The 113727-nt window shown below is 71.1% G+C and carries 97 protein-coding genes and 1 pseudogene (2 of these 98 cut by a window edge); 49 read left to right on the plus strand and 49 right to left on the minus strand.

Annotated elements, in window-relative coordinates:
* A protein-coding gene (locus ACIP2X_RS09740) for a SpoIIE family protein phosphatase (protein ID WP_401669804.1) crosses the window boundary here: on the plus strand, window positions 1–760 show its 3' portion. The gene continues 1613 nt to the left of window position 1, outside the view; the window shows 760 of its 2373 coding nt (coding positions 1614–2373); the start codon falls outside the window, past its left edge; it ends in the stop codon at window positions 758–760.
* 84 nt (window positions 761–844) lie between these two features.
* On the opposite strand, the gene ACIP2X_RS09745 is transcribed toward ACIP2X_RS09740, so the two are convergent.
* Complete coding sequence (locus ACIP2X_RS09745; RefSeq protein ID WP_401669807.1) at window positions 845–1765, minus strand: hypothetical protein; 921 nt, start codon at window positions 1763–1765, stop codon at window positions 845–847.
* Between the two features lie 39 nt (window positions 1766–1804).
* Window positions 1805–4084 carry a peptidoglycan recognition protein gene (locus ACIP2X_RS09750; protein ID WP_401669809.1) on the minus strand — a complete coding sequence of 760 codons (2280 nt, stop codon included), beginning with the start codon at window positions 4082–4084 and terminating at the stop codon, window positions 1805–1807.
* A 373-nt stretch (window positions 4085–4457) separates the two neighbouring features.
* Between ACIP2X_RS09750 and ACIP2X_RS09755 the strand changes: the two genes are divergently transcribed.
* The 3 genes from ACIP2X_RS09755 to ACIP2X_RS09765 all read left to right on the plus strand — a co-directional run bounded on the left by ACIP2X_RS09755 (window position 4458) and on the right by ACIP2X_RS09765 (window position 6432).
* Window positions 4458–5090 (plus strand): RNA polymerase sigma factor, encoded by a 633-nt coding sequence (locus ACIP2X_RS09755; protein ID WP_401669811.1) that lies wholly within the window; start codon window positions 4458–4460, stop codon window positions 5088–5090.
* Window positions 5087–5809 (plus strand): hypothetical protein, encoded by a 723-nt coding sequence (locus tag ACIP2X_RS09760; protein WP_401669814.1) that lies wholly within the window; start codon window positions 5087–5089, stop codon window positions 5807–5809. The genes ACIP2X_RS09755 and ACIP2X_RS09760 overlap by 4 nt, the downstream gene beginning before the upstream one ends.
* 92 nt (window positions 5810–5901) lie before the next feature.
* Complete coding sequence (locus ACIP2X_RS09765) at window positions 5902–6432, plus strand: hypothetical protein (protein WP_401669816.1); 531 nt, start codon at window positions 5902–5904, stop codon at window positions 6430–6432.
* Window positions 6433–6436: 4 nt separating this feature from the next.
* On the opposite strand, the gene ACIP2X_RS09770 is transcribed toward ACIP2X_RS09765, so the two are convergent.
* Window positions 6437–7033, minus strand: coding sequence for a CGNR zinc finger domain-containing protein (locus tag ACIP2X_RS09770; protein ID WP_401669818.1), 597 nt, complete (start codon window positions 7031–7033; stop codon window positions 6437–6439).
* An 87-nt stretch (window positions 7034–7120) separates the two neighbouring features.
* Here ACIP2X_RS09770 and ACIP2X_RS09775 point away from each other — a divergent pair, with 87 nt between their 5' ends.
* The 3 genes from ACIP2X_RS09775 (at window position 7121) to ACIP2X_RS09785 (ending at window position 10119) form a co-directional block, all read left to right on the plus strand.
* Window positions 7121–7924, plus strand: coding sequence for an MBL fold metallo-hydrolase (locus ACIP2X_RS09775; RefSeq protein ID WP_401669821.1), 804 nt, complete (start codon window positions 7121–7123; stop codon window positions 7922–7924).
* A gap of 102 nt (window positions 7925–8026) precedes the next feature.
* The gene (locus ACIP2X_RS09780) at window positions 8027–9217 is read left to right on the plus strand and encodes an alpha/beta hydrolase (RefSeq protein ID WP_401669824.1); all 1191 of its coding nucleotides are present in this window, start codon (window positions 8027–8029) and stop codon (window positions 9215–9217) included.
* A gap of 203 nt (window positions 9218–9420) precedes the next feature.
* Window positions 9421–10119, plus strand: coding sequence for a 2-phosphosulfolactate phosphatase (locus ACIP2X_RS09785; RefSeq protein ID WP_401669827.1), 699 nt, complete (start codon window positions 9421–9423; stop codon window positions 10117–10119).
* Between the two features lie 30 nt (window positions 10120–10149).
* Here the strand turns inward: ACIP2X_RS09785 and ACIP2X_RS09790 are convergent, their stop codons facing one another.
* A complete protein-coding gene (locus ACIP2X_RS09790) occupies window positions 10150–11058 on the minus strand; it encodes a haloalkane dehalogenase (RefSeq protein WP_401669830.1) in 909 nt (302 codons plus the stop codon).
* 153 nt (window positions 11059–11211) lie between these two features.
* On the opposite strand from ACIP2X_RS09790, the gene ACIP2X_RS09795 reads away from it, so the two are divergent.
* Entirely contained in the window at window positions 11212–11916 is a 705-nt protein-coding gene (locus ACIP2X_RS09795) for a GNAT family N-acetyltransferase (protein ID WP_401669832.1), read from the plus strand.
* Here ACIP2X_RS09795 and ACIP2X_RS09800 read toward each other — a convergent pair.
* The 6 genes from ACIP2X_RS09800 to ACIP2X_RS09825 form a co-directional block, all read right to left on the minus strand.
* Window positions 11853–12443, minus strand: a complete 591-nt coding sequence (locus tag ACIP2X_RS09800; RefSeq protein ID WP_401669835.1) for a hypothetical protein — start codon at window positions 12441–12443, stop codon at window positions 11853–11855. The genes ACIP2X_RS09795 and ACIP2X_RS09800 overlap by 64 nt on opposite strands.
* Before the next feature lie 118 nt (window positions 12444–12561).
* The gene (locus ACIP2X_RS09805; protein WP_401669837.1) at window positions 12562–13272 is read right to left on the minus strand and encodes a S1 family peptidase; all 711 of its coding nucleotides are present in this window, start codon (window positions 13270–13272) and stop codon (window positions 12562–12564) included.
* A gap of 149 nt (window positions 13273–13421) precedes the next feature.
* The gene (locus ACIP2X_RS09810; protein ID WP_401669840.1) at window positions 13422–15635 is read right to left on the minus strand and encodes a xanthine dehydrogenase family protein molybdopterin-binding subunit; all 2214 of its coding nucleotides are present in this window, start codon (window positions 15633–15635) and stop codon (window positions 13422–13424) included.
* Window positions 15632–16621, minus strand: a complete 990-nt coding sequence (locus ACIP2X_RS09815) for an FAD binding domain-containing protein (RefSeq protein WP_401669842.1) — start codon at window positions 16619–16621, stop codon at window positions 15632–15634. The genes ACIP2X_RS09810 and ACIP2X_RS09815 overlap by 4 nt, the downstream gene beginning before the upstream one ends.
* A complete protein-coding gene (locus tag ACIP2X_RS09820) occupies window positions 16608–17138 on the minus strand; it encodes a (2Fe-2S)-binding protein (protein ID WP_401669844.1) in 531 nt (176 codons plus the stop codon). Before ACIP2X_RS09820 ends, ACIP2X_RS09815 begins: the two co-directional genes overlap by 14 nt.
* Before the next feature lie 150 nt (window positions 17139–17288).
* Window positions 17289–17783, minus strand: coding sequence for a hypothetical protein (locus ACIP2X_RS09825; protein ID WP_401669846.1), 495 nt, complete (start codon window positions 17781–17783; stop codon window positions 17289–17291).
* A 569-nt stretch (window positions 17784–18352) separates the two neighbouring features.
* Here ACIP2X_RS09825 and ACIP2X_RS09830 point away from each other — a divergent pair.
* On the plus strand, window positions 18353–18850 hold the full coding sequence (locus ACIP2X_RS09830; RefSeq protein ID WP_401669848.1) for a hypothetical protein: 498 nt from the start codon (window positions 18353–18355) through the stop codon (window positions 18848–18850).
* A 43-nt stretch (window positions 18851–18893) separates the two neighbouring features.
* Here the strand turns inward: ACIP2X_RS09830 and ACIP2X_RS09835 are convergent, their stop codons facing one another.
* On the minus strand, window positions 18894–19478 hold the full coding sequence (locus ACIP2X_RS09835; protein WP_401669851.1) for a TetR/AcrR family transcriptional regulator: 585 nt from the start codon (window positions 19476–19478) through the stop codon (window positions 18894–18896).
* 164 nt (window positions 19479–19642) lie between these two features.
* Between ACIP2X_RS09835 and ACIP2X_RS09840 the strand changes: the two genes are divergently transcribed.
* The gene (locus ACIP2X_RS09840) at window positions 19643–20602 is read left to right on the plus strand and encodes an SDR family NAD(P)-dependent oxidoreductase (RefSeq protein ID WP_401669854.1); all 960 of its coding nucleotides are present in this window, start codon (window positions 19643–19645) and stop codon (window positions 20600–20602) included.
* Between the two features lie 341 nt (window positions 20603–20943).
* Here ACIP2X_RS09840 and ACIP2X_RS09845 read toward each other — a convergent pair whose 3' ends face one another.
* Window positions 20944–21414, minus strand: a complete 471-nt coding sequence (locus ACIP2X_RS09845; protein WP_401669857.1) for a DIP1984 family protein — start codon at window positions 21412–21414, stop codon at window positions 20944–20946.
* Window positions 21415–21483: 69 nt separating this feature from the next.
* On the minus strand, window positions 21484–21894 hold the full coding sequence (locus tag ACIP2X_RS09850) for a contact-dependent growth inhibition system immunity protein (RefSeq protein ID WP_401669859.1): 411 nt from the start codon (window positions 21892–21894) through the stop codon (window positions 21484–21486).
* Window positions 21895–21993: 99 nt separating this feature from the next.
* Between ACIP2X_RS09850 and ACIP2X_RS09855 the strand changes: the two are divergent.
* Window positions 21994–22545, plus strand: a pseudogene (locus ACIP2X_RS09855) (alpha/beta hydrolase); the annotation flags it as partial.
* A gap of 208 nt (window positions 22546–22753) precedes the next feature.
* Here the strand turns inward: ACIP2X_RS09855 and ACIP2X_RS09860 are convergent.
* From ACIP2X_RS09860 to ACIP2X_RS09870, 3 genes are all read right to left on the minus strand, one after another.
* Entirely contained in the window at window positions 22754–23044 is a 291-nt protein-coding gene (locus ACIP2X_RS09860; RefSeq protein ID WP_401669861.1) for a YciI family protein, read from the minus strand.
* 23 nt (window positions 23045–23067) lie between these two features.
* The gene (locus tag ACIP2X_RS09865) at window positions 23068–23295 is read right to left on the minus strand and encodes a DUF5133 domain-containing protein (RefSeq protein ID WP_401669863.1); all 228 of its coding nucleotides are present in this window, start codon (window positions 23293–23295) and stop codon (window positions 23068–23070) included.
* A gap of 246 nt (window positions 23296–23541) precedes the next feature.
* Window positions 23542–24111 (minus strand): TetR/AcrR family transcriptional regulator, encoded by a 570-nt coding sequence (locus ACIP2X_RS09870; RefSeq protein ID WP_401669866.1) that lies wholly within the window; start codon window positions 24109–24111, stop codon window positions 23542–23544.
* Window positions 24112–24213: 102 nt separating this feature from the next.
* Between ACIP2X_RS09870 and ACIP2X_RS09875 the strand changes: the two genes are divergently transcribed.
* Together ACIP2X_RS09875 and ACIP2X_RS09880 are read left to right on the plus strand one after the other, a co-directional pair.
* On the plus strand, window positions 24214–25125 hold the full coding sequence (locus tag ACIP2X_RS09875; protein WP_401669869.1) for an alpha/beta hydrolase family protein: 912 nt from the start codon (window positions 24214–24216) through the stop codon (window positions 25123–25125).
* 585 nt (window positions 25126–25710) lie between these two features.
* Window positions 25711–27048: an APC family permease gene (locus ACIP2X_RS09880; protein WP_401669871.1), complete on the plus strand. Its 1338-nt coding sequence runs from the start codon at window positions 25711–25713 to the stop codon at window positions 27046–27048.
* A gap of 46 nt (window positions 27049–27094) precedes the next feature.
* Here ACIP2X_RS09880 and ctaD read toward each other — a convergent pair whose 3' ends face one another.
* The 3 genes from ctaD to secY form a co-directional block, all read right to left on the minus strand.
* Complete coding sequence (ctaD, locus tag ACIP2X_RS09885) at window positions 27095–28807, minus strand: cytochrome c oxidase subunit I (RefSeq protein ID WP_401669873.1); 1713 nt, start codon at window positions 28805–28807, stop codon at window positions 27095–27097.
* A gap of 140 nt (window positions 28808–28947) precedes the next feature.
* Window positions 28948–29334 carry a VOC family protein gene (locus tag ACIP2X_RS09890; protein ID WP_401669875.1) on the minus strand — a complete coding sequence of 129 codons (387 nt, stop codon included), beginning with the start codon at window positions 29332–29334 and terminating at the stop codon, window positions 28948–28950.
* A 63-nt stretch (window positions 29335–29397) separates the two neighbouring features.
* Window positions 29398–30705 carry a preprotein translocase subunit SecY gene (gene secY / locus ACIP2X_RS09895; protein ID WP_401669878.1) on the minus strand — a complete coding sequence of 436 codons (1308 nt, stop codon included), beginning with the start codon at window positions 30703–30705 and terminating at the stop codon, window positions 29398–29400.
* 691 nt (window positions 30706–31396) lie between these two features.
* Between secY and ACIP2X_RS09900 the strand changes: the two genes are divergently transcribed.
* The 3 genes from ACIP2X_RS09900 to ACIP2X_RS09910 all read left to right on the plus strand — a co-directional run bounded on the left by ACIP2X_RS09900 (window position 31397) and on the right by ACIP2X_RS09910 (window position 34527).
* On the plus strand, window positions 31397–32383 hold the full coding sequence (locus tag ACIP2X_RS09900) for a hypothetical protein (protein ID WP_401669880.1): 987 nt from the start codon (window positions 31397–31399) through the stop codon (window positions 32381–32383).
* A gap of 461 nt (window positions 32384–32844) precedes the next feature.
* The gene (locus ACIP2X_RS09905; protein WP_401669882.1) at window positions 32845–33378 is read left to right on the plus strand and encodes an amidohydrolase family protein; all 534 of its coding nucleotides are present in this window, start codon (window positions 32845–32847) and stop codon (window positions 33376–33378) included.
* Window positions 33379–33447: 69 nt separating this feature from the next.
* On the plus strand, window positions 33448–34527 hold the full coding sequence (locus ACIP2X_RS09910; RefSeq protein ID WP_401669884.1) for a MerR family transcriptional regulator: 1080 nt from the start codon (window positions 33448–33450) through the stop codon (window positions 34525–34527).
* 88 nt (window positions 34528–34615) lie between these two features.
* On the opposite strand, the gene ACIP2X_RS09915 is transcribed toward ACIP2X_RS09910, so the two are convergent.
* Window positions 34616–36760: a ThuA domain-containing protein gene (locus tag ACIP2X_RS09915; protein WP_401669887.1), complete on the minus strand. Its 2145-nt coding sequence runs from the start codon at window positions 36758–36760 to the stop codon at window positions 34616–34618.
* A gap of 4 nt (window positions 36761–36764) precedes the next feature.
* Window positions 36765–39605 (minus strand): carbohydrate-binding protein, encoded by a 2841-nt coding sequence (locus ACIP2X_RS09920; RefSeq protein WP_401669889.1) that lies wholly within the window; start codon window positions 39603–39605, stop codon window positions 36765–36767.
* 452 nt (window positions 39606–40057) lie between these two features.
* On the opposite strand from ACIP2X_RS09920, the gene ACIP2X_RS09925 reads away from it, so the two are divergent.
* The 5 genes from ACIP2X_RS09925 to ACIP2X_RS09945 all read left to right on the plus strand — a co-directional run bounded on the left by ACIP2X_RS09925 (window position 40058) and on the right by ACIP2X_RS09945 (window position 45046).
* A complete protein-coding gene (locus ACIP2X_RS09925) occupies window positions 40058–40444 on the plus strand; it encodes an HIT family protein (protein ID WP_401669891.1) in 387 nt (128 codons plus the stop codon).
* Between the two features lie 753 nt (window positions 40445–41197).
* Window positions 41198–42262, plus strand: a complete 1065-nt coding sequence (locus tag ACIP2X_RS09930) for a hypothetical protein (RefSeq protein ID WP_401669893.1) — start codon at window positions 41198–41200, stop codon at window positions 42260–42262.
* A 235-nt stretch (window positions 42263–42497) separates the two neighbouring features.
* Window positions 42498–43205: a VanZ family protein gene (locus ACIP2X_RS09935; RefSeq protein WP_401669896.1), complete on the plus strand. Its 708-nt coding sequence runs from the start codon at window positions 42498–42500 to the stop codon at window positions 43203–43205.
* Window positions 43206–43278: 73 nt separating this feature from the next.
* Window positions 43279–43974: a response regulator transcription factor gene (locus ACIP2X_RS09940; RefSeq protein ID WP_401669899.1), complete on the plus strand. Its 696-nt coding sequence runs from the start codon at window positions 43279–43281 to the stop codon at window positions 43972–43974.
* Complete coding sequence (locus ACIP2X_RS09945; RefSeq protein WP_401669902.1) at window positions 43967–45046, plus strand: sensor histidine kinase; 1080 nt, start codon at window positions 43967–43969, stop codon at window positions 45044–45046. The genes ACIP2X_RS09940 and ACIP2X_RS09945 overlap by 8 nt, the downstream gene beginning before the upstream one ends.
* Window positions 45047–45100: 54 nt before the next feature.
* Here the strand turns inward: ACIP2X_RS09945 and ACIP2X_RS09950 are convergent, their stop codons facing one another.
* Window positions 45101–46057 (minus strand): LysR family transcriptional regulator, encoded by a 957-nt coding sequence (locus ACIP2X_RS09950; protein WP_401669904.1) that lies wholly within the window; start codon window positions 46055–46057, stop codon window positions 45101–45103.
* A gap of 124 nt (window positions 46058–46181) precedes the next feature.
* On the opposite strand from ACIP2X_RS09950, the gene ACIP2X_RS09955 reads away from it, so the two are divergent.
* The 5 genes from ACIP2X_RS09955 (at window position 46182) to ACIP2X_RS09975 (ending at window position 50604) form a co-directional block, all read left to right on the plus strand.
* Entirely contained in the window at window positions 46182–46874 is a 693-nt protein-coding gene (locus ACIP2X_RS09955) for a type 1 glutamine amidotransferase domain-containing protein (protein WP_401669907.1), read from the plus strand.
* Window positions 46875–46917: 43 nt separating this feature from the next.
* A complete protein-coding gene (locus ACIP2X_RS09960; protein ID WP_401669909.1) occupies window positions 46918–48375 on the plus strand; it encodes an MFS transporter in 1458 nt (485 codons plus the stop codon).
* Window positions 48376–48497: 122 nt separating this feature from the next.
* Complete coding sequence (locus tag ACIP2X_RS09965) at window positions 48498–49298, plus strand: SDR family NAD(P)-dependent oxidoreductase (protein ID WP_401669912.1); 801 nt, start codon at window positions 48498–48500, stop codon at window positions 49296–49298.
* Window positions 49299–49430: 132 nt separating this feature from the next.
* On the plus strand, window positions 49431–49673 hold the full coding sequence (locus ACIP2X_RS09970; protein ID WP_401669914.1) for a DUF5133 domain-containing protein: 243 nt from the start codon (window positions 49431–49433) through the stop codon (window positions 49671–49673).
* A gap of 493 nt (window positions 49674–50166) precedes the next feature.
* Entirely contained in the window at window positions 50167–50604 is a 438-nt protein-coding gene (locus tag ACIP2X_RS09975; protein WP_401669916.1) for a YidB family protein, read from the plus strand.
* Window positions 50605–50671: 67 nt separating this feature from the next.
* Here ACIP2X_RS09975 and ACIP2X_RS09980 read toward each other — a convergent pair whose 3' ends face one another.
* The 6 genes from ACIP2X_RS09980 to tap form a co-directional block, all read right to left on the minus strand.
* On the minus strand, window positions 50672–52297 hold the full coding sequence (locus tag ACIP2X_RS09980) for a cytochrome bc complex cytochrome b subunit (protein ID WP_401669919.1): 1626 nt from the start codon (window positions 52295–52297) through the stop codon (window positions 50672–50674).
* Between the two features lie 186 nt (window positions 52298–52483).
* Complete coding sequence (locus ACIP2X_RS09985) at window positions 52484–52825, minus strand: hypothetical protein (RefSeq protein WP_401669921.1); 342 nt, start codon at window positions 52823–52825, stop codon at window positions 52484–52486.
* Window positions 52826–52872: 47 nt separating this feature from the next.
* Window positions 52873–54228 (minus strand): NAD(P)/FAD-dependent oxidoreductase, encoded by a 1356-nt coding sequence (locus tag ACIP2X_RS09990; RefSeq protein ID WP_401669923.1) that lies wholly within the window; start codon window positions 54226–54228, stop codon window positions 52873–52875.
* A gap of 90 nt (window positions 54229–54318) precedes the next feature.
* Window positions 54319–54879: a telomere-protecting terminal protein Tpg gene (tpg, locus tag ACIP2X_RS09995; protein WP_401669925.1), complete on the minus strand. Its 561-nt coding sequence runs from the start codon at window positions 54877–54879 to the stop codon at window positions 54319–54321.
* A gap of 2 nt (window positions 54880–54881) precedes the next feature.
* Window positions 54882–55007, minus strand: coding sequence for a hypothetical protein (locus ACIP2X_RS10000; protein WP_401669927.1), 126 nt, complete (start codon window positions 55005–55007; stop codon window positions 54882–54884).
* A gap of 4 nt (window positions 55008–55011) precedes the next feature.
* Window positions 55012–57264, minus strand: coding sequence for a telomere-associated protein Tap (tap, locus tag ACIP2X_RS10005; RefSeq protein ID WP_401669930.1), 2253 nt, complete (start codon window positions 57262–57264; stop codon window positions 55012–55014).
* A gap of 153 nt (window positions 57265–57417) precedes the next feature.
* Here tap and ACIP2X_RS10010 point away from each other — a divergent pair, with 153 nt between their 5' ends.
* Genes ACIP2X_RS10010 through ACIP2X_RS10020 form a run of 3 tightly spaced genes read left to right on the plus strand, consistent with a single transcriptional unit; the run spans window position 57418 to window position 61146 of the window.
* Window positions 57418–58254, plus strand: coding sequence for a hypothetical protein (locus tag ACIP2X_RS10010; RefSeq protein WP_401669932.1), 837 nt, complete (start codon window positions 57418–57420; stop codon window positions 58252–58254).
* A 59-nt stretch (window positions 58255–58313) separates the two neighbouring features.
* Window positions 58314–60710, plus strand: a complete 2397-nt coding sequence (locus ACIP2X_RS10015) for a Helicase associated domain protein (RefSeq protein WP_401669935.1) — start codon at window positions 58314–58316, stop codon at window positions 60708–60710.
* Window positions 60711–60762: 52 nt separating this feature from the next.
* On the plus strand, window positions 60763–61146 hold the full coding sequence (locus tag ACIP2X_RS10020) for a hypothetical protein (RefSeq protein ID WP_401669937.1): 384 nt from the start codon (window positions 60763–60765) through the stop codon (window positions 61144–61146).
* A 37-nt stretch (window positions 61147–61183) separates the two neighbouring features.
* On the opposite strand, the gene ACIP2X_RS10025 is transcribed toward ACIP2X_RS10020, so the two are convergent.
* From ACIP2X_RS10025 to ACIP2X_RS10035, 3 genes are all read right to left on the minus strand, one after another.
* Entirely contained in the window at window positions 61184–62035 is an 852-nt protein-coding gene (locus tag ACIP2X_RS10025; RefSeq protein ID WP_401669939.1) for an endonuclease/exonuclease/phosphatase family protein, read from the minus strand.
* Between the two features lie 145 nt (window positions 62036–62180).
* A complete protein-coding gene (locus ACIP2X_RS10030; protein ID WP_401669941.1) occupies window positions 62181–62666 on the minus strand; it encodes a hypothetical protein in 486 nt (161 codons plus the stop codon).
* 132 nt (window positions 62667–62798) lie between these two features.
* Entirely contained in the window at window positions 62799–63305 is a 507-nt protein-coding gene (locus tag ACIP2X_RS10035; RefSeq protein WP_401669944.1) for a molybdenum cofactor biosysynthesis protein, read from the minus strand.
* Window positions 63306–63479: 174 nt separating this feature from the next.
* On the opposite strand from ACIP2X_RS10035, the gene ACIP2X_RS10040 reads away from it, so the two are divergent.
* The gene (locus tag ACIP2X_RS10040) at window positions 63480–64145 is read left to right on the plus strand and encodes a maleylpyruvate isomerase family mycothiol-dependent enzyme (protein ID WP_401669946.1); all 666 of its coding nucleotides are present in this window, start codon (window positions 63480–63482) and stop codon (window positions 64143–64145) included.
* Window positions 64146–64160: 15 nt separating this feature from the next.
* Here the strand turns inward: ACIP2X_RS10040 and ACIP2X_RS10045 are convergent, their stop codons facing one another.
* Both ACIP2X_RS10045 and ACIP2X_RS10050 read right to left on the minus strand, forming a co-directional pair.
* The gene (locus tag ACIP2X_RS10045; protein ID WP_401669949.1) at window positions 64161–65981 is read right to left on the minus strand and encodes a sensor histidine kinase; all 1821 of its coding nucleotides are present in this window, start codon (window positions 65979–65981) and stop codon (window positions 64161–64163) included.
* Entirely contained in the window at window positions 65971–66672 is a 702-nt protein-coding gene (locus ACIP2X_RS10050) for a response regulator transcription factor (protein ID WP_401669952.1), read from the minus strand. Before ACIP2X_RS10050 ends, ACIP2X_RS10045 begins: the two co-directional genes overlap by 11 nt.
* Before the next feature lie 229 nt (window positions 66673–66901).
* Here ACIP2X_RS10050 and ACIP2X_RS10055 point away from each other — a divergent pair, with 229 nt between their 5' ends.
* Window positions 66902–68122, plus strand: a complete 1221-nt coding sequence (locus ACIP2X_RS10055; protein ID WP_401669954.1) for an Ig-like domain-containing protein — start codon at window positions 66902–66904, stop codon at window positions 68120–68122.
* 71 nt (window positions 68123–68193) lie between these two features.
* A complete protein-coding gene (locus ACIP2X_RS10060; RefSeq protein ID WP_401669957.1) occupies window positions 68194–69060 on the plus strand; it encodes a L,D-transpeptidase family protein in 867 nt (288 codons plus the stop codon).
* 26 nt (window positions 69061–69086) lie between these two features.
* Here the strand turns inward: ACIP2X_RS10060 and ACIP2X_RS10065 are convergent, their stop codons facing one another.
* Entirely contained in the window at window positions 69087–69530 is a 444-nt protein-coding gene (locus ACIP2X_RS10065; protein WP_401669959.1) for an OsmC family protein, read from the minus strand.
* 516 nt (window positions 69531–70046) lie between these two features.
* Here ACIP2X_RS10065 and ACIP2X_RS10070 point away from each other — a divergent pair.
* Complete coding sequence (locus ACIP2X_RS10070) at window positions 70047–70775, plus strand: PH domain-containing protein (protein ID WP_401669962.1); 729 nt, start codon at window positions 70047–70049, stop codon at window positions 70773–70775.
* A gap of 13 nt (window positions 70776–70788) precedes the next feature.
* On the opposite strand, the gene ACIP2X_RS10075 is transcribed toward ACIP2X_RS10070, so the two are convergent.
* From ACIP2X_RS10075 to ACIP2X_RS10085, 3 genes are all read right to left on the minus strand, one after another.
* Complete coding sequence (locus tag ACIP2X_RS10075; RefSeq protein WP_401669964.1) at window positions 70789–71295, minus strand: DUF6584 family protein; 507 nt, start codon at window positions 71293–71295, stop codon at window positions 70789–70791.
* A 151-nt stretch (window positions 71296–71446) separates the two neighbouring features.
* On the minus strand, window positions 71447–75181 hold the full coding sequence (locus ACIP2X_RS10080; RefSeq protein WP_401669967.1) for a S8 family serine peptidase: 3735 nt from the start codon (window positions 75179–75181) through the stop codon (window positions 71447–71449).
* A 327-nt stretch (window positions 75182–75508) separates the two neighbouring features.
* Entirely contained in the window at window positions 75509–76525 is a 1017-nt protein-coding gene (locus ACIP2X_RS10085; protein WP_401669970.1) for a LacI family DNA-binding transcriptional regulator, read from the minus strand.
* A gap of 281 nt (window positions 76526–76806) precedes the next feature.
* On the opposite strand from ACIP2X_RS10085, the gene ACIP2X_RS10090 reads away from it, so the two are divergent.
* The 4 genes from ACIP2X_RS10090 (at window position 76807) to ACIP2X_RS10105 (ending at window position 81683) form a co-directional block, all read left to right on the plus strand.
* A complete protein-coding gene (locus ACIP2X_RS10090) occupies window positions 76807–78120 on the plus strand; it encodes an ABC transporter substrate-binding protein (RefSeq protein ID WP_401669972.1) in 1314 nt (437 codons plus the stop codon).
* 98 nt (window positions 78121–78218) lie between these two features.
* Window positions 78219–79235 carry a carbohydrate ABC transporter permease gene (locus ACIP2X_RS10095; RefSeq protein WP_401669974.1) on the plus strand — a complete coding sequence of 339 codons (1017 nt, stop codon included), beginning with the start codon at window positions 78219–78221 and terminating at the stop codon, window positions 79233–79235.
* A gap of 16 nt (window positions 79236–79251) precedes the next feature.
* A complete protein-coding gene (locus ACIP2X_RS10100) occupies window positions 79252–80163 on the plus strand; it encodes a carbohydrate ABC transporter permease (protein WP_401669976.1) in 912 nt (303 codons plus the stop codon).
* A 77-nt stretch (window positions 80164–80240) separates the two neighbouring features.
* Window positions 80241–81683: a GH1 family beta-glucosidase gene (locus ACIP2X_RS10105; protein ID WP_401672276.1), complete on the plus strand. Its 1443-nt coding sequence runs from the start codon at window positions 80241–80243 to the stop codon at window positions 81681–81683.
* 85 nt (window positions 81684–81768) lie between these two features.
* Here the strand turns inward: ACIP2X_RS10105 and ACIP2X_RS10110 are convergent, their stop codons facing one another.
* From ACIP2X_RS10110 to ACIP2X_RS10140, 7 genes are all read right to left on the minus strand, one after another.
* Window positions 81769–83376, minus strand: a complete 1608-nt coding sequence (locus ACIP2X_RS10110) for a beta-propeller fold lactonase family protein (RefSeq protein WP_401669979.1) — start codon at window positions 83374–83376, stop codon at window positions 81769–81771.
* Window positions 83377–83484: 108 nt separating this feature from the next.
* Window positions 83485–83607, minus strand: a complete 123-nt coding sequence (gene ykgO / locus ACIP2X_RS10115) for a type B 50S ribosomal protein L36 (protein ID WP_401669982.1) — start codon at window positions 83605–83607, stop codon at window positions 83485–83487.
* 85 nt (window positions 83608–83692) lie between these two features.
* Complete coding sequence (rpmG, locus tag ACIP2X_RS10120; protein ID WP_365453762.1) at window positions 83693–83857, minus strand: 50S ribosomal protein L33; 165 nt, start codon at window positions 83855–83857, stop codon at window positions 83693–83695.
* Between the two features lie 93 nt (window positions 83858–83950).
* Window positions 83951–84148 carry a hypothetical protein gene (locus tag ACIP2X_RS10125; protein ID WP_401669985.1) on the minus strand — a complete coding sequence of 66 codons (198 nt, stop codon included), beginning with the start codon at window positions 84146–84148 and terminating at the stop codon, window positions 83951–83953.
* 142 nt (window positions 84149–84290) lie between these two features.
* Complete coding sequence (locus tag ACIP2X_RS10130; protein WP_401669988.1) at window positions 84291–85241, minus strand: aminoglycoside phosphotransferase family protein; 951 nt, start codon at window positions 85239–85241, stop codon at window positions 84291–84293.
* A gap of 59 nt (window positions 85242–85300) precedes the next feature.
* Window positions 85301–86953 carry an ABC-F family ATP-binding cassette domain-containing protein gene (locus ACIP2X_RS10135; RefSeq protein ID WP_401669990.1) on the minus strand — a complete coding sequence of 551 codons (1653 nt, stop codon included), beginning with the start codon at window positions 86951–86953 and terminating at the stop codon, window positions 85301–85303.
* Window positions 86954–87402: 449 nt separating this feature from the next.
* Window positions 87403–88017: a TetR/AcrR family transcriptional regulator gene (locus ACIP2X_RS10140; protein WP_401669993.1), complete on the minus strand. Its 615-nt coding sequence runs from the start codon at window positions 88015–88017 to the stop codon at window positions 87403–87405.
* A 125-nt stretch (window positions 88018–88142) separates the two neighbouring features.
* On the opposite strand from ACIP2X_RS10140, the gene ACIP2X_RS10145 reads away from it, so the two are divergent.
* Both ACIP2X_RS10145 and ACIP2X_RS10150 read left to right on the plus strand, forming a co-directional pair.
* Window positions 88143–88712: an ester cyclase gene (locus tag ACIP2X_RS10145; RefSeq protein WP_401669995.1), complete on the plus strand. Its 570-nt coding sequence runs from the start codon at window positions 88143–88145 to the stop codon at window positions 88710–88712.
* A gap of 93 nt (window positions 88713–88805) precedes the next feature.
* The gene (locus ACIP2X_RS10150) at window positions 88806–89348 is read left to right on the plus strand and encodes a DUF1707 domain-containing protein (RefSeq protein WP_401669997.1); all 543 of its coding nucleotides are present in this window, start codon (window positions 88806–88808) and stop codon (window positions 89346–89348) included.
* Window positions 89349–89443: 95 nt separating this feature from the next.
* Here the strand turns inward: ACIP2X_RS10150 and ACIP2X_RS10155 are convergent, their stop codons facing one another.
* Window positions 89444–93268, minus strand: a complete 3825-nt coding sequence (locus ACIP2X_RS10155) for a S8 family serine peptidase (RefSeq protein WP_401669998.1) — start codon at window positions 93266–93268, stop codon at window positions 89444–89446.
* Window positions 93269–93858: 590 nt separating this feature from the next.
* Between ACIP2X_RS10155 and ACIP2X_RS10160 the strand changes: the two genes are divergently transcribed.
* The 4 genes from ACIP2X_RS10160 to ACIP2X_RS10175 are packed head-to-tail and all read left to right on the plus strand — an operon-like array spanning window position 93859 to window position 97998.
* On the plus strand, window positions 93859–94839 hold the full coding sequence (locus ACIP2X_RS10160) for a GNAT family N-acetyltransferase (RefSeq protein WP_401670001.1): 981 nt from the start codon (window positions 93859–93861) through the stop codon (window positions 94837–94839).
* Entirely contained in the window at window positions 94836–96176 is a 1341-nt protein-coding gene (locus tag ACIP2X_RS10165; RefSeq protein ID WP_401670003.1) for an ABC transporter substrate-binding protein, read from the plus strand. Before ACIP2X_RS10160 ends, ACIP2X_RS10165 begins: the two co-directional genes overlap by 4 nt.
* Window positions 96170–97132 (plus strand): carbohydrate ABC transporter permease, encoded by a 963-nt coding sequence (locus ACIP2X_RS10170; RefSeq protein ID WP_401670006.1) that lies wholly within the window; start codon window positions 96170–96172, stop codon window positions 97130–97132. The genes ACIP2X_RS10165 and ACIP2X_RS10170 overlap by 7 nt, the downstream gene beginning before the upstream one ends.
* Complete coding sequence (locus tag ACIP2X_RS10175) at window positions 97129–97998, plus strand: carbohydrate ABC transporter permease (protein ID WP_401670008.1); 870 nt, start codon at window positions 97129–97131, stop codon at window positions 97996–97998. Before ACIP2X_RS10170 ends, ACIP2X_RS10175 begins: the two co-directional genes overlap by 4 nt.
* 103 nt (window positions 97999–98101) lie before the next feature.
* Here ACIP2X_RS10175 and ACIP2X_RS10180 read toward each other — a convergent pair whose 3' ends face one another.
* A complete protein-coding gene (locus ACIP2X_RS10180) occupies window positions 98102–100792 on the minus strand; it encodes a glycosyl hydrolase 2 galactose-binding domain-containing protein (RefSeq protein WP_401670010.1) in 2691 nt (896 codons plus the stop codon).
* A gap of 274 nt (window positions 100793–101066) precedes the next feature.
* Between ACIP2X_RS10180 and ACIP2X_RS10185 the strand changes: the two genes are divergently transcribed.
* Both ACIP2X_RS10185 and ACIP2X_RS10190 read left to right on the plus strand, forming a co-directional pair.
* Entirely contained in the window at window positions 101067–101507 is a 441-nt protein-coding gene (locus tag ACIP2X_RS10185; protein ID WP_401670013.1) for an RrF2 family transcriptional regulator, read from the plus strand.
* 132 nt (window positions 101508–101639) lie between these two features.
* Window positions 101640–102845, plus strand: a complete 1206-nt coding sequence (locus ACIP2X_RS10190; protein ID WP_401670016.1) for a globin domain-containing protein — start codon at window positions 101640–101642, stop codon at window positions 102843–102845.
* A gap of 81 nt (window positions 102846–102926) precedes the next feature.
* Here ACIP2X_RS10190 and ACIP2X_RS10195 read toward each other — a convergent pair whose 3' ends face one another.
* Window positions 102927–103793: an alpha/beta fold hydrolase gene (locus ACIP2X_RS10195; protein ID WP_401670018.1), complete on the minus strand. Its 867-nt coding sequence runs from the start codon at window positions 103791–103793 to the stop codon at window positions 102927–102929.
* A 326-nt stretch (window positions 103794–104119) separates the two neighbouring features.
* On the opposite strand from ACIP2X_RS10195, the gene ACIP2X_RS10200 reads away from it, so the two are divergent.
* Window positions 104120–104653 (plus strand): GNAT family N-acetyltransferase, encoded by a 534-nt coding sequence (locus ACIP2X_RS10200; protein ID WP_401670021.1) that lies wholly within the window; start codon window positions 104120–104122, stop codon window positions 104651–104653.
* Here the strand turns inward: ACIP2X_RS10200 and ACIP2X_RS10205 are convergent.
* The gene (locus tag ACIP2X_RS10205; protein ID WP_401670024.1) at window positions 104634–106034 is read right to left on the minus strand and encodes a S28 family serine protease; all 1401 of its coding nucleotides are present in this window, start codon (window positions 106032–106034) and stop codon (window positions 104634–104636) included. The two genes, ACIP2X_RS10200 and ACIP2X_RS10205, sit on opposite strands and share 20 nt — an antisense overlap.
* A gap of 201 nt (window positions 106035–106235) precedes the next feature.
* Between ACIP2X_RS10205 and ACIP2X_RS10210 the strand changes: the two genes are divergently transcribed.
* From ACIP2X_RS10210 to ACIP2X_RS10220, 3 genes are all read left to right on the plus strand, one after another.
* The gene (locus ACIP2X_RS10210) at window positions 106236–109499 is read left to right on the plus strand and encodes an FtsX-like permease family protein (protein WP_401670027.1); all 3264 of its coding nucleotides are present in this window, start codon (window positions 106236–106238) and stop codon (window positions 109497–109499) included.
* On the plus strand, window positions 109496–112267 hold the full coding sequence (locus ACIP2X_RS10215; RefSeq protein WP_401670030.1) for an FtsX-like permease family protein: 2772 nt from the start codon (window positions 109496–109498) through the stop codon (window positions 112265–112267). Before ACIP2X_RS10210 ends, ACIP2X_RS10215 begins: the two co-directional genes overlap by 4 nt.
* Before the next feature lie 74 nt (window positions 112268–112341).
* Complete coding sequence (locus tag ACIP2X_RS10220; RefSeq protein ID WP_401670032.1) at window positions 112342–113328, plus strand: ABC transporter ATP-binding protein; 987 nt, start codon at window positions 112342–112344, stop codon at window positions 113326–113328.
* Window positions 113329–113339: 11 nt separating this feature from the next.
* Here ACIP2X_RS10220 and ACIP2X_RS10225 read toward each other — a convergent pair whose 3' ends face one another.
* Window positions 113340–113727, minus strand: the 3' portion of a protein-coding gene (locus ACIP2X_RS10225) for a GNAT family N-acetyltransferase (RefSeq protein ID WP_401670035.1). It continues 95 nt past the right edge of the window; only the last 388 of its 483 coding nucleotides appear in the window; the start codon falls outside the window, past its right edge; its stop codon occupies window positions 113340–113342.

The following is a 113727-nucleotide window of genomic DNA, read 5'->3' on the forward strand; positions in this document are numbered from 1 at the left end:
GACCCGCCGGTGCACCATGGCCGCGGCCGGGCACCCGCCGCCCGCGATCATCGACCCCGACGGTCCGGTCACCTTCCCCGACCTCCCCACCGGGGCGCCGCTGGGCATCGGTCTGGGAGTCCCCTTCGAGTCCATGGAGCTGGAACTGCCCGAGGGAACTCTCCTCGCCTTCTACACCGACGGCATGATCGAGCACCGCGACCGGGACATCGAGGAAGGCATGCACCGACTGGGCGCCGACCTCGCACGACCGGACATGTCCCTGGAGGACCTGTGCACCCGGGCGATGGAGCCGGTCCGGAGCCAGACGGCCCGCGACGACGCCAGCCTGCTCCTCGTCCGCACCCGCGCACTCACCCCGGCGCAGGTCGCCACCTGGACCCTGCCCCATGACGAGACCGCCGCGTGCCGGGCCCGGAACCTGGCCGCCGTCCAACTGGCCGCATGGGGCATGGAAGGTCTTGAGGACTCCACCAAGTTGATCATCAGCGAGCTGGTCACCAACGCCGTCCGCCACAGCACCGGCCCGATCGGTCTGCGCCTGATCCAGCATCAGGTCCTGACCATCGAGGTGTCCGACACCGACCCCCGCGCCCCCCGTATGCGCAGCGCGCGCAGCACGGAGGAGAACGGCCGGGGTCTCGCCCTGGTCGCCCGGCTCTCCCGCCGATGGGGCTCCCGCCCGGTGCCGGGCCACAAGGTCGTCTGGGCCGAAGCGAACCTGGCTCAGCCGCCGTCCAGTACACCTTGTGCCGCATGAGGCGCCGGCCAGGGACGGACTGATCACGACGGAACCGACTGCAACAGATGGCCCGGCCGCCGCTCGCGGCCGGGCCATCGCGGATCAGGACCTCACGAGGGTGATGCCGGCGCTCGGGAAGCCGGTGTCGACGCTCACGGGGTAGTCGTGATCGTCCGCCCTGCCCACCCCGCGGAGCACCGCCTCGCCCGGCTGGAAGGAGGCGGTGGGGTCGATGTTGCTGGGGAAGGAGACGGTCCACGGCACCGGTGCGCCGGGCTCGCAGAGGACGACCAGGTCCTCGTACGAGCCGGTCGCGGTTTCACGCTTCCGGACCTGGTAGGCGCTGACGGTCAGGGTGATGCGGGTCGGCTTGTTGCAGGTCACCGTGCCGCCGACGGTGATCTCGCCCGTGCGGGTGTCCACCGTCCCCGTGGTGTTCAGGCCCATGCCGATGGCGAGCTCCGCCGGCGGCTCGGGCATCCGGGCGTGGAGTTCGCCGCGCACGGGCAGCGTGGAGCCGCTGCAGTAGCGCTCGAAGGTGGCGTCGACCTCTCGGATGTAGCCGTAGGGGCCGTAGGCGATGTGCTGGATGGTGAAGGAGCCGGTGCCGCTCTCGCAGTACCTGTCCGTCACGCTGAACTGCAACTGCGGGTCCTGCGGCCCGGCGTCGGGCCAACTCGAGGCGTTGGTGTAGGTCGTGCCCTCGGTCAGCTTCTGGCCGTAGGGAGCCTCCATGTGCAGGAACCAGCGCTCGCCCTGCGGTGTGACGACGGTCGCGCCCACGGCCGACTCCGAGACCGGGCCCGAGATGTCGAACATCTCGGTCGTGTCGGGAGTGTAGGTGTGGGACTCGCCGCCGGAGATGTACTCGCCGGGCTCACCACTGAAACTCAGCGACCCCGTGACCGCCTCGTGGGCCTGCGCCGTGCCCGTCAGCGGTGCCGCCGTCAACGCCAGGGCAACTGCCGCCGTGAGGGCGGCCGCCGTACGGGCCGGACGACGGCCCGGCATCCTGGTTCTCATCACGCTTCTCCTCATGGGAATCATGGGAATGGTGCGGGGCTACTTGATGTGGACGAGGCCGTCGGTGGTGATCGTGGGTCGGCCGCTGGTGCCGACGACGACGATCTTGACGGTGTGCTTGGCGCTGCTGGACCAGGTCTTGGTCCAGATCGCCTGGCGGTAGAGGGTGGTGGCGGACTTCAGGTCGACCGTGCTGACCTTGACGCCGTCCACGTACACGTAGGCCTGGCCGGAGGTGGAGGCCCGGGAGACCACCCAGGAGGCGGAGCGGCCGGTGAACGTCCAGGTGAGACTCGCGCCCTTGGAGGCGCTGGAGTACGACTTGCCGCCCAGGTAGCTGGTGGAGGACCGGGTCGTCCAGGTGCCGGACCTGGCGGCGGAGCTCTCCTGCAGGATCATCGGGGTGTAGGAGGGCGACGTCGTGCGGTAGTTGCCCGCGGCGTCGTAGGCGCGCATCGACCAGATGCCGGCGGTGCCGGACTTCGCGGTGCGGCTGGAGGCCGTGGTGGTGGGGCCGAAGGTGGCCGTGGTCGGGGAGAGCAGCTTCACCGAGCTCAACGCCTTGTCGTCGGCGGCCTTCCAGCCGAGGGTGACCGGGACGGCGGTGGTGTTGACCGTGCCGGTGCGCAAGGAGATCTTCGGGGTCGTGGTGAAGGTGGGAGCCGTGGTGTCGCCGACCACGGTCACCGCGGCGGTGGTCGTGGTCCTGCCGGACTGGTGGACGGCCCGTACGGCGACGGAGTGGCTGCCCGCGGCGACGGTGGCGGACGCCGACGTGGCGGTGCCGGCGGCGGTGGCGACGGCCTTGCCGTCGACCAGCAGCTCGTACTTGGAGATGAGCGCGGCCGGCGTGGTTGCCGACCAGCGCGGGGTGATGGCGCCCTTCGTGTAGTACGTCGAGCCCGACAGGCCCGCCCCCGTGATCGAGGTGACCTTCAGGCCCTGTACGGGACCGGCCGCCCAGGCGCGGATCGTGGACAGCTGGGGGTACAGCGAGTTGCCGGGGCACTCGGTGTTGAAGGCGTCGCGGTGACCGGAGATCCGCTTGAAGGTGTACTTGGTGCCCGCGGTGAAGCTGGTGCCGGTGTAGTTCTTCTGGGTCGCCCCGGCGTTGAGCTGGACGGTGCCCGCCGGGTCGGCGCCGTACTGGCCGAGCTTCCAGGCCGCGACACGGGCGACGGAGGCAAGCGCGGCGTTGGAGGCGCTGAGGGAGGTGTGCTCGCCGAGCACCGCGATGCCGGTGGCCTCACGGTTCCAGCCATAGGTGTGGGCGCCGAGCACCGGCAGGTCGACGCCGCCCTTGCGGCCCTCGAAGATGGTGCCGCACTTGTCGACGATGAAGTTGTAGCCGACGTCGTTCCAGCCGCTGACCTGCGTGTGGTAGGCGTAGATGCCGCGCACCAGGGACGCCGACTCGGCGCAGGAGTAGTCGTTGGCCCCGGTGGTGTGGTGGACGAAGACGGCCTTCACGTCGGCGTTGTACTCGGACGGGTCCGGGCTGAGCGACTCGTCCGCGCCCCAGCCGGCACGCGAGGTGATGGGCGGCCGGGGCACGCTCGACGGCGGCGCGGTGGGCTTGGTGGCCGACGGGCTCGGGGTCGGGCTCGGGCTCGGCGGGGCCGAGGGGGACGCCGAGTCGGTGGGTGCCGCCGTGGGCGTGGTGTCGGTCGGCTCGGGGGACGCCGGATCGCTGGGCGCGGGGGACGCGGGGTCGCTCGGTGCCGGGGGTGTGGTGGTCTGGCCGTCCGTCGGCGTCGCGGTGGCGTCTTCGGTGTCAGTGGCCGCCGGGCTGCTCCCCTCGGCGACGAACGCCGCCGGCTCGGGCGCCTGCGCCTCGGCGTCGGTCACCACACCGGGATCGACCAGGCTGACCTTGAGCCCCTTGGGCAGTGCGCCCGTCGTGCCGTCCTCATGAACGACCTGGACCTCGACGGCGTCGGAGGGACCGACCCACAGCGGCTCGGACGCACCGCGCATCCCGGCCTTCGGATCCTCCGGCGGGTCGACGTTCACCTCAAGTTCCCGCCAGTCGCTCCACTCGTCGCCCTCCAGAGCGCGGGTACGGACCTGGGCCGTGCCGTCGAGACGCTTCACCGCTCCGGTCCAGGAGACGCCGACGAGGGAGAACTGCTCCGTGTCCGTGCGGGGCAGCTCCCGCTTGCCGGATCCGGTGCCCTGCAGCGTGAGGTCGTAGACCTTGACCGGACGCTTGGCCCGGCCCTCCGCGCCCGGTCCCGTCGGACTGGCGACCGCGTACGTCACCACGCCTCCGCCCCCGACGACCACCGCGGCGAGCGTCAGCCACGTCCGCCGTTTCAAGCTCAGTGGTCTGTACGCATGCGATGTACGACGACTCACGATGTATCCCACCCCATGGAAGGCCCGCCAGGGCCACTTACGAACGTCGATCGAGGCACACCCCTCGGGGCGGCCCGCACGTCCCAGCGCGCCTCAGCCGCTTTCCGTCACGCGGGATCGGGTCGCGGTGACGTAGATCACTACCGGGAGGTGCGCGGCGAAGGGCCGTTGATCGACCACGCTCCCGCCCGGAGCGGCGGACGACTGCCCGGCCGGGCACCGCCGGCCACGGGCGCTGATGTGAGGCGTGACATTCTGTTCGCTCCTGTCGCTGGGATGGATGGGGGTTACATACGGCACTCGTGTGTCGTGCGAACGGAACGAAGAGGGAAGCGTGGCCAAGGGTGGGGACAGCAGGCGCAGGCCAGAGGTGTACGACGACGAACTGGGAGAGGCGGTCGCGCGTGCGCAGCGCGGTGACGAGGCTGCCTTCTCGACGGCGTACCGCCTTGTTCACCCGCCCTTGCTGAGGTTCCTGCGGGGGATGGTCGGCGAGGACGCCGAGGACGTGGCTTCCGACGCCTGGCTGGAGATCGCACGCGACCTGAGCCGCTTCCGCGGTGACGGAGCCGGCTTTCGGGCCTGGACCGCGACGATCGCCCGGCACCGGGCACTCGATCACCTGCGTCGGCTCAAGAGCCGTCCCCGCGCGTCCCCACTGGAACATGACGACCTCGTGGGCTTTCCGGCCCGCCAGGACACGGCGAACGAGGCCTTCGAGAGACTCTCCACCGAGCGGGCCCTCGCTCTGATCAACACCCTGCCCCGCCAGCAGGCAGAGGCCATACTCCTCCAGACGGTGATCGGCCTCGACGGAGCTTCCGTGGCGCGCGTCATGGGCAAACGACCCGGCGCGGTCCGCTCAGCCGTGCACCGCGGCCTGAAACGGCTCGCCGGGCAACTCGCCGTGTCCGGGAGCGAGCACGTGACGAATTCCGACTCCCGACCGCTGGGAGAGGCAAGATGACCGCCGACCGATCTGGAGACGCCGTGCGCCGCGAGGAGGAACAGCAGTCCGTGACCGTGGACGACGTCCTGGCCGCCGCCGCTCGTACGGCACCCGCTGCTCCGCGGACGCCCGAGTACGTTCTGGCCGCGTTCCGTGCGGCACGTGACGAACACGGCGCGGGCCTGCCCACCCGTCCCATGGACGACTGGCGCGCTGTCGAACCACCACGGCGCAGACGCTGGATCAGGGTCGGGGCCGGTGCTCTGGTCGGCGGCGTGCTGTTGGGCGGGGTGGCCGTCGCCACCGGAGCGATCCCCTCGCCCTCCCAGCGCCCCGCCCCCTCACCGCCGGGTCAGACATCGCCCGCGCCGCGCATCTCGTCGCCCCCTTCGACCGAGCCCGGGAGCGGAGCCGGAGCGGCGACTCCAGGGGCCCGCGACGACAGACCCGCCACTGAACGACCGCCCACGGCACAGGACCAGGTGGCCCACTGCCGCGCCTATGCCCAGCAGGCACAGCGGGACACCCCTGCCGACAACGCCGTACGGCAGCGTCTGGAGGAAGCGGCGGGCTCCCCCGAGAACGTGGCCTCGTACTGCGCCGGAGTGCTCGCCCAGTCGACGCGCACGCCTCCTGCCCCGACGCCCGAGGCGACGAGACCCGACCCGTCCCCCGGATCTCCCAAGGGCGAGGGCAAGCAGCAGAACGAGACCACGGACCGCGGGAAGTCACGGTGAGCCGCTGCGAATTGCCTGACTGAGCCGCTCGCGCCCGCTCGGGGCGGTCGGTACGCCGGGAGATTGTCGGACCCCGTCCATAGGATCACGGCATGCCTGATGCCTTCACCGTTCTATGGACCCAAGACACGTGCCGTGCCCTGCGCAGGGCGGGCCGCGTGGGTGAGCGACCGCCGGTCGCCTTCAGCGGCGTTCACTCGTCCCTGCCCGCGTGGAGCGGTGTTCGCACCGGGGACGAGGTGTACGCGCTCCACGTCAACCGGCGCGAGGTCTTCGTGGTGAGTCGGATGCGAGTGATCGACAGGGAGCGGCGCGCCTGCTGCGGCGCGGCCCCGGCGAGCTGGGAGGACCCTGCGTATCCCGGGCACGACGACTGGTCGATGCTCGGCGCGGGTGGCTGCGGCGCCGAGTCGGTGCATGTGGACGCGACGCCCGTGCGCTTCGACATGCCCGTCCCCGGTGAGCTGCTCGCGCGGCTCACCTGGCGGAACCGTCGAGGTCGGACCCGCGGTCCGAAGTACGTGGTGGACGGCCGTCTCGAGAACTCGGTGAGTCTTCAAGGCTTCTACCGCCTGACCCCCGAAGCCGCTGACGAGTTGGCAGAGGTCGTCTCGGGTGGCTGAGGCGTCACGGGGAAGCGGTGGTGCGGCGGGCGTAGGCGCGGGCGGCTCGGGCGCGGTCGCCGCAGCGGGTGGAGCACCACTGGCGGCGGCCGTAGCGCAGCAGGTAGCGGTTGCAGGGGGCGGAGCCGCAGGCGGTGAGGCGGTCCGCTTCGGTGCCGGTGAGCAGGTCGGAAGCGTCGGCGGCGAGGGTGGCCAGGGCGTGGTCCACGATGGCGGTGGTGGGGTGTGAGGTGGCGCGGTAAGGGCCGGTCTTCTCGTCCCAGAGCAGCAGCGGGGCGGTGGGGACGCGGGTCATCGCGTCGTTGACCGCCTGCACAGCCGCCGGGAGGGCGGGCAGGTTCTCGGCTCGGGCGGCGAAGAGCGACCTGATCTGCTCGCGCAGGGAACGCAACTGCGTCACGCACATCTCCCGCATCCCGGCGTCGGCCGGCGCGAGACCGCGTTCCGTCAGCCAGTGGTCGGCCTGCGCGGGGGTGCCCAGGAGATCGACCGTGTGCCCGCTCGTCAGGGCGATCGCGCTGTTGGCGAGGGCGAGAGAAAGGTGTTCCTCCTCGCCCTGCGCGGGCGGAAGGCCGGGCTCTTCGATCAGGGGCTCCCTCATGTTCCTCATGGTACGGCTTGCACGTATCCGTGAGATGCGTCTACGGTCGTATCACGGTTTAATTGCTTCCATCCGTGAGGTCTGGCCATGTCTTCCCTTCCCACGACGACCAACTCGTTTCCCGTCCGCGTCTTCGGCGGTCCGACCGCCCTCTTCGAGTACGGCGGCCTGCGATTCCTGACCGACCCGACGTTCGACGCACCCGGCGACTACCTCCGGCCCGACGGCCGGTTCCTGACCAAGACCGCTCCCGCCACCGGCGCACCCTCCGACCTCGGAGCCGTCGACGTGGTCCTGCTCTCGCACGACGAGCACCCCGACAACCTCGACACCTCCGGCCGCGCCCTGCTCGCCGACGTGCCGCTCACCCTCACCACACCCGGCGGCGGACAGCGACTCAAGGACAGGGGCGTCCACGCGGCCCGTGGCCTGTCCGACTGGGAGTCCGTCGAGCTGGACCGCCCGGACGGCGGCACGATCACCGTGACCGGTGTCCCCGCCGTCCACGGCCCCGGCCCGCGGGAGACGGTCGAGTCGATCACCGGCCAGGTCGTCGGCTTCGTCCTGGCGGGAGAGGGTCTGCCGACGGTCTACGTCAGCGGCGACAACGCTTCGCTCGACGTCGTCGCGGAGATCGCCGACCGTTTCGCCCCCGTCGGCACCGCCCTCCTCTTCGCCGGCGCCCCCCGTTTTCCGGAGCTCTTCGACAACGAGCTGATCGTCCTGGACAGCGCCAGGGCCGCCGAGGCCGCCCGGCTCCTCGGTGCCCGGCGCGTCGTCCCCGTCCACTACGACAGCTGGGCCCACTTCACGGAAGGGCGCGACGACCTGCTGGCCGCGTTCACCGCCGCCGGTCTGACCGACCGTCTGGACTGGGGCCTGCGGGACTGAGTCACGGCGTCGCCGTCGTCAGGTCCGCGACCTCCTCCCGAACTACGTCACATCACGGAAGCTGGGGCGTCCCGCGCATTCCTGTCGTTCGCGTCAGCTTTCGTGGACGGCTCCGGCCGGCAGGGGGTGTACGAGGCGCTCAAGCGCGACGGTTACCACGTGGCCGTCGTGCAGAACCCCAGGCTGTCGCCGGACGGCGACGTGGCCGCGACCCGGCAGGTCATCGACGCGCAGCGGGGGCCGGTGATCCTGGTCGGTCACTCCTATGGCGGGGTGGTGGTGACCGAGGCAGGCAACCAGGAGAAGGTGACGTCCCTCGTGTACATCGCCGCGTTCGCCCCCGACAAGGGCGAGTCGGTGAACACCCTGATCTCCGACCCGCCGCCCGGAGCCGCGGTTCCGCCGATCCTGCCGCCGGTCGACGGGTTCCTGCACCTGGACCGCGACAAGTTCGCCGAAGCGTTCGCGGGCGATCTGCCGCGCGCGCAGGCCGAGTTCCTCGCCGGCTCGCAGGTGCCCTGGGGTCTGGACGCGGCGGGCGGCGCGGTGTCGACGCCGGCCTGGCGCACCAAGCCCTCGTGGTACCTGGTGGCCACCGACGACCGTACGATCGCGCAGCGCGCGATGGCCGAGCGCATCGGCGCGCGGACCGTCGAGGCCGAAGGCAGTCACGCGATCTACGTCTCCCAGCCGGCGGCCGTCGCCGACCTGATCCGGCAGGCGGCCGGCTCATGCCCGAAGGGGCAGCGGCACGCGCTGCCCGGCCTCGCACCGCCTGAACAGGCAGCTGTACGCGCGGCCTCGCACCGCCCAAGCAGGCAGCGGCACGCGCTGCCAGTCCTTGAACCGACCGGGCAGCGCGTGCTGAACGGCTCCATGAGCAGGCCGATGGGCCCGCGCCGTGCGGGCTCCCGCGGGTTCGTTCCCCCCGTTCATCCGCAAGGCGCTGTGGGTCCTCCTCGACGTCGTGGAGGCGACCGCCGCTCCGGGCGGCGCGAGCTGGCCCTACGACACATCCTCGCCGCCCGCGAGGCCGGGCTGCACACGACCTCCGCTCGGCTGGACTTCGTCCTCCTCGGCGCCGACGCGCCGGCTGCCGCGAACGACGAGGAAGCCGAACTCCGCTTCGAGACCACGCTGTCGGTGGAGGGTCGCGAACGCCGGCCGTTCGAACTCGCCCGGACGCACCTGTACTACGGCGAGCGGCTGCGTCGCGGCCGCTCCGCCGCACAGGCCCGCGGTCACCTCGACACCGCCGCCCACGCGTTCACCCGTCTCGGTGCGACCCCCTGACCAACAAACAGATCGGGGAGAAGCTCTTCCTCTCCCACATTGACCGTGTCGACCCACCTCTACCAGCTCTTCCTCCAAGCTCGGCATCACTTCGCGCCCCGCCTTGCGTGACGCGCTGGAGTCACTTGACCCCCAGTGATCCCCCGATCCGGGCTCGCGTCGCCGCCTGGCTCCCGCGGGTCAGGATGCGCGATCATGACCGGATGGACGCTCGTTTCCTTGGTATGGCCGAGCTGGTCGACACCCCGTCGGCGGCGGTCGTGGTCGACGTCATGCGTGCTTTCACCGTGGCTGCCTGGGCCTTCGCGCAGGGGGCGGAGAAGATCGTCCTTGCCGAGTCGCTGGACGAGGCGCTGTCGATCAAAGCGCGTCACCCGGGCTGGGTGGCACTCAAGGACGGTCCGCCCATGACCGGGTTCGACACCGTCAACTCACCCGGTCTGCTGCGGTCCTTGAACCTGGACGGACGGACCGTCGTGCAGAAGACCACGGCCGGCACGGTCGGGGCGCTCGCGGTCAAGGATGCGCCACTGGTGCTGTGTGCCGGCTTCGTGGTGGCCGAGGCGACGGCACGACTCCTGCGGACACATGGATGCGGCAGTGTCACCTTCGTGGTCACCGGCGAGGACGGGCGCGCCGAGGAGGATCTGGCGTGCGCCCACTACATCGCCCACAGGGCCGCCGGGCGGGAGACGGACGCCGCCGCGTTCCTCCGCCGCGCCGGCGAGTCGCGTGCCGCCGCGGAGTTGTCGACGGGCGTGCGTCAAGGAACCCACCCGGACGACGTCGCGCTCTGCCTCGAACTCGACCGGTTCCCCTTCGCCATGGTGGCGGCCCCGGAGGACTCCCTCATGGTCCTCCGGCCGTGCGCCGTGCCCTCGCTGACCGACGAGGTGCGGTGAGCGGGCCGGGGCCGGGCGAAGCCGCCACGCTCAGGACTCGTTGAAGAAGTCGACGGCGACCTGGGCCAGTGAAGTCCCGGCTTCCTCCTGCACGAGGTGCCCAGCCCCGGCCACCACCGGGTGCCGGCGGCCACGCGCGCCCGGGATGTGCTCCTGCATGGCGGCGGCCATCGGCTGGGTGAACACCTCACCGTCGCTGAAGGCGCAGAGGAAGGGGATGGCCAGCGTGGACAGTGTCTCCCAGATCTGCAACGACGCGGGTGCGGTGGGGTGGTCCGGGCTCACAGGCACCAGCCCCGGCATCGCCCGGGGACCCGCCTTGTAGGAGTCGTCCGGGAACGGCGCGTCGTAGGCGGCCAGGACCGCAGGCGGCAGCGGGGACTGCGCCAGATCGGCGATGAGTGCGGAGACACGCAGCCCGGGGGTGTTCTCGATGGTGCGTCGGAACTCCCACCAGGCGGCGGGCATCTCGACATGACCGTACGGGATGCCGCTGTTGGACAGCACCACGCGGGAGAAACGCTCGCGGTGCTCGGGCAGCAGGCCCAGACCGATGGCCCCGCCCCAGTCGTGCCCGAGCAGGTTGATGTCACGGAGGTCCAGCGCGTCGACGACGAGGGACGTCATCCATGCGACGTGGCGCGCGTAACTGTGATCCCCCACTTCTGCGGGCTTGTCCGAGCGTCCGAAACCCACCAGGTCGGGCGCCACCACCCGAAAGCCGTTCCGCGCGAACACCGGAATGAGACGCCGGTAGAGGAAGGACCAGGTCGGCTCGCCGTGCAGGAGCAGCACCACGGGCCCTTCCGCGGGCCCGGCGGTGACGTAGGCCGTCCGCAGCACTCCTCCGTCGCCGTCAGCGATCTCGACGTAGGACGGCGGGAAGTCGAAGCCGGGAAGCTCCGCGAAACACTCTTCCGGAGTACGCAAAAGGTTCATAAACGCACATTACAGCCGCATAGTGGCCCGCACCCTCAGGACCCCTGCGACGTCCCCGTCGACCAGACCGTCGACGCGGCGGAGAGGCCGCCTCGACGGCATGACATCGTGTCGTTGCACTGGCCCCGCGCACGACATGAGAGGTACGGCACGATGGTGAACCGCGACGAGTTCGTACTCGACGACCCGGTGGGTGAGTCGCTGCGCGGTCGTCACCGGCATCTCGCCCGCAGCCTGGGCAGGGCCGCCGTCTATCTGCCCGACGTCGCCACCTTCGCCTCGGTGTCCTTCGATCCGGACCCGGAGAGGTGGGAGGACCTCGCCCGCCTCCTCGGCCGGGGCGCGTTCGCCGACATGTTCAGCTGCCCGGCGACCCCGCCGTCCGACTGGGAGCCGGTCTTCGTGCTCGACGGACAGCAAATGGTCTGGCCGGACAACGGTCCGGCGGGTATGCCGCATGACGGGACTGGACCCGATGTGGTCGAACTCGGCGCGGACAGCGTGCCGGAGATGCTCGACCTGGTGGCGCGGGCCCAACCGGGGCCGTTCTGGCCGCGCACCCACACGCTGGGCACCTATCTCGGCATTCGCGAGCACGGCACTTTGGTGGCGATGGCGGGTGAACGGCTCCGGCCTCCTGGCTGGACGGAGATCAGCGCGGTCTGCACCGCCCCTGAAGCCCGGGGGCGCGGATACGCCGCCCGTCTGGTGAGCGCGCTCGTCGCGCGCATCGCGGCCCGCGACGAGGGAGCCTTCCTCCACGTGGCCGAGGCGAACTCCACCGCGATCGCCCTCTACAAGCGACTCGGCTTCGTACCCCGCAAGCAGGTGACCTTCCGCGGGTTCCGTACGCCGTGAGGGCTGGAAGCCCACGCGGGTACGGGACTTGAGGCACTACAGGCCTCCAGTCGCTTGATCTTCTTGCGCACCATGTACAACGGAATCACGCCGAACACCCCGAACGAGATGTCGATCAGCGACCACCACAGGGGAATGCCCCTGATCGGTCCGCAGATCAGGGCGAGCGGGACGATGCCGGCGCAGGCGATCATCCCGAACTCGACGACCCAGATGTTGCGTACGGGATCGCGATAGGGGCCGTAGAAGGCGACGGCGATGACGAGATGGGCGAACGCCAGCCAGTCGGTGCCGTAGAGCAGGAAGGGGTATTCGGCGTCGGCGGTGTCGAGTCCGCGCCGGACCCGCTCGATCCACTCCATGAGCCCCGGAAGGTGTTCCGGCACGGACAGGGACCGGAACAGGTCCTCGGTCAGGCGCAGTTCGTGCACCAAGGGGAAGGCCGTGACACCGCTCAACGTCAAGCAGACCACGAAGACGACCACCCAGACGCGGATGCCCTTGAGCAGGGCGGCTCTGTCGCTCATGACGGGCAGCCTACGCCCCTAATTGAACACGTTCAAAACTTGGCTCGCACCGGGCCATCAGCGGCGCCAGGTCGAGCAGCTGGAGCCTCCTCGACCGTGACCCGCGGGCGGAAGGAGCTCAGTAGACACTCAGGCCGTACGCCGACAGCCCCTCGACCACCGGCTGGTAGTAGGTGAAGCCCCCGGAGCTGCAGTTCCCGCTGCTGCCGACGATGATGCCGACGGCCGTCCCGCCCGAGAAGGCGGGACCACCGGTGTCTCCGGGTTCGGAGCAGACGGTGGACCGGAAGAGGCCGTGGACGGTGCCCCCGCCGTAGTTGACGGTGACGTTCACTGCCTGGACGGTCCCGCAGCGGTATCCGCTGGTCCGCCCGACGTGGCAGATCGACTGTCCGACGTAGGGATTGGCCGCACCGGTGATGTCGCGGGAACCGGTGGCGCCGAGCGAGACCTCGCCCGGGTAGGCGACCGCCGTGTTGGTGTACCGGATGCTCGCGTAGTCGTTGCCCGGGAAACTCACTCCCGCGGTGACGCCGACAGCCACGGTCAGGGCGGCGTCGGCGTACCAGGTGTGGGCGCCCTGGGCGCACCGGCCCGACAGCAACGCGTACATCGCGGTGCCGGAGCGGGCGTTGAAGCCCACGGTGCAGCGGATGCCGTTGCTGTACAGGGTGTCGCCCCCGCGCACTGACACGGCCAGCTGTTGCGCCAAAGGCGCACCGGCATGCGACGCCGATCCGAAGGCGGTGGACCAGCCGAACAGCAGCGCCAGCACGACGACGGCCCGGACGACTCCTCGGACGGGCCTTCCGCGATGCGTCGGACTCACCAGTACCTCCCCTGCCAGGCACCCGCCAGTGTGCACCTCTGCGAACCGGATGGGCAGGCTGAAAGACGCCAACCCCGGCGCGTCACAGGTCAACTGGTGTGGTGGGCAGGGAAAAACTGGTGCGGTGGGCGGCCCGGCTCGGGCCGTGGTCAGAGCATCAGCTGGTCGATGGTCATGGGCAGGGACCGCAGCCGACGGCCGGTGGCGTGATGGATGGCGTTGCCGATGGCCGCCGCCAGACCGACCAGACCGACTTCTCCGACGCCCTTCGTGCCGGTCTTGGAGGCACGGTCGGGTTGACCGCAGAAGATGACCTCGATCTTGGGGATGTCCGCGTTGACCGGCATCAGGTAGTCGCCGAAGGTCGCGTTGGCCACGCGTCCGGTACCGGCGTCGGTGGCGGTCTCCTCGAACATGCCCTGGCTGATACCGCCGACGGTGCCTCCGATGATCTGGCTCCTGGCGGTCTTCTCGTTGAGGATGCGGCCGCCGTCGATGGCGGTGACCACGCGCGCCACTCGCAACAGGCCCAGCTGCGGGTCGATACGGACCTCGACGAACTTCGCTCCGAAGGCACCGGCGGGGGCCATGCCGATCTTCTCGGCCTCGGGCGGCGTGTTACGGCCGTCCGCGCTGAGTTCCTCCAGGCCGTGCCGGGCGAGAACGTCGACGAAGGCCTCGCCCTGGTCCGGTGCGTCGATGCGGTACAGCCGGCCCCCGCCGACCGTCACGTCCTCAGGTCGGGCCCCCCGCAGCGGGGAGGCCTCGTCGTCCCGGACGACGTCGAGGAACTCGTGGACGAGTTTCTCGCACGCGATCCGGACCGCGCCCGACAGGGCTCCGGTGAGCCCGGACCCGCCGGCCATGGGCGCGTACGGCATGTCGGAGTCGCCGAGGTCGAAGCGGACCTTGCCGATCTCCAGTCCGAGGAGTTCGGCCGCGAGCTGCGTCATGACCGTGTAGGTACCGGTGCCGAGGTCGGCGGCGGCGCTGCGCACGTAGGCCGAGCCGTCGCGGCGCAGCGACGCCCGTGCCTGGCAGGGGGTCTGGAAGAAGGGGAAGGCCCCGGCCGCCATCCCGTACCCGACGAGCCACCGTCCGTCCCGCATCGAGCCGATCTCGGGTGTGCGCAGGGACCAGCCGAAGCGTTCCGCGCCGAGGGTGTAGCACTCGCGCAGCGCGTTGCTCGACCAGGGCAGTCCCAGGACCGGGTTCGTCTCGGCGAAGTTGCGCAGGCGGAAGGCCAGCGGGTCCATGCCGATGGCGTGGGCCGCCTCGTCGATGGCGGACTCCAGGGCCCAGTTGCCCTGTGCTTCGGCGGGCGCGCGCATGGAGCCGGGGCACGGGATGTTCAGCCGTGCCTGCCGGTCCCGCGTAAGGGCGTTGGGGCAGGCATAGGCGACCGCCGTGCCGGAGGCCACCGGTTCGTAGTCGTCGTCCTCCATGGTCACCGACGAGATGCTGTGGTGTTCGATGGCCGTGAGGTCGCCGGCCCGGGTGACGCCGATCTTGATCTGCTGCACGCTGTCGGGGCGGTGCCCGACGGAGGTGAACATCTGCGGCCGGGTGAGCACCAGCTTCACCGGGTGCCTGACCTCGCGGGCCGCCAGCACCGCCAGGATGGTGTGGGACCACACGCGCAGGCCCGCACCGAACCCGCCGCCGATGAAGGGGACGAGAACCCGGATCCCGCTCTCGGGGATTCCGAAGATCTGCGCGATCGACGTGCGTACGTTGTGCGGCCACTGCGTGGAGTCGTGGATGGTGACCGAGTCGCCGTGCCAGGCGGCGACGGTGGCCATCAGACCGAGCGGGTTGTTGGTGTTGTCCGGGGTGGTGTACCGCTCGTCGATCACCACGTCGGCCTCGGCGAAACCGGCCTCGACGTCGCCGCGTTCGTGGTCCATGCCCCACGGGTTCTCCACGATCTGAGCGCGGGGGTCCTCCGTGTCGAGCAAGGGCTCGGTGGTCTCGTAAGCCACGCGCACCAGGGACGCCGCGTGCCGGGCCTGCTCCGGGGTGTCGGCCACGACGACGGCCACGTGCTGGCCGTAGTGCAGGATCCGGTCGTCCTGCATGGGCGCCGGCACGGACGGCCCGAGCAGGGTCATCGGCCCGCGCTCCAGGTGCGGTGCGGTCAGGTGCGTGATGACGGTGAGGACGCCTGGGGCGGACTGCGCGTCGGAGGCGTCGATGCTGCGGATGCGTCCGGCGGCGACGGTGCTGCCGACCAGGGCCGCGTGCACCATGCCGGGGTAGCTGAAGTCGTTGGGGTAGTTCGCCGTGCCGGTGACCTTCAGCGGGGCGTCGACGCGGTCGATGCCTTCGCCGACCACCGGCGTGCGAGTCTCCAGGGTCGTCATGACGGCACTCCCGCGACGGTCTCCAGAGTGCGCACCAAGGTGCGCTTGGCCAGTTCGACCTTGAAAGCGGTGCCGGGCAGCGTGCGGGCGCCTTCGAGGGCGGCCTCGGCCGCCTCCCGGAAGGTGCCCTCGGACGCCCTGGTCCCCCGCAGTACCTCTTCGGCGCCCCAGGCCCGCCACGGGATGGTGCCGACTCCGCCGAGGCCGATCCTGGCCTCGCGGATGGTGTCGCCGTCCAGCTCCAGGGCGACGCCCGCCGAGGTCAGGGCGAACTCGTAGGACACGCGGTCGCGCACCTTGATGTAGTGCGAGCGCGTGCCTTCCGGCAGCAGCGGGATCTCCACCTCGGTGATCAGCTCACCGTGGTTCAGGACGTTCTCGATGTGTGGCGTGGTGCCGGGTGGGAGGTAGAACTGCGTCAGCGGAATGGACCGGGGGCCGTCCTGGCCCTGGACGTGCACGATCACGTCGAGGGCGACGAAGGGAACCGCGACGTCGGACGCGTGCAGGGCGATGCAGTGCTCGCTCGTGCCCAGGATGGCGTGCATCCGCTGGATACCGGTGATCGCCGCGCACCCCGAACCGGGATCGCGCTTGTTGCAGGCACCCACGGTGGGGTCGCGGAAGTAGCGGCACCGCGCGCGCTGGAGAAGGTTGCCGCCGATGGTGGCCATGTTCCGCAGCTGGGTCGAGGCTCCGAGCAGGAGTGCCTCCCGCACGAACGGCAGCCGTTCGCGCAGCACGGTGTCCGCCGCGAGGTCCTCCATCGTGGTGAGGGCACCGACATGCACGGACTCCGGGGTGTGCATGATGCCCCGCAGCGGCAGCCTGGTGATGTCGACCAGTCGGTCGGGATGCAGGACGCCGTCCTTCATCAGGTCCAGCTGTGTGGTGCCACCGGCGAGAAAGGATGCCTGGGAATCCGCGGTGGCGACGGCTACGGCGTCGTCGGTCTGGGTGGGCCGGACATATTCAAAGGGACGCATCGTTGCCCTCCCCGGCGACTTCGCGTATCGCGGCGCAGATATTCGGATAGGCCCCGCAGCGACAGATGTTTCCGCTCATGAATTCACGGATGTCCTCGTCGGTGCCTGCGCGTCCCTCGGCTTGCAGGGACACCGCGGACATGATTTGTCCTGGCGTGCAGTAACCGCACTGGAACGCGTCGTGACGGGCGAAGGCCTCTTGCATCGGGTGCGGGTGGTCGTCGTCCCCGAGCCCCTCGATCGTGGTGATCTCGCAGTCGTCGTACTGGGCCGCCAGGGCGAGGCACGACACGATGCGCCGCCCGTCGACAAGGACGGTACAGGCACCGCAGGCTCCCTGGTCACAGCCCTTCTTCGCGCCCGTGAGCCCCAGATGGTCACGCAGGGCGTCGAGGAGCGTGACCCGCGAGTCGAAGCGCAGTCGGTAGGACTCGCCGTTGACCCGCAGGGTGACGTCCACGCTCGGGAGCTCCGGAGTGTCTACGCTCGGGCGCGTCGTGGTTTCGACATGCTTCATAGCGCCTCGATTCGATCGATCCCGGCCAGGGCGATATGACAGAGCACCTCGTTCCGAAGCGCTATTCGTCGATACTAAAACCGGCCTGTCGGAGCCCGCCATTCGTGGGATGGATCATGTCCGCGCGGACCGCCGGGGTCCCCCGGACATCTACCTCTTCAGGTGGGACATGAGGACGCGCATGTCGTTGACCATCGCCTCTTCATACGTCGACACGTCCGGGGTCTCCGGGGCCTCGTCCGCCGACTGTTCCGCGTCGTCGCCGAGGTAGCTGACCACGGCCGAGAGCCCGAGGGAGAGCACCGCACCGCCGTCACGGACCCGCAGCTCCGTACTGCTGAGGTCCGAGGTGATCAGGTACGCACCGTCCCCGAGGCCGGTGACGGCCTCCACCTCCTCCTCGGCCACGACCTCGAGGCCCGTCACCCGCCGCTGCGCGTCGAACTCGACGCCGGGATCGGTCTGCTTGTGCAGTGTGACACTGACACTGACGGTGTAGTCGACGAACCAGCCTCCGCCGGCTCCCGCCGCCGGCGCGTCAGGGCGCAGGTGTATGGAGCACTGGAGGTGGTCGAGGGCGGGATCCTGCGTCAGTCCGGAGGACATCACGCTGACGCTGTCCATGGGCGCGATCTCCGTGCTCATGGAGGGCAGTTGAACGGTGCGGCAGGCGCGCTGCGTCAGCTGGTAGTCGCGAGTTTCCCACCATGGCACACCGAACCCTGGACGGAACACCGCGACCGACCACACCGCCGATGCCACCAGCATGCCCCCGAGGGCCCACAGCCACCGATGTGGGCTGCCGTGCCGCGGCTCACTGCCAGGATCAGCGACCACTCGATGCGCCCCGAAGGAAGGGGCGTCCTCCACCATTTCCGGCTCAGAAATCACGGCGTCTCTCACGTGCTCTTGCATGCGACTTGACCAGGAACTGGCCGACTCCGCCCAGCGGAACGGTCATCAGTTCGGGCAGAGCCTATGCGATGGAAGGACCCTTCGGCGCCACGCCCCCTCGACAGGCACCGTGTGCCATGACATGGAGCAACCCTGCCGTGGGGTCGGTGTGCCGACTGTTCCACACTGACGCCGACGCCCCCACCGATGGGCCCGCGCGTCCGCACCAGGAGCCCGCCCGGCAGGCCGATGCCCTCGATGAGATCCAGAATGGTCGGGCCGGCTGGGCTGCGCAGGGATTGCAGAGAGGGTGAACGCGCATGGATTCCGCATCTCCCAGGGACGAACTGGCACGCGCGGCGCGGGAGGCCCGCGGCTGGTTCTTCGACGCGTATTTCCCCGCCTGGGTCGCCGCTGCCAGGGATGCGGCCACCGATCCCCGGTCCGTCCTGGACTACTGGCGTCCTCCGCTCCACGTCTCCTCGGACGACTTGGATCCGGCGCGCGCCAGGTACCACTGGTGCCCCGACCCGGAATCGGTGCTCAGCTACCTGGCTGCCCGCCAGGCGCCCCTGAAGGCCGTCGGCTACACGCACACCGAGGTCCCCGACTGCCGGGTCACGGCGTACAGTTCACGCGCCGTCGGGATCGACGCCATCTGGTCACGTCGCGCGGCCGACGAGCGCGAGATCGAGCGCGTGGCAGTCCACTTCGAGGTCCGGCGTGACGACTCCGGCAGCTGGCACATGATCGCCATCGCCGGCCATCCGACGGAGGCGGAGCGGCTTACCGACACGTGGGTCGTCGTGTCCTCCTGACCTGACTGCGTTTCACCGCCTCTGTGCGGCACGTGCCGGACTGTCAGGTCCCCACTACGCCGTGCAGGAGCAGGTCGACGAGCCGGGTGGCGAGGTCGCGCCGACCCTCACCCGAGGCCATGAGACTGATCCCGCCCAGGGCCATGAGAACCACCTCGGCGTCCACGTGCGGGCGTTCCGGGGCCGACTCCCCGGTAGCGGCGAGCAGGTGGGCGACGGCGTCGGCCAGCAGAGCCCGGGTGTGCAGCTTCTCGCTGTCGTCGGTCAGCACCACGCGCAGCGCGTCGGCCATGCCGTCCTTGGCCATCATGAAGTCGATGAAATCCTCCATCCATGTCCGCAGGGCATCCACCGGGGGCAGCGTGGCCGCGAGGTGGGGCGCCGACTCGCACAGCCGCTGCACTTCGTGCCGATAGATCGCCTCGATCAGCACTTCCTTCGAGGGGAAGCGGCGGTAGAGGGTGCCCACTCCGACGCCGGCCGCGCGGGCGATGTCCTTGACCGACGCCCCCGCACCCTCACGCGCGAACGCCGCTGCCGCCGCTTCCAGGAGCCGGTCCTCGTTGCGCTGAGCGTCGGCGCGCAGGGACCTGCGACCCCGCGTCGTACCCCCACCGTTGCTGGTCATCCGCGCTCCCGTCATGCCGCCGCTTGCAACCGGAACCGGTTCCGCTTACCGTCGACATGCAGGCGAACCGGAACCAGTTCCGGATACGAGAGTACGGCTGTGTCGTGCCCGCGCGCCACCCAGCCGTGCCCACCCTCCCCGCCTCACGTGCCTTGGAGGACACCATGACCGACAGCCCGATCACGCTCCCTTTCGGTGCACAGACGACCGCCGCCGAGGTGGTTGCCGGTACCGACCTCGGCGACCGGCGCGCCGTCGTCACCGGTGGGTCCTCCGGGATCGGACGGGAAACCGCTCGCGTGCTGGCAGCCGCAGGCGCCGAGGTCACCATCGGCGTCCGCGACATGGCGGCGGGGACACGCGTCGCTCGCGAGATCACCCCGCCGAGCGGCCCGGGAAGTGTGCGGGCCGCCCGGCTCGACCTGGCCGACCAGAGCTCGGTGCGCTCGTTCGTGGCGGCGTGGCGGGGTCCGCTGCACATGCTGGTCCTCAACGCCGGCGTGATGGCCCCTCCGCTGGAGCGGACGAAGGAGGGGTGGGAGGTGCAGTTCGCCACCAACCACCTCGGGCACTTCGCCCTCGCAGGCGGCCTGCACGAGGCCCTCGCGGCGGCTCACGGGGCCCGCGTGGTCGTCGTCAGTTCGGTGGGCCATGTCAACGGCGACGTCCTGTTCGACGACATCAACTTCGAGCGGCACCCCTACGACCCTTGGGCCGCCTACAGCCAGTCCAAGACCGCCAACGTCCTCTTCGCAGTCGAGGCGAGCCGCCGCTGGGCACCGGACATGATCACGGTCAACGCCCTCAATCCCGGCCGCATCACCGCCACCCGGCTCGGCCGCCACATCGGCGACATCTCCCACAGCCCGGCCAGGTTCGAGGCCTCCAGTACCGACGTGTCCTGGAAGGACGTCCCGCAGGGCGCCGCCACCTCGGTGCTGCTCGCCGCATCCCCTCTGGTCGAGGGGGTCACCGGCCGGTACTTCGAGGACTGCAACGAGGCCGCCCCGCACCACCCCGGCGTCCGCCGCGGCGTGGCGGCCCATGCCATGAACCCCCAGCGGGCGGCCCTCCTGTGGCAGGTCTCCCTCGACATGCTCACAGCGGCCGCGACCACCACCTGAAGCGGCCGGCGCTTCGCCGAAGCCGCACCATATCGGGGCCCCGCCCATCAGCAATCGCCCCGACCCGGCGCCGGGTTGATGGCCCCGTACACGGCAAAGTCGCCGGCCTGCGATGCGAAGAGCCCCTAACCCGCCCTCACCGCCTCGGATCTGCACGTGGTGATGTGCCGTGCGATGTGCACTGTTACTTGTACGCGGTGCTGAGCTGCGCTGTTGATGGGGAGTCGAACCCCCGCGTTGCTCTCCACGCGCCACAAGTGGGCCGGAAATCCGCCGACCCTCGGTGTGTGCACGCCTCCGAAGCCGCTACCTGCTCCGCATCGTCCGACTGCCTGGACCTCTCAGTCCAGCAGGTCGACCTCCCAGTTCGTACGCTGGATCCGCACATCGACCTCGCGGATCTCCCGGGCGAGCACATCGGCCTGTCCGCGCAGTTCCGCGACAGGAAGCGCGGAGAGCATCATCAGCTCGGACCGGAGCTGGCGGCCGTATCCACGCTCGCCCTGCCCCGCAGCGGCGTCCGCGGCAGCGGTCACCACGGTGTGTCGCAGCCGCAGGACATCCCGGCGCGCCAGTGCGTCGGTGAGAGTGCCGCCTGATTCCATCTCCACCGTGGCATTGGTCCGGTTGATGCGCCGGATCAACGTCTCCAGGGCGTCCAGGACCTCGCCGACCTCGGCCAACAACTGGGCCGCGTCCTCGGCGGGTGTCTCCCCCTCCTGGTACCGCGCGCTGCTGACGACGCGTGCTTTCAACTGCTCGACCCGGCGCGTCGCCTCCGCGCGCTCTGCCAGTGCCTCAGCAAGCTTCACTGTCCCCACCTCCCCCTCCATGAACCGGCACGAGTATAGGAGTGCCGAGCAGCTCCGACGCACCTTGATTTAGCTCCGCCAGAGCCCTGACCTCAGAAATCGCTCCGCCTTCTGTCGCAGCTCAGGTGGCAGGTCGGTCAGCTCCGAGACGATCGCGCGAAGCTCTCGGCCGAGTCCGGAAGACTCGGTCCAGACCGCTGGGTTCCTGGTGAGCACCGCGGACAGCAGGTCGCCTTCGTACAGGTCTCCCTCCGCCATCGGGTTGTCCCGCAACACCTCGAGTGCCAGCGGCAGAAGGTGGGGCAGCCCTATGTCCTGCCCGATCAACAGACGCATGTCCTCGACGGTCAGCTCGCCGATCGGACGACGCCGCAAGGCGTGCACGGTGGCGGCTAGACGAGAGGCGTCGGCCGGCGGGGCAGGCCAGTGGTCGCGTTCAAGCTCTTCGAGGGAGCGGTCACGGCTCGGGGATCGCGTCACCGCCCGATTGTCCTATGACGAGATCTCCCATCCGTGCCGTCCGGTCACGGGGACTCCGCGAAAACCCTTTGGCGGACCGTTGCCGCCGTTGCTAGTTGCGCCCGGCACACCGTGTCGTACGGCTACGCGGTGGCCACCATCGACGCCGCGGGCTGCGGTGACCGGCCCCGTTCCGCCGCCGCCGAGCAGGCCCGCGCCGACCTCCGTCGGGCGATGCAGGCCGGCGAGCCGGTCGACGAGATCTTCGAGTCCTTCATCGCCCCGCTGGTCCGGAACGCCGTCCCGGAATGGCGGACCACCCTGGACGACCTCCTGACGCTGCCCGAGATCGGCGGCCCGGTCGGGTACTCGGGGTGGACCGCCGTCGGTATTCGCCTGGCGGCCGTCGAACCGCGTATCGCGGCCGCCGGCTTGTTCGCCGGGGGTTATGTGCCCCACGCGCAACGCGAGGAGGCACGGCAGATCACCATCCCGCTGCTGCTCCTGTTGCAGTGGGACGACGAAGGGAACCCCCGGCAACGGGCCCTCGACCTGTTCGACGCCTTCGGCAGCAAGGAGAAGACGCTGCACGCCAACATGGGAGGGCACACCGGCACCCCATGGTTCGAAGGGGAGGACGGGAACCGCTTCTTCGACCGACATCTGAACTAGAGCCGGCCGCCGCCGTCGAGGACGGGTTCCGGCCCTCCTCGACGGCGGTGGGCGGGTGAGGGCTCTGTCGACGGCGGTGACGGACTGCCCGATCAGGTCGATGCCCGCGAACTCGACCTGGGGCCTGTCGACCACCTGAGCGCATCCAGTGACAACGGGCCCGCGCTGAGCTCCGCCTCCCGCACATCGATCAAATGGCGGGGGCAGGTCACTCGTAGTGGCCCGCGGGTGGGAGGCCGAAGGCCACCCCGGGTACGAACGGACGTACCGTTCGTCTGGCCACCACGTGTTCGAGGATGTACGGATCATTGTCCATCAGGGTCCGCAGTTCCTGTTCCGTGCCCGGCCCGTACAGGAACACGCTGCCGCTGTCGTCCTCGAGTCGGCCCGCGAAGCCCAGCTTTCCCTCTCGGGCGAGATCCGCCAGGTAGTTGCGGTGACGGGCGCGCACGGGGAGGAACCGCTCGGGGAGGTATTCGAGCTCCACGAGGAACCACATGTCCGGAGCTTCCGTCCGGCGGGTCAGGTCGCCTGGAGGGTGTCGTCCGAGGCGCGGAGGGCCGACAGCTGACGGCGCGCGGCGACGAGTGCCTCGTCGACATCGCGCGTCGCGGTCGACACGCACAGTGTGTAGCCGATGTCGTCCATACGCCGGCGCACCTCCTCGCTGCCGTCCTCGCCGTGCAGGGTGCGCAGCGCCTCGTACTGCTCGACAAGATCCTTCAACACGGCCGGGTGTGCATTCAGCATCGGGAGCCTCCCTGGTCCGCCGCTACCCGCGTGGGTCATGCACCGCCCGTGTGCCCCTGGCCCCGGGTTGCCATGCGGTCGTACGAGGACGAACTGGGGGAACCGCGACGTCGTCGAGGCGGCCGTCGTGGTGCGGGGTCGTTGCCCAACGCCGTCCGCGGATGACCACGGGAAGCAGACGCCCTCGGCTGATCCAGCTGAACGCCCCGGTGGCCATGGCCGGAGAAGCCCTCGTCCGGCCGGCCGCTACGGTGTGCGGCGGCACCCGGTCAGCAGGCGGGCGACCATCTGCTGCGCGTCGGTGCGGTCGTAGTCGCCGCCCAGGATGCAGAGATTCCCGACGGCGCGCATCAGCGTGTACGCGGTGACGTCCGCGTCGATCTCCCCCGCGGCCACACCGGCGTCGATCAGCGTCGAGCACGCCGGTACCAAGGTGTCGAGCATGAGCGTGTGCAGGTTCTGCAGGCCCGGGTCGTCGGACCGCAGCGCGGCGCCGAGGCCGTGCTTGGTAACCAGGAAGTCCACGAACGCGTCGATCCACCGCGTCAGCGCCACGTAGGGCGGGACGGGTTCCCGAAGGAGCTGCGGCGCCAGGGCGGAGCACTCGTCGATCTGGTGCCGGTAGACGGCGGTGACGAGATCCGCTCGGGTCGGGAAGTGCCGGTAGACGGTGCCGAGGCCCACGCCGGCGCGTCCGGCGATGTCGCGGATGGGTGCCTGCACTCCCTGCTCCACGAATACGGCCGCCGCTGCGGCCAGCAGGGCCTCACGGGTGCGTTGCGCTGCCACTTGGCGCGCCCCGGACGGTTCCGGCACAGCTTCCTCCCTTGTTCGCGGAACAATGTTCCGCTACGTTGACGGAACAGCGTTCCGCCAAATTATGACAGAGCCCGGAATCCCAGGAAAGGCAAGATCACCATGCGCACCGAACAGCGCGACCGTCGGATCACCGCGGTCAAGCCCATCACCGTCCCCGCCACCGGACGCGGCATCGACTTGCAGGTGAAGGTCACCGCCCCGGTCTCGGGCCGGGACATGCCGGTCATCGTGTTCTCGCACGGCAACGCCTGGTCGATGGACGGCTACGAGCCTCTCGTCGACCGATGGGCCGCGGCCGGGTTCGTCGTCGTGCAGCCGACCCACCTGGACTCCCGCCGCAACGGCATCGGATTCGACGACCCCCGGTTCGGCACCATCTGGCGGGTGCGCGTCGCCGATCTCCACACCGTCCTCGACAACCTGGGCGGCATACTCGCCCAGGCAGGCGGGCTGGACGGCCGGATCGACCACGACCGTATCGCCGCCGTCGGGCACTCCTGGGGCGCGCAGACCGTCGGCGCACTCCTCGGCGCGCGCGTCTTGGACGCTTCGGGTGTGCCCGGAGAGGACTTCTCCCACGGCGCGGTCAGAGCCGGAGCGCTCATCGCGGCGACAGGAACCGGCGACAGTCTCACCCCGTTCGCCGCCGAGCACCTGTCGTTCATGAAGCCGGACTACTCCACCATGTCCACCCCGGCGCTGATCGTCGCCGGAGGCAAGGACCAGTCGGCCATGTCCACCCGCGGGCCGGACTGGTTCACCGACGCCTACCACCTCAGCCCGGCCCCGAAGAGCCTGCTCACCCTCGCCGAGGGCGAGCACACCCTCGGTGGCGTCGCCGGCGAGAAGGTAGCCGAGACGACCGACGAGGACCCGACCCGAGTCGCCCTGGTCGCGGACACGATCTCGGCCTACCTCCTCCACGCCCTCAAGCTCGACGGCACCGCCTGGACGGCACTCCCTGACGACGCCGCCGCGAGCGGCGAAGCCTGGAGCCTGCACAGCAAGTGACACCTCCTGCCGGCGACAGCCTGCGGCTGTACCCGCATTCACAGTGATCCTCTACCGGCCCCGTGCGGAGCGCCCTACTGTCGGAAGGCATCATCCGGGCATTCGAGGCGGGTCGGACGGCAGCCCTCTCCCCGACCTCCCGCATGCCCGTGGCCCGCGACGGCCGCTCCACCCTGGTCGTGCTCCACCTGTGCCGCGGCGTCCTGGCCGTCGCCTGGGCCACCGCGTTCGCCTCGCTCACCCCGAGCGACGAGCCGTTGGGCGCCGCGGCCATCACCCTGCTGGTCGTCCATCCGCTGATCGACGCCGTGTCGTCGCTGGTCGACCACCGGGCCCGCACCGAGGGATCCGAACGCCGTGTCACGATGCTCGGCGGCGTGCTGAGCGCCGTCGTCGCACTCCCCCTCGGCCTCGCGGCGGCCTCTCCGTCCTCGCGGGCATCAACTGGAACTTCCTGGCCCTCGCGGGCGACCCGAGCCTCGACCTGCTGGTTGCCTACACCGCCGCCGGCGGCGTCTTCTTCGCGCTCACCGGACACTGCACCGCACGAGTGCCTGACAGGGCGCGCGGGGGTAATCGGTAGCAGTGACAACCTCCTCCTCACACGCACCTCACGGACCACACCAGGGCGAGACCTCCGGCCTGAAGAAGGCGCTGACCACTCCGCTGCTCTACTTCTTCATCCTGGGCGACGTGCTGGGCGCCGGCGTCTACGTCCTGGTCGGTCGGATCGCCGCGGAATCCGGTGGTGCCGTGTGGGTCCCCCTGCTCCTCGCCCTGCTGCTGTCGCTCCTGACGGCCGCCTCCTACGCCGAGCTCGCCACGAAGTACCCGAGGGCCGGAGGCGCTGCCCACTACGCCAACCTCGCCTACGGGCCGTTCACCGGCTTCCTCACCGGGTTCTGCATGCTCGCGGCGGGCATCGTGTCCGTGGCGGCGCTGGCCCGTGGTTTCGCCGGCGACTACCTGACGGCCTTCGTCACCCTCCCCGTCGTCGGGGTGGCGGCGGCCTTCCTGGGCGCGCTGGCCCTGCTCAACGCACGGGGCATCAGCGAGTCCACCCGTGCCAACGTCGCCGCGACGGTCGTCGAGGTCGGCGGTCTCCTGCTCGTCGTCGGTCTCGGAGCGTGGCTGTTCCTCCGCGGCGACGGCGACTTCGGCAGGCTCGTCCACCTCGGCACCGCCGAGACGGGAGCGGCCGCAGGGGTGCTGAGCGGGACGGTGCTCGCGTACTACTCGTTCGTCGGCTTCGAGACCTCCGTCAACGTCGCCGAGGAGACCCGTGACCCGCGTCGCTCGTACCCTCTCGCCCTGTTCAGCGCCCTGGTGACGGCCGGGGCCGTGTACGTCCTCGTCGGGATCGTGGCCTCGGCCGCCGTCCCCACCGAGACCCTCGCCGGTTCCAGCGGTCCGCTGCTCGAAGTGGTCGAGGCAGCGGGCGGGGTACCCCCGAAAGTGTTCAGCCTCATCGCCCTCGTCGCCGTGGCCAACGGTGCGCTGCTCACCGGCATCATGAGTTCCCGCCTCGCCTACGGCATGGCGCGGGACGGTCTCCTCCCCCGCTTCCTGACGTCCGTGCTGCCCCGACGCCGTACCCCGTGGGCCTCGATCGCCGCCACGACCGTCCTGTCGTTCCTGCTGGCGCTCACCGGGGACGTGGCGACCCTGGCCTCCACCCTCGTACTGCTGCTCCTGGTGGTGTTCTTCGTCGTCAACACCGCCGTCCTCGTCCAGCGGCGCGACCGCGCGGCCGGGCCGCACTTCCGTGCCTGCACGGCCGTGCCCGTGCTGGGCGCGCTGTCGTGCGTGCTGCTCGCCACGCAGGTCGAGGCCGGGGTGTGGGTGCGCGGGCTGATCGTCATCGCGGTCGGGGTGGCCCTGGGCGCGGTCGCCGCTGTACGGCGGCGCGCGGCCACGCGTTGAGCGGCTGGTCCTCGGCCTGCGCGGTCGTGAGCCGGGGCTGCACGCATCACGGTCTGCCGCCCTCGATGTGCCCCGGTTCGATCACGTCGCGCCTGCCGGTGAACTGCTGCTGCTCCAACTGGGCGACGTCGGGGTGGTGGAGGTCGAAGGCGGGGGACTCGGAGCGGACGCGGGGCAAGGCGTTGAAGTTGTGGCGCGGCGGCGGGCAGGAGGTCGCCCATTCGAGGGAGCGGCCGTAGCCCCACGGGTCCTCGACCTCGATCTTCTTGCCGTACTTGGCTGTCTTCCAGATGTTGTAGAGGAACGGGAGCGTCGACAGGCCCAGCAGGAACGCGCCGATCGAGGAGACCGTGTTGAGTGCCGTGAAGCCGTCGGCGGCGAGGTAGTCGGCGTAGCGGCGGGGCATGCCCTCGGCACCCAGCCAGTGCTGCACCAGGAACGTGGTGTGGAAGCCGACGAACAGCGTCCAGAAGTGCACCTTGCCGATGCGTTCGTCGAGCATCGTGCCGGTCATCTTGGGCCACCAGAAATAGAATCCGGCGAACATCGCGAAGACCACCGTGCCGAAGACCACGTAGTGGAAGTGCGCCACGACGAAGTACGTGTCCGTGACGTGGAAGTCCATGGGCGGTGACGCGAGGATCACCCCGGACAGGCCTCCGAACAAGAAGGTGACGAGGAAGCCGACGGCCCACAGCATGGGCGTCTCGAAGGACAGCGAGCCCTGCCACATCGTGCCGGCCCAGTTGAAGAACTTCACACCGGTGGGCACGGCGATGAGGAAGCTCATGAAGGAGAAGAACGGCAGGAGCACGGCCCCGGTGGCGAACATGTGGTGCGCCCACACGACCACGGACAGGCCCGTGATGGAGATGGTGGCGGCGATCAGACCCGTGTAGCCGAAGATCGGCTTGCGGGAGAACACGGGGAGGATCTCGGTGATGATCCCGAAGAACGGCAGCGCCAGGATGTACACCTCCGGGTGACCGAAGAACCAGAACAGGTGCTGCCACAGGAGCGCTCCGCCGTTCTCCGGGTCGAAGACCTGCGCGCCGAACTTCCGGTCCGCCTCCAGGACGAGAAGTCCCGCGGCCAGGACCGGGAACGCGAGCAGGACCAGCACCGAGGTGAGCAGCACGTTCCAGGTGAAGATCGGCATGCGGAACATGGTCATGCCGGGTGCCCGCATGCAGATGATCGTCGTGATGAAGTTGACCGCGCCCAGGATCGTGCCGAACCCGGACAGCGCGAGCCCCATGATCCACAGGTCGCCGCCGATCTGCGGGGTGCGCTCGCCGCCGCTGAGCGGCGTGTAGGCGGTCCAGCCGAAGTCCGCGGCGCCGTCCGGCGTGAGGAAGCTGCTGAGCACGATCAGGCCGCCGAACAGGAACAGCCAGTACGCGAACATGTTCAGCCGCGGAAACGCGACGTCGGGAGAGCCGATCTGCAACGGCATGATCGCGTTGGCGAACCCGGCGAACGTCGGGGTGGCGAACAGCAGCAGCATGATGGTGCCGTGCAGCGTGAACGTCTGGTTGTACTGCTCGTGGGAAAGGATCTGAAGTCCCGGGCGGGCCAGCTCGGCCCGCAGCGCGAGCGCCAACGCGCCGGCGATCAGGAAGAAGCCGAAGGACGTGAGCAGGTACAGATGCCCGATCTTCTTGTGGTCGGTCGTGGTCAGCCAGTCCACGACGATCCGTCCCCTCGACCGCCGTCCTTCCGCCGGCACGAGCGTGGACGGTTCTGCCTCTACGGCCATCAGAATCCTCTAATTCGCCACAAAGTACGCCACCAGGATGTGCGTCACAAACATGCCGTAACTGCACCGCCGCCGCACGTTCATCCCCCGCCGGGTCGCGCGTGTTGTCGTTCCGACGGCGTGTGAGGCGACGCCTGACGTCAGGAGGACAACGCGGCCCGCTCGGACTGCGCAAGCAGTACGCAGAACTCGTTGCCCTCCGGATCGGCGAGAACGACCCAGCCCCAGCCGTCGGGCTTGCGGTGGTCGGCGACGAAGGAGGCGCCGATCTCCAGCAGGCGCTCGACCTCCGCGTCCCTCGTGGTGTCCGGGCGCAGACACAGATGGAGCCTGTTCTTGACCGCCTTGGGCTCCGGCACCTCGTTGAAGTGCAACGCCGGGCCGCCGGGCAGCGCTATCTCCGTCTCGTCGTCCCCCGGTCGGTCCTCGGGATCCAGGGGATGCCCCGTCACCTGGCTCCAGAACCGCGCCAATCGATAGGCGTTCACACAATCGATCGCGATGTTCGACACCGTCGAGGAGGCCATGAGCGCGATCATCTCCGAGAGGCGCGCCCGCCCGCCACCGGAATCAGGCCACGCGGGTGGGCGTCAGCGCAGAAAGCCCTCGTAGCTGTGCTGCTCGATCTGGCTGTTGATCTGTTTGACCGTCTCCAGGCCGACGCTGACGATGATGAGGATGCTCGTCCCGGTGAGCTGATTGGCTCCCCCGAAGCTCGCGAACGCCACGGTGGGCACCAGTGCGATCAGGCCGAGATACAGCGATCCCGGCCAGGTCAGGCGGTTGAGGACGTAGTGGAGGTACTCGGCCGTCGGGGTGCCCGCGCGAATGCCCGGGATGAAGCCACCGGCCTGTCTGATGTTGTTCGCCACGTCCTCGGGGTTGAACGTGATCGACACGTAGAAGAAGGCGAAGAACACGATCAGCAGGAAGTACGCGGCCACGTAGAAGGGGTGGTCTCCCTTGACGAAGTTTCCGGTGATCCAGGTCGCCCAGCCCGAGGTCGAATGGGAGAACTGGGCGATCAGCGCGGGCACGTACAGGATCGACGAGGCGAAGATGACGGGGACGACGCCGGCCTGGTTCACCTTGAGGGGGATGTAGGTCGCTGTTCCCCCGTAGGCCTTGCGGCCCACCATCCGCTTGGCGTACTGGACCGGTACGCGTCGCTGGGCCTGCTCCACGAAGACGACCAGGGCCACCATGGCGAGGCCGACGAGGACGACGCTGCCGAAGTTGACCCAGCCGTCGAGGACCCTGCCCTGCTGCTTCACGGCCCACAGCGCCGCGGGGAGCGTGGAGGCGATGGAGATGAAGATGAGCAGCGACATGCCGTTGCCGACGCCCCGCTCGGTGATCAGCTCGCCGAGCCACATCACGCAGGCCGTCCCGGCCGTGATCGTGAGCACCATCACCACGGTGGTGAGGACCGAGGAGTCCGGCACGATGGCCCCGGCCGCGGGGCAGCCCGGGAACAACGCGCCGCTACGGGCGGTGGCGACCAGGCCCGTGCCCTGCAGAACGGCGAGGCCGACCGTCAGGTAGCGGGTGTACTGCGTGATCTTCGCCTGCCCGGACGGGCCCTCCTTCTTCAGGGTGTCCAGCCTCGGGATGACCACGGTCAGCAGTTGCAGCACGATGCTCGCCGTGATGTAGGGAAGGATCCCCAGCGCGAAGACCGTGATCTGGAGCAGCGCCCCGCCGCTGAACACGTTGACCAGACCCAGCAGGCCTCCCCCTGCCTCCGCGGCGCTCACGCACCGCTGCACGTTCTCGTACGAGACGCCGGGGATGGGGACGTGCGCGCCGATGCGGTACAGCGCGACGACACCCAGCGTGAACAGCAGTTTCTTCCGCAGGTCGCGGGTCTTGTACATCTGGGTGAACACGCTGGACAAGCGGGTTCCTCCTTGGCCCGGGCGCCAGGCAGCGGGGACGGACGCGACGGCGCCCGGGCGCTGTCCATGAGGAGCGTGAGCGCGGGTGACGTGACGGTCGCGAGGTGACCGCGACTGATCACCATCGTCGAGCGGGTCGGTCGGCACAGCAACCGGACAGACCCGTACGTGGAGTGTGCGAACAGCCGCTTCGGCGCAGGCGGCCCCTGGCGCCCCCTGGCCTTCCCTGACTTTCCCTGCCGTCCAGGGAGCTTCAAAGAAGCAGTCGCACGCGGCCGTTGCGGGAGATGAACGGTCGAGGGCGACCCGCGGAATTCCTCTCGACTTCGTCATGTCCCCCTCTGCTGGGCGGATTTCGTCGGCAGGCCCGGTTGCTCGCCCGGATGGAAGATGTGTGTCGGTTCGATGGAATCCTGGGGCCAGGTCGCGTGACACGCCGCCCCGTCAGGGGTGCGGCATCCCGGCAATCGCCCTTCTGGAGAGACGCGTTCGCGCAGGTCGGGGTGTCGATCGTCCACCGGCGACGGTCCACGTGCCCGCGGTACGGCCCGGCGCGCCCCGGCGGCCGCCCCGGGCGCGTGTTCGAGTGCGTAGTTGAATCCAGTAATGTGTGCGCGTTGTTCCGCGGCAGCTACCCACTCGCCGCCAGGAGCCTTTTCTGATCTCCCCAGCGCCATATCTGAGGTGAGCCATGGATCGTGCAGAGGTGTCGATCGAACGCGTCCGGGCAATCGTCGGCGTGCTGAGCCTGGTGCTCTTCACGCACAGCGCCTTCTGGCTCTGCTACGACGTGGTGGACCGGGGCCCGGTCGACGTGTGGTCGACATGGACCGTCGGTCCCCCCTCTGACCTGGCCGCCACGACCTCGTTGGACATCGGCCTCGCGGCCCTGCAACTGTTCGCCGGCTACGCCGCTCTCGGCCGTATCCGGGGCGCCGGGGGCATGCTCGTGGCCGCATGCGCGGCGACGCTGGCGTTCCGGGTGCCCGTGGTCTGGTACATGCTCCTGGACTCGCCCTCCGACCCCTGGTTCGGTGACCTCCAAGGCCCGTCCCTGACCGCCGTGGGCGGCACGTGCGCACTGATCGTCGTGGTCGCCCTGGCCCAGGGCGGCCTGCTGTTCCATGCCCACCGGCTGGAACAGGAGGAGGCCGCACGCCAGGAGGACCTCCCCACGGACGGACTGCGCCCGGTGAAGGTCACCGCCGCGGTGTCCTCCGTCCTTCTGACGGCCCTTAACGTCGTCTACGTCCTGCGCAACGCGTTGACGGCCGTGCAGGTCGGACCCGGGATGCTGGCCGACCTGCTGGTCGGCCGGGGCAACGGCCAGGCGGTCCTCGCGGTGTCCTCACCGTGGCAGTGGGCGTGTCTGACCGCGCTGTGCGGCGTGGGCCTGGTACTCGTCGGCCGGCGTATGCCGAGTGCGACCGGGTTCTCGTTCGCGCTCGCCGTGTTCATGATGCCGACCGCCTTCTTCAAGCTGTGGGGCGCGGCGGCCACGGGGGCGCTGCTCCAGGTTCCGCTCGGCACGGTGCAGTCGGTGCTGGAGCTGGTCGGGTCGGCTGCCGTCGTCACGCTGATCGCCCGGGACATCCACGGTGACGGAGGATGGACCGTGCCGCGCTTCGACCGTTCGTCCCCTTCGGAGACCACGGGCACGACGCCTCTGCCGTCCTGAGTGGCGCGGGGGCCGCACCATGGCCCCCGCGGTCGCCGACTGCTGCCGGCTCGCGGTGGTGCACTCGACGGACCTGCCTTTGCTGCCGGGCGGAGGCGCAAGGTCGCTGTGGCCGCTACGAAAGGCTCCCAATGCCCACTGCGCGTTCGCGCTCGCGCTCGTTCGTGCAGGTCGATGTGTTCTCCGCCCTCCCCTATCTCGGCAACCCGGTCGCGGCCGTCCTGCCCCCGACGCGGCCGGAGGCGGACTACCGGCTGCGGATACGTCTATTTGGGCACCCTGCTCGGCCGTAGCACGAGGACGCCGCGTCGCCGCGCTGCGGGATGCGCCGGGGCGATCGATCTTCTGCCTCGGCGCCGGATGGGGCACCCCCGGCCCCGTGGACGACGCCGTCCGACGTGTCCGCTCCGTCCTGGCCGGGGACGGTCCGGTCACCATGGCGCCTGCGTACCAGCCTGCACGTGGACGGCGGCGAGGGGCGGCGTCCGGTCGCCGATCTGCGCGAGGACAATCTGCTGCGGGACTCCACCACGTTCGTGCACGGCAACGGGATGAGCGATAAGGAGCTGCGGATGCTCGCCGACGCGGGCAGTTCGCTGTCGGTCAGCCCGGACGTCGAACTGAAGATGGGCTTCGGATCCCCGATGACCGGCCGGGCGTCGGTCGGCGGCGACATGTACTCCGCCATGCGTACCGCCTTCGCCGCGCAGCGCGGCCTGGACGGCGGACTGCGCTCGCGGGACCTGCTGGAGTTCGCCACCGTCGACGCCGCCCGGTCGTGCGGCCTCGACGCCCGCACCGGCAGCATCACGCCGGGCAAGGACGCCGGCATCGTCCTGCTGCGCGCCGACGGCCGCGTGGCCAAACGCGAAGGTGCGCTGGTGGACGTCGACCTGGCCGCTCTGAGGGCCCGACGGCCGGCATCACGCGACCGGATCGTGGCGGCCGCCGGCATCCGGCTCGACGGGACATGGCACCCTCAGCCCCGTAGTTGACCTTCTCCCTGGGGGAAGCCGCAGCATCGGTGGGGCCGGGCGAGGGGCCCGGCGTGAGGAGGAGCGCGCATGGGCCTGCTGACCATCGGGGCGTTCGCGAAGGCATCCCGGCTGTCGCCGAAGGCACTGCGTCTCTACGACGAGCTCGGCCTGCTGACCCCCGCCCGCGTCGACCCCGTGACCGGTTACCGCCTCTACGCACCGGAACAGCTGGAGCAGGCCCGCACGGTCGCCTGGCTCCGCCGTCTGGGCATGCCCCTGGCCCGCATCCAGCACGTCACGACGCTGGAGGCGGGCCAGGCGGCCCGGGAGATCCGCGCGTTCTGGGCTCAGGTCGAGGCCGACACCGCCGCACGGCGGGACCTGGCCGCCTTCCTCATCGACCACTTGTCACGGAAGGACCCTGCCATGACCCCGACCACCGGTCCCCTGGGCATCCGCTACGCCGCCCTCTCCGACACGGGCCTGGTCCGCGAGATCAACCAGGACACCGCCTACGCCGGTCCCCGTCTGCTCGCCGTCGCCGACGGCTGCGGCAGTCGAGGAGCCCCGGCCGGCGCGGCCGCCGTCGAGGCGCTCAAGCGGGTCGAAGCCGACGACATCCCGGTCGGCGAACTCCTCAACACCCTCGAAGACGTCATCGAGGAGGCGGGACAGGCCGTGCACGACGTCGCCGGGCACGGCTCCGCGCCCGAAGGAACCGCCACGACGCTCACGGCCATGCTCTGGACCGGATCGCAGCTGGGCCTCGTCCACATCGGCGACTCCCGCGCCTACCTCCTGCGCGACGGAGAGCTGGCCCAGATCACCCACGACCACACCCTGGTGCAGTCGATGGTCGACGAGGGCCGGCTCAGCCCGGAGGAAGCCGCCTCCCACCCTCAACGGTCGCTGCTCGTCAGGGCCCTGGGCCAAGGAGCCGGCACCGCCGCCGACATGCGCCTCCACGACGCCCACCTCGGCGATCGGTATCTGCTCTGCTCCGACGGGCTGTCGACCGTCGTCCCGACCCCGGACATCCACCGAGTGCTCTCCGGGACGGCCGAACCCGAGCAGGCCGTCCGCGAACTCGTCGCCCTCGCCAACGGATCCGGCGGACCCGACAACGTCAGCTGCGTGATCGCCGACGTCCTGGAACTCCAGGCGTAGCCGGATCCTCGCCCGACGACACGTCCGTGAGCGTCCGGCCGGCACGTGCCGGCCGGACGCCCTCATCGGTGCGGGGAGCCGGCTCGCCTCAGCGCGCGGCCGCCGGACGGAAGCGGCCCGCCCAGTAGGCGGTCCGGTCCAGGTAGGCGGTCTCCGCGGCCTGGCCCGTCAGTCCGTAGGCCCCGTCGTACGTCCGGTAGCCGCGGCCGCCCGGCGGTGTCGAGTCGGCGGGCTCGATGGAACTCCCCTCATGCCATTCGTTGAAGGAGGTCACCGACACCCACGTCGGTGAACCGCCGATCGCCGGGTCGAGGGCGTTGGACCACTGCCGGTCGTAGGCCGCGCCGTTCGCACGCTCCACGGTGGGCGTGGTGTTGCCCGGCACCGCACGGTCGTCGAGGTAGCCGGGCGCGACGGACGGGGCCCAGATCAGGTTGTTGGCCCGGGCGTGGTCGCCCGCGTGCTTCCAGCCGGGCGCGGTCGCGCCCGCGATGCCGTCGTAGGTGTACATGCCGGAGAAGTGCGCGATCTTGGAGGTGTCGGTGGTCTGGGCGAGGACGATGCTGTCGTCCGTGACCTGGTCCAGCGCCGTCCAGTCGGCGATGTCCAGGCTCTGGAACACGTAGAAGGCGCTCCTGTCGCCGTGGTCCGTCGCGCGGTGGAAGGCCGGGTGGCTGCCGTAGGTGCGGTTGATGTACTCGATGTCGGCGACCGTCGAGGCCGCGCTACGGCCCGCGTACGGCTCCAGGTGCCAGGCGACCTGGATGCCGTGCTTCTGCGCCGCGTCGAGCACGCCCCGCACGAGCCGGTCCTCGTAGCTGTCCCGGCCCCACCAGCTGTAGACGATCACGCCGGCGCCCGACCGGGCGACCCACTCCATGTGCCGGGCGACGGTGCCCGCGTAGTCACCCGAGTCGTACGGGCCGAGCGCCGGGTAGAAGTCGGCGCCGACGTCTTCGGGCGGGGTGCGGCCGCCCTGCTGCCAGTGCCGCCAGCCGCCGTTGACCGCCGGGCTGCCGTACCACGGGTAGTAGAAGAGGTGGACGTCGTCGGACAGGGCGTCGGAGACGGGCTGGGCGCCCAGGCTGAAGGTGTCGATGTCGAACAGGGCGCCGCTTCCGCCGGTGAATCTCAGGAACAGCGGTCCGGAGGCGGATCCCGTCAGGGTCGTCGTGACGGTGGTGAAGGTCTCCCAGCCGCCGGTCACCGGCACGGCCACCGTGCCGAGCAGGGTGCCGGTGGCCGAGCCCGAGCGGATCTCGACGGTGCCGCCCGCGCCCGCGGACGACACCCTCGCCGTGAACGTCCTCGCCCCGGCGGTGGAGACGGCGGAGTAGCCCGCCCAGTCGCCGTTGTCGATGTAGCCGAGGGTCTGGCCGCCGCTGGCGGGGCCGTGCGCGGCCGCCTGGACACCGGAGCCCGAGGTGAACGACTCGGCCTCGACCGGTACGGTGCCGGCCGGGGGCGAGCAGTTCGCCGCGACCTGGCCCGCCGCGTAGCGCACCCCGCCCAGCAGCAGGGAGCGGAAGGCCGGGTCGGCGTACGACTCGATGGTGTGCCCGAGTCCGGTGTAGAAGGAGCGGCCCTGGCCCTGCCGGTGGCACCAGGTGATGGGGTGGTCGGCGCCCATCGAGCCGCCGCTGTAGGTGCTTTCGTCCAGGGTCTGCAGCACGCGCACGCCGCCGCGCGGGTTGGCGCGGTAGTTGTACCACTCGTCGGTACGGGTCCAGGTCGCGCCGAGGTGTGAGGTCGCGGGGTGGGTCCGGTCCTCGTTGCGGATCGTGGCCCGCTGGATGGCGGGGTGGCTCTGGAACCATGCGCCGACGAGCTGCCCGTAGTACGGCCAGTCGTACTCGGTGTCGGCCGCCGCGTGGACGCCGAGGTAGCCGCCGCCGGAGTCGACGTAGGACTGCAGGGCGGTCTGCTGGGTGGAGTTGAGGACGTCGCCGGTGGTGTTGAGGAACACCACCGCTTCGTAGTTCGCGAGGTTGCCGGCCGTGAAGGCGGCGGCGTCCTCGGTGGCCGTGACCGTGAAGTCGTTCTGCTGGCCGAGGGTGCGCAGGGCGTCGAGGCCGGCCGGGATCGCGTCGTGCCGGAATCCCGCGGTCTTGGAGAACACCAGGATCTCGAACGAGGCCGCGTGCGCGGTGCCCGCCGGGACGATCAGGGCGCCCAGCAGTGCCAGGATCAGGGCCGCGCCGCCGCGGCGCAGTCGCCGCATGAGGGTGGTCATGCCATCACCCCTTCCGTGTCGTCGAGGAGGCGAGCGTGAAGGTGTCGACGTCGAACAGGCTGCCGGAGCCACCGGTGAAGGTGAGGAACAGTGGGCCCGTTCCGGCGCCGTTGAGCGTGGCGTTGACGGTGGTGAAGGTGTCCCAGCTGCCGGTCACCGGCACCGTCACCGAGCCGAGCAGCGGCCCGGTCTGTGAGCCGGAGCGGAACTGGAGGGTGCCGCCGGCTCCCGCCGAGGAGACCCGCGCGGAGACCGAGGTCGCGCCCGCGGTGGAGACGGAGGCGTAGCCGGCCCAGTCGCCGTTGTCGATGTAGCCGAGGGTGAGTCCCCCGCTGGCCGGGCCGTGCGCGGCGGACTGGACGCCCGAGGCGGAGCTGAAGGACTCCGCCTCCCACGGCGTGGTCGTGGTGGAGCCGGTGCCGAGGGTGAAGGCGTCGAGGTCGAACAGATTGCCCTGCCCGGTCGGGCCACGGAACACCAGGAACAGCTCGGTGGTGCCCGACGGCGCGCCGGAGAGGTTGGCGGTGACGTCGGTGAACGTCTCCCAGCCGCCGGTCACCGGCACGGTCGCGGTGCCGAGCAGGGTCCCGGTGGCGGAACCCGCGCGCACCTCGATCCTGCCGCCCGCACCGCCGGAGGACACCCGGGCGGTGAACTTCGTGGCGCCCGCGAGGACGTACGGCTTGAAGGAGACCCAGTCGCCGTCGTCGGTGAAGCCGACCGTCCTGCCGCCCTCGGCGGTGGCGTGGTCGGCGGTCTGGATGCCGGACTGGGCGCCGAAGTGCTCGCCCTGGCGGTGGCGGGGCTGCAGGGTGCGCACCGAGTGCGTGGTCAGGCCGCTCTTGTCGGTGTACTCGGCGTCGAAGACGCCGTAGAGGTTGGCGGCGCTGTCGTGCTCGCCGTCGGCCGGGATGGTGAGGGTGCCCTGGCAGCCGCTCGTGGAGGTGATGGCGTGGGTGTGGCTGTCGTGACCGAGGAGGTAGGTGACCTTCACCTTGGAGCAGTCGATCGTGCCGTCCTCGGGGTCGCTGACCTGCACCCGGAAGGGCACGGTGTCACCGAAGGAGAACAACTGGCCGTCCGGTGGCTGTTGCAGGGTCACCGTCGGCGCGGTGTTGCCCGCGGTGACGACCAGGCTGGCGGTGCCGGTCAGGCCCTGCGGGTCGCGGACCGTCAGGGTGGGGCGGTAGGTGCCCGCGGTGGTGTACGTGTGGCTGGGGTTGGCCTGGGTGGACGTGGTGCCGTCACCGAAGTTCCAGGAGTAGCTGAGGGCACCGCCCTCGGGGTCGGAGCTGCCCTGGGAGGAGAACCGCACGGTCAGCGGCAGGGCGCCGGAGGTGCGGTCCGCGGAGGCCTGGGCGACCGGGTTGCGGTTGCTGCCGCCGATGTACTCGACGCGGTACAGGCCCGAGTTGTTGCTCCCGGTGCCGTAGTCCAGGACGTACAGCGCGCCGTCGGGGCCGAAGTCGGTGTCCATCACCTGGGTGCCGTTCCAGGGGAGGTCCTCGATGGTGCCGTACGTGCCGTCGCTCTTGACCTCGATCGCCTTGATCCACTGGCGGCCGTACTCGCCGGCGAAGTAGCGGCCGTCGAGGGACTGCGGGAACTTCACCGTGGAGGTCGAGTTGGGGTCGTAGCGGTAGACCTCGCCGCCCATCGGGGACTCCGAGCCACCGCCGAACTCGGGCGGGGATCCGTCCAGGCCGTACTTGATCCAGCTGGGCTTGGCGGGCGGCAGCTGGGCCTGGCCGGTGTTGCGGAAGGAGTTGTTCGCCGGGCCGCCCGCGCAGTTGTACTTGGCGCCGGAGGGGCCGCTCGGGAACGTGTACTCGTTGTAGACCTCGCCGGAGGTGTTGGTGCCGGTGCAGTACGGCCAGCCGTAGTTGCCGGGCGAGGTGATGCGGTTGAACTCGACCTGGCCGCCGGGGCCCCGGTTCGGGTCGGTGGCGCCGGCGTCGGGACCGTAGTCGCCGAGGTAGACCGTGCCGGTGGGCCGGTCGACGGACATCCGGAACGGGTTGCGGAAGCCCATCGCGTAGATCTCGGGCCGGGTGTTCGCGGTGCCCGGGGCGAAGAGGTTGCCCGCGGGGACGGTGTAGCCGCCGGCCGCGGTCGGCTTGATCCGCAGCACCTTGCCGCGCAGGTCGTTGGTGTTGCCCGAGCTGCGCTGGGCGTCGAACTGCGGGTTGCGGTTGGTGCGTTCGTCGATCGGGGCGTACCCGGCGGAGTCGAACGGGTTGGTGTCGTCGCCGGTCGTCAGGTAGAGGTTCCCGGCCGCGTCGAAGTCGATGTCACCGCCGACGTGGCAGCACTGGCCGCGGTCGTTGGGCACTTCGAGGACGACCTTCTCGCCGGCCATGTCCAGGGTGCCGTCGGCGCGCAGCGTGAACCGCGACAGGTTGAGGTGCCCCTTCCAGGGCGCGAAGTCGGCGGCGGTGCCCGTGGTGGGTGCGTCGCCCGCGGGGGTGTTCAGCTTCGGGGAGTAGTAGAGGTAGACGTAGCGGTTCGTGGCGAAGGCGGGGTCGACGGCGACGCCCTGGAGGCCTTCCTCGTCGTGCGTGTAGACGTCCAGCTTCCCGGCCTGCTTCGTGTTGCCCGCGGCATCGGTGAGACGGATCGTGCCGTCGCGCGCGGTGTGCAGCACGGAGCGGTCGGGCAGGACGGCCAGCGACATGGGCTCGCCCATTTCGGCGGCCCCGGTGGCGAGTTGGACCTGCTGGTAGTCGTTGGGCGGGAGGTCTGCGGGGGCGGCTGCCGCGCGTTCCGGTGCGCTTACCGCGGCTCCGGACAGAACCAGGACCAGTGCGGTGAGCCATCGCAACCCTGCGCGAGGGCGCTGAGACATGACAGAGCTTTCCTTCCTGACGGTGGGGGAAGTCAGGCAGGCGCGCGTCGGCCGCGCCTTGCCGCATGGATCAGCGGTGCTCGTCTGCAGAGTTATTGCGCGGTTCGTCTGAAAGATTGTGCGACTCTGCGAGATATTTGCACCCTGGCGGCACGGGGACTATTTGTCAAGGCACTGTCAAAAATCCACGATCGGCGGGGAGTTGGCAAGGGAACCGGCAGCACGACCCGAAGGCCGGACTCGGAGCCCCCATCCATGACCTGCGATCATGGCGTTCACGTCGGTGGCCTGCGTCGAGCGGACGGCGCCGCGGTTCGGGGGTGCGGGCGGCCGGCGCAGTCCGCCGCTCTCGGGGATCGGAGGAACCATCGGTGGCCGAAAAGGGTGGTACGCGTGGCGGATGTTTGGCCTGTGACCTCATGGCCGGCCGGGCTCCACTGCCGGGAGGGAACGTGCTGCGCACCGCTTCCTGGGTGGTCGAGCACTGTGTCGGCCCCCTGGGCCTGGGCACCGTCGTGGTCAAGCCCGCTCGGCATGTCCTGCGTGTCGCCGAGTTGACGGAGCAGGAGTCCGTGGAGCTGGGTCCCTTGCTCCAGCGGGTGAGTGCGGCGGTCACCGAAGTGATGACCCCGGAGCAGGTGTACGTGTGCCTGTGGTCGCACGCCGGCGGGGTTCCGGGCCACCTTCACTTCGTCGTGCAGCCGGTGACGCGGGAGGATATGACCCGGTTCGACGCCTTCGGACCGGCACTGCAAACGGCTATGGGCGAAGCGGGATGCTTCCCAGGTGCGGCGGAAGTGGAGCTGCTCTGTGACCGGTTGAGGGAAGCCCTCGGCTGAAGTGCCTGCCGACAGCGCATTCGGACGCCGTCGCGTGATGGCGGCGTTGGTCGACCATCTACGGGTCGGCACGGATGCCGAGCGAGCGGGTGCGGTGCGGGCCTGGTATTGCGCCCATGTGCGTTTGCGTGCGGATCGGTCCCCGGCCTACGGATGCGAGGGGGTACGTGATCCCGCTCTGGACGCTTCGCAAGACATCAGGGACGCCTGGCTGGAGGCCTCCCTGCGGGTGTTCGCCGACGTCACCGATCCCGCGGACGCGCCTCCGTGTCCTGCTGGGACTGCCCACCTCCCGCGCGTCTTACCCGCGGCGCCTGCACGGACTACTGGAGAACACCATCGCATCCGCCCGGGCCCACCCCGACCAGCACATCCGTCGCTGGGCCGCCGCCGCAGCGCGGTCCGAGCCCGGCCCATGAATACCCGGGCAGTCACAGGGCAGCCCCGAATTGCCCGAGCGTCAAAGCGACGCGCCTGCGTGGTGGGGGTGAGTTCCCGTTGAGGGACCAGTTCCTCGACGCCGTCGGCGACTGTCCGCAGTGGACGGGTCCAGCGCGGACGACCAGGGCCCCGCGACCGATACGGACCGGCACCCGAAACGGCCGACGGGCCGACGGCCGTTGCCTTGTCGCGTGGGCGTCACGGTGAGGCAACACCATGCCGACGTGGGTCAGTTGTGCGCCGCGGCAGGCTCATCATGGTCGTGAGTCCAGGGGGCGACGCAGCAGGGGGGCCGGGGCCATGGAGTTCACCGTGGGACGCATCAGACGGCGAGGGCAACTCTGTCTGGTGGCAGGGGCGTTGGGGCTCGCCGGGGGCCTGGTGTGGTTCCTCGTCGGCGACGCCGTCGACGGCCCTTTGGGCGTGACGCTGTACGGGGTAGTCGCCTCGCTGACGGGCGTGGCGTACCTCTGGAAGGCCCGGCGGCCGTTCAGGCTGCGCGTCGACGGGTTCGGGATCACGCTCCACGACGCGGAGCTCGCCTGGGAGCAGATCGACAGGGTCGCCCTGTGGCATCCGCCGAACACCGGTGAGAACAGCGTGGACACCAAGCCTCCGAAGCCGCACCTCCGGCTCTGGACGGCACCCGGCGTCACACTGTCCCGCAGACCCGATCACACATTTGACGGGCTGCCGCGCTACACGATCGTCGACTGCGGCGACCTCGACCAGAGCGTCTCGGCGCTCACGGCGGAACTCGCCCGCCACGGCGGTGCCCGCTTCGAGACCGCCCCACGCACCGTCCGCCTGCCCGTCCCGGTGACCCGGTCGGGCCCCGAACGCCGGATTCCCGGCGGCGAACACCACTTGGCCCCCAGAAGCCGGGCAGGAGTCTGGACGGCCTTCTGGGCGGCGTCGGCCGCCGTGTGCACCTTCCTGCTGGTGCAGTTCGTCGTCCACCAGCGCCTGATCGGCCCCTTCGCGCTGCTCCCGGTCGCCACGATGGGCACGCTGCTGTCCTGGCCCCTGGCGGTGCGCTACTTCCAGCGGTGGCGCAGGCCGCTGCGGCTGCGCGTCGGACCGGAAGGCATCGGGATGCGCAAGGTCGCGAAGCAGGAGCTCTTCCTCTACTGGGACGAGATCGCCGCGGTGACGATGGGGCCGGAACCTTTCAGCAAGGACGCCCGGCCCTGGCTGGTGGTGTGGCTCCTGCCCGGCACCACGCTGCGCGCCGCGCCGACGCATCTGGTCGACGGGCATCAGGCGTACGCCCTGGTCCGCGTGGACCGGCTGCCAGGAGGCGCCCCAGCGGTCCGCGACGCGGTCCAGCCCTACGCCGGGGAGCGCTACAGCGAGCCGCTCCGCCCGCCTCTGTGACGGTGCCGCCGGGTGCGACGTCGGACTCCCGTGCCCCCCACGGGGTTCAGCGCGCGGCAGGGAACGCGCTCCGGACCCAGTCGGTGAATCCGGTCCAGCCGACTCCCGGATGGGCCGCATGCAGTGCGGGGACGTCGACCTGGTAGCCGACCATCGGCGTGGAAATCCCGTGTATCGCGGGCGTATCGAGAATCCGATACGCCACGGCAACCGCCCGCCACATCCAATGGGGGCCATGAACGACGACGCTTCCCTGTCCGCACCGCCGTCCCGCCGCACACGCAGGATCGCGCTGCTCGGTCTGGTGGTCCTCGGCGTGGCGGGCGCCGCGTTCGTCCCGCTGCGGCCGCTCACGATGGCCGCTCCGAGGTGCATGGCCGGGCGGTGGCACGGCTGTTACGACACGTTCAACGGTGTGGTGCTGATGACGTTGGTGGCGTTGCCGTTGGCCGCGCTGGTGGTGTCGGCTCTGGCGCTGCGTCGGCGTGCCGCGGGCGTCGCGTCGGCGTGGCGGATGTCGCTGGCCGAGGTGGGCATGGTGCACGGGACCGTGCCGTTCCTGTGGATGACCATGATGCCGGGCGCCGAACCCGGCACCGCTCCCGCGCGAGTGAGTCTGGTGCCGCTGCGGGACCTGCTGATGATGGGGCCGGGCGGGATCGTCGGCAACCTGCTGGTCTTCGCCTCGGTGGGGTTCTTCGCCCCGATGCGCTTCGCGGCGCTGGCATCGGCGCCGCGGGTCCTGGCACTCGGGGCGGGCTGCTCGGTCCTGGTCGAGACCGCGCAGTACGCGCTGCGGCTGGACCGGGTGTCCTCCGTGGACGACGTACTGGTGAACGCGACCGGCGCCGTGCTCGCGGCGCTGGCGTCGCGCCCCTGGTGGCGCGCCAGGGCGGCGGCGCCGTCGGAACGGCCGCGCTCGGCGTTCGCGCCGACGGGCTGAGGCGCGGGCCGGTGTGCGCCCGCCCTCTGCGACGCATACGCCGACGACACGCGGCGTTGCTTAGGCTGCCGGCATGCGCGTACTGATCGTGGAGGACGAGCCGTACCTCGCCGAGGCCGTCCGTGACGGTCTCCGGCTGGAGGCGATCGCCGCCGACATCGCCGGCGACGGCGACACCGCCCTGGAGCTCCTCGGTGTCAACTCCTACGACCTGGCGGTCCTCGACCGTGACATCCCCGGCCCCTCCGGCGACGAGGTCGCCCGGCGCATCGTCGCTTCCGGCAGCGGCATCCCGATCCTCATGCTCACCGCGGCCGACCGGATCGACGACAAGGTGACCGGGTTCGCACTCGGTGCCGACGACTACCTCACCAAGCCGTTCGAGCTGCGCGAGCTCGTCATGCGGCTGAGGGCACTCGACCGCAGGCGCGCCTACGCCCGCCCCCCGGTACGCGAGATGGCTGGCCTGCGGGTGGACCCGTTCCGCCGGGAGGTCTTCCGCGACGGACGCTATGTCGCGCTCACCCGCAAGCAGTTCGCCGTGCTGGAGGTTCTCGTCGGCGCCGAAGGCGGGGTCGTCAGCGCCGAGGAGTTGCTGGAGCGGGCCTGGGACGGGAACGCCGACCCCTTCACGAACGCCGTACGCATCACCGTCTCGGCGCTGCGCAAGCGGCTCGGCGAGCCCTGGATCATCGCCACGGTGCCCGGCGTCGGCTACCGGATCGACGGCCGTACGGACCCCTTCTGTCCCGGTGACGCCCATGCGTAGACGTCCAGGGCTCAGCGCCCGCATGAAACTCACCCTCAGCTACGCCGGTTTCCTCGCCGTCGCCGGCGCCCTGTTGCTGGCGGTGGTGTGGGTGTTCCTGCTGCGCTACGTACCCGACACCCAAAGGGGCCTCCTCGGGGTCGCGCCCAACCGCTACCTCCTGGTGCGCACCTTCGCCCCCGCCGCGGCCATGGCGATGGTCTTCCTGCTCGTGTTCGGCCTCGCCGGGGGATGGGTCCTCGCCGGCCGGATGCTCTCCCCGCTCACACGGATCACGGCAGCGGCACGGACGGCCGGGAGCGGGTCGCTGTCCCACCGGATCCGCATGGAGGGCCGTCAGGACGAGTTCCGGGAACTCGCCGACGCGTTCGACACCATGCTCGAACAGCTCGACGCGCACGTGGCCGAGCAGCAGCGGTTCGCCGCGAACGCCTCCCACGAACTGCGCACCCCGCTGGCCATCTCGCAGGCGCTGCTCGACCTCGCCCGCAGGGACCCCACACGGGACCAGGGCGAACTCGTCCGACGCCTGCAAGCCGTCAACACGCGCGCGATCGACCTCACCGAGGCCCTCCTGCTGCTCAGCCGCAGCGACCGGGGGACGTTCACCCGCGAGAGCGTCGACCTCTCCCTCGTCGCGGAGGAGGCCGCCGAGACCCTGCTCCCCTTCGCGGAGCAGCGCGCGATCACACTCGACGTCACCGGCGGTGCGACACGCACCAGCGGCTCGGCGGAGCTCCTGCTGCGGATGATGACGAACCTCGTCCAGAACGCCGTCGTCCACAACCTCCCGACGGGCGGCACCGTCACGGTCCACACGGAGGCGCAGGGCGACGCGAGCGTGGTCCGGGTCGAGAACACGGGGCATCCTCTCCCGGCGGAACTGGTGCCGACGCTCACCGAACCCTTCCAGCGCGGGACGGAACGCGTGCGTACCGACGAGCACGCGGGCGTCGGCCTGGGGCTGGCCCTCGTGCACAGCATCGTCCGCGCCCACGGCGGGACCCTCGACCTCGCTCCCCGCCCGGCCGGTGGTCTCCTCGTCGCGGTCCGGCTCCCGGGCACGCGGTAGGCCCCGCCGGCAGCGTCCGAGGGAGCCCGCCCCGTGGGCGCTCTCCAGCGGCCGTCACCACTCGCGGGCCGCGCTCAGCAGGCGCTCGCGCACCGCCGTGACATGAGGGCGCGGCAGGGCGCCCGCCCGCTGGACCAGGAACCCGGTGTTGATGGGAGCGTCCTCGGGGCTCAGCAGCAGGACGAGCCTCCCGGCGGCAAGGTCGTCCTCGCACAGGTAGCGCGGCAGGACGGTCACCCCTGACCCGGCGGCGACGCAGGAGCGTACTCCGCGCAGATCCGGAACGACGACGGCGGGACGTGCGGACAGCCGGGACCGGAAGACGTGGCGCCAGTAGCGGCGCAGGATCGGCAGGTCCTCGGCGAACGCCACGAGCGGGACGTCGCGCAGCGGCTCCGGGTCGTCGCAGGTGAGCGGCCCGATCCGCCGGGCCCAGGCGGGCGCGGCCACGAGTACGAACTCCTCGTCCATGAGCGGCACCGCCGACATGGCGCGGCCCCGTGGCCGTACGGCCGACAGGACCAGGTCGAAGCGCCCGGCCTGGAGGCCCGCGAGGAGGTCGTCGGCCAGCCCGGTGGTGACGCGCAGCCGGACACCGTCCGCGACCAGCGGAGCGAGGGCGGGCAGGGCCAGCTGCGAGAGCATGTCGGCGGGCCCGGCCAGATGCACCGGCTCCGGAAGCGCCGGCACACCCGGCCTCCCCCGGCTCGCGACCGTGGCCAGCGCGTCGAGGGGCGCGGCGACCTCACCGGCCAGCGCGTCGGCGACCGTGGTCGGGGCCACCCCTCTGGGCAGGCGCTCGAACAGCTGCCGGCCCAGCTCCGCCTCCAGGGCCTGCAGTTGGGCGCTCACGGTGGGCTGGGAGATCCCCAGCTCCCGGGCCGCGGTCGTCAGGGAACGGGCCCGGTACACGGCCAGGAATGTCCGCAGCAGACCGAGGTCCAGGGGCCCTCTCCCCGCTGGATGTGCTCCGGGACCGGCTTCGGAGCCATCAGATTTCCGATCGTTCATATCGGACTTCCCATTGGTAGGCGGATGGATACGCGACCTAGTGTCGTCGATGTTCCACCGCCGGTCCACCGGCGCCCTCCCCCGCCTGGGCAACGGCGGGACCCGCACAAGGAGCACGACAGACATGGCTGAGATCCTCATGGTGATCACCGGCGCCGATCACCTGACGTTGACCGACGGCACCGAGCACCGCACCGGCTACTGGGCCGAGGAGTTCACGGCGCCGTACCGGGCCTTCGTCGAAGCCGGACACCAGGTGTCCGTGGCCACTCCGGGCGGCGTCCGCCCCACCGTCGACCCCGTCAGCCTCCAGCCGGAGTTCAACGGCGGTCCGGACGGGGCAGCCGCGGTGGCGGCCGTGCTGGACTCCACCGCCGCACTGCGCAGCCCGCTGGCCCTCGCCGATGTCGACGCCTCCCGCTACGCCGCCCTCTTCTACGTCGGCGGGCACGGCCCCCTCCAGGACCTGGCGCAGGACGGTGACTCCGCGCGGCTGCTGCGCACCGCCCAGCTCACGGAGACGCCGCTGGGGGTCGTGTGCCACGGCGTCGCGGCGCTGACGGCCACGGAGGAGGACGGGGCCTGGCCGTTCGCGGGCTACCGGCTCACCGGCTTCAGCGCGGCGGAGGAGAAGCAGACCGGCCTCGCCGACCGGCTGCCCTGGCTGCTGGAGGACCGGCTCGTGGAGCTGGGCGCCGAGTACTCGGCCGCCGAACCCTGGACGCCGCACGTGGTCGTCGACCGGGGTCTGCACACGGGGCAGAACCCGGCCTCCTCGGCATCGCTGGCCGAGGCTCTCCTCCGGACCATCGGCTGAGCGCGCGGACCTGGCGCTCCCGGACCCTCAGAAGTGCGTCCTCATGACCACGCCGTGCAGACAGACCCCCTCCACCCCTCCTCCCCTCACCGTGCGCCGCGTCGAAGGGCGGGGCCTCGTCCTGGCGTTGGGCCTCGGCGCCGTGGTCGTGTCGATGATGCAGACCCTGGTGGTACCGGTACTCGGCACCATCCAGCGGGATCTGCGCGCACCGGCCGCCGACGCGAGCTGGCTGACCACGGCGACCCTGCTGTCGGCCGCCGTGTGCACGCCCCTGCTCAGCAGGATGGGAGACCGGTACGGCAGGCGGCCGGTCCTCATCGGCGTCATGGCGGTCACCGCCGCGGGATCCCTGCTGGCCGCCCTCGCCGAGGACCTGCCCCTGCTGATCGTGGGACGGTTCCTGCAAGGGGTCTCGACCGCGGTATTCCCGCTCGCCCAGGCGGTGCTGCGCGCGGAACTGCCCGCCCAGCGCCTCCCCGCGGCCATGGGCACGCTCAGTGGCGGCCTCGCGCTCGGCACCGGCTCGGCACTGGTCGGCGCGGCCCTGCTCACCCGGGGGGACACGCCTGACTTCCACGGCGTCTTCCGGCTGGCGACGGCCGTGTCCGTACTGAGCCTGGTGGCGATCGTGGCGTACGTTCCCCCGTCCCGGTCGGCGAGCGGCGCGGGAACGGACTGGCGAGGCGCCGCGGGACTGACCCTCACGCTCCTCCTGCTGCTGCTCCCGCTGTCGCGCGGTGGTGTGTGGGGCTGGACCTCCGGCTGGACACTCGGGTGCCTGGCCGCGTGCGGGGTGGCCGCGACGATCTGGGCGCGAGGGGAGCGCTCCGTACCGCACCCGTTGATCGACATGGACGTGCTGGTCCACAGGCCGGTCCTGCTCGCCCACCTCGCGGGGCTGCTGCTGGGATTCGCGATGTTCTCGCAGTTCATCCTGGTCTCGGCGCTGGTTCAGGTGCCGCCGTCGGCCGGCTACGGCTTCGGCGCCTCCGTCCTCGATGCCTCGGTGCGGTACCTGCTGCCCTCCTCGCTGGCTTCCCTGGCGGCCGCGCAGGTGGCGGGCCCCTTGATGCGTCGTGGCGGACCGCGACCCACCCTCGCCATCGGCTCCGTCACCGGTGCCCTGGGCTTCGCGCTCCTCGCGGGCTGCCACGGCAGCAGCGCGGCCGTCCAAGTCTCCGGCGTGCTCGTGGGCGTCGCGATCGCGTTCGGCTTCGCCGCACTTCCGGCCGCTCTGATGGCACTGGTGCCGCCCGCGCACACGGCGGTCGCCAACGGTGTGAACTCCGTGGCCCGTTCGGTGGGCAGCGCGGTGGCGGGTGCCTTGGTGGCCGTGCTCGTCGCGGCGGGCGAGCAGGGTCGTCCGCCCGCCGAGTCCCGCTTCACCGCCTGCTTCGCGCTCGCCGGCGCCGCGCTCCTGCTGATCGCCGTGCTCGCCGGTCCGGGCATGGCCCCGGCCCCCGCGGACCGGCGGCGTGCGACGCCGCGAGATCCATGACCGCACCGAGCCCGGAACGGCCCTCGTCGACGTCACCCCGGCTCGACCCACCTCCCCACATTCCGGCGGCACATGGTGACCGCCCACACCGCCCACACCGCCCACACCGAAAGGTGCACGACATGGCAACCATCCTGATCACCGGCGCCTCCGACGGCCTCGGCCGGGCCCTCGCGGAGGACCTGGCCGCCGACGGCCGGCACACCCTGCTGCTGCACGGCCGCGACGCCGCCCGGCTCGCGGAGGTCGCCGCGAGCACCGGCGGCCGGCCCTACCAGGCCGACTTCTCCTCGCTGGCCGAAGTCCGCCGTCTGGCCGACGAGATCGCCGCGGCGCACGGCCGGCTCGACGTGCTCGTCAACAACGCGGGCGTCGGCTTCCACGCCGAGGGCACCCGGCGGCAGACCTCCGAGGACGGCCACGAGATGCGCCTGGCCGTCAACTACCTGGCGCCGGTCGTCCTGACCCGGGCGCTGCTGCCGCTGCTGCGCCGGGCGGCGCCCTCCCGCATCGTCAACATCGCCTCCACGGGTCAGCAGCCGGTGGACCTCGACGATCCCCAACTCACCCACGACTACACCGACGTGGCCGCCTACTGCCGTTCCAAGCTGGCCCTGATCTGCCACAGTCTGGACCTCGCCCAGGAACTGTCCGGCAGCGGCATCACCGTCAACAGCCTGCATCCCGCGACGTTCATGCCGACCACCATGTCCCGGCACACCGGCATGGACTTCGTCGACTCACTGGAGCAAGGGGTGGCCGCGACCCGGCGTCTGGTCGACGACCCCGACCTGGCCGGGGTGACCGGGCGGTACTTCGACGGCCGTCAGGAGAGTACGGCGGCGGCCGAAGCCTACGACGTCGGCTACCGGCGCCGACTGGCCACCGTCACCGACTCCCTGCTCACGGATCCACATGCATAGACCACTCACCACGGGGCACTTGCGAACTGCTCGGAGTCGCGCAGCCGCGTGAGGTCCCGCTTCCAGCCGGTTCCTCACGCGAGTGCCGTCCCGCTCGCGAGCTCCACCTTGGGAACTGAGAGAGGACTCGCCGTGATCCTTCCTGCCGAGAAGGAACTGCGTGCAGCGCTGGCTCGACTCGCTCGGGCGCGCATCCGACACGACGTCCTCCCCACCGGTCCCACGAGCCGCGCTCTGGAGGACGCCTCGTACACGCTCTGCGTGATGACCGGCGTGCGCACCGTCGAGCAGGCGGTGCTCGCGGCGGACGCCCTCCTACGGCAGTACCGCGCCGACCAGACGACCACGCAGGACGACGAGACGCTGGCCGCATAGGAGCGACCGCCTCGGCGCGGCGCAGGGCCCCGGCTCGGGAACTGGGCGTGGTGGTGGTGCGTCCGTGGGGGCGTGAAGGAAGAGATCAAGGGCATCGTCGGCGTTCCGTACTCAGGTGCTTGGTAGGGGGCCCACCAGTTGGTCCCCAGAGCCCCAGGGCAGTCGCTCCGACGGTGACCAGGGCGGCGAGCCACGGACGACGGAACGAACGCAGGGTGAGCATCCATGCGGCGAACGGCACCGCGGCGCCGCCCGCCGCGACGAGTGGCAAGTCGATGTAGAGCACGCCGAGGTCCCGGTGGATCCCCTCGAACCCACCCTCCACATTGACCCGCGCCAGCGGTGTCCAGACGAGCAGCCACTGAGCGGGCGGACCCTGGCGGGGAGCGCTCCGCGTCCGTGTCCCGGGAGGTCCGTTTGCGACCCGCGCGGGCTGCGCTGATCGTGAAGAGACGTGGAGGTTTCTCCTCCTCCCCCACGGAAGGAGCGCTTCATGACGAGCAACGATCTTGGCTCTCTGATCGGCGGTCTGCTGGGCGGCGGCCAGGGAGGCAGCGGCAAAGGTGGGAACATCCTCGGCGCGCTGCTGGGGGCGCTGACGAGCGGCGGCGGCGCCGGGGGCGCGAAGGCGGCCGGGAGCAGTGACAATCCGCTGGCCGGCCTGCTGGAGATGCTGGCGAGGAGCGGCCTGGCGGACCAGGCTCAGTCCTGGGTCGGCACGGGCGGCAACCAGACCGTCACCGGCTCTCAGGTCGCCAAGGCCCTGCCCGACGAGACGCTGCACCACGTCGCCGCGCGAGCGGGGGTCTCTCCGGAGCGGGCCGCCGACGAGATCGCGCAGGTGCTTCCCCCGACCGTCGACAAGCTCTCCCCCAACGGTCAGCTGCCGACGGGGTCGCTGGAGGACATCATCAAGCAGCAGCGACTCTGACGCGCCGGCCCGCGGTCGGCCCGGAGCGAACCGATGGTGCCGTCGTCCATCGCCCTTGGCGCGGATGTCAGGATCGGTGACGGGCGGTGATCTGCCGGTACTCGTCCGGCGTCGGCTTGGGGATCTGCGTACCCGGACCGTAGAGGGCTCGGCTGAGCCGGGCCCGCAGCCGCGCGGACACGGGCTGCCTGCGGGCCGCGCCGGGGCCGTCCCCGGCGGTGCGGGCCGTCAGCGGTGCGTACTGTTCATGTGCCGTGAGGGTGTACAGTTCCGCCCGACCGAGCGGTTGGTGCACCTCGACGTACTCCCCGTGCGGCAGCCGGCGGATCCTGCCGGTCTCCCGGCCGTGCAGCACCATGTCACGGTCCCGACGCTGGAGACCGAGAGCCCACCGCTTCGCCACCACGTAGGCGAGCGGCGGAGCCACCAGGAGGCCTATGCGGACGGCCCATGTCACCGCGTTCACCGACACGTTCAGTTGAAGGGCGATCACGTCGTTGGCGGCGCCCAGCAGGGCCACCCCGTACGCGGTCAGCCAAGCCGCGCCGAAGCCGGTACGCACCGGCCTGTTGCGCGGCCTGTCGAGGAGATGGTGTTCGCGGTCGTCTCCCGTCGCCCAGGACTCGATGAAGGGGTAGACGCCAAGTGCCAGGAAGAGTCCGGCACTTGCCAGCAGGGGGATCAGGTTGTCGAGGGCCAGCGTGTGGCCCCATGCGTCGATCTCCCAGCCGGGCATGACGCGCAGCAGACCGTCGGCGACGCCCATGTACCAGTCGGGCTGCGACCCCGCCGAGACCTGGTCCGCACGGTAAGGGCCGTACTGCCAGATGGGGTTGATCTGGGCGATCGCCGCGATGGTGAAGATCATCGAGGTGACCAGGAAGAAGTAGCCCGCCGATTTGGCGGCGTACACGCGAAGGGGCAGACCGACGACCTTCCGCTCGGTCCGGCCGGGTCCGGGGTACTGCGCGCTGCCCTGCCGCAGGGACAGGGCTATCTGTACGGCGATCAGGACGACCATCACCGCGGGTATGAGAAGGACGTGGATCGTGTGGAAGCGCCCTATCACGTCGTCGCCGGGGAAGCTTCCGCCGAACAGGAACATCGACAGGTAGGTGCCGACCACGGGTATCGACAGGAGCGTTCCGTTCACGACCGCCAGTCCGGTTCCGGACAGCAGATCGTCCGGCAGGTCGTATCCCGTGAGTCCGCCGAACATCCCGAGGACCAGCAGAAGCAGGGCGATGACCCAACTGACCTCACGTGGCATCCGGTAGGCGCCCGTGAAGAAGATCCGCATCACGTGCGTGAGCATGGCGGCGAGAAAGATGAGCGCCGCCCAGTGATGGGCCTGCCTGATCAGAAGACCACCGCGGACGTCGAAGGAGATGTGCATCGTCGAGTTGAAGGCCTCCGACACGATCTGCCCGCGCAGCGGCGCGTAACTGCCGTCGTACACCACGGGCGCCGAGGAGGGGTGGAAGTAGAAGGTCAGGTAGATGCCGGTCACGACGAGGATCACGAAGCTGTAGAGACAGATCTGCGCCAGCAGCAGGGACCAGTGGTCCGGGAAGACCCTGCGCATCAACGTCTTCTTCAGTTCGCCGGTCCCGAAGCGGAGCTCGAACCACCGGGAGACCTTGTTCCCCGCCCCACCCGTCCGCGCACCGGTCTCCGTGCTCGCGTTTCCCATATGTCACCACTCAACTCTCACCAGTGGAGGCACCGCGCACCGACGCCGCAGGGGGCCCGATGTGCCGTTCCCGTCACCTTTATGACCAGACAGCCCGCTTGTTTGTGACATGCACCGGCTTCGGCAGCACGGACAGAGGTCAGGAAAGCCGCGGATCCACGGGGCGAGGGAGGGGGAACGCGGGGGTCAGCGCGTCGAACCGAGGACCACGGCGACGACCAGTCCCATGATCAGGGTGATCACGATCATCGAGGTCCTGGTCCCCCGCAGCCATCGTCCGAAGCGCTGGTCGTGTCGTTCCTGCGCCGTTTCGAGGGCGGCGGTGATGTGGCCCGTGACCATGCGGGCGATGTAGCGCTGCTCTTCGAGGTACCACCGCTCGATACGGACCTTCTGCTCCCCCGTGAGCTCGGGTACGTAGGCGAGGAAGGCCGCCACGCGTCTCCTCGCGGCGGTCATGTGGGCCTGCCGGTACAGGTAGTGCTCGATGTCGTTCAAGCCGCGTACGGCCTCCTGATGCGGGTCCATGATGTGCTCCAATCAGGGAAGGGGGTGCGAGCGGCCCGCCGTGGCACTCACGCCGGCACCTGGTCGCCTCTGCGCCCCTCGTCGGGGCGTTGCGGATCACCACCGGTGACGAAGGCGTCCCGCGGGTGCTGGACGGAGGCCAGGGAGACGAGGTCCCTGCCGAACAGGGCGGCCGTGAGCCACACGCTGAGCACGCGGACCTTGCGCTCCCAGGTCGGCACGGCCAGGACGTGGTAGCCGCGGTGCATCAGCCACGCGGGAAGGCCCTTGATGACGATGCTCCTGTACTGGAAGATCCCCCGACCGAGGCCGAGCGTCGCCACGACCCCCAGGCTCCGGTGGCGGTACTGACGGACCTTGCCTCCGTGCAGGGTCGCCGCGATGTTCTTCGCGAGCAGCTTGCCCTGTCGTACGGCGTGCTGGGCGTTCGGCACCGTGTGGGCGCCCGGAACGGGCGACGCCAGGTCCGGGACGGCGGCGTCGTCGCCCGCCGCCCAGACGTCGGGGACCGGGTCGTTGTCGGTGCCGACGCGCAGATCCGGGCGGACCACGAGCAGGCCGCGCTGGTCGACGGGCAGGTCGGTGCGGTTGAGCACGACCGGGTTCGAGGCGTTGCCCGCGGTCCAGACGATCAGTGCGGAGTCGAACTCCTCGCCGCTGGAGAGCACGACGTGTCCGTCCACGGCCGACAGCAGCTGCGTGTTGAGGTGCACGTGGGCGCCTCGCCGTTCCAGGGAGCTGACCACCCAGGCGCCGGGCCCGCCCGTCACCTCGGGCAGAATACGGTCACGGGCCTCGACGAGGTGAAAGGACAGTTCGTCGAAGCTCAGTTCCGGATAGGACTTGAGCATGGCGGTCGCGAGGGACAGCAGCTCTCCGAAGCCTTCGACACCGGAGAATCCGCCGCCGACGAACGTCACGGTGAGCAGTTTCCGGCGCTCCGCTCCGGGCGGCAGCGACGCTGCCCGGTCGAAGGCGGTCAGCAACTGGTCACGGACGGCCACCGCCTCTTCCACGTGTTTCAGGCCGATCGCCTGCTGGGCGAGTCCCGGTATCGGGAAGGTGCGGGTGACCGCGCCCGCGGTGACCACCAGGGTGTCGTATCCGAGGCTGTACTCGGGTCCGCTCGCCGGCCGGACGACTACCGTTCGCTCCGCGTGGCGGATCCGGGTGACGCTGCCCGCGATGATCCGGGTGCCCGACAGGTGTCGCCGCAACGACACCGCGGCGTGGCGGGCCTCCACCGATCCCGCCGTCACCTCCGGCAGGAACGGCTGGTAGGTCATGTAGGGGCGGGGGTCCACGATCGTCACCCGCGCTTCGCCCTTGTGCAGCAGTTTCTCAAGGCCCCAGGCCGTGTAGAAGCCCGCGTAGCCCCCACCGACGATCAGAATCTCACGCATGATTCCCTCTGTTGGTTGTCTCACCAGGGAGACAAGGCGGGGCGCGGGCGTGTGACAGGCGCTGCCGCATCCGGCCTCAGGAGGGGTGCGTCAGAAGTCGAGATCCAGGTAGTCGATGTCGTTGATGGCGACGTCGGAGAGGCCGAGGGCCCGGCTGCCGCCGTCCTGGAAATACACGTCCTTGAATCCGTCGGCGATGATCTGCCGCATCTGCTGGTCGTCGGCGCCGGCCTCACGGGCGTCGAACAGGCGGCGCGCGTGCTCCGGGGGAAGGTGCACGGTGAGGCGGCGGAAACGGCCGTCGTCGGTGGTGCCGACCGGTGCGGTGTAGCCGAAGCGGGCCCGCGTCTCCACCGTGATGCCGCCCGTACGCGCGGCCTGGCGCTGCCGCCGCCTGCGGACGCCGGGCTGCCAGCGGCGCCGGACCGCGTCGTCGATCCTCGCGGCGACGTCGGCGCGCGCGTGCTTGCGGGCGCCGCGCCGGTAGCGATTGACGGAGTCGGCGGTGACCCCGATCTCCAGGGCGACGGCCTTGGCGCTGCCCAGCTGCTTGAGCAGGTAGCCGATCTTGCCCTTCAATGTCTTCGGCGGCTCCCGGGTGAACGACTCCCGCCCGGCCCGCTCGATCGCGTCCTCGATCTCGCCTGCCACGGTCAGCTCTCCTGAGGGGTGAGGTTCGGGCCGTCCGGGGTGAAGTGCCGGCCGCGCGCGTCGGCACGGTCCGGTGCCGGCTCCAACTCCGCGGTTTGCAGGGGCAGTACGACGATGTCCGTGCACACGGGTCTACTCGCCTTCGTCCACGACGGCGTCGCCGCCCTTGATGTGGCGTGCGGGGTTGAGCCCCTTCTCCATCAGGTCCACCGCCCACAGCATCGGCTGGACGCCCTCCAGCTTCGCCAGACCCGGCGTGGGCCCGAGACGGAAGGCACCGGGCTGGGGCTTCCCGCTGGCCGCGTACGGCAGGAAGTCGAGGGGGCCGGCGCCGGGGCTCGGGTAGACGACGCAGTCGGACAGCACGGCCAGGGGGAACAGCCCTGTCATCCTGGCCATGTTGGTGAGCTTGCGGTGCATGTTGACCCGGGCCTTGCTGATGACGGCGGCACGGATGTCGGGGCGCCACGTCGGCCGTTCCAGGGCCGGCCACCGCTCCCCCTGCTTGTAGTGCCTGCCCTGAGGACGCTCGCGCAGCTTGCCGACGCCGCCCTTGACCGTCGCCTTGATCGCGGTGAGTACGGCGAACAGGGCCGCGTCGGTGTGCTTGTGGCGTTCCATCGCGGCGAGGAACTCCGCGTCCGTGAGGTCCCGGGTGACGCCGAGGTCGGCGAGGGTGTCGACGTAGGCGTTCTTGAGGCGGTCGTGCCACGGGTCGAGGTAGGCGCCGGTCTCACGGCGAAGGTACGCCTCGATCGGTGCCACGTTGTGACCGAGCTCCTGGGCGTAGGCGACGGTGTGCGTCTGGTACCAGGCAGGGCCGGTCGGGCGGGAGCCGTCCGGTGTGAACGGCGAGGGCAGGCGGGGGTCCAGCTCGATGTGCGAGAGGTCGACCAGCCAGGAGCCGGGGATCTTCGGGTTGAACCTCGGGGCGTGGAAGTGGTCCGGCGCGGACAGGCCGACGACCAGGCGGGCCGCGGCGGCGAGGAACGCCGTGTTGAGGTCCAGGCCGACCGCGTACGGCAGCAGGCACTCCTCGTCCGTGAGCCGGTCCACCGGCCGCACCCACTGGTAGGCCTCCTCGTCGAGGAATCCGCCGCTCCAGCCGCTGTCGACGACGACGGGGTGCTCCGGGGTGGCCTCCGGCGGCGCCGGGTCCATGGGCTGCGTGCCCAGCGAGCCGGGGTGGTGAGCGGGCACCCAGTTGCCGGTGGCCTCGTCCCGCTCGGCGCGGGTGGGCGGGCGCAGCGCCGTCATCAGTTCCATCCCGGAGACGGCCGTGGAGCCGCGGGGGGTGATCACCCGCCGGGCGTAGACGCCGAGGACGCGGGCGATGTCGGCCGGTTCCATGGCGGCGACGCCGGGCCAGGACCGCTCGTCGAGGGCGTCCCAGGACAGGATCGCCAGCTGCACGCACTGCCGCTCGCGCCCCTGAGCCTTGCGGTAGATCCGGGCCCATGGGCCGAAACCGCGCTGCGTCAGCTGCCACTTGGCCCTGGCCACCTGCTTCACCACCGGGTGGTCGGCGGGCAGCCGCAGGGAACGGCGCTGCTCGTGCCCCTCCAGGCGCTCGGGCAGTCCGAGCTTCACGGCTGCCGCGCCGGTGAGCACGATCAGCGGGTCGCTGTCCTTGCCGTAGCGGTGGAGCCGCGCGGCACCGAGGCCGGACTCGCGCAGCGTCCACTCCACCAGCTCCGGGACCGTGGTCGCCGGGCAGTCGAGCACGATGCCGTCGACGCACCAGGCGGAGCCGTCACCGTCCAGGACGGCGAGCGGACCGTGCGGGAACCGCGCGTCGACGGCGGGTCTCCCCGCGCCGTGCGCGGCCGTGCGGCGCGCGGACGCGGCCGGACGGGAGGCGGACGCGGGTGGGACCTCCGCGATGAGGTGGGGGGCAGGCGCGGGTGGGGCCTCCGCGACGGGGTGGGGGGCACGCCCGAGTGGGGCCTCCGCGACGGGGTGGGGGGCAGGCGGGGGCGAGGCCTGCGCGACCGGATGGGAGTCCGGGCCGGGCGGGGTCCGCACGGCAGGGGCCTCCGCGGGGGTGGCGCTCTCCTGCGCGGGGAGGGCCACGCCCGCCCCCGTACCCGACGCGTGGGGCGGCGTGTTGACCCCCGGAGAGGGCGGGGCGCCGTGCGCGGGATACTTCGCCGCCCAGCCGCGCAGCAGCCGCTGGTACGCCTCCAGCCGGGGCGGGCGGGGCTCGGAGCGGCCGTTCTCCCAGTTCTTGACGCTCTGTGTGGTGCTGCGCAGTGCCGCCGCCAGGCGGGCCTGGGTGATGCCGGCCGCCTCGCGCAGCCGGGCCCGTTCCGCCGGGGACGGCAGCCGGGGTTCCTCCTCCAGCAGGGCGTCCACGTTGGCGAACAGCTCTTCCTCGGTGGCCATGAGCGTCTACCTCCCGCCCTCACCCTAGCAGCGATATACCTCCGATTTACCCTTGGGATTAACTTACTTGGGGGACTCTGCTACCTTGACAGCGCGCCACGCCGGACCACCGTACGTGCGCGTGAACACCGGCACCGTCCAAGGAGATCCGCGTTGCCCGACCGCCGCAAGGTCCTGTTCGTGACCGACCTCTCCTACCAGGCCCGGGGACGGCGCTACAGCGACGAGGACATCTGGCTGACCTCCCGGCTGCGCGAGGATTTCGACATCGCACTGTGCCACCCCCTGGACGCCGCCGCGCTGATGGACACGTTCGACGCGGTCGTGGTTCGCAACAGCGGTCCCGTGCTGCACTACCAGGAGGAGTACGACGCCTTCCGTGCGCGGGCCACGGCCCACGGCACCCGGGTGTACAACCCCCTGACCGGCCGGGGCGACATGGCCGGCAAGCAGTACCTGCTCGACCTGACCGCCGCCGGACACCCGGTCATCCCCACCGTCGACCGGCCCGAGCACCTGCACCTGCTGCCGGAGGCCGACCAGTACGCGGTCAAGCCCAAGGCCGGCGCGGACTCCATAGGGCTGGCCTTCCTGCCCCGGGAGGAACTGGGCGGTCTCGTCCACGGCGACATCCTGGTCCAGCCGCGCATCGACTTCCGTTACGAAGTGTCCTTCTACTTCGTCGACGACGCGTTCCAGTACGCCCTGCACGCCCCCGACCCGCGGCGGCGCTGGGAGCTCGAGCACTACGAGGCCACCGACGCCGACCTCGCCTTCGCCCGGCGCTTCATCGACTGGAACACCCTCGACCACGGCATCCAGCGGGTCGACGCCTGCCGTACCCGGGAGGGCGAACTGCTCCTCGTCGAGCTGGAGGACCTCAACCCCTACCTGTCCCTGGGCCTGGTCACCGACCAGGCGCGGGACTCCTTCGTGGCGCACATGACGGCATCCCTCCACCGGTTCCTGGCCGCCGGTCCCGCCATGTGACACGGCGCGCGAGCCCTGAGAGCGATCCGTCGAGCGCCATGAGGCTGGAGAGTGCAGCGATGTCCGAGCTTCGGCTGCGGGACCACCAGCGCGAAGCGGTCGCCGCCATCGTGCGGGGCCTCGACGTGCCGTCCGGCGGGATCCCCGTGAACGGTCTGCGCGGTCAGGTGCACGCGGCCTGCGGGACCGGCAAGACCCTCATGGCCGCCGCTGCCGCCAGGCGACTCGTGCCGCGCGGGCGCGTCCTCGTGCTGGTGCCGACGCTGGACCTGCTGGCCCAGACCGTGAAGGCGTGGCACCAGGCAGGCCACAAGGGGCCCGCGGTCGCGGTGTGTTCGCTCCGGGACGACCCGGAGCTGTGGAACCTCGAGGTCCGATGCACCACCAACCCCGTCCAGCTGGCCCTGTGGCACGGACAGGGTCCCGTGACCCTCTACGCCACCTACGCGTCGCTGCCGGTCCTGGCCGAGGCCTTCGAGGGTGCCTACGGCCAACGGCTCGCCCCCGTCGACCTCGCGGTCGTCGACGAGGCCCACCGGACCAGCGGTTCCCTGGGCAAGGCCTGGGCCGACGTCCACGACCAGCAGATCATCCCGGCCGCGCGCCGGCTCTACCTGACGGCCACGCCCCGGATCTGGCAGGAGCGGGCACCCCACTGGCAGGTCGCCGAAGGCGTCCGCGACGCGCTGCCCGAGGAGTTGGCGGCCTCGATGGACGACGAGGCCGTCTTCGGCCCCGTCCTGTACAAGCTCTCCCTCGCCTCGGCCGTCTCGCGCGGTCTGCTCGCCCGCTACCAGATCATCGTGATGGAACTGACCGACCCCGTCGTCACGCCGGAACGGCTGATGGGTGAGGAACGGCGCGGCGAGGAGGTACGAGGGCAGCGGCTGGGCGCGCTGCAGGCCGCGTTGCTGCGCACCATGGCCGAGCACGACCTGAGCACCTGCATCACCTTCCACCACCGCACCATGGAGGCGCAGGCCTACGCCGAAGGCCTCGGCCGCGTCGCCGCGAAGCTGCACGCCGACCGGCCCGAGGCCTACCCGGCGAAGATCTGGGCGGACTGGCTGTACGGCGAACACGCCGCCGAGCGCCGCAGCGAGGTCCTCGCAGGCTTCGGCACCACCGCCGAGCGCGCCGTCCTGGCCAACTGCCGGATCCTCGGTGAGGGCGTCGACATCCGCGCCGTCGACAGCGTCGCCCTGCTCGACCCCAAGGGCGCCCCGCACGACATCGTGCAGGCCATCGGCCGGGCCCTGCGCCAGAAGCCGGGCCAGGGCAAGCTCGCCTCGCTCATCGTCCCCGTCTTCCTGCCGCGCGGGGAGCGGCCGGAGGACATGTTCACCTCCGCCTCCTACCGGCCCTTGGTCAAGGTGCTCGCCGGCCTGCGCGCACACGACGAGGAGGCCGTCGAACTGCTCGCCGTCCCGCAGGAGCCGCAGAAGGACGCCGCACAGCCCTCCGTGTTCATCGGCTCCGCCCCGGGAGAGGGCGAAGCGGAGTCCCGGCTGCTGCTGCGGTTCGCCGCACCTCGCGACCCGGTCATGGTCGCCCGGTGGGTGTCGTTCAACGTCATCGACACCGAGAGGCAGGACTGGGCGCGCGGCTGGTCGGCCCTGAAGCGGTACGCCGAACGCGAGGGCCACGCCCGCGTCCCCTACGGGCACAAGGAGGGGGCCTACCCGCTCGGGCAGTGGATCGCCGAGCAGCGCCGATCCCACGGGGCCGGGCAGATCACCGGACGGCGCGCCGCCCGTCTGGAGGAGCTCGGCATGGTCTGGTCCCTGCCCGACGAACGGTTCCAGGAGAACCTGGCAGCCGCCCAGGCGTACTACGACGCACACGGGACCCTGTGCGCGCCGAGGTCGGCGACGGCGCTGGACCGGCCCGTGGGGCAGTGGCTGTCCAACCTGCGCCGCCCCGGCGCCCTCGACGGACGGCCGAAGTGGGCGCGGGCGCTGGCCGAGATCGACGAGCACTGGAACCCGGCGTGGCCGCCCGACTGGCAACGCCACTACGCGGCCGCCCGCGAGCTCCTGCGCGACGAGCAGGGCCTGCCCGAGGTCCTGCCCGGTGTCACCGTGTACGGCATGGACATCGGACGGTGGCTGCACAAGAACCGCCGGCACAGCGTCTGGCAGACCCTCACGGACGGACAGCGCGCGCTCCTGGAGCGGCTCGGTGTCACACCGTCGTCACCGGAACCGGACGCACCCGCCCCTGCCCGCGCGGCAGCCCCGAGTGCCTTCGAACGGGGCGTCGCCGCCCTGGCGCAGTACAAGTCCCGCACCGGAGCGGTGGGCCCCGTCAGCCGCTCCCACATCGAGATCCTGCCGGACGGAACCCAGGTGAAGCTCGGCGTGTGGCTCTCCAACACGAGGAGCAGACGCGCCAAGCTCACCGGCGACCAGCTCCGGCGACTGACCGGCCTCGGGCTCGACTGGGGCCCGGCCTAGACTGATTCATCCGCATCGAGTGACTGCGAGCGAGGGCCCCATGAGTCGCCGGATGACCCAGGGTGCCCTGGCCGTTGGTTCGATCGGCATTCTGATCAACGTCGTGGATGCGATCGAGTCGGGCCACTTCGAGCCGCACGACGCCTTTGCCGCGCTGATCGCACTCGGTGCGGCTGCCGAGTTGGTCAAGGGCAGCCGACCCAGGCTGTCGCGGACGCTGTGGGCCACGGCGTCCGCGCTGCTCGTGCTCGGCGGGTCCGTCGCGGGCTACGGAGCGTGGAGCTCGCTGATCAAGGGCGCAAGCTACGACTGGCTCGACCTCGTCATCGGAGTGCCGGCCGTGCTCCATGTCGCCGTCGGCGCGGCCGCGTCGGCGGCACGCCGGTCCCGCCGAGCGTCGAAGCTCCGTGACGACGGCGACATGGTGAGCCCGTAGCGGACGGACCGAAGCCGCGCGCTCCCGCGACCGTGGATCAGGGGGTGACGAGGACCTTGCTGAGCAGCGGGAGGTGGTCCGAGGCGGTCGGGTCGTTCTTGACCACGCGGGTGAGCAGCGGCGTCACCTTGCGGGTCGTGTAGATGAGGTCGATCCGCTCGGTGGGGGCCTCGGCCGGGTAGGTCGCACCGTCGCCGCGGCCGTGGAAGGACGTGGCCCACGCGTCGGTGTACGCCTTCTGCAAGGGCTGCGACTCCGGGGCGGCGGGGAGGGCGTTGAAGTCGCCCACGAGGATTCCGGGCTTCTTCGTGCCGATCAGGTCCACGACCTGTGCCGTCTGCTCCAGGCGGTCGGTCTGCGAGCTGGCGGCCAGGTGGGTGTTGTAGAACTCCACCTTCCTGCCGTGGACGTCCAGGGTGGCGTGCAGCAGGCCCCGCTGCTCCTGACCGGGGGACTTGTACAGCCATGTGTTGTCGGAGGCGGTGATCGGGTAGCGCGACAGGATCGCGGTGCCGTACTGCACGCGGTGGCCGCCCTCCACCGGCGGGGCGTTGTCGATGTTGGCGCCGAAGACCACGTGGTAGCCGAGCAGCGCCGCGAGCTCGGCGGGCTGGTCCGCCCAGTCGCTGCGCGCCGAGTAGTGGTTGTCGACCTCCTGGAGTCCCACCACGTCGGCGCCGCTCTCACGGACGACCTCCGCGATGCGCCGGAGGTCGAGGACGTCGTCGGTGCCCTGAGCGTGGTGGATGTTGAACGTCATGACGTCCAGCACGCGGGGTCCGGAGAACCGGTGGGCGGCGCCCTCCTCGTTCGCCGAGGCCTGGGCGACGGATCCGACGGCGGCGAGCGTGACCACCGTCGCGAGGACGGGCAGGGTGCGGCGGAACATGAGGACCTCCTGGCAAGGGTGCGCAACGGGCCCGATCATGGCCGCGCCTTCTGACCTGCCCTTGGCCGCGACGTGAAGACGAGAGACCCGGCCGGCTACGACAGGAAGTCGGCGACGCCCCCACTCTCCGTCGACAGCGCCCAAGTCAGCGAGCTGCCGCGGCCTTTCCGGCGCAGCTCAGCCCTTTGCCGCGACGGCTGCTCAGGCTGATGGTGGTGAGCCCCTCACGGCGGGTGCCACCGTCGAAGTGAAGTATCTCCGGAGACTCGACTCCGATCTTGCTCGTGGGGTCGAACGCCAGGTAGAGGCCGACCGGCAGGAATATCAGGGACGCGGCGATCGCCAGGAGCACGTACAGGGGCTCCTCGCTGGGGTTGTCGCCGGCGAGGCCGACGATCCACAGCGCGGCCGTCGACCCCACGATGAGAGCGGACGCGGTCAACGAACGCATCATCGGCCCCCGCCGCAGCCGCCGGGTCGTCTCCAGATCCTGGATGACGAACACGCCCTCGCGTCCGCACTGCCCGCACACCACCGTCGCCCGCGACTCACCGCGCTCGGGGCGCCGTATCACGGACGAGGTCTCGCGCGACTTCGTCTGGATCCGCCCGAGTTCATGCTCAAGTTCCATCAGGTGCACCATCGTGAGCTTGATCCGCTCAGGCACGGTCCACGACACAAGCCCTCCCCTTCCTGCGCGCCGGAAGCGTCAATCTAGCTCGGCCGCAGCTCCCTCAACAGCCTCTCAAGGAAGGCGAGTTGCTCAAGACGCCGGGTCCCTGTCCGTGGCCGTGAACGCTGCGGGGCCCAGGGTGAGAACGCCGTCGGAAAGCGGTGTGCACCGCACACCGCCCTTGCCTCTCAGCGCGCGCTGGGCACCGGCTCCGATGGTGGTCTCCATCCAGGCACAGGGCCTGGCCGCGCTGTTGACCGCCAGCAGGACCGGCCCGTGGCCGCTGTCCAAGCTGACCGTGGATCCGACATACGCGTCGATGTCCACCCCTTTCAGGAGGACGTTGCGACGCGTCTGCCGAAGGTCGATCGCCGCGTTGATGTGCACCGGGAGATTCTCCACCGCCATGAGAGTGACGGCGGCGCGGCGGTGGGCCGGATGAGCGAAGTACCGGTCGCCGACGATCCCCAGATTCCGTCGTACTTCGACCCTGTCGACGAGTTCCTCCCCCTGCGCCGGAGCCGGGCCGTCGGCGGGGCGTCCCATGAAGCGATGGGTCGGCGACAACAGGAGCTGAATCACTTCCACCGTGGTCATGAAGTTCACTGTACGAAGTTCACGGTACATCGGGGAAAATCGGCGATTTCACCCGGCAGCCGGGGAGCAGCAGGCAGTTGTGCCGGCCAAGAAATTTGGTCACGGGCGATGAGTTTGCCGTCCGATACGGGTCTCCCCCTACCAGGCACGCCCCCTGACAGGAGAACCTTCCTCATGACTGAGCGCGAAGTGACAGCAGCCGGCAGCCGCAGGGACGGCGTGTGGCCCTTGATCCACGCCGAGCGAGCTGCGCTGGCGGCCGATCTCTCGGAGCTGACGGACGAGGGCTGGACGACGCCCTCGCTGTGCACCGGCCTGACGGTGCGTGAGGTGCTGGCGCACCTCACCGCCGGCGCGAGCCTCAATGCCGTGCGGTGGATGGCAGGGGTGATCCGCTGCCGGTTCGACTTCGACAAGCAGGTGGCGATGCGGCTGGCCGAGCAGCTGGGCTCCACTCCGGCCGAGACCCTTGCGCGATTCCGGCAGGTCGTCCCGAGCACCACCAAGCCGCCCCTGCCCCCGATCGCCATGCTGGGCGAGACGCTCGTGCACGGAGAGGACATCCGCAGGCCGCTGGGCATCCGTCATGACTACCCGGTCCAGGTCGTCACACAGGTCGCCGAGTACTACCAGGGCTCGGACCTCGTGGTCCTCGCCAAGGGACGCATCGGCGGACTGCGGCTCGTCGCCGACGACGGCCCGTTCGCGACCGGTTCCGGGCCACTGGTGTCCGGGCCCACCTTGGCCCTCGTCATGGCCACGACCGGACGGGCGACGTACTGCGACGACCTCGTGGGCGACGGTGTGGAACTGCTCCGCGGCCGCTGCGGGACGGCGTGACCCGGCGCCGACCCGTCAGCCGGACTCCGGGAGCGGGCCACCTGGGAGGCGCACGGTGAACACCGCGCCCACGCCGGGGGTGCTCTCGGCACTCACGGTCCCGCCATGGGCCTCGACGAACTGACGGACGATGGACAGGCCCAGCCCGCTCCCGCCCGTACTCCGGCTGCGGGACTTCTCCGCGCGCCAGAACCGTTCGAAGACGTGCGGCAGGTCGTGCGGGGCGATTCCGTCGCCCGTGTCCCGCACCGTCAGCACCACGTCGTCACCGTCCGGCCGGGCGACGAGCGTGACGCTGCCGTGCGCCCGGGTGTGCCGCAGGGCGTTGGAGACGAGGTTGCCGAGGACCTGGCGCATCCGCACCGGATCGGCGTCCAGCCAGAGGCCGGATCGGACGTCGCTGCGCAGATCGACGTCCGCGGCGTCGGCCGTGCCGCGGTGGGCGGCCACGACCTGGGCGACCAGGTCGTCCGCGCGGACGGGTTCCCGGTGCAGTTCGAAGGTGCCCGCGTCGACCGCGGCGAGGTCCTGCAGATCGTCGATGATGTGCTGGAGCAGCAGGGCCTCGTCGTGGAGCGAGGCGATGAGGTCCGGCTCCGCGTCGACCAGACCGTCACGGGTGGCCTCCAGCCAGCCGCGGATGTTGGTGAGCGGGGTGCGCAGCTCGTGGGCTATGTCGCTGACCATGGCCCTGCGCTGGGCCTCCAGTTGCTCCCGTCGTGCGCTGAGTTCGTTGAAGGCGGCGGCCAGGAGCCCGGTCTCGTCCTTGGTGGTGACGGGGACACGGGTGTGCCGCTGCGGTGGTTGCAGCGCGGCGGTCGTCAGGGCGCGCAGGGGGCGGACGAGACGGACGGCGACGCCCGCGGTCAGGGCGAGACTCAGGGCGAGCACCGCTGCCGTCACTCCGACGATCTTGGCCTTGTTGGCCGTGGAGAGGTCGAACACGGAGAGGCGCTGGTTCTGGCTGCCCAGGTAGAGCAGTGCCCGGGGCGCGACGAACGGGTCGAGTTGGGTGCGGCGCGCGCTGTCGACGCAGTCCTTGGCCTTCTGCCGGCCCTCGGTGGGGAGGGCGCCGTCGTGTGCCGGAACCTTGCTCGTTCCGGAGATGACGTCGAGACTGATGCCGATCTTGAAGCCGATCATGCTCCGTCCGGTGCCGACGCAGGCCTGCAGGAGGCCGTCGAGCTCCTCCAGCGCGGCCGCCTCCGTCCCGGTCGGCGTGTTGAGCTTCCCGTCGGCGCACTCGATGGGCACGCTCGCGTCCCCGGCGTCCTGGGTGATCACCGTGCGTCCGCTGGGACCCTGCCGCAGGGTGCCGTCGCTGCCGTGGCGCCGCATGCACGACAGGCGTATCTCGGCGAGCTTCCTGACGAACCTGCGTTCCTGGCGGTCGAGCGCGTACGGTCCCACGGCCCGTGGGTCGATGCCGGAGAGCTGGCCGCCGGGTTCGGTGTAGGTGTCGATGCGCAGGGGGTCGATGGTGGCCGAGGCACGGTCGGGCAGGGCCGACCCCGCGGGGGCGGAGTCGGCGACGACCCGGCCGGCCGTGGTGGTCACGGCGATGCGCCGGTCCGTCGTGCGCGAGAGTGCCAGTACCGTGGCCCGGACCCCGTCCCAGTCGGCGTGGCCCGCGGCGAAGCCGCTCAGTTGCCGGAGGATGTCGGTGTCGTCGGCCAGCAGCTGACCGCGTTCCTCCTGCACGGCGCGCGTGGTGGTCTCCACCGCCAGCCACGCCGTGGCGCCCACGGAGAGCGCGGTGATCGCCATCGAGGTGAGCAGAAGCCGTACCAGCAGGCTTCTGCGCATGGGTATGCCGGCGCGGGAGTCAGCCGCCATCACGACCGCCGGCGAACTTGTATCCGACGCCGAAGACCGTGAGCAGCCGGGCGGGTCTGCGCGGGTCCGGTTCGATCTTCTTGCGCAGGTTCATGATGTGCACGTCGATGGCACGCTCGGTGGACGCGCGGTCGTGGCCGCGGGTGTGGTGCAGCAACTGGCGGCGCGTGAAGACCCGGCCGGGTTCCGCGACCATCGCGTGGAGGATCGCGAACTCGCCGGGCGTGCACGGGACGGCGGCGCCGTCGCAGGTGGCCACGTGGCGGACCGGATCGACGGTGACACCGCCGGCACGGAGTACGGTGGCCGGCTCCGAGGGCCGCGCCGTGCGGCGCAGCACGGCACGGATGCGTGCCAGCAGCTCCCGTGGACTGTAGGGCTTGGTCATGTAGTCGTCCGCGCCGGTGTCCAGTCCGAGCAGCAGGTCGTCCTCGGTCGAACGGGCGGTCAGCATCAGGATCGGTATCGGCACCTCCTCGTCGTCGCGCAGCACCCGGCAGACCCCGTATCCGTCGACCCCGGGCAGCATGAGGTCGAGGACGACGAGATCGGGCCTGCGGCGGCGGGCCTCGTCGATGGCCGCCCGCCCGTCGGTGACCACGACGGCCTCGTGGCCTTCCTTCACGAGCAGCCGGCGGATGAGTTCCGCCTGCATGAGGTCGTCTTCCGCGACCAGGACATGTGCGCACACGCAGCCGACTCTAGGCGCCCACGATCCTTGGAGGGCCGGATGGTCGCCCTTCCCACATGCTGACAACTTCCTGATAAGTCCACGTCAGCCTCGGGGTATGCCCCGAGGCGTACGTGGTGCGGGCGCTGCCGTGGTGACGTCCAGCGGTGCCGCGCGCCCTTCGCGGCCGGGGCCGGTCACGCTCCACCTCTTCGTGGAGCACACCGTTCACGGACACGACGGAGACACGATGCACCAGAGCGGCACCACCCTGCCTCGCCTCGCCCGGGCGCTTGCCCTGCTGTCCGCCTCGGCATGCCTGCTGACCGGCTGCGGCACGGGGGCAGGGTCGGGGGACGAGCGTCCGGACGAGCCCTCGGCCGCCGGCCGGGCGGCGACGCAGCCGCGCATGTCCCTCGGCGCCTCCGACGGACAACGGAACGTCTCCGTCCGCGCCGGAGGCCGGGTAGTGGTGGAGCACGGCACGCTCACCGACGCGTCGCTGGTCACCGCGGACGGCCGCAGCGTGCCCGGCACGCTCGCCGCGGGCGGGAGGTCCTGGTCCCCGGACGACGCCCTGGACCACGGCACCACCTACCGGCTGACAGCCGTCGTCAGAGGCGACGCCGGGGCGACGGCGACCAGGAGGATCACGTTCACGACCCTGGCCGAAGCCGACCGCTTCACCGGCACCCATGTCCCGGAGAACGGCTCCACGGTCGGTGTGGGGATGCCGGTCTCGTTCACGTTCGACAGGGCGATCTCCGACCGGCGGGCCGTCGAGTCCGGCATCGAGGTCACGTCCACCAGCGGCCAGAAGGTCGTCGGTCACTGGTTCGGCGCGCGTCGGCTCGACTTCCGCCCGCAGCAGTACTGGAGGGCCGGATCCGAGGTCACGGTCCGCATCCGTCTGGACGGCGTCAGGGGCGCCGAGGGCGCCTACGGCGAGCAGGACGGAACAGTCCGCTTCACCGTGGGCCGGAGTCAGGTGTCCACCGTGGACGCCGCCGCGCACCGGATGACGGTCGTCCGCGACGGCCGCGTCGCGCGGACGATACCCGTCACGGCCGGCGCCCCGTCCTCCCCCACCTGGAACGGACGGATGGTGATCTCCGAGAAGCTGAGGACGACCCGGATGAACGGCGCCACCGTCGGGTTCGCCGGTGAGTACGACATCCCGGACGTCCCGCACGCCATGCGCCTGTCCACGTCGGGCACGTTCATCCACGGCAACTACTGGGGCGACGACTCGGTGTTCGGCAGGTCCAACATCAGCCATGGCTGCGTGGGACTCAACGATGTGCAGGGGGGCGGTGACACCTCGCAGGACGCCGCCTGGTTCTTCGACAACTCCCTGCTCGGCGACGTGGTCGTGGTGCGCGGTTCGCAGGACGCGACCATCGCCCCGGACAACGGCCTCAACGGCTGGAACATGTCGTGGCGCGAGTGGACAGCGGGTTCCGCACGGTGAGTGCCCCCTCCCCCGGCAACGAGCCGCTCGCGCTGACCAGTTCCTCACATCCGCCCTCCAGGCTGATCAACATGGCTGAGCTCCCTCACATCGCACCCCCGCCTCCACGCGCCCCACGCCAAGGGCGGCACACCACGACGTCGTTGAGGCTCCTCGCGGTGCCGGCGCTCGCCCTGACCCTGTCCGCGACGCTGACCGGGTGCGCGGGCGTCGGCGCCTCGTCCGACGACAACCGGCCGGACACCGCCGCCGCGGCGGCGGGGACGGCGGGCCCGTCAGGGGGACCGGGCACGGCGCAGGCGAAGCCCCAGCCCGCCGGCGGACACCGCGCGGAGAGTCAGACGGCAGCTCCCACGCCGTTGCCGGGCGTGGGCCCCCGCACGCTCGCCGGGATCCCGCGTGACACCCGCCAGGTCGTCCTCGTCAGCGGCCGCGGCAAGAACTCCTGGGACTCGGAGGTGACGCTCTACCGGCGCACCGAAGCGGGGTGGCAGCCGGGGGTCACCTGGCCCGCCCACAACGCGCTCAAGGGCTGGACCGATGACCACCGCCTGGGCGACCGGCGTTCTCCCATCGGTGTGTTCACCCTCACCGACGCGGGCGGTCTGCTGCCCGACCCCGGCACGCGGCTGCCCTACGACCGGTCCTCCGGCTTCACGATCAACGGCACCGGGGTCCTCGGTGAGCCGTTGTCGGGTTCCTTCGACTACGTCGTAGCGATCGACTACAACCGTGAGCCGGGCCACTCGCCCCTGGACTGGACCCGTCCGCTCGGTACCGAGAAGGGCGGCGGCATCTGGCTCCACGTCGACCACGAGGGGCCCACGCAGGGCTGCGTCAGCCTGAAGAAGCAGCACATGCGGGAACTGCTGCTGTGGCTCGATCCCGAGCAGCACCCGGTGGTCGTGATGGGAGACGCCGCGTCACTTCGCCGCTGACCGGGTGGGCGGACCCGTGCGGGACGTCAGGCGTCCGCGACCGTCGTGGTCACGGGTGCGCCGATCTCGACGGTTCTGCTCACCGTGCAGAGACGGTCGTGGGACGCCTTCACCGCGCGGGGCAGGATGGCGCGGGCGCGTTCCGCGCCCTCGTCGCCGTCCGCGAACGCGACGGTGAAGGTGACCTGGAGGTTCGTCATCCGGTTGCCCAGGTCGTCACTGATCTTGTCGCCGGTCACCGCCACGGAGAAACCGGTGGGCTCCGCGTGGCGGCCGGTGGCGACGTCGACGTCGACGGCCGTGCACCCTCCGATGGCGGCGAGGAACAATTCGACCGGGGTGAAGCCGGTGTCCTGCCCGCTGTCCGAGGACGTACCGAAAGTGATCGATCCGCCGCGGACGTTGGTCGCGACGAACCGGCCGCTGCCGGTGCGCTCGACGACGACGGAACGCTCCGAGTTTTCGCTCATGTCCTCGACACTAGTCGCTGGGCACCACCGACCTGTCGCTCGACGTCGCGTCGGGACGCCGAGTCCTCGTGTTTCCTGTGCGGGCCCACACTCGCAGTGTGTGGTGAGAACCCGCCGAGCGAGCGGCGTGAGCAGTTCCTCTCCGAGCAGGGACCGGCGCGGCTGGAGGTGGCCGGTTCCGCAGGCGGACGGCGTGAGGATCATGCGGGTCCGGTCGTAGCGGCCCCCGTACCTTCAGAGGGCGCGGACGGTGGCTTCGCCGCCTGGCTACGGGCACTGGACACCGTCGAAAGTCCGCCGCCGTCGCCGACGGCCTTCTTCCAGGAGATTCTCGCCCGCCATCCGGGCCGTCTCGATCCCGCACCGGAGTGGTACGGCGCGCAGCGCCTCCTCCGCTGAACTGCCCGACAGCGTAGGCCAGTTGAGAAGCAACTCTCGCTGGACACAGGGAAGTTGACTGGGCAACATGGACAGGCCACAGCTGTTCGCGTCGGCCGAAAGGGCAAGGGCACACCGATGGACGTCGGCCCGAGAACCGTTCCCCGCGAGTACCGGATCAGTTCGGCCCAGATACGCGCCATGGTCTTCGCGTTCCTCGGCGCCGCGATCACGATCGTGGCCCCGCTGTTGTTCCTCGAGGGCTTGCCGGTCCTCGCCCGGACCCTCGGCAGCGTAGGGACACTGGGCCTGCTCGGGTGGCTCCTGTGGGCCGTGGGGCGCTGCGCGACGACGGCGGACGTCAAGGCGTTGAGGGTGCGCGGCCTCGTCACACGTCGCCATCTGGCCTGGGAGGACATCCAGGCGCTGCGCGTCGAACCCAACCCGGGCGCGGGCGCCGCGAGTAATGCGGCGAATGTGATCGTCAGCGCCTACGGCCGGGACGGACGCCGCCTCATACTGCCGTTCGTCGACGACCGCCACGTGAATGTGGAGCGCGAGTTCGCGGTGCTTCAGGCGCTCTGGTTCCAGCTGCGCGGCGCCGACTGGAGACCCGATGCGGAGGCGGCACGTCACATCGAGCGGCAGACGGCACGGCAGTCCGCCCTCGGCTGCGGAGTCGCCGCCATGTTCCTGTCCATCATCCCGATCACCGGAATCTCGCTCCTCACCGTGTTCTTCGACATGCCCGAGATCGTGAACACCCTGGTATGGCCCTGGATCTTCCTGGTCGGTCCGCCCGCTGTCCTCCTTCTCACCATGTACGGCGTCTACCGCAAGACTCTGCGTCAGATCCCGCCTCGGTAATCGCGGGCACGAGTCAGTCAAGGAGCGCGACGAGCCCGTTCACCCAGACGGCGAGAAAGGCGAGGACCGCCACCAGGCATCCGGCACCCGCCAGGAACCCGGCGAACCCGCCTCCCCGACCGTCCGCCGGCTCGCCCGAGGGCACCGCGTCCCAGTCGACGGGGTGTCCCACGACGTCGGAGCATTCCGTTCGTACCGCGGCGAGCTGTTCCCTGGCCCAGGCCGTTCGGGCGAGCGGCTCCGGACCCTGCCAGGCAAGTGCCCGCATCCGCCGGGGACCTGAGGGGTATCGCGCCTCGAAGGCGGAGGTCTCTGCCGCGTCCCGGTCCTGTTCGAGGTACATCCAGCGGCCCGCCTGCGCTGGTTCTCCGTACAGGCGGTACACCTCGGCCAGGCGCCGGCGAAGCTCCAGGTCGGTCGGGTAGGACGACACCAGCCCGCGTAGGCGCTGACGCGCGACGGGGACGCGGCCGGCCGCCAGATCGGCGTCGACGCGGGCAAGGGTCTCCTTCAGCGGCATGCCCGCATGATCAGGTGAGGCGGTGACCTCCGTCGACCCGTTTTCTCCCGCCGGGCGCACTCGGACCAGCACCACACCCATCACGCGGCCGGGGAGCGGGCGTGCGCGGGACCGGTGCCGCGGAGGGCGCCGCACCGGTCCCCGTGTCACGTCACCTCAGGCCGAACGCGCGCATGACCCTCTGGGAGATCGAAGCGCCCGTCCCGTCCGTGGCGACGGCTCGCAGCGACACGAACGTGGCCGAGCGAGGTGCGGACAGGTGCGCTGTCCACGCGCCGTCGCGCCGCGAGGTCCTCATGCGGTGCCAGGTGGTTCCGTCGTCGTAGGAGACGTCGAGCCGGACGGAGGACACCTCGTTCTCGGGGGCGCCGAGCACCGACGGGGTGAGGGTGAGGGCGGCCGAGCGGCGGGCTCTGCCGTCGGTGTCGAGGTCCACACCGTAGTCGAGCTGCACCAGCGGGACTGTCTCGTTCTCGGCCTGCCCGGAGACGAAGGACCACTCGGTGCGGGTGGATGTGGAGTACCGGCTGAACGCAGGGTTGTCGTGGGAGGCGTCGACCACGAGCCGGTACGGCAGACGCTCGGGGGCCAGGCCCGTGGCGTATCCGCTGTCGTAGTCCGTTTCCGCGAGCAATGTGTCGCCCTGGTAGAGCGCGGTGCGCTGCGACAGACCACCGCCCCAGCTCTTGCCCGAGTGTGCCGCTCCGCTGCTTCCCCACGCGGGTGTGTCGTAGTACAGGACGCTGCCGTTCTCCCGTGAGGGGAGGTTGTCACCGATCATGCGAGGGCGCGTGATCGGTGTGGTCCACCGTTCCTCGTGGGTACCGGCGGAGGCGTACGTCACGGCCTCGGACGTCTCGGTCGTCACGTCGCCGACGTCGACCCTCTGCTGCCATTTGACGGCACTGCTGGTGGAGACCCAGTCGGTGCGCCGTCCTCGCTGGACCGGTTCGGTGAGGAAGTTCCAGGCGCCGCCCAGGAGGTAGCGCGGGAGGTCGACACGTGTCTCCGAGGCGGGCGTCGCCGCACCGTGGCCGAACGTGACGTCCACGCGTGCGAGGTTCCGGGCGTCGGCCCGATGGGTCAGGTCCGGCGGGATCGCTGTCGTGTGATGGCTGACCAGGTCGTACAGATAGGAGGGAACGGGATGTGCCGTCGTGCGCAGACGCGTCCGGTCCCGGGGCGACGCCGCGATGTCGGCGATGAGGGATTCGCCGTCGCTCCTGGTGACCGACGCCACCGCCAGCGGCCCGGGCGAGTGGTAGTCGCTGTCGCCGTACCAGGTGTGGAGCCTGCCCACCGCGTCGTTGACGACGAGCAGGAGCCTCACCCCGGCGGCTTGGGCGGCCTGGGTCTGTTCGTACGCCGTGACGGTGGCGCTGCGGCGCACGACGGCCGCCTTGCCCCGCGCGGACAGGTGGGTGTACTCGGCCGCGGAGCCGGTGCCCGCGAAGACGGCGTCCAGGTTCGCGCTGCCGTCCGGAAGTGACGTGGCGCCCCTTTGCATGAGCACATCCAGGTTGTGCGTGCCGTGGGAGACCTGGAGCGGGGTCTGAGGGGCCCGCCACCTGGTGGTGAAGTCGAAGCCGCCGACCTTCACCTTCTCCGGGGAGGGCTGGGCCCACACGCTGTCGTAGGTCGCATCGATCATCTTGCTGTCGATCCAGTCCCCGTACGTCCCGGGCTTCGGCTGCGCGGTCGTGAACGAGCGCCAGTACTCGACCCTGGTGTTCGTCGGCATGCTCGGCCTGGGCGTCAGCGCGCGGACCTGACGCGCCTCGGAGGCGTCGAAGGTGACCGTCGTGGGATCGGTCAGTTCGACCTCCGGGTCGCCCAGCAGCGCAAGGCCCTTGGAGTACGGACCGTGCGCCCCGCGGACGTCCTTGAACATCATCGCCGAGTAGGTGTCGTGGGGCAGGTGCAGGGTGAGACCGTCCTCCGGCACCCGGTGCGACCGGAGGTACGGATCGTTGGCGCCCTTGAGGGTGACCGTGCCTGTCGAGGGCTGCCCGTCACGGTCCTTGACCCGAAGCGTCAGGTCGTACCGCTCGGATTCCGTCCGCGTGCTGAGGACCGTGTGGGCGGCGACCGCGCCGGCGGCGTCCCGTGCGACGATCTGGCCGGTGTGGCCGCCGACGGCCACCTTGCGCGGGTCGACGACGAGACCGACCGAGGCGGTGCCGTGGGCCGGGACGGTGACCTGGTCGGATTCCAGGGTGAACAGGTCGCTGGGGCTGTCGCCCCGGTCCAGTGTCAGCCGCAGGGACACCGGGATGTCGCCGTGGTTCGTGTAGGTGACGGAGCGTTCGATCGGCTGCGGGTCCCGCGACCACTTGATCAGGCCCGTGTCGATCGAGCCGGTGGCGACGAGCCGCGTCCCGAAGGCCGCGGCGGCGTCGACACGGCCGGTACCGCCGCGGTAGGCACTCGTGTCCGGAGTCGCCTTGCTCGTGCTCATCAGGGCGTCCTTGAGCTGCTGTCCCGTCCAGTCGGGGTGCTTCTGGGCGAGTAGTGCGGCGGCGCCGGCGACGTGCGGAGTCGCCATGGACGTACCGCTCTTGACGGTGTAGTGGCCCTCACCGCTGGTGTGGTGCGAGCGAGCGGCCAGCACGTTCACTCCTGGCGCGGTGACGTCGGGCTTGAGTCCGTCGTCACCCTCGCGTGGGCCGCTGCTGGAGAAGCCTGCCATCTGGTCCGCCGAGTCGACGGCGCCCACCGTGAGCGCGGCTGCCGCCGTGCCCGGCGCGTTGACGGTGTACTCGCCCGGTCCGGAGTTGCCCGCCGCGATGACGAAGAGCGCACCGGTCTCCTCGCTGAGGCGGTTCACGCTCCGGCTCATAGGATCCGTCTGGGTGTGCAGGGAGGAGCTGCCCAGACTCATGCTGATGATTCTGGCCTTCTCGGTCCTGGCGGCCCACTCCATCCCGGCGATGATCCAGGACTCGTCGCCGGATCCGCTGTCGCCGAGGACCTTGCCGATTGCCAGGTCGGCGCCCGGGGCGACACCCCTCTCCTTGCCGTCCGAAGCGGCACCCGTGCCCGAGACGGTCGACGCGACGTGCGTACCGTGCCCGCGACGGTCGGTGATGTCCTCTCCCGGTACGAAGCTCCGGCCGGAGACGATGCGTCCCTGGAGATCGGGGTGGTCCGCGTCGATGCCGGTGTCGAGCACGGCCACCTTGACCCCGGCGCCGGTCGCGCCGGCGTCCCAGACCCGCGGCGCTCCGATCTGGGCCGTGCTGTCCGCCAAGGCCGCCTTGACCTTGCCGTCCAGCCAGATCCTGTCGATGCCGCCGGACAGGGAGGGCGTTCCGGCGGCTGACTCGCGGACGCCGTTCCCGTCCGGCTCCTGCACGAGGGCCCGCCACAGACTCGCGGCCCTGGAACGGTCCGCGGTGGCGGACTCACCGCCCACAGAGGTCAGTTGCCGCTCGGAGACGAGTCCGGGCAGGTCGGTGCGGGCGAGAGAGGACGCCGCGGCGTCACGGGTGACGATCAGGGGCAGCCCGGCCGCACGCGCGTCGTCGTACCCCTGGGCTATGAGCCCGGTGACGTTGAAGAGCCGCCTGTCGAGTGCGCCGGAGGCGACATAGGGCTCGGCGTCGTCGGGGATCACGTAGGTGCCCGAGGCGTCGGTGACGGTCCGCACGGACCCGGTGGCATCCGCGCGGCGCTCGACGATCATCGACGCCGGTGCGCCGTTGGGCGCCGGTGTGACGGTGACCTTGTCACCGGTGATCAGGGTGACGGTGCGGGCGGTGCCGACGGGGCCCGTCGCCGCGCGCGGCGACGGGTTGCCGGCCGTGCCGGGAACGGAGGGAGGTGAGGTCGCGGACGCCGGGGCCGCACCGAGGGTCGACAGGAGCACCAGGGCAATGCCTGACACCGCGATACGCCCGCCAAGTGGCAAGGGAGGCAAGGAAGTTCCTAACAGAAGAAGACGTCGGGGATGCGCCTCCTGAATTGACCGGGTGCGGCCCCAGGCGGTCAACACTTCCCGGTGGCGTATCGACGCCGTGTCACAACTACGCCGAGTGGCGACGACGACCGAGATCTGCCAGGGCCGCCGGAACAGGGCGCAGTCGACGACGTGGGAGATCCCCCGCCCAGTCGGCCGCGTACGTCCGGGAATTGCCCGGTAGGCCGTCCTGGCACGGCGTCATCGTCCGGCGGACGTCGGCCTGCGCACTCCCCTCTCGGCAGGCCGGACCCTTCAGGAGGAGTCGCGCACGACCAGCTCGGTGGGCAGGAAGACATGACGCCTCGCCACCCCGGGATCGGCGATCTCCTCCAGGAGGATGCGGGCGATCGTCGAGCCGATCTCCTCCACCGGCTGCCTGACGCTCGTCAGCGACGGGTAGGCGTAGCGCGCGATGTAGGAGTCGTCGAAGCCGACGATCGCGACGTCGTCCGGCACGCGCCTTCCCTGGCGCCGCAGTTCGAGCATGGCGCCGGCCGCCATCACGTCGGACGCGGCGAACACGGCGTCGAGGTCGGGCGCACGTTCAAGCAGCGAACGCATGGTGAGCATTCCGCCCTCCTCCGTGAAGTCGGCCGAAGCGACCAGCCGCTCGTCGGGCGCGATGCCCGCCTCTTCGAGGGCGGTCGTCCACCCCCGCAGCCGGCCGCGGGAGACATCCATGTCGAGGGGTCCGGAGATGGTGGCGAGGGTCGTGCGGCCCCGGGAGATGAGGTGCCGTCCCGCCTCCTGTCCGCCGCCCAGGTTGTCCGACACCGCGTGGCTCAGGGACTCCGCCGGCGAGCGGCGGCCCGCCAGGACCGTCGGCAGGCCCATGTCCTCCAGGATTCCGGGCAGGGGGTCGTGCTCGTGCACCGAGACCAGCAGGACGCCGTCCACCCTGCGCTCCGCGACGCTGTCCGTGAGCCGGTTCCGTTCACCGCTGTCGCGGACGAGCATGAGCTGGAGTTGCGTGCCCGTCGTCGCGAGCACCGTGCTCACGCCCCGGATGACGCCCGCGAAATAGGGCTCCGAACCTAGCCTGCTCTCGGACTCGGGGATCACCAGCGCCACGGAGTTGGTCCGCCGCGTCACCAGACCTCGGGCGACCGAGTTGGGGACGTAGTTCAGCTCGGCTATGGCGGCGAGCACCGCGGCCTTCGCCTCGTCGCTCACGAGCGTCGAGCCGTTGATGACCCTTGACACCGTGGTGCGCCCCACACCCGCCCGCGCCGCCACGGTTTTGATGGTCGGCCGCTGCTGCGCCCCCATGTCCGTCTCCTCGTCCGGCCCGGTCGCACGCCGGTTCGCCAGCGCATTGTGCCAGAGATGCGCGGAGGCGAGCCGGTCCGGAACTCGCCCTCCGACTTCTCACTGTGACGAACACCGTTCAAGTTCTTGACACAGGGCGCGCTCAAGCGCCAGTCTTCCGGCACTCGATGGGAACGTTCCCACCGCGTTTGGGAACGTTCCCAATCCTCACTCCGGCCGGCCGTCCCAGTCGACCGGCCCGTACTCGGTGCGTCGGCGCCGCCGCCTGAGAGGACACGTACATGAAGGTCACCCGGAAGCTGTTGCGTACGAGAGGTGCCGCCGTCATATCGGCCGTCACGGCTCTCGGCCTTCTCACCGCATGCGGGGGCAGCGACTCCGGCGGGACGGGGGGAGGCGTCAAGGACGGCAAGACCACCATCACCATGGGCCTGTTCGGCGTCATGGGCTTCAAGGAGACCGGCCTCCTCGACGAGTACATGAAGCTCAATCCCAACGTCCGCATCGAGGCCGAGGTCGCGGGTGACGAGCAGACCTACTACACGGCTCTGCAGACGCACCTCGCCGCCGGCAGCGGCCTCAAGGACATCCAGGGCATCGAGATCGGACGCGCGAAGGAACTCGTCGACACCCAGGCCGACAAGTTCGTAGACCTGGGCAAGATGCCCGGCACCGACCACTTCCTGCCGTGGAAGCTGAGCCAGGTGACCGGCAAGGACGGCAAGGTCATCGGACTCGGCACGGACATCGGCCCGATGGCCGTCTGCTACCGCAAGGACTTCTTCGAGCAGGCCGGCCTGCCCACCGACCGCGAGCAGGTCGCCAAGCTGTGGGACGGCGACTGGGCGAAGTTCGTCGCCGCCGGCAAGCGGTTCAAGAAGGACTTCAAGGGCGGCAAGGTCGCCTTCATGGACAGCTCCAGCGGCCTGTTCAACGCGATGATCTACGGCAACTCCCAGCAGTTCTACGACAAGGACGGGAAGCTGATCTACGAGGACAGCCCCGTCGTCCAGGAGGCCTGGGACCTCGCGTCCGAGGCCGCGACCTCCGACCTGACCGCCAAGCTGCGGCAGTTCCAGCCCGGTTGGGACCCCGGGCTCGCGAACAGCACCTTCGCCACCACGGTGTGCCCGGCGTGGATGCTCGCCCACATCAGTGAGAAGGCGGGCGACCAGAACAAGGGCAAGTGGGATGTCGCCAAGGCCCCCAAGGGCGCCAACTGGGGCGGCTCGTTCCTCGGCGTGATGGAGAAGAGCCCGGTGAAGGAGGAGGCGAAGAAGCTCGTCGCCTGGCTGACCGCGCCGGAGCAGCAGGCCCGCCTCTTCGAGGAGATCGGCAACTTCCCGTCCTCGCAGAAGGCGCTGGAGGCGCCCGAGGTGACGAACGCGAAGTCCGAGTACTTCAGCGGCGCGCCCATCGGCCAGATCTTCGGCACCGCCGCGCAGGAGATCCCCGACGAGCAGGTGCTCGGCCGCAAGGACGGGACGATCAAGGACATCTTCTCCCAGGGACTGACCCTGATCGAGTCCCAGAACCAGAGCCCCGACAAGGCCTGGGAGACGACCGACGAACGCATCAAGAAGGCCGTCGGCTGACCTTCACCCAGAACTCCGGCGGGCGGACGCGCACGACGCGTGCGCGACGGCCGCCGGAGTACGCCCAGCCCGCAAACCGCCACGCCTAAGGACCACCGGTGTCCACTCAGACCTCAACTGCCGCGGCCGGCCGGCAGCCCACCAAGAATCCCGCCGACCCGTCCCGCCCCGCCCACGGGGGCCGGCAGCCGCGGAAGGACCGCCGCTGGAGCGCCCTTCTCCACCGGCTGGACGTGAACGGGGCGCCGTACGCCTTCATCGTCCCCTTCTTCGTCGTCTTCGCCGCCTTCAGCCTCTACCCGCTCATCTACACGGCCTGGATCTCCCTCCATCACGCCGAACTCGCCACCATGGACCTGATGGAGTGGGTCGCGCTCGACAACTACACCGCTCTCGCCCAGGACGACCGCTTCTGGAACGCCCTGGCCAACACCATCACCATCGGCGTCCTCTCCGCCGTTCCGCAGCTGCTCATGGCGCTCGGCCTCGCACACCTGCTGAACTACCGGATGCGCGGATCGACCTTCTTCCGGGTGGCCACCCTGACGCCGTACGCGACGTCGGTGGGTGCCGCGGCGCTCGTGTTCACCATGCTCTTCGAGCGCGACTTCGGCATGATCAACTGGCTGTTGAGCCTGTTCGGCTTCGACCACGTCGACTGGGAGAGCAACAAGTGGGCCGCGCAGATCGCGATCTCCACGATCGTCATCTGGCGCTGGACCGGATACAACGCCCTGCTGTACCTGGCCGCGATGCAGGCGATCCCGCTCGACCGCTACGAGGCCGCCGCGATCGACGGGGCCTCGCGCTGGCAGCAGTTCCTCAAGGTCACCATCCCCGGGATCCGGCCCACGATCGTCTTCACGATCGTGCTCTCCACCATCGGCTCCACCCAGCTCTTCGGTGAGCCCCTGATCTTCGGTCAGGGACCGAACGGCATCACCGGCGGAGCGGACAACCAGTACCAGACCCTCGGACTGCTGCTCTACGAGGAGGGCTGGAAGAACTACCAGATGGGCCGGGCGGCCACGGTGGCGTGGGCGATGTTCCTGCTGCTCGTCCTCATATTCGCTGCCCAGCGCCTGCTCAAGCGGCGCTCAGCGCGCTCGTCCTGACCAGGAGATGCCCCTCATGACCACCAACACCCTCCGGGCTCGCAAGGACGTGCTCGCGACCTCGCCCGGCAAACGCCCCTTCCGGCTGCGCAGGGCGATCGGGGCGGGCCGCCAACACCACGCGAGCCCCGTCACCTACATCCTGCTCGCCATCGCGGCCATCACGTCGATCTTCCCGCTGTACTGGACGATGGTCGCGGCCTCCACGGACAACACCCGGGTCACCCAGACGCCGCCGCCGTTCCTGCCCGGCCCGCACCTCTTCGAGAACCTGGGCAGGGCCTGGCAGGACGCCGCGCTCGGCAAGGCCATGGTGAACAGCATGATCGTGGCCGGCACCATCGCCACCTCGACGGTGCTGTTCGCCACGCTCGCCGGCTTCGCCTTCGCCAAGCTGCGCTTCCGGGGACGCAACATCCTGCTCACCCTGGTCATCGGGACGATGCTGGTGCCGCCGCAGCTCGCGGTCGTGCCGCTCTTCCTCATGATGACCGACCTCGGCTGGGGCCAGAAGCTGCCCGCCGTCATCTTCCCCACGCTGGTCAGCGCGGTAGGCGTCTTCTTCATGCGCCAGTACCTGAGCGACGCGCTGCCGGACGAACTGGTCGAGGCCGGCCGTGTGGACGGGGCGCACTCGCTCCGTATCTTCTGGAGCATCGTCCTGCCGGTCGCCCGGCCGGCCATGGCCGTGCTGTTCATGATCACCTTCGTGCACGCCTGGAACGACTTCTTCTGGCCGTTCATCGTGCTCGACATGACGAACCCGACGGTCCCCGTCGCCCTCACCCAGTTGAGCGCGGGGTACGTCAGGGACCAGTCCCTGATCATGGCGGGCGCGCTGCTCGGCACGCTCCCCCTGCTCGCGATGTTCATCGTCTTCGGGCGTCAGATCGTCGGCGGCATCATGCAGGGCGCCGTCAAGGGCTGACCAGGCCCTCCCGAGCCCCTGTCGTCTCCCCCCTCCTCTCACCCATCGACTGTCATTCCGGAAGGACCCGCGTGGTTATCGCCGCTGGACACGAACTGTCCTCGACCGAGGCCCCCACCGCCCTGACGTTCCCCCCGTCGTTCACCTGGGGCACCGCCACGGCCGCGTACCAGATCGAGGGCGCCGCCGCCCTGGACGGACGCACGCCCTCCATCTGGGACACCTTCGCCCGTACGCCGGGCAGGGTGCGCAACGGCGACACCGGTGACATCGCCACCGACCACTACCACCGGTGGCGGGAGGACGTCGCGATCATGGCCGACCTCGGCGTGGGCGCGTACCGCTTCTCCCTCGCCTGGCCCCGCATCCAGCCGACAGGTCGCGGGCCCAGCGTCCAGAAGGGACTGGACTTCTACCGCCGGCTCACGGACGCGCTGCTGGAGAAGAACATCCAGCCCGTCGCGACCCTCTACCACTGGGACCTGCCCCAGGACCTGGAGGACGCCGGCGGCTGGCCGGAGCGCGCCACCGCGGAGCGTTTCGCTGCGTACGCGGCCCTCGCGGCCGACGCGCTCGGCGACCGGGTGCGGACCTGGATCACGCTCAACGAGCCCTGGTGCAGCGCCTTCCTGGGGTACGCGTCCGGGGTCCACGCGCCCGGGCGCACCGACCCCGTGGCGGCGCTGCGCGCGGCCCACCACCTCAACCTCGCGCACGGCAAGGCCGTCGAGGCCCTGCGCGCGAGCCTCCCCTCCCTCGCCCAGGTGGCGGTCACGCTCAACATCCACCATGTCAGGCCGCTGTCCCAGGACGCCGAGGACGTGGACGCCGCGCGCCGGATCGACGCGTTGGCGAACCGGGTCTTCACGGGGCCGATGCTCAAGGGCGCCTATCCGGAGGACCTGCTGCGCGACACCTCGCGGCTGACGGACTGGTCGTTCGTCAAGGACGGGGACCTGCGGGAGATCTGCCAGCCGCTCGACTTCCTGGGAGTCAACTACTACACACCGACCGTGGTCTCGGGCGGTTCCGCTGAGTCCAGCCACGGATCCGACGGTCACGGCAGGAGCGACCACAGCCCCTGGCCGGCCGCCGACGACGTGGTCTTCCACATGCCGCCGGGCTCGACGACCGCGATGGGCTGGGCCGTCGACCCCACCGGTCTCCACGACCTGCTCCTGGGCATCCAACGTGAATTCCCCCGGCTGCCCCTCATGATCACCGAGAACGGCGCCGCGTTCGACGACTACGTCGACCCCTCGGGCGAGGTGAACGACCCCGACCGGATCGACTACCTGCGAGGCCATCTGGCGGCCGTGCACCGCGCGATGGAGGCGGGCGTCGACGTCCGCGGCTACTTCCTGTGGTCCCTGCTGGACAACTTCGAGTGGGGCTACGGATACAGCAAGCGCTTCGGGGCGGTCTACGTCGACTACCCCACGGGCCGGCGCATTCCCAAGGCCAGTGCCCGGTGGTACGGCGACGTGGCGCGCTCTGGCGTGGTGACGCACCGGACCTGACGCGCGACGGGGAAGGTCCGCGGGCGGCATCGGGCCCGCGGACCGCATGGCCCGCGCAGGGGGACACCCCCGGCGCGGGCTTCGCTCAGTCGAGCCTCTGGTTCGGCCGTCGGACCGTGGTGGTCGTGGTGGCTGTGCCGGTGGCGGTGGTGCCGCCCCCGGTGACCAGGGCCTTGTTGGTGACGCGCTGGGGAGCGTTCCTGGCGATGCCGACCGTCAGGGTCAGCGTCGGATAGTTCTCGCCGGGCTCCAGGACGTCGTCGCGGGTGCAGGCGAGCGGGGTGCGCGTGCACCTCCAGCCCGTGCCGGAGAATCCGACGGCCCTCAGCCCCTTCGGCAGGACGTCAGTCACGGTGACGGTGCTGCCGTCGGTCGGCCCCTCGCCCGTGTTGGTCACGCGCAGCCGGTACCTGCCTTGACCGCCGGCGACGAACGACCCACTCGTGGTGATCTTCAGCAATGTCCACGCGGGCGGGTCGTCCGAGGGCGTGACCACGCCGACGGCCGCCCCGATCGGGAACTCGCCGACGGGGACGGTCTCGACCACGTCGTTGGTCTCGGTGGCGATCACCGACACCGTGTTGTCCTCGGCGTTGGTGACATAGACGCTGCCGCCGTCCGGCGACACGGCCACCCCGCGCGGATCGTCGCCGACCGGGACGGTGTCGACCACGTCGTTCGTCGCCGCGTCGATCACGGACACCGTGTCGTCGAGGGCGTTGGTGACGTAGACCGTACCGCTGTCGGGCGACACGGCCACCTGCTGAGGGGTGGTGCCGACGGGGACGGTGTCCACCACGTCGTTCGTGGCCGCGTCGATCACCGACACCGAGTCGTCCGCCTCATTGACGACGTAGACGGTCCCGCCGTCCGGGGACACGGTCACCGCCAAGGGGAGGGTGCCGACGGGGACGGTGTCCACGACGTCGTTCGTCGCCGTGTCGATGACCGAGACGGTGGCGTCGTCGGAGTTGGTGACATAGAGGGTGCTGCCGTCCGGTGACACCGCGACCCCGATGGGGAGGTTGCCGACGGGAATCATGTCGACGACCTCGTTCGTGTCGGTGTCGATCACGGACACGGCGTCGTCGTTGAAGTTGGTGACGTAGACGGTGCCGCCGTCGGGCGACACTGCGACCTGCTGGGGGCCGTTGCCCACGTCGACGGTGGCCACCACCGCGTCGGTGGCCGTGTCGACCACGGACACCGTGTTGTTGGCGTTGTCGGCCGTGTAGACGCGGGTGCCGTCGGGCGACACCGCGACGCCGGACGGGCCGGGCCCGACCTCGACGGTGGCCACCGTCTCGTTCGTGGCCGTGTTGATCACCGACAGCGTGTCGTCGATGAAGTTGGTGACGAAGGTGTAGGTCCCGGGCGGCACCGCCCATGCGGATTGCGGCACCATCGCTGGCAGGGCGGCACCGGACGTCAGGACGAGTGCCGCGACCAGCCCCCGCAGCACCCCGCTCCACGCCGGCTGCCTGCTCCGCCCCGGTCGGGGCGCGCCACCGTCCGCAGGGGGCGGATCCCCCGGAGCGCCCTCCACAACCGGACCCTCGATATGACGGACAGTCACGAACAACCTCCCGCACGCCGCACCATGGACACCGCGCCGGCGCCTCTCGACGCCGACAAACCAAGGCAGAGCATGACAGGAAAGGTCATTTCTTATGCTTTTTGACACGCGTCTCACGCGCTGATCGACACGGAGGGCGGGCGAGCGATGCCGCAATCCGCCGCCGTCGACCGGCCGGGCCCCGCACCTGGCGGGGCCCGGCTTCCTGGACCGGCCGGGGCTGCGTCAGCCCTGGCGCGCCTTGTAGCGCGGGTCCTTCTTGTTGATCACGAACGTCACCCCACGGCGGCGTACGATCTGCGCCCCCGGCTTCGACTTCAGCGAGCGCAGTGACTTGCGCACCTTCATGACTCCGCACCTCCTGTGTGCATTCCTGCCTGCCGCGGGCGCCGGACCGGCGCCCGCCCGGCGGTCAGGCACCGGGTCCCGCCGCTCAGCGCTCCTCGCGGAAGAGCACGTGCTCCCCGGCGACCGGGTCGTACTTGCGCAGGACCAGCCGGTCGGGGTCGTTGCCGCGGTTCTTGCGCGTCACATAGGTGACACCGGTGCCGGCCGTCGACTTCAGCGTCACGACGGGACGCGTGGCGTTGCGTGCCATGAGGCCTCCTTTCACCCACCGTGAGTGGCGAGTGCATGCCATTCACAGGAGTCAAGAACAGCGGCCACCGCCTGCGCATTCCCGACCCGGCACCTAGCCGTACAGCGCGGCCGCCGCCAGGAAGCCGATGGCATGTCCAGCACCCTGAAATTCCATGGCGTCGGGCCAGATCAGTTCCCGCTCCTCCCCCCGGGCCGGCAGGCGCCGCGCGGGTGTCGTCGGCGCCGCACCGATGCCGGGGGAGGTGATCTGCGAGGCCGGCCGGCACCTGCGCGGGACTCCTGGACTCACCGGCGCGAGCACTCACCGGAAGGGTGTCGACGCTCCATTCGAGCGTGTCCGAGCTTCCTGGCGACGTCGCACAGGTGGAGGCCATGCACGGCATGTCTCTGTGGGTGACGCCCGCGCCGCCGAGGGCCCTGCCCGGTCGGTGTCAGCTGTTCATGCCGGCGGCGAAGGGCGTCGTCTGCCAGTGGTCGACCGTGGGCTTGAGGTACTCCATCAGTTCGGGAAGGTGCGGGACCAGGGTGAGGGTGGCGATGACCCGCAGCATGCCCAGGGCGTTGACGAAGGCGAGGACCTCCTCGTCGAGCGGCCTCGTGCCGTTGCGGCGTGCGCCGCGGTTGTAGGCGGCTTCGTGCTCGGGTCCGAGAGCGGCCAGGTCCCACTCGACGGGCCCCAGCGTGACCAGTTCGAAGTCGGCGTAGAGGTCGCCGTCCACCGCGTTGAAGATGTTCGCGGGTGGGGAGTCGCCGTGGACGGGCTGGAGGTCGACACCGGGAAACCGCGCCTCGAAGGCGCTGCGTGAGCGTACGAGGGGTTCGAGAAGGCGCCATTCGCGGCGGGCCCGGTCGAGCTCGCCGGCTCCGATCAGGTCGGGATGCCGGTCGAGCAGGGCGAGGCTGTCCGCGATGAATCGTGGGTCGGCCGCGGACAGGAACTCCAGGCGGCCCGGGTAGGCGCGCAGTGCCGCGTGCAGGTCGGCGACACTCTCGGAGTTCGCGACGTAGTCGGGTTCCTTGTCCTGTGCCGCCTCGACGAACGGCCAGAACGTCAGCGAGAACCCGTCACGCTGCACGGGTTCTCGTGGCACGAGCGGGCTGGGGGCGATCACGGGGACTTTCCGGTCAGCCAGCCACCGTGTGACATCCAGCTCGTCCTGCTGACGGCGGGCAATCGCAGCCAGGTCGTCCGGGCGGGGCAGGACAGTGGGAATCCGGGCCACGACCGGCGAGGGGGCCAGGTGGACGACGACCGAGAAGACGTCGTGGAGCACCACGGGCTCGGTGACGGTCAGGCCGAGCCCGCGCCCGGCCACGACGGCTGCTCCGACGGCGGCGGAGGTGCGGTCGGCGCGCTGTTGTGGTGTAAGGAAGGTGGTCACGAATCCCTCGTTTCGGTGGACTGATGAGTGTGAAGCGATTCAGGCCGGGACGGGCTGGGTCAGCGCCTGCGGCCGGCGTGCAGTTCCACCTGGTCGGCTTCGAAGCGCGCACGGAAGTCGCGATCGTGCGAGACCGCGACCACCGCCCCTGGGTACGCCGCGAGCGCCGCCTGAAGCTCCTCGACCAGGTCGAGGGCGATGTGGTTGGTCGGCTCGTCGAGGACGAGGAGGTCCGCGGGCCGGGTCACCAGAGCCGCGATCTGCAGCCGCCGCCGCTGTCCCACGGACAGGTCGGCGACTGGGACGTGCAGATCCTGTTCGCGGAACAAGCCCAGGGACAGGAGCTGTTCGGCGTACTCGTCCGGCAGCCCGCGCCACCCGGCGGCGAACGCGGCGAGCAGCGACAGCCGCGTGGCCTGCGCGGGCAGTTCCTGCGCGAGGTATCCGATCCGGGCAGGGCGCCACGCCGTGCCCGCGTCCGGCTGCAGATCGCCCGCCAGGACGCGAAGCAGCGTCGTCTTGCCCGCGCCGTTCCCGCCTGTGACAAGAAGGCGCCCTCCAGGCTCGATCGCCAGGAGCCCGTCCAGGCGCAGCCGATCTCCGACCCGTACGTTGTCGAGCTCGGCGAGCGTGCCCTGGACCGGACCGCCGGCTGCCGACGGCAGCGCAGTCGTGAACCTGAGCGGTACCGGCGGCTTTGCCACCGGGTTGCGCCGCAGCCAATCCAGACGCTCCCGCACCGAACGCACCTGCCCACCGAGCTTCGCCTCGCTGGAGCGGCGGTGCTTGCCGAAGCCCTGCCTCGGGTCGCGGCCGGTGACGGCCAGCCGCCTGCCGGCGGCCTCCAGCAGATCCTCCGTCCGAGCCACCTCCTCGACCCAGTCCGCGTACCGCTGCTCCGCTCCGCGCCGGGCGGCCGCCTTCGCGGCGCGGTAGCCGGCCCACCCGTCGCCGTAGCGGCGCACGGTGCACTCGTCACGGTCGACCTCGAGGATCATGGTGGCGATGCGCTCCAGAAAGGCGCGGTCGTGAGTGACCGCGACGACGGTGCCTCGGTGTGAGCGCAGGTGTTCCTCCAACCAGCGCACGGCCGCCGCGTCGAGGTGATTGGTCGGTTCGTCCAGGAGCAGCAGCTCGGGGCCGGCGGCCAGGGTGCAGGCGAGCGCGAGGCGCGACTGCTCGCCGCCGGACAGTGAACCAAGCAGACGCTCCCGGGTGATCCCGGCCAGGCCGAGCCCGTGCATGGCGGCATCCACACGCGCGTCCGCCTCGTATCCGCCGCGTTCCTGGTAAGCGATCAACAGCTCGCCGTACGCGTCGAGCTCCCCGTCCGACGCGTCGGCGAGGGACTCCTCTGCGGCACGGAGCCCTCGCTCCATCTCACGCAGTTCGGTCAGGGCACGGTCGACGGCGTCCTGCACGGTGCAGTCCGCATCGAAGCCGAGGGTCTGGGTGAGGTGACCGATTCCGCCGGGAAATCGGACGATGACCTCCCCGGCGTCCGGCATCTCGGCCGTGGCGAGCAGCCGCAGCAATGTCGACTTGCCGGAACCGTTCTCGCCGATGACGGCCGCCTTCTCGCCTGGCCGGACAGTGAAGGTGACCTGGTCGAGGATGGTCCGAGTGCCATACGACTTGGTGACGGACTTGACCGACAGCTGCGCCACAGCAGGAATGGTGGTGGACAGGGCGGTTTGAGCGCGATCGCGCATAGAGCTTTCCCCGGGCATACGAAGGGTCGACGGGCAGCAGAAACGGCGGCAGGGGCCGTGCCCGGACTCAGACGAAGAAGAGGAAAGCCATGGCCCCACCATAGCAAGACGAAGCGTCTCGCCTCCATCCGTGCGGGCACGAGGTCCCTGAGCCGCAGCGCTTTGCCCATCCGGGGACGATGAGACATGGCAAGCCACTCATCGGTGCCCTGCGCCCGGCAGCGTTCCTCTCCAGGTCGAGACCAGGACCTGCCGCACCAGCAGCGTGCTGCCGTGCACGAGCGCGGACTTGGAGCACCGGTCAGGGCGCTGTCCCCGCCGTGGTGGACCACGGTGTTCGCGCAGCTCCAGTTCTCCACGGCCCGGAGAAGTCGGTGCTCGTGTACGCCCGGCGTGCTTCCGCGTCGGCTTCCGGGGCCGCCCAGCCGTTCAAGGGCGCTGGTGCCGTACTAGCCGTACAGCGCGGCCGCCGCCGTGTCGTGCAGCGTCTTCTCGGCCTGCTCCCAGGTCCAGCCGCTCTCCGCCACGAGCGTGCGCCAGCCCGTGGGGCCGAACCACAGCCACAGCAGGTCCGCCGTCTGCTGCGGGGAAGAGCGCGGTGGCGGCGTCAGGCCGTGCAGATGGCGGGCGGCGGCGTTCAGTGCCTCGCGGTAGGTGGCCGTCGCCCTCGCCCACAGGCCGTCGGCGCTCTCGTGGACCGGCAGCGCCTTGCGGATCGCCTCGTGGACGGTGAACTGGCTCTCGTTGCCCTCGCGCGTGCCCCGCGCCAGGGCGTGCAGGACGGCCTCGGGCGTGCGCAGGCCCAGGACGTGCGCCATGGCCTGCTCGTAGCCGGATGCCGATACCCCCTCGTCGACGATCCTGTCGAGGATGTCGCCCTTGCTCCCGACGCCGGCGAAGACGGTCTTGGAGGACACACCGGCCGCGGCGGCGATGTCCGCGATCGTCACCCTGCCGTATCCCCGCTCGGCGAAGAGTTCGGTGGCCCGCCGCAGGATCACCTCGCGGGTGCGCACAGCAGCCTGCTCCCGCAGGGGGGAGACGTAGGCGCGTTTGCTCGGCATGGTGCCATCGTAGCCAATCGAGGACATGTTTGAACTATTCATTAGGTGCTCTGTAACCTCAATCTCGCGGGCGGCAGTGCCCGCCACCCGGCACGACGTACGCGAGAGGGACCGACGACGTGGGCATGAACCCGACCGAACTGGCGCAGGGGCTTTTCGAGATCCTCGTGACGGGGGACGCGGCACTGGCCGCCGAGGTGGTGGCGGAGGACTTCCACAACCGGGAGGCCATCGCCTCGCCGGCCGCCTGCTCGCTCCCGGGACCGGCGGGCGTGCTGGCCTCCGGCGCATGGATGCGCTCGGCCTTCGACGACCTGAGGTTCGCGATCCTCGCCGTCGCCGGCAACGACGATCAGGTCTGGCTCCGCCTGCGCATGCGGGGCCGTCACACGGGCGCCTTCGTCACGTTCCGCGACGGTGCCCTGGACCAGGCCGTACCGCCCACGGGGCGCGAGATCGACTTCGAGCAGATCCACGTGCTCGACGTGCGCGAGGGCAAGGTGACCCGGCACGAGGCCGTGCGTGACGACATCACCATGCTCGGCCAGCTGGGCGTCTTCCCACCCTCCCCGGCGGTCGCGCTGCGCATGCTGGCCTGGAAGGCGACGGGGCGGGCCGCCCGCGCGGCCGACCTCGTCAGCCGGGCCGCGGCGGCCGCGGCCGAGTCCCGTCACGCGCCCGGCCCGGTCGGCTGACCCGCGGCCGCGCCCTGTCGTACGATGCCGAACTCCTTGCCCGCCAGGGGACTTGACCCTGTCGCGTCGCCGGTACGGCAGTAGGGTGAGACGGTGACCTCCTCACCGGAAGACTCGTTGCGGCTGATCGGCGAAGACGACCGCGAGACGGCCGTGCGACGTCTGCAGGAGGCCTACACCGAAGAGCTCATCACGCACGCGGAGTTGGACGAGCGCCTGCACCAGGTGCTCACCGCCAAGGCGCGCGGCGAGCTCGTGTCGGCCCTGGCCTCGCTCCCGGCGGAGCAATCGGGCAGCACGTCGACGATCGCCGCGGCCGGCGGGCGGATCAGGCGGAGCGGCGCGTGGCGGGTGCCGCGCACCCTCAAGGTCGAGTCCGCGTACGGAAAGGTGCGCCTGGATCTGTCCCGGGCGGTGATCGAGCATCCGCTCGTCGACATCGAGCTGCAACTCGGCACCGGCGGCGCCCGGATCACGGTGCCGCGTGACGCGGTCGTCGACGTCGAGGGCCTGGTGGCCGGGTGGAAGGACCTGCGTTACAAGGTCCCGGGGCGCTCCCGGCCCCGCGGGCCGAGGATCCGGATCTCCGGGACCATGGGGTTCGGACGACTGAGGATCCGCCACGCCCGTCGCTGAACGGACGGTGCCCCCGCGGGGCGTCCCACGAAAGGCACCGTCCGCGGGGTGTCCCGCGCAGGCACCTTCCGTGGGTCTCCCGCGGAGGCGTTCGCTCAGCTTCCGAGCGAGTAGGCCCGCTCCACCGTCTGCCGGACCGTGTTGCCTGCCTGGTCGGAGGCGGTGACACGCAGGGTCACGTATCCGCCCTGCCGGTGGTCTCCGGGCGACTCGACGGTGGCGGTGAACCGGTTGTGGCCGCGGTCCTTGGTGCGGACCTGCGCCTTCCACGTCCTGCCGTCGTCGAAGGACGCCTCGACCTTGAGCCGGACCCCGGCGGGCGCGGTGAGCCCGTCCTGGTGCCGGACCGTGAGGTCGAGTTCATGGCGCTTCCCGCCGTCGACCCTGTTCCACAGATCGGCGTCGACGTCGTAGTCGACCTGGAGGAGCGGCAGCACCGTCTGCTCGGCGGCGGTGTCCGAACGGAAGGTCCACGACGTGGCGGTCCGCGTACCGGTGCGCCAGTAGTCGGTGAGCCGCTCCGTGGTCAGGTCCAGCCGGTACTCGGCCTTGCCTGCGGGAACCGGGAAGTTCCCCCAGGCGGCGCCGGAGCTGCCCACCACCTCGCCGTTGCGGTGGAGGACGGCCGTCACCTTGTCACCCGCGGGGTAGCCGGGCTCGTCCAGCGTTCCAGGGGCTCCGGTCCGCCCGATGCCGCCCGACAGTCCGGGGGCCTGCTTGCGGGCCCAGTGGCCGGCCACCGCGTCCGTGTACTCCGGGACTGCCAGTGTCATGACGTCGCCGTCACGGACGGACGGGCTGCTCCAGCCGCGCGGGATGGACGGCCGGACCACGGCCTTGTACCACTCCTCCTCGGTCCTCTCCCCCGCCTCGAAGCTGCGAGGAGCGTCCCGCAGCCCGGAGCGCATGGCGAAGTCCGCGTACGGCGTCGTGATGAAGTCGACGTAGTGCATCCACTGCGTGTCCCCGGAGGTGACGTACTCCGAGCGTGTCCGGCCGGTCGGCACCGCGCGCGAGGTCTCCATGGTGACCTTCGCGAAGGGGCGCCAGCTGAAGCGCTGCTCGGCGGTCCAGTCGAGCGCGCCGGTGTCCGCGTAGGACGCCTTCACCCGCGCGGTGTTGCGGTCCGAGACGGTGTAGGTGACGCCCTTCGGGATCCGGTCCTTCCAGATCGCCCTGATGTCGTACAGGTACGGGCTCGCGACCGTCCCGGAGATGTCGACGACGGTCTTGTGCCGCTTCATGTACTGCAGCAGCTTGGCCCCGTCGGCCGCGGTCACCCGGATCACGGGGACGGCGGAGCGGGTGTCCGTCGGCTGCCAGCGGGTCCAGGCCACCAGCCCGTCGGGCAGGACGATCACCAGGCCCTTGGCGCCCGCCCGCGCGGCCGCTTGCGCGAGCTCGTACTCGCCCGAGGCGGTGTCGTCGCGCATCACGGCGAGCTTGCCGCGTACGGTGTCCGGCCGCAGGTCCGGGTTCTCGATGGTCCCCGCGTACACGGCGGTCAGCCGTTCGCCCTTCGGGTCGAACGGGGTGGAGCGTGCGAGGTAGTACGGGTCCAGGTCGAGATCCGCGCCGCGGACCTCGGTCCTGATGTCCGGAGCCACCATCTCCCAGCGGGTGTTGAACTCGAACTCGCCCTCGGTGACCTTGGACGTGGGAGTGACGTACAGGTCCACCGACCCGCCGCCGTCCTCGTAGTAGGTGGTCTGGGCGATCGCCGCACCGTCGATCTTCCGGTACGTCTGGTACGTCGCGTTGTTGCGCCGCTCGGCGGGCAGAGGCGTGCGCATGCGCACCGGTTCGGCCTTGCGCGCGTCCAGGGTCACCGTCGTGTCCCCGGCGACCTTCACCTCGGGCTCCACGGCGTAGATGAGCCGCGTGGCGCCGCCGCTCTGGTGCAGCAGCGCGCCGCCGACCTGGTAGGTGCCCTCCTCGACCTCGAAGGCCAGGGGGTCCCAGCTGACGAACTGGACGTCCGTGTCGCCGCCGAAGACGTCCACGATGTTCCAGCCGGTGGGCTCACCGTCCGGGCCGTGGGAGTCGATGGTGACCTTGTGCATCGGGGCACGGACGACCAGGCTGACGGTGGTGTGGAGCGCGCTGCCGTCGGAGGACGTGGCGCCGACATAGCCGTAGTACGTGCCGCGGCCGGCCTTGACCGGGTCGACCCGTACCGGGACCTCGACGGTCGCGCCCGGGGCGATGCGGACGGTGCCCGTCCCCAAGGTCAGGCCCTCCGCGGGCAGCGCCTTGCCGCCGCCCGTGGCCAGGGTGGCGCGCAGGTCCAGCGAGACCTCGGTGTCGGAGTGGTTCGTGTAGCGGATCACTCCGGCCCGCTCCACCGGGGCTGCGTCCCTGCCGAACGGGCCCATCGCGAGCGTGCCGGTGGCGGTGACGGGCGCGGAGAAGGCCGCCTTGACGTCGACGCGGCCGCCGCCCTGCTCGGTGGGGGTCTGGCCGGAGATCGTACGGGACGTGCTGATCAGCGCGTCCTTGAGCTGCTGCGCCGACCAGTCGGGGTGCTGCCCGGCGAGCAGGGCCGCCGCACCCGCCACGTGCGGGGTCGCCATGGAGGTGCCGTCCGCGGCGACGTAGTGGTCGTCGATCGGAGCGCCCATGGTCGTACCTGCGGCGCGCGCGGCGACGATGCCGACGCCCGGGGCGGTGATGTCCGGCTTCACGGCCTTGTCACCGAACCGCGGGCCGCGGCTGGAGAACGGGGCGAGCGAGTCGTCCCGGTCGACGGCGCCGACGGTGAGGGCGGCGTCGGCCACGCCGGGCGAACCCACCGTCATGTCGCCCCGCCCGCCGCTGTTTCCGGCGGCGACGACGAACAACGCGCCGCTGCTGCGGGAGATCTCGTTGACGGCGAGGCTCATGGGGTCGGTGCCGTCGGACTGCATGTCCGCGCCCAGGCTCATGTTGACGACCTTGGCGCCTTCGGCCGCGGCCCATTCCATGCCCGCGATGATCTGGGACTCGGAGCCGGAGCCGTCGTCCCCGAGGACCTTGCCCACGATCAGGTCGGCGCCGGGCGCGACGCCCTTGCGCAGGCCGCCCGAAGCGGCGCCGCTGCCGGCGGCGGTGGCGGCGACGTGCGTGCCGTGTCCGAAGAGGTCCCGCGTCGAGCCGCTGCCGGAGAAGTCCCTGGCCTCCGAGACGCGGCCCGCGAGGTCGGGGTGCGTCTGGTCGGCACCGGTGTCGAGGACCGCGACCTTGACACCCTCGCCGTGCTGACCGGCGGCCCAGGCGGCCGGTGCGTTGATCTGCGCGGTGCTGCGGTCCAGCGTCGGACGCACCTTGTGGTCCAGCCAGATCTTCGGCGTCGCCGCCACCGCCCGCGCGACCGACGCGTCGGCCGCGGGCGCGAGCTCCTTCCAGAAGGCCGCCAGGTCCTGGTCGGCGACGCGCAGGGCCTGGGCGTCGATGCTCCGCAGCTGCCGGGGGCCGCCCGTGCCCTCGTGGAACTCCGCGAGCGCGTCCGCCCGTTCGGCCGCGGCACGCGCCGAGACCTGGGAGGCGGAGACGATCAGGGGCAGGGCGTCGGTGTGCGCGGTGTCGTAGCCCTCGGCGATGAGGGCGGCGACGTCGAAGAGCCCCGCGTCGAGCCGCTCGCTGCGGACCAGCGGCGCCGCGTCGGACGGCAGGACGGTCAGACCGCCGTCGCGTTCGGTCACCTGGAAGAAGACGTCCTCGCGCCCCGGCGCGCGCCGCACCGAGGCGGTCTTCCTGCCGTTCGGGGCGTCGTTGACGGTGACCAGGTCGCCGGTGATCAGCCGCACGGTGGTACCGCGCACGTCGGATGCCGGCGCGGAGGCGGGGGCCTTCGGCGGGGACTGGGCGGCGACAGGCGTGATCGCGCTCGCCGCCACCATGGCCGACATCGATATCACCGCCCAAAGGCGGATGCGTCTCATGGGTGGTTACAGCCTTTCTTGTCATTTCCCGGCATCGGATCAGGGCGGCGCGTACCGGCCTGTCACACAGGGGACTTGTGGGACGAGCGGCTTCCGGCCGCGGCATCCGGGTGCCGGGCCGGGGCGCGCGCCGCCGCTGTCGGGGCGCGTCGCGGCCGGCCTCGGGGGGTGTGCCGCGGGTCAGGCCGGGGCGGAGCGCGGATCGGCGGCGGCCGTCCGGGCCGTGCTCGGCACCTCGCCGACGGCCGACGTCGATGCCGGCGCCGTGCGGGTCGGGGGGCGGTTCGGTGCCATGAGCAAAAACCCTTCGTAAACCGGGGTTCACAACCTGTCCGAGATCATGCGCCCCGCCGCCTGACGTGTCATCGCCTGCACGTGGCACGAATGCGCCATGTCGAAACTGCGACAGCCGCCGACGACCGTGCGTCCGGCCCTACTCCCTGAGTGCGGCGAGGGGTTGGGCGCCCCCTGCGGCGCGGCCCGACGGCGGATAATTGCGGAATTGACGGACATCCCAGTAAATTCCCGATGTGATGGCTCATCACCCCCGACACCGACACCGCCCGGTGTCCGGAAGGACAGCACCGCCGATGACCGACAGCGCAACGACGACCCGGGTCGACATCCGCGGCTTTCGCGCGGGCGACGGACCGCGGGTGGTGGAGGTGTGGCGGCGCAGCGCGCCGGGCGACCCCGTCACCGCGGACCGTTTCCGCTCCCTGGTGCTGCTGGACCCCAATTTCGATCCGGAGGGTCTGCGGGTCGCCGTGGAGGGGGAACGCGTCGTCGGCGCCGCCTACGCGGTGCGCCGTCGGACGCCGATGGCCGGCACCGATCTGGAGCCGCAGCAGGGCTGGATCCCCTTCTTCTTCGTCGACCCGGACGCCCGTCGGCGCGGCCTCGGCCGCCGGCTGCTGACCGAGGCCCTCGACTGGCTGCACGGCCACGGCCGCACCCGGGTGGACTTCTCCTCGTACACCCCGGACTACGTCCTGCCCGGCCTGGACGCCGAGGCCTACCCGGAGGCCGCCCTGCTCCTGGAGTCCCTCGGCTTTCGTACGCTCTACGAGGCGGAGGCGATGGACCGTGGCCTGGTGGGCTACCGCGTGCCGGAGGACGTCGCGCGCCGCGTGCGGGAACTGACGGCGCGGGGCTACCGGTTCGCCACCCCGTCCGACGACGACCTGGTCGACCTGTTCGCGCTCGCCGGGGACCACTTCGGCCCCGACTGGGCGTGCACGATCCGCGCGTCCGTCGCGACGGGCACACCGGTCGACCGGATCGTCGTCGCCCGGGAGCCGTCGGGCCGCCTGGTCGGCTGGGCGATGCACGGCGCGTTCGACGCGGTGGACGAGCGGTTCGGGCCGATCGGCGTGCTGGAGGAGATGCGCGGCACCGGGCTCGGCGAGATCCTCCTGCACCTCGTCCTGGAGAGGATGCGGGCGCGCCGCGCGCACTCCGCGTGGTTCCTGTGGACCGGCGCGCAGTCCCCCGCCGGCCACATGTACCGCAAGACCGGCTTCACCACGACCCGGGTGTTCCGTGTGATGCGCCGCGAGGGCGCACGATGACGCCGGCCCGCCGCACCGCCCGGCTCAGCCGCCGCCACTTCGCGCTCGCGCTCCCCTCGGCGCTGCTCGCCTCCGGTTGCGCCGCGCCGCACCAGGGCACCGGGCGGCCGGGCGACCCGATCGTCCTCACCCTGCTCACCCACTACGCGAGCGGAGTGCTCAAGGAGGCCCTGCAGGGCCCGGTCGACGAGTGGAACGCGGGCCACGACCGGGTCAAGGTGCAGACGAAGGCCGTCGAGTTCACGGACCTGCTCACCACGTTCATGGTCCGGCAGGCCGCGGGCCAGGGCGCCGACATCCTGCACCCGTACTGCCTGTGGAACGGCCAGCTGGTCCAGGCCGGTGTGCTGCGGCCCGCTCCGCGGGAGTACGCCGAGGAGATCACCCGCGGCTACAGCCGGGCCGCGGTCGACGCCGCCTCGGTGCGCGGCCAGGTCTACGGCTATCCCACCGAGGTGCAGACGTACGCCCTCTACTACAACAAGCGGCTGCTTCGCGAAGCCGGCGTCGACCGCCCGCCCCGGACCTGGCGGGAACTGGAGGAGACCGCCTACCGCACCGCGCGGCAGGACCGGTTCGGCAACACCCTCGTCCAGGGGTTCGGACTCTCGACCGCCGACGACTCCACCACCGTCGGCCAGACGCTCGCCCTGCTGAGCGCGGCCGGCGGCAGGTTCGTCTCCGAGGACGGCAGGAGCACCGCCATCGACTCCCCCGCCGGACGGGCCGTGTTCGACCTGGAGCACCGCCTCGTCACCGGCGGCGCCAGCGTCCCCGGCGTCAACGTCTACAAGGCGTTCCGGTCGGGGCAGGTGGCCATGGTGGTCAGCGCCGGCTGGTGGACCGGGAGCCTGAAGACCCTGATGGGCGAGGAGTACCGCGACGTCGGCGTCGCCCCGCTGCCCCTTCCGGCGGCGGACGGCAAGCGCGCCACGCTCTCCACCGGTTTCATGCTCGGGGTCAACGCGGCCGGCAGACACCCGGCCGCCGCCTGGGAGTTCCTGCGCTGGCTCAACACCGAGAAGGTGAGGGTCGAGGGCGCCGAGCCGGGCGGGAGAGCGACCCGGATGAGCTCCCTTCAGGTGTCGGCCGGTTCCCTGACCGGACGCGCCGACGACATGCGCACCCTCCTGGGCGCCCACAGCGACGCGAACCTGCGGCCCTTCCTGGACGCGCTGGCCTACTCGGTGCCGGAGCCGAACGTGCCGGGCGCGCAGCAGGCGAAATCGTTGCTGCGCAAGAACATCGAGGCGCTGTGGACCGGTCAGCAGTCGGTCGACCAGGCGCTGCGCACCACCCGCCGTCAGGTCGACCGAGAGGTGTCACGCTCATGGTGAACGCGCTGACGCCGGCCACGACCGAGCGGGCCGCGCCCAGCACGCCCCCCGTCCCGCTCGCCGTCGACGGCCGCGACCGGGCCCGGCGCCGGCAGACGGTCGTCGCCTATCTCTTCCTCGCGCCGACGTTGCTGTTCTTCGCGGTGTTCCTGCTCCTGCCCCTCGGTTTCGCGTTGCTGCTGTCGATGTCCCGCTGGTCGGGGTTCGACCTCGGCGGCATCCGGCCGGTCGGGACGGACAACTTCGCGGGACTCTTCGCCGACGGATCGACGTTCCTGGCACCGATCCTGACCAACACCCTGCTGTTCGCGCTGGGCACCGTGGTCCTCTCGCTGGCCGGCTCCGTGGTCGTCGCCACCTGCATCGACAACCTGCGGTTCCAGGGGCTGTGGCGCACCCTCTACTTCCTGCCGATCGTCACGACGGTGGTCGCCGTCGGCAACGTGTGGAAGTTCATGTACGAGCCGGGCGGGCTCGTCAACGGCGTGCTCAACTCCGTGGGGCTCGACTCGGTGGCCTTCCTCCAGGAACCGGGCACCGCGCTGCCGTCGGTCGTGGTCGTGCACGCGTGGGCCTCGGTGGGCTCCGCGATCCTCGTCCTGACCGCCGGCCTGAAGTCCATCCCCGAGTCGTACTACGAGGCCGCGGCGCTCGACGGGGCCGGGCCGGTCACCGTCTTCTGGCGGATCACGCTGCCGCTGCTGCGGCCGTCCCTGCTGCTCGTGTGCGTCACCCAGTTCATCAGCGGACTGCAGTCCTTCGCGCTGATCACCGTGATGACCAAGGGCGGGCCGGGCGACGCGACCAACGTGGCCGCCCTGGAGATGTACCGGCAGGCGTTCTCCTACGGCCACTGGGGCCCCGCGAGCGCCGCCGCCTTCGTGCTCTTCCTGGTGGTCCTGGTGGTCACCCTGGCGCAGTTGTGGATCTTCCGGCGCAAGGAGGAGGACGTATGATCCGCCGCCGTTTCCCCTGGTTGTCCTATCTGGTGGTGGTGACCGGCGCCGTGCTGACGGTGGTGCCGTTCCTCGACATGGTGATGACGTCGTTCAAGGGCGCGGGCGAGGCGGGCACGCTGCCGTACCGGTTCCTGCCCAAGGCGTTCGACTGGTCGAACTACCGGGCGGCGATCGACCAGCTCGATCTGCCGGTGCTCTTCCGCAACAGCGTCGTCGCGACCGCCGTGATCACCGTGTCCGTGCTGATCACCTCGTCGCTCGCCGGCTACGCCCTCGCCAAACTCCGCTTCCCCGGACGGGACCTGATCTTCCGGCTCGTGCTGTCGACGATGATGTTCCCGCCGTTCCTCTTCTTCATCCCGCACTTCCTGATCCTGGTGCACTGGCCGCTGGCGGGCGGCAACGACCTGTTCGGGCGCGGGGGCGCGGGCCTGACCGTCAGTATCGCGGCGCTCGCGATGCCGTTCCTCGTCAACGGCTTCGGCATCTTCCTGATGCGCCAGTTCATGGTCTCCCTCCCGGACGAGGTCCTGGAGGCGGCGCGCATCGACGGCGCCGGCGAGTTCGCCGTGTGGTGGCGGATCGTCGTACCGCAGACCATGCCGGTCCTGCTGACGCTCGGTCTGCTGACGTTCGTCCAGGCGTGGAACGAGTACATCTGGGCGCTGCTCATCTCGACCGCCAACCCGGACGTGATGACCCTGCCCGTCGGCATCCAGTTCCTTCAGGACTACGTCGACCCGACCCGCACGATGCCGATCGTCATGGCGGGTCTCGTCATGAGCATCCTGCCGGTGCTGATCCTCTTCCTGCTGCTGCAGAAGTACTACATCCGAGGCGTGATGCTCAGCGGCCTCAAGTGAGATCGGCGGCCTCAAGCGACAGCCGACCGGCGCGGGACCCGGCCGTCCGGGTCCCGCGCCAGTGGTCGGCGGCGGATCGGTGCCGCCCGTGGGTGACCGTCCGTCAGCCGGACGGGACGGTCACCGGCCGGGTGTTCCAACCGGAGACCCGTACGCGGGGCACGCTGTCCGGATCGGCCGTCGGGTGGGTGGCCACCAGGGTCACTTCCTCACCGGGCCACAGGCTGACGTGGTTGTCGCTCCAGTGCACCGGCAGCACGGGCGTCTTCCCGTCCGCGGAGACCACGTCGACGTCGGTCATCAGGACCGGGGCCTTCGTGGTGCCCGGGTGGCGCAGGGTCACGGTCGTCGTCGAGGTGCCCGTCGCGCCGGCCGCCTTCGTGGTGGCCGCCACGTCCAGGGTCACCTGCGGCATCGAGTTCAGGCCCGTCAGGTCGGCGTAGGAGGTGGTGGGGGTGTAGTACCAGTCGGTCTTCGCGTAGTCGAGGACGTCGTCACGGGTGGAGAGCCAGTAGACGTTGCGGCCCACTTCACGTCCGGTGGAGTCGGTGAGCAACAGCCGTGCCAGGTAGGTCCTTTCCAGGCCGGGGATTTCGGCCGGAAGGGTCAGCGAGGTGGTGGTGACGCCACGGGCCTCGACGTCGACCCCGGTCGCCGTGCGGTCGTACTTCTCGGTCCCGTCGGGGTTGAAGAGCGTGACCCGGGCGGTGAGCCCCGAAGCGGCGGCCGAGCGGTTGTTGACGACGCTGACCTTGCGGTTGTCGTATCCGTACTGGACGTGCAGGGGTTCGTTGGCCTTCTTCGCACCGAAGTACGAGCCGTTCTGGTCGAGATAGCGGTCGATGAGCTGCCAGTGCAGCGAGGTCCAGCCGCTGTTGAGCATCCAGTAGATGACGCCGGTCGCCGGGGCGGTGGTGTCCTTGGCGTTGCGCGAGTAGGCCTCGAACTGGGCGCGCACGGCCTCGTACTGGGCGAGTTGGGCCTTGCGCACGTAGTCGCCGAGGCCGGTGGGCCGTCCGTAGCGGCCGGCGAGTGCGGCGTTGTACAGCTTGAGGGTCGAGAACGTGGGCGAGGGAGAGCGGTGGTACTGGACGGCGGCGGGCTGCTTCCAGAGGGTCTCCAGCTCGGCCGGGGTCATCATCCGCCGCAGGGTGTCGAGGGTCGGGATGCTCGGGCCCGCGCTGGTCTCGGAGTTGAACCCGGTGGCTCCGCCCTCGCGCTTGTCGTACCAGTAGCCGGGAGGCACCCATTCGTAGGGGCCTGTCATCCGCATCCCGGAGCGGCCGGTGACGGGTGTCGGCTTGCCGGAGGCGGAGGGGATCACGGGCACCTTCCAGTCCGCCTCCCGCAGCGCGTCGAGATAGCCCGACTCGATCTTGGCGTTGGGCGCCGCGTCGCTGCCGATCAGGAACGAGATCACGCTGGGGTGGTGGCGCAGCCGGGCCGCCTCGGCGGCCATCGACGCCCGGGCGACAGCGTGGTCGGCGGCGTTCCACTTCTCCCCGGACTCCGCGGGGTTGACCTCTCCTTCCCACTTGTTGCAGCACTCCCAGCCGGCGATCGTGAGGATCCCGTACCGGTCGGCGAGGTCGAAGAACTCGTCGGGTTCGAGGTGGCCCTCCAGGCGCAGCGTGTTCAGGCCCAGGTCGCGGACGTAGCGCAGGCGGTGCTCGGCGTAGGCCGGGTCCCAGCGCAGGAACTCGTCGGGTGACCAGCCCGCGCCCTTGATCAGGAGCGGGCGGCCGTTGATCCGGTACTGGCGCGCGCCGTCGGCGTTGATCGGCGCCTGCACGTCGCGGATGCCGAAGGTGCTGTGCGCGGTGTCGGAGGTGGCCCCGTCGACCGTCACGTTCAGGTCGAGGTCGTACAGCGGCTGCTCGCCCATCCCGGCCGGCCACCACACGCGTGGCCGCGTCACGCGGAGGCCGGGGTGGTCGGCGGGAGAGAAGGCCACGGTCCGGCTCTCCCCGGGCTTCAGCGTCACCTGGCGGCCGAGGTCGGCGGCCCCGGCCGTGCCGGACAGGCGCGCCGTGACGGTGTCGGGCGAGTCGTTGCGCAGGCGGGCCTTGACGGTCAGGTCGGCGGAGTCCAGGGACGGCACGTCCAGGTCGGTGACGACATGGGCGTCGCGCAGGACCACCGGGCCGCTGCGGCGGACGACGACGTCGCGGACGATCCCCATGTTCCGGTCCGGGGGCGGCTGCAGCCAGTCGAGCCAGCCGACGGTGAGGTGCTTGCGCGGGTCGTTGGGCTGGATCCGGAAGGCGACCGTGTTGGTGCCCGGCCGCACCAGGGACGTGACGTCCAGTTCGTGCCGGGTGTACGTCCCCACGACCTTGCTCGCCGTCGCGATCCGACGGCCGTTGACGAAGACGTCGGCGGCAGAGGTGATCCCGTTGACGTCGAGGTACGTACGCGTTCCCGGGCCGTCGACCGTGAAGTCGGACCGGTACCACCACGGGACCGTGAAGTCGGCGGCGGGGATCAGTTTCTGGTTGGTGGAGTGGAACGGGTCGGGGTACTTGCCGGCCGCCAGCAGGGCCGCGAGGACGGTGGAACGGGCGCCGGCCTTGTACCAGCCCGTCGTGCGATAGCCGGGGCGGGACACTTCGGACGCCGGGTCCTCGACGCGTGCCGTCGACTGGATCATGAACTTGGCCAGTGCGGTGCCGGAGTCGGGGCCGACGGGGACCGCGACGGCGGCCGGCGTAGCGCTCTCCACCCCGCCAGTAAAGCCGACCGGGGCGAGGGCGGGGGCCAGGAAGACGGACAGGCCGAGGAGGGCGGGGACCACGGACCGGCCGAGGACCCTGGCCGCTCGGTCTGTCGGCCCTCCGGGCGGGATGGACGGGAACGGGTGACCAGGGCGGCGTGGCGACAGCCTGCCCAGCTGTGAAGGCATGCCCTTCAGGATGCTGGCGACGCCCCGCCGACCGACGCTCCACATGCCGGGCGTCGCCCGATCGCAGCAACCCGCGCAGACGTGGCGGACCCGGCGGACATCGAGAGACGAGCGTCACTCCCAGATAAATATGCATCCGAGATGCAACATTGCTAACGTGTGCCGCGTGAGACTGACCAGGTACACGGACCTCGCGCTCCGGGCGGTGATGCGCCTTGCCGTCGTGGACGACGAGGACCTGCTGACCACACGACAGATCGCCGCCTCGATGAGCGTCCCCTACACGCACATGGCCAAGGCCATCGCGCAGTTGCAGAGGCTGGGGGTGATCGAGGCGCGCCGCGGACGCAACGGCGGGCTCACGCTCACCGCCTCGGGCCGGCGCACGCCGGTGGGCGATCTGGTGCGCACCCTGGAGGGGGACCGGGAGGCCGTGGTGTGCGAGGGCGACTCCCCCTGCCCCCTCGCGGGCGCCTGCCGGCTGCGGCGGGCACTGCGGGAGGCCCAAGAGGCGTTCTACTCCTCACTGAACGGCGTGACCGTGGCCGGCCTGGTGACGGCGCCGACAGGGCCGGTACTGCTCTCGCTCGGCGCTCCCCCGGACTGACGGCTCCCGCCGACGGCGCCGACCCGGCCGTCTCGCACCCCCGCGTCGGAACCCGCGCCATGGATTCCGCGCGACCAAAAATACGCATCTCAGATACCAATTAATCGATCCAGCGAACCAGGAGAGTGCCTGATGCTTTCTGCGCAGTCGGACCCCGTCGTCCGGGCGACGCTTCCCGTGGTGGGAGCCTCACTGACCACCATCACCGCACGGTTCTACGACCGCCTGTTCGAGGACCGGCCCGAACTCCTGCGGAACCTCTTCAACCGCACCAACCAGGTCACCGGCTCCCAGCGGGAGGCCCTGGCCGGCTCGGTCGCGGCCTTCGCCACCCTCCTGGTGGAGCGGCCCGACGAGCGCCCGGACGCCATCCTGTCGCGCATCGCCCACAAGCACGTCTCGCTCGGCGTGACCGCCGACCAGTACCCGCTGGTCGGACGCCACCTGCTCGGAGCGGTCGCCGAGGTCCTCGGTGACGCCGTCACCCCCGAGGTGGCCGCGGCCTGGGACGAGGTCTACTGGCTCATGGCCAACGCCCTGATCGCCGTCGAGTCCCGTCTCTACGCAAAGGCCGGTGTCGAGAACGGGGACATCTGGCAGCGGATGGAGATCGCCGAGCGGCACCGGGAGTCCGACGACGCCGTCTCCCTGGTCCTGCGCCGGACCGACGGCCGCCCCGCCGCCGCCTTCCGGCCCGGCCAGTACGTCAGTGTGCGCGTCGGCCTGCCCGACGGTGCCCGCCAGATCCGCCAGTACAGCCTGTCGACCGCCCCCGGCCAGAAGACCTGGCGCATCACCGTCAAGCGTGAGCGCGGCGCCGACGGCCGGTTCCCCGACGGCGAGGTCTCGTCATGGCTGCACGCCAACGCCCAGGTCGGCGACCTGCTGGAGGTCTCGGTGCCGGCCGGTGACCTCACCCTGCCGGAGTCCGACGCGCCGCTCCTGCTCGCGTCCGCCGGCATCGGCATCACCCCGATGCTGTCGATGCTCGACCACCTCGCCCTCACCTCCTCCACGCGGCCCGTCACCGTCGTCCACGCCGACCGCACGCCGCGCGACCACGTCCACCGTGACGAGCAGGCGGATCTCGTCGACCGCCTGGCCGGCGCCGACCTGCACCTGTGGTACGAGAACGACCACCACCACTCCCCCGCCGCGAACGTCTTCGCCGGCCGGGCCACCCTCGACCACCTCACCCCCGGCTCCGGCACCACCGCCTACCTCTGCGGGCCGCTGCCCTTCATGCGCGCGGTGCGCGGGGAACTGCTGGCCAAGGGCGTACACCCCGCCGCCATCCACTACGAGGTCTTCGGCCCCGACCTCTGGATCAGCAAGTAGGCGGAACAGGGCAGGCGACGGCCGGCGACCGCTGTCCGCCCGTGGGGGTCAGCGATCGCCGGCACTCTCCGCCCGCGGTGGTCAGTTGTCGCCGTCCGCCTGTGCTCGCCACCGTCGGCCGAGAAGGACGACGGCCGTACCCGCGGCCACCGACGCGGTCGCGATCCCGCCGAGCGCGACGGCGTGCGTGGTCCGCTGCCCGGAGCCGGTGTCGGCGAGGCTCTCACCGGAAGGGGAGTCGGCCGTCGTCGAGGCCCCGGCGGACCGCGCGGCCTGTTCGATCAGGCGGGAGACCGCGCCCGGCTGGGACACGGCGACGGCGTGGGAGGCCTTGACCTCGACGGTGTGCGCGTGGGCGCGCTTGGCCATGAACCGTTGCACGGCCGGCGGGATGTTGCGGTCCTCGGTGCTGATCAGGGTCCAGGCCGGGATCGTCTTCCAGGCGGCCTCGGTGGCCTTCTCCTGCAGGGCCGACGCGGCCACGGGACGCTGGGCGGCGGCCATCAGGTCGGTCACCGACCTGGGCACGTCGGCGGCGAACTGGTCGTGGAACTTGTCGAGTTCGATGTACTGGTCGGTGCCCGAGCCGCCGCCGGGAAGTGGGAACGGCACGTTCTTCAGGGCGCTGCCGAGCGTGCTTCCGGGGAACTTGCCGGACAGTCCCAGGGCGCTCTCCCCCGCCTCCGGGCTGAAGGCGGCGACGAAGACGAGCGCCTTGACCCGGTCGTCGCCGACGGCGGCCTCGCTGATCACGGCGCCACCGTAGGAGTGCCCGACGAGCACGATCGGCCCCTGCACGCTCTTCAGCACGCTGTGGACGTACGCGGCGTCGCCGGCCAGCCCGCGCAGCGGATTGGCCGGAGCGAGGACCGGGTACCCCGCCCGCCGGAGCCGCTCGACCACTCCGTCCCAGCTGGACCCGTCCGCGAAGGCGCCGTGTATCAGCACGACGGTGGGCTTCGCACCGCCGGCGCCACCATCCGGTGAGGCCGGTGAAGCCGGTGCCGCCGGAGCCGCACACAGGACCGCGACGGCCGCTGCGGCCGCCGCGCCGTGAAGACGCCGTGTGTGGCGTCGTATGCCATGGACCGCGCTCATGCCGTTCGCCTTTCCTCGGGCTCTACGGCAACAGGCTTCACGCGCCCCGGGCGCCCGGCCAGCCCGTCCGGTGCAATCGGGTGAACCCGGTGCGGCCGCTCCAGGAGGGAAGGGGCGCCGGTGGCGGGAGTGCGCCGATTACCCGTACGGCCCCCACGTTCGGCAGGATGGGCGCCATGATCGAGATCCGGACCCCCCGTCTCATCCTCCGCCGCTGGCACGACGACGACCTCGTGCCCCTGGCCGACATCAACGCCGACCCGCAGGTCATGCGCTGGGTCGACGACGGCTCGACGCGCGGGCTGGAGCGCACGGCGCAGGACATCGAGGACTGGGAGGAGGAGTGGGACGAGGAAGGCTTCGGCCTGTTCGCGGTCGAACTGCTGGCCTCGGGTGAACTGGCCGGGCTCACGGGACTGTACGTGCCCGCGTTCCTGCCCGAGGTGCTGCCCGCCGTGGCCGTCGGCTGGCGGCTCGGCTCACAGTACTGGGGCCAGGGATACGCGTCCGAAGCCGCCCACGCCACAATGGAGTTCGCCCTCCAGGACCGCGGCCTCGACCGCGTCGTCAGCATCAACCGCATCGGCGACGAGGCGTCCGAGAACGTGGCCCGCAAACTCGGCATGACGCTCGACCATGAGACGACGCACCCGGAGCACGGCTTCGCTCTGCACGTCCACCACATCGACCTCACCGAGTTCCAGGCCTGAACGAGCCTGCGGGACGGGACGGGGTGCGTACCGCTCCTCCCGCCCAGCGGGTGAGCATGGCGACGGCCGCTGCCCGGTCCGTGGAGGAGAGCGCCTCCAGTGTCACGTGGTGGGCGGCGTCCGGCGCCCACAGGACCCGGGAGTCGTGGGCCGCGGGCGGGAACGCCTCGGCGACCGACGGATCCTGGGCGCCGTTGACGAACAGGATCCGGCTGCCGCGGCGGCGGACCCAGCGGTCGATGTCCGCCATGGCCCCGGTGTCGAAGGGCATCGGGATGTCGCGGGGGACGAAGACGCGCGGTGCGATGCCGTCCGGGTGGCGCAGCAGGTCGGCCAGGTGAGCGGTGGGAACGCTGAGATAACCGAGCTGCGTGCCCAGCTGGTACCAGTACGGCACGTAGTCCCGGGCGTTCCTGTCGGCGTACAGCGCGAGCCCGGCGGTGGCGTCCAGCCAGGTGTACAGCTCGTCGGCGGAGGCGTCCGGCCGGGGAACGGCCGCGCGGTCCGCGGCATCGGCGCCCCGCTGCCAGAACATGAACGGCGCGCGCAGCACGGCGACCTCCAGCGCCTGGTCCGCGCTGCCGACGATGCGGAAGGTGTCGCCGCCGGCGGCGGCCCAGGCCTCGTAGCGGGCCACCAGCTCCGCACGGTGGATCAGCAGGCTGCGCTGGACCGCTCGCAGCGCCTCACGGTCGGCCGGCGTACCCACCGTGTCCAGGAAGCGCAGGTAGGCGGAGTCGTCGCGGTCGTCGACGTTGTTCGGGGCGGAGTAGGCGACGGTGCCCTCCACGTCGTGGGGGTGGAAGCGCCGGTGGTAGACGCTGGCCATGCCGCCCTTGCTGCCGCCCGTGGACACCCACGCGGCCGGGTAGAGACGGCGCAGGACGCGGACGATGCGGTGGTGGTCGTCGGCGGCCTGGCGCACGGTGAGGTGGGTGTAGCCGGGGGCGCCGGGCCTGGAGGTACCGAAGTAGCGGTGTTCGACCAGGAGTTGGTTGGCGTCCAGCAGTACCGCCGGCTCGGTGCGGCGGGGCGTGAGCGGCACGTCGTAGCCGGTCGTGGCCAGGACCGTCGGACGGTCCGTGCCGGTGTGCAGGAGGGTGAGGCGCTGCTCGAAGGTGCCGGCGGAGTGGTCGGTGTGGTCCACGGGCTGGCGCAGGCCCAGCACGAAGAACCGGTATCCCGGTTCGGCTCCGGACCGTTCCTCCACGACGCGCAGCCCTGGCAGGGCGCGCAGACGCCGGACGATGTCGTCGTGCGGGCGTCGTGTCATGGCCGCGGCCCGCGCCGGTCCGGCCGCCGGTCCGGCCGCCACGGCGGCCAGCCCTCCGGCCGAGGCCGCCGCCGAGCGCAGCAGGTGTCGTCTCGTCAAGGTGCGCATCGCAGGTCCTCCCGTGCGTCGACTGCCGCCAGTACAGCGGCGGGCGGGCACGGGCCGGATCCCGTGCGCGGGGGATCCGTCTCCCCCCAGCGGGGGAGGCGGGTGCGACCGAAGTCGGCTCTAGAATGCTCTCTCGCACCATCACGCCACCGGACAGCAGCAATGCGTTCCGGTCACGGTGGTCTGCATACGGGGGGATGGGTGGGAGAGCGAGCGGCGCCCGCGGGCGTGTTGCGGTTCCTGGCACTGCGGGCATGGGTGTATCGCTCCCTGCTCGCCGCCGCCCTGGTGACCGTCGTGCTGACCACCGCCGTGCTGGCCGCGCTCACCGCGTACGCGGGCGCGATCGGCGACGCGGCACTGCGGCGGTCGCTCGCCGAGCGGGGCACGGCCGCCGAGGCCGCGCTCGTCGTCAAGGCCGACGTGCCGGGCGGCGAACGGCAGGCGGCCGACGACGCCGTGCGCGCGGGCGCCCGTGCGACCTTCGACGGGCTGCCGCTACGGGTGAGCACCCTGTTGCGGTCCGGTCCCTACGCGCTGCCGGTCACGGTACGACCGGCGTCCGAGCGGAACGAGAACCCGGACCTCACGCACTTCGCCGCGCTCGATCGCACCCAGGTGCGGACCGTCTCCGGACGGCTGCCGCGCACGCCGGCGACCGCCGGGTACATCGAGGCCGCGCTGCCGCGGAGCGCCGCCGAACGGCTCGGGCTGTCGCCCGGCGCCCGGCTGACCGTCACCGACCGTCTGGGGGGTCCCGCGGTACGCGTGCTGATCACCGGCGTGTACCTGCCGGTCGATGTCGGCGCGTCCTACTGGGAGTTGGACGAACTGGGCGGCCGCGGGGTGAAGGCGTCCAGTTTCACGACGTACGGTCCCCTGCTCACCGCCCCCGGTGTACCGGCGTCGGGACGGGTCAGTGTCGGCGCGTCGGGCTGGCTGGTGACGGCCGACTACTCCTCGATGACGACGGCGCGCATAGGGGCGCTGCGCGAGTCCGCGCGCACGGGGAGCGCGGCCCTGCGTGAGCGGCCCGTGCTCAGCGGTGCGACCGTCGCGGCCACGTCGCTGCCCGAGGTGCTGGACCGGGTCGAACGCTCGTTGCTCGTCACCCGATCCACCGTGCTGATCGTCGCCGTCCAGCTCGCTCTGCTGGCGGCCTGCGCCCTCCTGCTCGTCGCGGGCCTGCTCAGCTCCGAACGGGCGGCCGAGACACGGTTGTTGCGGGCCCGCGGTGCCACCCGGGCACGGCTGGCGGGGCTGGCCGCGACGGAGGCCCTGCTCATCTCCGTGCCCGCGCTGGTGGTCGCGCCGCTGCTGTCGGGGCCGTTGACGCGGCTGCTGGCGGGGCAGGGCGCGCTGGGCCGGACAGGGATGCGTCTCGACGTGCCGCCCGGCGGTCGGCCGGAGGTCTGGCTGGTCTCCGCGGGTGTGGCCGCGCTGTGCGCGCTGGCGGTGGCCGTCCCGGCGCTGCGGGCGTCCTTCGCGGGCACCGCCGGTTCGCGTGCGGGGGCGCTGCCCGCGTCGTTGCGGGCCGGAGCGGACCTCGGACTGCTCGCCGTGGCAGGCGTGGCCCTGTGGCAGCTCGGCAGCCAACGTTCGGGCGCCGTCACCGCCGACCGGGAGGGGGTTCTCGGGGTCGACCCGCTGCTGGTGGTCGCGCCCGCTCTCGTCCTGCTCGGCGGAACGGTCCTCGTGCTGCGGCTGCTGCCCCTGGCGGCACGGATCGCGGAGCGCCGGCTGGTGGAGGGGCGGGGGCTGACCGCGGCCATGGTCGGCTGGCAGTTCGGTCGCCGTCCGATGCGTGGCGCCGGTCCGGTGCTGCTCCTGGTCATCTCGGTGGCGCTCGGTGTGCTGGCGGTCGGTCAGGGCGCGTCCTGGCACCGTTCCCAGGACGACCAGGCCGATTTCCGGGCGGGAGCCGACGTGCGGGTCCTCGCCTCCGGGGGCGGCGGGCCGGGCGGCGCGGACGCCTACGCCGACCTCCCCCACGTCGACGCGGTCGCCGCCGCCGTACGCACCACCCTGTCGCTCTCCGGCAGCCGGACCGCGACCGTGCTGGCCCTGAACACCGACGACGCGGCCGGGACGGTCCTGATGCGGAGCGACCTGACGGACCGTCCGTCGCTCTCCGGGCTCGCGCCGCGCGGTGAGCCCGCCGGCATCGAGGTGCCCGCGGGCACGGTCCGCCTCATGCTGACCGCCGCGCTGCACGGCCCGGCACGAGGGGCCGCAGCGGAGGTCACCCTCACCGTGCGCGACCGTCACGGCACCAGCCACGAGATACCGTCCGGCCGTCTCCCCGCAGACGGCGGCCCGCACGCGCTGACCCCCGACCTCGACGGCGCCCGTGGCCCGTTGGCCCTGACCGGGATCGCGCTGCGTACGACGCAACCGACCGGCCGTGCCCAGCGACAGCGCCTGGTCCTCACCGCGCTCACGGCCGAGGCCGCCGAAGGCGCGGTGCGCAAACTGACGTTGCCGAGCAGGTGGTCGACCACCGCCGAGGCCGAGTCGGCCGTCCCGTCCACCGACGGCAGTACCGAGCCGACCCGACCGCGGATCACCTCGACGGCACCCGTCACCCTGACGTACGGCACCGGCTATCTGCCGCGCGACAGCATGTCGCCACCCTCACCGCTGGTGGTCCGGCTGAACGTCGCACAGCCCGCGGCACCGGAGATCGCCGCGGTCGCCACCGACCGCTTCCTCACCGCCGCGGGCGCCCGCGAGGGGCAGCGCGTGGACGTGGCGTTCGACGGCCGGACCGTGCCGGTACGCCTCGTCCGCACCGCGCGCGCCCTGCCCACCACCGAGTCCACCGCGCAGGACGGTGGGGCCCTGCTGGTCGATCTCCGGTCCGTCAACCGGGTGCTGCGGGCCCGCTACGGCACCGGCCTGCAGCCCACCGAGTGGTGGCTGCGCACGTCCGCGCCCGGTGCCGCCGCGGCGGCCGTGCGGGCCCTGCCCGAGGTCGATCCCGCCCAGGTGGTGGTGCGCGACGAGATGGCGGCGGAACTCGAGGACGACCCGTTCGGCGTGGCCCCCGAGGCGGCACTGGTCGCGGCGGCCGCGGTGACGGTGCTGTTCGCCTCGCTCGGCTTCGCGGTCAGCGCGGCGGGGGCGATACGGGCACGGGACGGCGAGTTCGCCGTGCTGCGCGCCCTGGGAGCACCGCGTCGGCGGCTGGCCCGGTTGATCGCCGTCGAGCACGGCGTGCTCGTGGGCCTGGCGCTGCTGGCCGGCACCGCCCTCGGCGCCGTGCTGACCCACGCGCTGGTCCCCCTGGTCGTCCTGACCGGGCAGGCCACCAGGCCGCTCCCGCCCGTCCTCGTCGAACTCCCGCTCCCCCGCCTGGCGGTCCTGCTGGCGGCTCTCGCCGCCGGTCCGGTCCTGGTGACCGCGGCCCTCGCCCTGCGGCGGACGAAGCCAGTGGTGACTCTCAGGGACGAGGTGGCCGAGTGAGCGCGCAGCCGGTGCCGGGTCAGGGCCGAGGAGCGGACGCGACGCCGCCGCGTGGACGGGCCGAGGTGTTCCCGGCCCGGTTGCGGACCCGGCTGCGGGCCTTCGCCGGTACGTCCGTCGCGCTCGCGCTGCTGGTGGCCGTGACCGCCGCTCTGGCCGCCGCGTACCCGCGCGCCGTCGACCGGTACGCCGACGCGGGTCTGCGCCGGGCTGCCGAGCAGGCCCTTCCCGACCGGACGACGGTGCAGTTGCAGGCCTCGCCGCCCTGGGCCGCCACGGTCACCGAGGCGGAGGCGGCCCTGCGGTCCGGTCCGCTGGCCGCGGCGCAGGCGAAGGTCCTCGCCGCGGCCGAGGCCCCGCTGGTGCCCGACGCCGCGCAGTCCTCGTACGGCGTGCGGACGGCCGCCGGCCTGCCCACGGCCGACACCTGGCTTCCCCGGCCCAGCGGACTGCCCGCCCAGGTGGTGCTCGCCGCCCAGCAGGAACTGGCCTCCCATGCCCGGCTCACCGCGGGCCGACTGCCCCGCACCACGGGCGGACCCGTGACCGCGGGGACCAGGCAGGTCGAGGCCGCCGTGACCACGGACACCGCTCGCAGCCTGCGCATCCGCGTGGGCTCGCGGATCCACGTGCCCGGCCCGGACGGCGTACTGCGCGTCCAGGTCACCGGCATCGTCGCCCCGCGCTCCCCCGCGGGCGCCTACTGGTCGGCCCTGCCGGTCCTGCGCACCCCCGCGCTGAGCCGTCTGCCCGGCAGCGCGCCGACGGACGTCTACTGGCTAGGCGGCCTGCTCCTCGCCCCCGACGCCGGCCCCGCCCTGCTGGGCACCGCCGGCAATCCCTACCGGTACTGGCAGGTGGCGCCCGACATCACCGCCCTGCGCGGGCACCAGGTCGACCGGCTCTCGTCCGCCGTCGCGGCACTGGAGTCGGGCCCCGGAGTGCAGCGCCTGCGGGAGGTCGTCGACCCGGACCTGGAGGCCCAGACACATCTCGACGACGTCCTCGCGGACCATGCCCGACTGCGGTCGGGCATCGAACCGCTGCTCCTCATCGCCGCCGTCGGCACCGGCACCCTCGTCCTGATCGTCCTGGCCATGACCGGCGGCGTCACGGCCGACCGGCGGCGCGCCGAGCTCACTCTGCTGCGTGCCCGGGGCGTCTCACTGCCGGGCCTCGCCGCGCGGCTGTCGGCGGAGACGGCCGTCGCGGCCGTGCCGGCCGGGGCCCTCGGGCTGGCCGCCGCGCTGCTGGTCCTGCCCGGTGCCCGCACCGCACCCGCCGCCGTCGCCGCCCTCGCCGTCACCGTGGTCGCCTGTCTGGCCCTCCCCCTACGCGCCGTGACGGCGCACCGTGCGGTGCGGACGCACGAGGGCCGGGAGGACCTCGCCTCGGCCCGGCCCTCGCGGCATCGGACGGTCGCGGAACTCACCGTGCTGGTGATCGCGCTGGGAGCGGTCCTCGCCCTGCGACGGCAGGGTGCGCAGAGCACCGCGCTGGTGGCCGCCGCCCCGGTGCTGACCGGCGTGGTCGCGGCCCTGCTGCTGGTGCGCCTCTACCCGCTGCCGTTGCGGGCGTTGGGCAGGTCGGCCGAGCGGATGCGCGGCGTGGTGCTGCCGTTGTCGCTGGCCCGCGCTTCCCGCGCCTCCGGCTTCGCCGTGCTGCCGCTGCTGGCCCTGCTGAGCGCCCTCACGACGGCCGCGTTCGGCGGCTCGTTCCTGGCAGGCGTCAGCGCTGCCCGCGACCAGGCCGCGCTCATGGCCGTCGGCGCCGACGGCCGTGTCGAGACGTCCACCGGCACACTGCCCCGGGCACTGTCCGACCGCGTCGGCCGGCTGCCCGGCGTACGGGACGCGACGGAGGCGAGCCTCACGCCGGAGGCGAGGCCGGAACTGAGCAGCCGATCCGTGCCGCTGGCCGGTGTGGACCCCGCCGCGTACGCGCGCCTGGCGCAGGGCACCGGGCTCGGGCCGTTCGACGCGGCGCGGCTGCGGCACGGCGGCACGGCCGGCCCCCTGCCCGCGCTGGCGTCACCTCCCGTGGCCGACGAGTACGGCACGGATTCCTTCTCCGTCCTACTGGAGGACGGCACCGCCGTCACCGTCCGGATCGTCCTGGTCAGGGAGCGCACCCCGGCCGTGTTCGGCGACGACTTCCTCGTCGTGGACCGCTCCGCGCTGCCTCGCGGCGCAGCGGCTGCGACCACCTTGCTGCTGAGCGGGGACACCCTCGACGGCCCGGCGTTGCGCTCGGCGGCCAAGGGAACGGGGGCAACGGTTCGCCTGCGTGCCGAGGAACGCGAGCGGTACGTCGACTCACCTCTCCAGTCGGGTGCGGAGCGGCTGTACGGTGCCGCGGTCGCGGCGGGCGCCGGCTACGCCGTGCTCACCCTCCTGCTGACCGTGCTGCGCGCCGCGCCCGAACGCCGTGCGCTGCTCGCCCGGCTGCGCACGATGGGGCTGAGCCGCGCGCAGAGTCGTCGGCTGCTGGTCCTCGAAGCCCTCCCGCAGGCCTTCGTGGCCGCGGCGGGCGGCCTGCTGGCGGGCTGGGCCTGCGTCCACCTGCTGTCGCCCGGGATCGACCTCACGACCGTCGCCCTGGCCTCGCCGTCGGCACTCGACGGGGCCGAACTGCGCATCGACCCGCCCTCGTTGGCGGTTCCGGCGCTCACCGTGCTGGTGCTGGCCATCGCTGTGGCCGCCGGCCAGGCCTGGTGGACCGGCAGGCGCGGCGGCTCGGTCCACGAACTGAGGCTGGGTGACCACTAGTCGATGAACACCACCGCGCGAAGAATTCCCCTCCGGCACCGGCCCGTGCCCCTCCTGCCGCCAAGGAGCAGCCGATGAGCAGCAGTCCGACCTTCCACGAGCTGGCCGACCGGGCCCGCGCGACGCGCGACGCCGCCGTCTACGGTCACGACGCCCTGATCACCTGCGACCGACTGGTACGGATCTTCTCCGCCGACGGCGTGGAGGTCCAGGCGCTGCAAGGCCTCGATCTCCTGGTCCACGAGGGCGAGGTGATGGCGCTGGTCGGAGCCTCCGGCAGCGGCAAGTCCACGCTCATGAACATCCTGGCCGGACTCGACAGACCCACCGCCGGCGCGGCCCGGGTCGCCGGGCACGACCTGCTCGCCATGTCCGCCAAGGAACGCCTCGCCTACCGTCGCGAGACCGTCGGCTTCATCTTCCAGCAGACCTCACGCAACCTCCTGCCGTACCTCACCGCCGCCCAGAACGTCGCCCTCCCGATGCAGCTCGCCCGCGCCTGGGGCCGCCGCCGTACCCGGGCCGAGCGCACCCTCGAACTCCTCGGCCTGCTGGACGTCGCCGAGTGCCGCGACCGCCGGCCGCACCAGATGTCCGGCGGCCAGCAGCAGCGCGTCGCGCTCGCGGTCGCCCTCGCGAACGACCCCGCGATCCTGCTCGCCGACGAGCCCACCGGCGAACTCGACTCCCACACGGCCGAACAGGTCTTCGCCGCCTTCCGCACCGCCAACGAGGCCCTGGGCACCACCATCGTGATCGTCACGCACGACCAGTCCGTCGCCGGTGAGGTCCGCCGCACGGTCGCCATCCGGGACGGCCGCACGTCCACGGAGGTGCTGCGCCGCAGCGAGGTCGACTCCGCCACCGGTCAGGAGACCCTGGTCGCCCGCGAGTACGCCATGCTCGACCGGGCCGGCCGGCTCCAGCTTCCCGCCGACTACACCCGGGCCCTCGGCATGCGCGACCGCGTCGCGCTGGAACTGGAACCCGACCACATAGCCGTCCGCCCGGACGACGCACCGCCCCACCACCGCACGGGCGGCGCCGCGGCCGACGGGTAGCCCCGAAGGCCTCAGCCGGCCGTGGCGTCCTTGGTGTACTCGGCCTTGGGCGGCCCCGCGCCCTCCAGCAGACCACCGCGGACCCAACCGCACGCCTCGTAGAACGCCATGGCCCCGGTGTTGGCGGTGAAGGTCTCCAGGCGGACGGTCGCGTACCGGGCGAGGAGAGTTTCCTCGGCGTGCCGCAGCAGAAGGCGGCCCAGTCCTCGGCGGTGTCGCTCCGGGTCGATCATCATGAGGTCGATCGTCGGCCCGTCGAGGACGGAGAAGCCGGCGATCGGGCCGCCCTGGCTGAGGCAGTGCACGCCGCCCCGTTCCAGATGGCTCTTCACATGGGCGTCCGAAGCGCCGCTGCCGATGAACCACTCCACCGCCTCGTCGCCGAGGAATCCGCGATAG

This window comes from Streptomyces sp. NPDC089424, from assembly GCF_044749345.1.
Lineage (GTDB): Bacteria > Actinomycetota > Actinomycetes > Streptomycetales > Streptomycetaceae > Streptomyces.

Excerpts from the sequence above, each read along its gene's own strand:
- ACIP2X_RS09745 (WP_401669807.1), bottom strand. The coding sequence starts at position 1,765 with ATGAGAACCAGGATGCCGGGCCGTCGTCCGGCCCGTACGGCGGCCGCC.
- ACIP2X_RS09760 (WP_401669814.1), top strand. The coding sequence starts at position 5,087 with ATGACCGCCGACCGATCTGGAGACGCCGTGCGCCGCGAGGAGGAACAG.
- ACIP2X_RS09765 (WP_401669816.1), top strand. The coding sequence starts at position 5,902 with ATGCCTGATGCCTTCACCGTTCTATGGACCCAAGACACGTGCCGTGCC.
- ACIP2X_RS09770 (WP_401669818.1), bottom strand. The coding sequence starts at position 7,033 with ATGAGGGAGCCCCTGATCGAAGAGCCCGGCCTTCCGCCCGCGCAGGGC.
- ACIP2X_RS09775 (WP_401669821.1), top strand. The coding sequence starts at position 7,121 with ATGTCTTCCCTTCCCACGACGACCAACTCGTTTCCCGTCCGCGTCTTC.
- ACIP2X_RS09785 (WP_401669827.1), top strand. The coding sequence starts at position 9,421 with ATGGACGCTCGTTTCCTTGGTATGGCCGAGCTGGTCGACACCCCGTCG.
- ACIP2X_RS09790 (WP_401669830.1), bottom strand. The coding sequence starts at position 11,058 with ATGAACCTTTTGCGTACTCCGGAAGAGTGTTTCGCGGAGCTTCCCGGC.
- ACIP2X_RS09795 (WP_401669832.1), top strand. The coding sequence starts at position 11,212 with ATGGTGAACCGCGACGAGTTCGTACTCGACGACCCGGTGGGTGAGTCG.
- ACIP2X_RS09800 (WP_401669835.1), bottom strand. The coding sequence starts at position 12,443 with ATGAGCGACAGAGCCGCCCTGCTCAAGGGCATCCGCGTCTGGGTGGTC.
- ACIP2X_RS09810 (WP_401669840.1), bottom strand. The coding sequence starts at position 15,635 with ATGACGACCCTGGAGACTCGCACGCCGGTGGTCGGCGAAGGCATCGAC.
- ACIP2X_RS09815 (WP_401669842.1), bottom strand. The coding sequence starts at position 16,621 with ATGCGTCCCTTTGAATATGTCCGGCCCACCCAGACCGACGACGCCGTA.
- ACIP2X_RS09820 (WP_401669844.1), bottom strand. The coding sequence starts at position 17,138 with ATGAAGCATGTCGAAACCACGACGCGCCCGAGCGTAGACACTCCGGAG.
- ACIP2X_RS09825 (WP_401669846.1), bottom strand. The coding sequence starts at position 17,783 with ATGAGCACGGAGATCGCGCCCATGGACAGCGTCAGCGTGATGTCCTCC.
- ACIP2X_RS09830 (WP_401669848.1), top strand. The coding sequence starts at position 18,353 with ATGGATTCCGCATCTCCCAGGGACGAACTGGCACGCGCGGCGCGGGAG.
- ACIP2X_RS09835 (WP_401669851.1), bottom strand. The coding sequence starts at position 19,478 with ATGACCAGCAACGGTGGGGGTACGACGCGGGGTCGCAGGTCCCTGCGC.
- ACIP2X_RS09840 (WP_401669854.1), top strand. The coding sequence starts at position 19,643 with ATGACCGACAGCCCGATCACGCTCCCTTTCGGTGCACAGACGACCGCC.
- ACIP2X_RS09860 (WP_401669861.1), bottom strand. The coding sequence starts at position 23,044 with ATGTGGTTCCTCGTGGAGCTCGAATACCTCCCCGAGCGGTTCCTCCCC.
- ACIP2X_RS09865 (WP_401669863.1), bottom strand. The coding sequence starts at position 23,295 with ATGCTGAATGCACACCCGGCCGTGTTGAAGGATCTTGTCGAGCAGTAC.
- ACIP2X_RS09875 (WP_401669869.1), top strand. The coding sequence starts at position 24,214 with ATGCGCACCGAACAGCGCGACCGTCGGATCACCGCGGTCAAGCCCATC.
- ctaD (WP_401669873.1), bottom strand. The coding sequence starts at position 28,807 with ATGGCCGTAGAGGCAGAACCGTCCACGCTCGTGCCGGCGGAAGGACGG.
- ACIP2X_RS09890 (WP_401669875.1), bottom strand. The coding sequence starts at position 29,334 with ATGGCCTCCTCGACGGTGTCGAACATCGCGATCGATTGTGTGAACGCC.
- ACIP2X_RS09900 (WP_401669880.1), top strand. The coding sequence starts at position 31,397 with ATGGATCGTGCAGAGGTGTCGATCGAACGCGTCCGGGCAATCGTCGGC.
- ACIP2X_RS09910 (WP_401669884.1), top strand. The coding sequence starts at position 33,448 with ATGGGCCTGCTGACCATCGGGGCGTTCGCGAAGGCATCCCGGCTGTCG.
- ACIP2X_RS09915 (WP_401669887.1), bottom strand. The coding sequence starts at position 36,760 with ATGACCACCCTCATGCGGCGACTGCGCCGCGGCGGCGCGGCCCTGATC.
- ACIP2X_RS09920 (WP_401669889.1), bottom strand. The coding sequence starts at position 39,605 with ATGTCTCAGCGCCCTCGCGCAGGGTTGCGATGGCTCACCGCACTGGTC.
- ACIP2X_RS09935 (WP_401669896.1), top strand. The coding sequence starts at position 42,498 with ATGAACGACGACGCTTCCCTGTCCGCACCGCCGTCCCGCCGCACACGC.
- ACIP2X_RS09940 (WP_401669899.1), top strand. The coding sequence starts at position 43,279 with ATGCGCGTACTGATCGTGGAGGACGAGCCGTACCTCGCCGAGGCCGTC.
- ACIP2X_RS09945 (WP_401669902.1), top strand. The coding sequence starts at position 43,967 with ATGCGTAGACGTCCAGGGCTCAGCGCCCGCATGAAACTCACCCTCAGC.
- ACIP2X_RS09950 (WP_401669904.1), bottom strand. The coding sequence starts at position 46,057 with ATGAACGATCGGAAATCTGATGGCTCCGAAGCCGGTCCCGGAGCACAT.
- ACIP2X_RS09955 (WP_401669907.1), top strand. The coding sequence starts at position 46,182 with ATGGCTGAGATCCTCATGGTGATCACCGGCGCCGATCACCTGACGTTG.
- ACIP2X_RS09960 (WP_401669909.1), top strand. The coding sequence starts at position 46,918 with ATGACCACGCCGTGCAGACAGACCCCCTCCACCCCTCCTCCCCTCACC.
- ACIP2X_RS09965 (WP_401669912.1), top strand. The coding sequence starts at position 48,498 with ATGGCAACCATCCTGATCACCGGCGCCTCCGACGGCCTCGGCCGGGCC.
- ACIP2X_RS09975 (WP_401669916.1), top strand. The coding sequence starts at position 50,167 with ATGACGAGCAACGATCTTGGCTCTCTGATCGGCGGTCTGCTGGGCGGC.
- ACIP2X_RS09980 (WP_401669919.1), bottom strand. The coding sequence starts at position 52,297 with ATGGGAAACGCGAGCACGGAGACCGGTGCGCGGACGGGTGGGGCGGGG.
- ACIP2X_RS09985 (WP_401669921.1), bottom strand. The coding sequence starts at position 52,825 with ATGGACCCGCATCAGGAGGCCGTACGCGGCTTGAACGACATCGAGCAC.
- ACIP2X_RS09990 (WP_401669923.1), bottom strand. The coding sequence starts at position 54,228 with ATGCGTGAGATTCTGATCGTCGGTGGGGGCTACGCGGGCTTCTACACG.
- tap (WP_401669930.1), bottom strand. The coding sequence starts at position 57,264 with ATGGCCACCGAGGAAGAGCTGTTCGCCAACGTGGACGCCCTGCTGGAG.
- ACIP2X_RS10015 (WP_401669935.1), top strand. The coding sequence starts at position 58,314 with ATGTCCGAGCTTCGGCTGCGGGACCACCAGCGCGAAGCGGTCGCCGCC.
- ACIP2X_RS10020 (WP_401669937.1), top strand. The coding sequence starts at position 60,763 with ATGACCCAGGGTGCCCTGGCCGTTGGTTCGATCGGCATTCTGATCAAC.
- ACIP2X_RS10025 (WP_401669939.1), bottom strand. The coding sequence starts at position 62,035 with ATGTTCCGCCGCACCCTGCCCGTCCTCGCGACGGTGGTCACGCTCGCC.
- ACIP2X_RS10030 (WP_401669941.1), bottom strand. The coding sequence starts at position 62,666 with ATGGAACTTGAGCATGAACTCGGGCGGATCCAGACGAAGTCGCGCGAG.
- ACIP2X_RS10035 (WP_401669944.1), bottom strand. The coding sequence starts at position 63,305 with ATGACCACGGTGGAAGTGATTCAGCTCCTGTTGTCGCCGACCCATCGC.
- ACIP2X_RS10040 (WP_401669946.1), top strand. The coding sequence starts at position 63,480 with ATGACTGAGCGCGAAGTGACAGCAGCCGGCAGCCGCAGGGACGGCGTG.
- ACIP2X_RS10045 (WP_401669949.1), bottom strand. The coding sequence starts at position 65,981 with ATGGCGGCTGACTCCCGCGCCGGCATACCCATGCGCAGAAGCCTGCTG.
- ACIP2X_RS10055 (WP_401669954.1), top strand. The coding sequence starts at position 66,902 with ATGCACCAGAGCGGCACCACCCTGCCTCGCCTCGCCCGGGCGCTTGCC.
- ACIP2X_RS10060 (WP_401669957.1), top strand. The coding sequence starts at position 68,194 with ATGGCTGAGCTCCCTCACATCGCACCCCCGCCTCCACGCGCCCCACGC.
- ACIP2X_RS10065 (WP_401669959.1), bottom strand. The coding sequence starts at position 69,530 with ATGAGCGAAAACTCGGAGCGTTCCGTCGTCGTCGAGCGCACCGGCAGC.
- ACIP2X_RS10070 (WP_401669962.1), top strand. The coding sequence starts at position 70,047 with ATGGACGTCGGCCCGAGAACCGTTCCCCGCGAGTACCGGATCAGTTCG.
- ACIP2X_RS10075 (WP_401669964.1), bottom strand. The coding sequence starts at position 71,295 with ATGCCGCTGAAGGAGACCCTTGCCCGCGTCGACGCCGATCTGGCGGCC.
- ACIP2X_RS10085 (WP_401669970.1), bottom strand. The coding sequence starts at position 76,525 with ATGGGGGCGCAGCAGCGGCCGACCATCAAAACCGTGGCGGCGCGGGCG.
- ACIP2X_RS10090 (WP_401669972.1), top strand. The coding sequence starts at position 76,807 with ATGAAGGTCACCCGGAAGCTGTTGCGTACGAGAGGTGCCGCCGTCATA.
- ACIP2X_RS10100 (WP_401669976.1), top strand. The coding sequence starts at position 79,252 with ATGACCACCAACACCCTCCGGGCTCGCAAGGACGTGCTCGCGACCTCG.
- ykgO (WP_401669982.1), bottom strand. The coding sequence starts at position 83,607 with ATGAAGGTGCGCAAGTCACTGCGCTCGCTGAAGTCGAAGCCGGGGGCG.
- rpmG (WP_365453762.1), bottom strand. The coding sequence starts at position 83,857 with ATGGCACGCAACGCCACGCGTCCCGTCGTGACGCTGAAGTCGACGGCC.
- ACIP2X_RS10135 (WP_401669990.1), bottom strand. The coding sequence starts at position 86,953 with ATGCGCGATCGCGCTCAAACCGCCCTGTCCACCACCATTCCTGCTGTG.
- ACIP2X_RS10140 (WP_401669993.1), bottom strand. The coding sequence starts at position 88,017 with ATGCCGAGCAAACGCGCCTACGTCTCCCCCCTGCGGGAGCAGGCTGCT.
- ACIP2X_RS10145 (WP_401669995.1), top strand. The coding sequence starts at position 88,143 with ATGAACCCGACCGAACTGGCGCAGGGGCTTTTCGAGATCCTCGTGACG.
- ACIP2X_RS10155 (WP_401669998.1), bottom strand. The coding sequence starts at position 93,268 with ATGAGACGCATCCGCCTTTGGGCGGTGATATCGATGTCGGCCATGGTG.
- ACIP2X_RS10160 (WP_401670001.1), top strand. The coding sequence starts at position 93,859 with ATGACCGACAGCGCAACGACGACCCGGGTCGACATCCGCGGCTTTCGC.
- ACIP2X_RS10165 (WP_401670003.1), top strand. The coding sequence starts at position 94,836 with ATGACGCCGGCCCGCCGCACCGCCCGGCTCAGCCGCCGCCACTTCGCG.
- ACIP2X_RS10170 (WP_401670006.1), top strand. The coding sequence starts at position 96,170 with ATGGTGAACGCGCTGACGCCGGCCACGACCGAGCGGGCCGCGCCCAGC.
- ACIP2X_RS10175 (WP_401670008.1), top strand. The coding sequence starts at position 97,129 with ATGATCCGCCGCCGTTTCCCCTGGTTGTCCTATCTGGTGGTGGTGACC.
- ACIP2X_RS10190 (WP_401670016.1), top strand. The coding sequence starts at position 101,640 with ATGCTTTCTGCGCAGTCGGACCCCGTCGTCCGGGCGACGCTTCCCGTG.
- ACIP2X_RS10200 (WP_401670021.1), top strand. The coding sequence starts at position 104,120 with ATGATCGAGATCCGGACCCCCCGTCTCATCCTCCGCCGCTGGCACGAC.
- ACIP2X_RS10205 (WP_401670024.1), bottom strand. The coding sequence starts at position 106,034 with ATGCGCACCTTGACGAGACGACACCTGCTGCGCTCGGCGGCGGCCTCG.
- ACIP2X_RS10220 (WP_401670032.1), top strand. The coding sequence starts at position 112,342 with ATGAGCAGCAGTCCGACCTTCCACGAGCTGGCCGACCGGGCCCGCGCG.